101 protein-coding genes and 1 pseudogene (2 of these 102 running past the window's edge) are annotated in these 113,299 nt (G+C 70.2%); 37 read left to right on the forward strand and 65 right to left on the reverse strand.

The window, feature by feature from the left end; all coding sequences use genetic code 11:
* Positions 1-2,271, reverse strand: the 5' portion of a protein-coding gene (locus tag ACFWBQ_RS04530; protein ID WP_385483777.1) for a penicillin acylase family protein. The gene continues 558 nt to the left of window position 1, outside the view; 2,271 of the gene's 2,829 nt are visible here — the first part of the coding sequence; the start codon lies at positions 2,269-2,271; the stop codon falls past the left edge of the window.
* A 223-nt stretch (positions 2,272-2,494) separates the two neighbouring features.
* Here ACFWBQ_RS04530 and ACFWBQ_RS04535 point away from each other — a divergent pair, with 223 nt between their 5' ends.
* Positions 2,495-3,106, forward strand: a complete 612-nt coding sequence (locus ACFWBQ_RS04535; protein ID WP_385483779.1) for a hypothetical protein — start codon at positions 2,495-2,497, stop codon at positions 3,104-3,106.
* A 125-nt stretch (positions 3,107-3,231) separates the two neighbouring features.
* Here the strand turns inward: ACFWBQ_RS04535 and soxR are convergent, their stop codons facing one another.
* Positions 3,232-3,705: a redox-sensitive transcriptional activator SoxR gene (soxR, locus tag ACFWBQ_RS04540; protein WP_385483781.1), complete on the reverse strand. Its 474-nt coding sequence runs from the start codon at positions 3,703-3,705 to the stop codon at positions 3,232-3,234.
* A gap of 158 nt (positions 3,706-3,863) precedes the next feature.
* On the opposite strand from soxR, the gene ACFWBQ_RS04545 reads away from it, so the two are divergent.
* Positions 3,864-4,325, forward strand: a complete 462-nt coding sequence (locus tag ACFWBQ_RS04545) for a MaoC family dehydratase (RefSeq protein WP_385483782.1) — start codon at positions 3,864-3,866, stop codon at positions 4,323-4,325.
* Between the two features lie 55 nt (positions 4,326-4,380).
* Here ACFWBQ_RS04545 and ACFWBQ_RS04550 read toward each other — a convergent pair whose 3' ends face one another.
* From ACFWBQ_RS04550 to ACFWBQ_RS04560, 3 genes are all read right to left on the reverse strand, one after another.
* Positions 4,381-5,004 carry a TetR/AcrR family transcriptional regulator gene (locus ACFWBQ_RS04550; RefSeq protein ID WP_385484003.1) on the reverse strand — a complete coding sequence of 208 codons (624 nt, stop codon included), beginning with the start codon at positions 5,002-5,004 and terminating at the stop codon, positions 4,381-4,383.
* A gap of 84 nt (positions 5,005-5,088) precedes the next feature.
* Positions 5,089-5,379, reverse strand: a complete 291-nt coding sequence (locus tag ACFWBQ_RS04555; protein ID WP_385483784.1) for a YiaA/YiaB family inner membrane protein — start codon at positions 5,377-5,379, stop codon at positions 5,089-5,091.
* 59 nt (positions 5,380-5,438) lie between these two features.
* On the reverse strand, positions 5,439-6,590 hold the full coding sequence (locus ACFWBQ_RS04560; RefSeq protein WP_385483786.1) for an acyl-CoA dehydrogenase family protein: 1,152 nt from the start codon (positions 6,588-6,590) through the stop codon (positions 5,439-5,441).
* 65 nt (positions 6,591-6,655) lie between these two features.
* Between ACFWBQ_RS04560 and ACFWBQ_RS04565 the strand changes: the two genes are divergently transcribed.
* From ACFWBQ_RS04565 to ACFWBQ_RS04575, 3 genes are read left to right on the forward strand one after another with little or no spacing between them, the layout of a single operon-like run.
* The gene (locus ACFWBQ_RS04565; protein ID WP_385483788.1) at positions 6,656-7,330 is read left to right on the forward strand and encodes a TetR/AcrR family transcriptional regulator; all 675 of its coding nucleotides are present in this window, start codon (positions 6,656-6,658) and stop codon (positions 7,328-7,330) included.
* Positions 7,331-7,345: 15 nt separating this feature from the next.
* The gene (locus ACFWBQ_RS04570) at positions 7,346-8,068 is read left to right on the forward strand and encodes an ArsR/SmtB family transcription factor (RefSeq protein ID WP_385483790.1); all 723 of its coding nucleotides are present in this window, start codon (positions 7,346-7,348) and stop codon (positions 8,066-8,068) included.
* 33 nt (positions 8,069-8,101) lie between these two features.
* Entirely contained in the window at positions 8,102-9,049 is a 948-nt protein-coding gene (locus ACFWBQ_RS04575; RefSeq protein ID WP_385483792.1) for a DMT family transporter, read from the forward strand.
* Positions 9,050-9,237: 188 nt separating this feature from the next.
* Here ACFWBQ_RS04575 and ACFWBQ_RS04580 read toward each other — a convergent pair whose 3' ends face one another.
* From ACFWBQ_RS04580 to ACFWBQ_RS04610, 7 genes are all read right to left on the reverse strand, one after another.
* A complete protein-coding gene (locus ACFWBQ_RS04580) occupies positions 9,238-10,317 on the reverse strand; it encodes a Zn-dependent alcohol dehydrogenase (RefSeq protein WP_385483794.1) in 1,080 nt (359 codons plus the stop codon).
* A 31-nt stretch (positions 10,318-10,348) separates the two neighbouring features.
* Positions 10,349-11,743, reverse strand: a complete 1,395-nt coding sequence (locus ACFWBQ_RS04585) for an aldehyde dehydrogenase family protein (protein ID WP_385483796.1) — start codon at positions 11,741-11,743, stop codon at positions 10,349-10,351.
* Positions 11,744-11,944: 201 nt separating this feature from the next.
* Positions 11,945-13,282: an ABC transporter ATP-binding protein gene (locus tag ACFWBQ_RS04590; protein WP_385483798.1), complete on the reverse strand. Its 1,338-nt coding sequence runs from the start codon at positions 13,280-13,282 to the stop codon at positions 11,945-11,947.
* Positions 13,283-13,423: 141 nt separating this feature from the next.
* Positions 13,424-14,755, reverse strand: coding sequence for an MFS transporter (locus tag ACFWBQ_RS04595; protein WP_385483800.1), 1,332 nt, complete (start codon positions 14,753-14,755; stop codon positions 13,424-13,426).
* Complete coding sequence (locus tag ACFWBQ_RS04600) at positions 14,755-16,173, reverse strand: CitMHS family transporter (protein ID WP_385483802.1); 1,419 nt, start codon at positions 16,171-16,173, stop codon at positions 14,755-14,757. The genes ACFWBQ_RS04595 and ACFWBQ_RS04600 overlap by 1 nt, the downstream gene beginning before the upstream one ends.
* Positions 16,174-16,294: 121 nt before the next feature.
* On the reverse strand, positions 16,295-18,475 hold the full coding sequence (locus ACFWBQ_RS04605; protein WP_385483804.1) for a molybdopterin oxidoreductase family protein: 2,181 nt from the start codon (positions 18,473-18,475) through the stop codon (positions 16,295-16,297).
* A 138-nt stretch (positions 18,476-18,613) separates the two neighbouring features.
* Positions 18,614-19,234 (reverse strand): TetR family transcriptional regulator, encoded by a 621-nt coding sequence (locus tag ACFWBQ_RS04610; protein ID WP_385483806.1) that lies wholly within the window; start codon positions 19,232-19,234, stop codon positions 18,614-18,616.
* Positions 19,235-19,514: 280 nt separating this feature from the next.
* Between ACFWBQ_RS04610 and hmgA the strand changes: the two genes are divergently transcribed.
* The 3 genes from hmgA (at position 19,515) to ACFWBQ_RS04625 (ending at position 22,966) form a co-directional block, all read left to right on the forward strand.
* Positions 19,515-20,834, forward strand: coding sequence for a homogentisate 1,2-dioxygenase (hmgA, locus tag ACFWBQ_RS04615; RefSeq protein WP_385483808.1), 1,320 nt, complete (start codon positions 19,515-19,517; stop codon positions 20,832-20,834).
* Between the two features lie 34 nt (positions 20,835-20,868).
* Entirely contained in the window at positions 20,869-21,654 is a 786-nt protein-coding gene (locus ACFWBQ_RS04620; protein WP_385483810.1) for a GntR family transcriptional regulator, read from the forward strand.
* A gap of 70 nt (positions 21,655-21,724) precedes the next feature.
* Entirely contained in the window at positions 21,725-22,966 is a 1,242-nt protein-coding gene (locus ACFWBQ_RS04625) for a type ISP restriction/modification enzyme (RefSeq protein WP_385483812.1), read from the forward strand.
* Between the two features lie 16 nt (positions 22,967-22,982).
* Here ACFWBQ_RS04625 and ACFWBQ_RS04630 read toward each other — a convergent pair whose 3' ends face one another.
* Complete coding sequence (locus ACFWBQ_RS04630; protein WP_385483814.1) at positions 22,983-23,693, reverse strand: TetR/AcrR family transcriptional regulator; 711 nt, start codon at positions 23,691-23,693, stop codon at positions 22,983-22,985.
* 63 nt (positions 23,694-23,756) lie between these two features.
* Here ACFWBQ_RS04630 and ACFWBQ_RS04635 point away from each other — a divergent pair, with 63 nt between their 5' ends.
* From ACFWBQ_RS04635 to ACFWBQ_RS04645, 3 genes are all read left to right on the forward strand, one after another.
* Positions 23,757-24,725 carry an ATP-binding cassette domain-containing protein gene (locus ACFWBQ_RS04635; RefSeq protein ID WP_385483816.1) on the forward strand — a complete coding sequence of 323 codons (969 nt, stop codon included), beginning with the start codon at positions 23,757-23,759 and terminating at the stop codon, positions 24,723-24,725.
* Positions 24,722-25,549 (forward strand): ABC transporter permease, encoded by an 828-nt coding sequence (locus tag ACFWBQ_RS04640; RefSeq protein ID WP_385483817.1) that lies wholly within the window; start codon positions 24,722-24,724, stop codon positions 25,547-25,549. Before ACFWBQ_RS04635 ends, ACFWBQ_RS04640 begins: the two co-directional genes overlap by 4 nt.
* A 70-nt stretch (positions 25,550-25,619) precedes the next feature.
* Positions 25,620-26,849 carry a CaiB/BaiF CoA transferase family protein gene (locus ACFWBQ_RS04645; protein WP_385483819.1) on the forward strand — a complete coding sequence of 410 codons (1,230 nt, stop codon included), beginning with the start codon at positions 25,620-25,622 and terminating at the stop codon, positions 26,847-26,849.
* 12 nt (positions 26,850-26,861) lie between these two features.
* Here the strand turns inward: ACFWBQ_RS04645 and ACFWBQ_RS04650 are convergent, their stop codons facing one another.
* A complete protein-coding gene (locus ACFWBQ_RS04650) occupies positions 26,862-27,125 on the reverse strand; it encodes a hypothetical protein (RefSeq protein WP_385483820.1) in 264 nt (87 codons plus the stop codon).
* Positions 27,126-27,339: 214 nt separating this feature from the next.
* Positions 27,340-28,149, reverse strand: coding sequence for an SGNH/GDSL hydrolase family protein (locus ACFWBQ_RS04655; RefSeq protein ID WP_385483822.1), 810 nt, complete (start codon positions 28,147-28,149; stop codon positions 27,340-27,342).
* 233 nt (positions 28,150-28,382) lie between these two features.
* Between ACFWBQ_RS04655 and ACFWBQ_RS04660 the strand changes: the two genes are divergently transcribed.
* The 6 genes from ACFWBQ_RS04660 (at position 28,383) to ACFWBQ_RS04685 (ending at position 34,919) form a co-directional block, all read left to right on the forward strand.
* Entirely contained in the window at positions 28,383-28,718 is a 336-nt protein-coding gene (locus ACFWBQ_RS04660) for a hypothetical protein (protein WP_385483824.1), read from the forward strand.
* A gap of 414 nt (positions 28,719-29,132) precedes the next feature.
* Positions 29,133-29,903 (forward strand): glycosyltransferase family 2 protein, encoded by a 771-nt coding sequence (locus tag ACFWBQ_RS04665; protein ID WP_385484005.1) that lies wholly within the window; start codon positions 29,133-29,135, stop codon positions 29,901-29,903.
* A complete protein-coding gene (locus ACFWBQ_RS04670) occupies positions 29,900-30,946 on the forward strand; it encodes a glycosyltransferase family 2 protein (protein WP_385483825.1) in 1,047 nt (348 codons plus the stop codon). The genes ACFWBQ_RS04665 and ACFWBQ_RS04670 overlap by 4 nt, the downstream gene beginning before the upstream one ends.
* A gap of 20 nt (positions 30,947-30,966) precedes the next feature.
* Positions 30,967-31,755: a polysaccharide deacetylase family protein gene (locus ACFWBQ_RS04675; protein ID WP_385484006.1), complete on the forward strand. Its 789-nt coding sequence runs from the start codon at positions 30,967-30,969 to the stop codon at positions 31,753-31,755.
* Between the two features lie 129 nt (positions 31,756-31,884).
* Positions 31,885-33,702, forward strand: a complete 1,818-nt coding sequence (locus ACFWBQ_RS04680) for a hypothetical protein (protein ID WP_385483827.1) — start codon at positions 31,885-31,887, stop codon at positions 33,700-33,702.
* A gap of 122 nt (positions 33,703-33,824) precedes the next feature.
* The gene (locus tag ACFWBQ_RS04685; protein ID WP_385483831.1) at positions 33,825-34,919 is read left to right on the forward strand and encodes a DUF5925 domain-containing protein; all 1,095 of its coding nucleotides are present in this window, start codon (positions 33,825-33,827) and stop codon (positions 34,917-34,919) included.
* A 151-nt stretch (positions 34,920-35,070) separates the two neighbouring features.
* On the opposite strand, the gene ACFWBQ_RS04690 is transcribed toward ACFWBQ_RS04685, so the two are convergent.
* Complete coding sequence (locus tag ACFWBQ_RS04690; RefSeq protein WP_385483833.1) at positions 35,071-35,445, reverse strand: GntR family transcriptional regulator; 375 nt, start codon at positions 35,443-35,445, stop codon at positions 35,071-35,073.
* 105 nt (positions 35,446-35,550) lie between these two features.
* On the opposite strand from ACFWBQ_RS04690, the gene ACFWBQ_RS04695 reads away from it, so the two are divergent.
* The gene (locus ACFWBQ_RS04695; protein ID WP_385483834.1) at positions 35,551-36,471 is read left to right on the forward strand and encodes a GNAT family N-acetyltransferase; all 921 of its coding nucleotides are present in this window, start codon (positions 35,551-35,553) and stop codon (positions 36,469-36,471) included.
* Positions 36,452-36,961, forward strand: coding sequence for a DUF402 domain-containing protein (locus tag ACFWBQ_RS04700; RefSeq protein WP_385483836.1), 510 nt, complete (start codon positions 36,452-36,454; stop codon positions 36,959-36,961). Before ACFWBQ_RS04695 ends, ACFWBQ_RS04700 begins: the two co-directional genes overlap by 20 nt.
* Here the strand turns inward: ACFWBQ_RS04700 and ACFWBQ_RS04705 are convergent.
* The 4 genes from ACFWBQ_RS04705 to ACFWBQ_RS04720 are packed head-to-tail and all read right to left on the reverse strand — an operon-like array spanning position 36,958 to position 41,484.
* Positions 36,958-38,436, reverse strand: a complete 1,479-nt coding sequence (locus ACFWBQ_RS04705) for a trifunctional class I SAM-dependent methyltransferase/NUDIX hydrolase/VOC family protein (RefSeq protein ID WP_385483837.1) — start codon at positions 38,434-38,436, stop codon at positions 36,958-36,960. The two genes, ACFWBQ_RS04700 and ACFWBQ_RS04705, sit on opposite strands and share 4 nt — an antisense overlap.
* 36 nt (positions 38,437-38,472) lie before the next feature.
* Positions 38,473-39,981, reverse strand: a complete 1,509-nt coding sequence (locus tag ACFWBQ_RS04710; RefSeq protein ID WP_385483839.1) for a tripartite tricarboxylate transporter permease — start codon at positions 39,979-39,981, stop codon at positions 38,473-38,475.
* Between the two features lie 4 nt (positions 39,982-39,985).
* Entirely contained in the window at positions 39,986-40,504 is a 519-nt protein-coding gene (locus ACFWBQ_RS04715) for a tripartite tricarboxylate transporter TctB family protein (protein WP_385483841.1), read from the reverse strand.
* Complete coding sequence (locus ACFWBQ_RS04720) at positions 40,501-41,484, reverse strand: Bug family tripartite tricarboxylate transporter substrate binding protein (RefSeq protein ID WP_385483843.1); 984 nt, start codon at positions 41,482-41,484, stop codon at positions 40,501-40,503. The genes ACFWBQ_RS04715 and ACFWBQ_RS04720 overlap by 4 nt, the downstream gene beginning before the upstream one ends.
* 133 nt (positions 41,485-41,617) lie before the next feature.
* On the opposite strand from ACFWBQ_RS04720, the gene ACFWBQ_RS04725 reads away from it, so the two are divergent.
* Positions 41,618-42,316 (forward strand): response regulator, encoded by a 699-nt coding sequence (locus ACFWBQ_RS04725; RefSeq protein ID WP_385483845.1) that lies wholly within the window; start codon positions 41,618-41,620, stop codon positions 42,314-42,316.
* Positions 42,317-42,600: 284 nt separating this feature from the next.
* On the opposite strand, the gene ACFWBQ_RS04730 is transcribed toward ACFWBQ_RS04725, so the two are convergent.
* A complete protein-coding gene (locus ACFWBQ_RS04730; RefSeq protein WP_385483847.1) occupies positions 42,601-44,175 on the reverse strand; it encodes a carbohydrate-binding protein in 1,575 nt (524 codons plus the stop codon).
* Positions 44,176-44,580: 405 nt separating this feature from the next.
* Between ACFWBQ_RS04730 and ACFWBQ_RS04735 the strand changes: the two are divergent.
* Positions 44,581-44,829 (forward strand): annotated as a pseudogene (locus ACFWBQ_RS04735) (hypothetical protein); the annotation flags it as partial.
* 153 nt (positions 44,830-44,982) lie between these two features.
* On the opposite strand, the gene ACFWBQ_RS04740 reads toward ACFWBQ_RS04735, so the two are convergent.
* Positions 44,983-45,498, reverse strand: coding sequence for a hypothetical protein (locus tag ACFWBQ_RS04740; RefSeq protein ID WP_385483848.1), 516 nt, complete (start codon positions 45,496-45,498; stop codon positions 44,983-44,985).
* Positions 45,499-45,868: 370 nt separating this feature from the next.
* Between ACFWBQ_RS04740 and ACFWBQ_RS04745 the strand changes: the two genes are divergently transcribed.
* The 5 genes from ACFWBQ_RS04745 (at position 45,869) to ACFWBQ_RS04765 (ending at position 50,732) form a co-directional block, all read left to right on the forward strand.
* Complete coding sequence (locus ACFWBQ_RS04745; RefSeq protein WP_385483849.1) at positions 45,869-47,299, forward strand: hypothetical protein; 1,431 nt, start codon at positions 45,869-45,871, stop codon at positions 47,297-47,299.
* Between the two features lie 271 nt (positions 47,300-47,570).
* A complete protein-coding gene (locus tag ACFWBQ_RS04750; protein ID WP_385483851.1) occupies positions 47,571-47,918 on the forward strand; it encodes a hypothetical protein in 348 nt (115 codons plus the stop codon).
* Between the two features lie 62 nt (positions 47,919-47,980).
* The gene (locus ACFWBQ_RS04755; protein ID WP_385483853.1) at positions 47,981-48,355 is read left to right on the forward strand and encodes a hypothetical protein; all 375 of its coding nucleotides are present in this window, start codon (positions 47,981-47,983) and stop codon (positions 48,353-48,355) included.
* A 170-nt stretch (positions 48,356-48,525) separates the two neighbouring features.
* Positions 48,526-49,233 (forward strand): hypothetical protein, encoded by a 708-nt coding sequence (locus ACFWBQ_RS04760; protein ID WP_385483855.1) that lies wholly within the window; start codon positions 48,526-48,528, stop codon positions 49,231-49,233.
* A 482-nt stretch (positions 49,234-49,715) separates the two neighbouring features.
* Positions 49,716-50,732, forward strand: a complete 1,017-nt coding sequence (locus ACFWBQ_RS04765; RefSeq protein ID WP_385483857.1) for a lytic polysaccharide monooxygenase — start codon at positions 49,716-49,718, stop codon at positions 50,730-50,732.
* A gap of 56 nt (positions 50,733-50,788) precedes the next feature.
* Here ACFWBQ_RS04765 and ACFWBQ_RS04770 read toward each other — a convergent pair whose 3' ends face one another.
* From ACFWBQ_RS04770 to ACFWBQ_RS04780, 3 genes are all read right to left on the reverse strand, one after another.
* A complete protein-coding gene (locus tag ACFWBQ_RS04770; RefSeq protein WP_385483859.1) occupies positions 50,789-51,697 on the reverse strand; it encodes an esterase/lipase family protein in 909 nt (302 codons plus the stop codon).
* 166 nt (positions 51,698-51,863) lie between these two features.
* Entirely contained in the window at positions 51,864-52,844 is a 981-nt protein-coding gene (locus ACFWBQ_RS04775; RefSeq protein ID WP_385483861.1) for an ImpB/MucB/SamB family protein, read from the reverse strand.
* A complete protein-coding gene (locus ACFWBQ_RS04780) occupies positions 52,841-56,296 on the reverse strand; it encodes a DNA polymerase III subunit alpha (RefSeq protein WP_385483863.1) in 3,456 nt (1,151 codons plus the stop codon). The genes ACFWBQ_RS04775 and ACFWBQ_RS04780 overlap by 4 nt, the downstream gene beginning before the upstream one ends.
* A gap of 438 nt (positions 56,297-56,734) precedes the next feature.
* Here ACFWBQ_RS04780 and ACFWBQ_RS04785 point away from each other — a divergent pair, with 438 nt between their 5' ends.
* The gene (locus ACFWBQ_RS04785) at positions 56,735-57,781 is read left to right on the forward strand and encodes a DUF3533 domain-containing protein (protein WP_385483865.1); all 1,047 of its coding nucleotides are present in this window, start codon (positions 56,735-56,737) and stop codon (positions 57,779-57,781) included.
* A 230-nt stretch (positions 57,782-58,011) separates the two neighbouring features.
* Positions 58,012-58,506: a phospholipase gene (locus ACFWBQ_RS04790; RefSeq protein ID WP_385483867.1), complete on the forward strand. Its 495-nt coding sequence runs from the start codon at positions 58,012-58,014 to the stop codon at positions 58,504-58,506.
* Positions 58,507-58,983: 477 nt separating this feature from the next.
* On the opposite strand, the gene ACFWBQ_RS04795 is transcribed toward ACFWBQ_RS04790, so the two are convergent.
* The gene (locus ACFWBQ_RS04795) at positions 58,984-60,069 is read right to left on the reverse strand and encodes a S1 family peptidase (protein WP_385483869.1); all 1,086 of its coding nucleotides are present in this window, start codon (positions 60,067-60,069) and stop codon (positions 58,984-58,986) included.
* Between the two features lie 427 nt (positions 60,070-60,496).
* Here ACFWBQ_RS04795 and ACFWBQ_RS04800 point away from each other — a divergent pair, with 427 nt between their 5' ends.
* Entirely contained in the window at positions 60,497-61,381 is an 885-nt protein-coding gene (locus ACFWBQ_RS04800; RefSeq protein WP_385483871.1) for an alpha/beta fold hydrolase, read from the forward strand.
* A 53-nt stretch (positions 61,382-61,434) separates the two neighbouring features.
* Here ACFWBQ_RS04800 and fxsT read toward each other — a convergent pair whose 3' ends face one another.
* The 4 genes from fxsT to fxsA form a co-directional block, all read right to left on the reverse strand.
* Positions 61,435-65,370 carry an FxSxx-COOH system tetratricopeptide repeat protein gene (gene fxsT / locus ACFWBQ_RS04805; RefSeq protein WP_385483873.1) on the reverse strand — a complete coding sequence of 1,312 codons (3,936 nt, stop codon included), beginning with the start codon at positions 65,368-65,370 and terminating at the stop codon, positions 61,435-61,437.
* Positions 65,367-66,707, reverse strand: a complete 1,341-nt coding sequence (gene fsxC, locus ACFWBQ_RS04810; RefSeq protein ID WP_385483875.1) for an FxsC protein — start codon at positions 66,705-66,707, stop codon at positions 65,367-65,369. The genes fxsT and fsxC overlap by 4 nt, the downstream gene beginning before the upstream one ends.
* Positions 66,708-66,855: 148 nt before the next feature.
* Positions 66,856-69,084 carry a radical SAM/SPASM protein FxsBH, inactivated beta-hydroxylase extension form gene (fxsBH, locus tag ACFWBQ_RS04815; RefSeq protein ID WP_385483877.1) on the reverse strand — a complete coding sequence of 743 codons (2,229 nt, stop codon included), beginning with the start codon at positions 69,082-69,084 and terminating at the stop codon, positions 66,856-66,858.
* A gap of 77 nt (positions 69,085-69,161) precedes the next feature.
* The gene (fxsA, locus tag ACFWBQ_RS04820) at positions 69,162-69,326 is read right to left on the reverse strand and encodes an FxSxx-COOH cyclophane-containing RiPP peptide (RefSeq protein WP_385483879.1); all 165 of its coding nucleotides are present in this window, start codon (positions 69,324-69,326) and stop codon (positions 69,162-69,164) included.
* A 212-nt stretch (positions 69,327-69,538) separates the two neighbouring features.
* On the opposite strand from fxsA, the gene ACFWBQ_RS04825 reads away from it, so the two are divergent.
* Positions 69,539-70,468, forward strand: a complete 930-nt coding sequence (locus ACFWBQ_RS04825; RefSeq protein WP_385483881.1) for a DUF4231 domain-containing protein — start codon at positions 69,539-69,541, stop codon at positions 70,466-70,468.
* 12 nt (positions 70,469-70,480) lie between these two features.
* Here the strand turns inward: ACFWBQ_RS04825 and ACFWBQ_RS04830 are convergent, their stop codons facing one another.
* The 10 genes from ACFWBQ_RS04830 to ACFWBQ_RS04875 form a co-directional block, all read right to left on the reverse strand.
* Positions 70,481-70,960, reverse strand: a complete 480-nt coding sequence (locus tag ACFWBQ_RS04830) for a hypothetical protein (RefSeq protein WP_385483883.1) — start codon at positions 70,958-70,960, stop codon at positions 70,481-70,483.
* 184 nt (positions 70,961-71,144) lie between these two features.
* Entirely contained in the window at positions 71,145-72,044 is a 900-nt protein-coding gene (locus ACFWBQ_RS04835; RefSeq protein WP_385483884.1) for a S1 family peptidase, read from the reverse strand.
* Between the two features lie 269 nt (positions 72,045-72,313).
* On the reverse strand, positions 72,314-73,129 hold the full coding sequence (locus tag ACFWBQ_RS04840) for a DUF1684 domain-containing protein (RefSeq protein ID WP_385483886.1): 816 nt from the start codon (positions 73,127-73,129) through the stop codon (positions 72,314-72,316).
* Between the two features lie 4 nt (positions 73,130-73,133).
* The gene (locus ACFWBQ_RS04845) at positions 73,134-74,423 is read right to left on the reverse strand and encodes an NtaA/DmoA family FMN-dependent monooxygenase (protein ID WP_385483888.1); all 1,290 of its coding nucleotides are present in this window, start codon (positions 74,421-74,423) and stop codon (positions 73,134-73,136) included.
* Complete coding sequence (locus ACFWBQ_RS04850) at positions 74,420-75,496, reverse strand: LLM class flavin-dependent oxidoreductase (RefSeq protein ID WP_385483889.1); 1,077 nt, start codon at positions 75,494-75,496, stop codon at positions 74,420-74,422. The genes ACFWBQ_RS04845 and ACFWBQ_RS04850 overlap by 4 nt, the downstream gene beginning before the upstream one ends.
* Positions 75,497-75,514: 18 nt before the next feature.
* Positions 75,515-76,489 carry an ABC transporter substrate-binding protein gene (locus tag ACFWBQ_RS04855; RefSeq protein ID WP_385483890.1) on the reverse strand — a complete coding sequence of 325 codons (975 nt, stop codon included), beginning with the start codon at positions 76,487-76,489 and terminating at the stop codon, positions 75,515-75,517.
* Positions 76,490-76,594: 105 nt separating this feature from the next.
* Positions 76,595-77,347: an amino acid ABC transporter ATP-binding protein gene (locus ACFWBQ_RS04860; RefSeq protein WP_385484008.1), complete on the reverse strand. Its 753-nt coding sequence runs from the start codon at positions 77,345-77,347 to the stop codon at positions 76,595-76,597.
* Between the two features lie 41 nt (positions 77,348-77,388).
* A complete protein-coding gene (locus tag ACFWBQ_RS04865; protein WP_385483892.1) occupies positions 77,389-78,285 on the reverse strand; it encodes an amino acid ABC transporter permease in 897 nt (298 codons plus the stop codon).
* A gap of 43 nt (positions 78,286-78,328) precedes the next feature.
* Positions 78,329-80,170, reverse strand: a complete 1,842-nt coding sequence (locus tag ACFWBQ_RS04870) for an FAD/NAD(P)-binding protein (RefSeq protein WP_385483894.1) — start codon at positions 80,168-80,170, stop codon at positions 78,329-78,331.
* Positions 80,167-81,033 carry an amino acid ABC transporter permease gene (locus tag ACFWBQ_RS04875; RefSeq protein ID WP_385483896.1) on the reverse strand — a complete coding sequence of 289 codons (867 nt, stop codon included), beginning with the start codon at positions 81,031-81,033 and terminating at the stop codon, positions 80,167-80,169. Before ACFWBQ_RS04875 ends, ACFWBQ_RS04870 begins: the two co-directional genes overlap by 4 nt.
* Positions 81,034-81,481: 448 nt before the next feature.
* Here ACFWBQ_RS04875 and ACFWBQ_RS04880 point away from each other — a divergent pair, with 448 nt between their 5' ends.
* Complete coding sequence (locus ACFWBQ_RS04880) at positions 81,482-82,420, forward strand: ABC transporter substrate-binding protein (RefSeq protein WP_385483898.1); 939 nt, start codon at positions 81,482-81,484, stop codon at positions 82,418-82,420.
* An 85-nt stretch (positions 82,421-82,505) separates the two neighbouring features.
* On the opposite strand, the gene ACFWBQ_RS04885 is transcribed toward ACFWBQ_RS04880, so the two are convergent.
* Complete coding sequence (locus tag ACFWBQ_RS04885; RefSeq protein ID WP_385484012.1) at positions 82,506-83,717, reverse strand: DUF5685 family protein; 1,212 nt, start codon at positions 83,715-83,717, stop codon at positions 82,506-82,508.
* A 308-nt stretch (positions 83,718-84,025) separates the two neighbouring features.
* Here ACFWBQ_RS04885 and ACFWBQ_RS04890 point away from each other — a divergent pair, with 308 nt between their 5' ends.
* Positions 84,026-84,463 carry a cell division protein SepF gene (locus ACFWBQ_RS04890; protein WP_385483900.1) on the forward strand — a complete coding sequence of 146 codons (438 nt, stop codon included), beginning with the start codon at positions 84,026-84,028 and terminating at the stop codon, positions 84,461-84,463.
* Positions 84,464-84,504: 41 nt separating this feature from the next.
* On the opposite strand, the gene ACFWBQ_RS04895 is transcribed toward ACFWBQ_RS04890, so the two are convergent.
* The gene (locus ACFWBQ_RS04895; protein ID WP_385483902.1) at positions 84,505-85,713 is read right to left on the reverse strand and encodes an acyl-CoA dehydrogenase family protein; all 1,209 of its coding nucleotides are present in this window, start codon (positions 85,711-85,713) and stop codon (positions 84,505-84,507) included.
* 74 nt (positions 85,714-85,787) lie between these two features.
* Complete coding sequence (locus ACFWBQ_RS04900) at positions 85,788-87,494, reverse strand: MFS transporter (RefSeq protein WP_385483904.1); 1,707 nt, start codon at positions 87,492-87,494, stop codon at positions 85,788-85,790.
* Between the two features lie 500 nt (positions 87,495-87,994).
* Here ACFWBQ_RS04900 and ACFWBQ_RS04905 point away from each other — a divergent pair, with 500 nt between their 5' ends.
* Entirely contained in the window at positions 87,995-89,026 is a 1,032-nt protein-coding gene (locus ACFWBQ_RS04905) for a phosphatase PAP2 family protein (RefSeq protein WP_385483906.1), read from the forward strand.
* A gap of 83 nt (positions 89,027-89,109) precedes the next feature.
* On the opposite strand, the gene ACFWBQ_RS04910 is transcribed toward ACFWBQ_RS04905, so the two are convergent.
* Together ACFWBQ_RS04910 and ACFWBQ_RS04915 are read right to left on the reverse strand one after the other, a co-directional pair.
* Positions 89,110-89,325, reverse strand: a complete 216-nt coding sequence (locus tag ACFWBQ_RS04910; protein WP_385483908.1) for an I78 family peptidase inhibitor — start codon at positions 89,323-89,325, stop codon at positions 89,110-89,112.
* A 397-nt stretch (positions 89,326-89,722) separates the two neighbouring features.
* Complete coding sequence (locus ACFWBQ_RS04915; protein WP_385483910.1) at positions 89,723-91,006, reverse strand: glycosyltransferase family 4 protein; 1,284 nt, start codon at positions 91,004-91,006, stop codon at positions 89,723-89,725.
* A gap of 301 nt (positions 91,007-91,307) precedes the next feature.
* Between ACFWBQ_RS04915 and ACFWBQ_RS04920 the strand changes: the two genes are divergently transcribed.
* Positions 91,308-92,090 carry a hypothetical protein gene (locus tag ACFWBQ_RS04920; protein ID WP_385483911.1) on the forward strand — a complete coding sequence of 261 codons (783 nt, stop codon included), beginning with the start codon at positions 91,308-91,310 and terminating at the stop codon, positions 92,088-92,090.
* Between the two features lie 134 nt (positions 92,091-92,224).
* Entirely contained in the window at positions 92,225-92,530 is a 306-nt protein-coding gene (locus ACFWBQ_RS04925) for a hypothetical protein (RefSeq protein WP_385483913.1), read from the forward strand.
* 61 nt (positions 92,531-92,591) lie between these two features.
* On the opposite strand, the gene der is transcribed toward ACFWBQ_RS04925, so the two are convergent.
* The 7 genes from der to ACFWBQ_RS04960 all read right to left on the reverse strand — a co-directional run bounded on the left by der (position 92,592) and on the right by ACFWBQ_RS04960 (position 98,090).
* The gene (der, locus tag ACFWBQ_RS04930; RefSeq protein ID WP_385483915.1) at positions 92,592-94,061 is read right to left on the reverse strand and encodes a ribosome biogenesis GTPase Der; all 1,470 of its coding nucleotides are present in this window, start codon (positions 94,059-94,061) and stop codon (positions 92,592-92,594) included.
* Between the two features lie 68 nt (positions 94,062-94,129).
* Positions 94,130-94,786 (reverse strand): lysophospholipid acyltransferase family protein, encoded by a 657-nt coding sequence (locus ACFWBQ_RS04935; RefSeq protein WP_385483916.1) that lies wholly within the window; start codon positions 94,784-94,786, stop codon positions 94,130-94,132.
* Positions 94,783-95,499: a (d)CMP kinase gene (gene cmk, locus ACFWBQ_RS04940; protein WP_385483918.1), complete on the reverse strand. Its 717-nt coding sequence runs from the start codon at positions 95,497-95,499 to the stop codon at positions 94,783-94,785. Before cmk ends, ACFWBQ_RS04935 begins: the two co-directional genes overlap by 4 nt.
* Positions 95,500-95,615: 116 nt before the next feature.
* A complete protein-coding gene (locus ACFWBQ_RS04945; RefSeq protein ID WP_385483919.1) occupies positions 95,616-96,701 on the reverse strand; it encodes a prephenate dehydrogenase in 1,086 nt (361 codons plus the stop codon).
* Entirely contained in the window at positions 96,698-97,060 is a 363-nt protein-coding gene (aroH, locus tag ACFWBQ_RS04950; protein WP_056786131.1) for a chorismate mutase, read from the reverse strand. Before aroH ends, ACFWBQ_RS04945 begins: the two co-directional genes overlap by 4 nt.
* A gap of 36 nt (positions 97,061-97,096) precedes the next feature.
* Positions 97,097-97,723: a TetR/AcrR family transcriptional regulator gene (locus ACFWBQ_RS04955; RefSeq protein ID WP_385483921.1), complete on the reverse strand. Its 627-nt coding sequence runs from the start codon at positions 97,721-97,723 to the stop codon at positions 97,097-97,099.
* 4 nt (positions 97,724-97,727) lie between these two features.
* Positions 97,728-98,090, reverse strand: a complete 363-nt coding sequence (locus tag ACFWBQ_RS04960) for a DUF1304 domain-containing protein (protein WP_385483923.1) — start codon at positions 98,088-98,090, stop codon at positions 97,728-97,730.
* Between the two features lie 152 nt (positions 98,091-98,242).
* On the opposite strand from ACFWBQ_RS04960, the gene ACFWBQ_RS04965 reads away from it, so the two are divergent.
* Entirely contained in the window at positions 98,243-98,695 is a 453-nt protein-coding gene (locus tag ACFWBQ_RS04965) for a Rieske (2Fe-2S) protein (RefSeq protein ID WP_385483925.1), read from the forward strand.
* Positions 98,696-98,714: 19 nt separating this feature from the next.
* Entirely contained in the window at positions 98,715-99,410 is a 696-nt protein-coding gene (locus ACFWBQ_RS04970) for a DNA polymerase beta superfamily protein (protein ID WP_385483927.1), read from the forward strand.
* Here the strand turns inward: ACFWBQ_RS04970 and ACFWBQ_RS04975 are convergent.
* The 13 genes from ACFWBQ_RS04975 to ACFWBQ_RS05035 all read right to left on the reverse strand — a co-directional run.
* On the reverse strand, positions 99,407-100,183 hold the full coding sequence (locus ACFWBQ_RS04975) for a DNA polymerase beta superfamily protein (protein WP_385483929.1): 777 nt from the start codon (positions 100,181-100,183) through the stop codon (positions 99,407-99,409). The genes ACFWBQ_RS04970 and ACFWBQ_RS04975 overlap by 4 nt on opposite strands.
* A gap of 3 nt (positions 100,184-100,186) precedes the next feature.
* Positions 100,187-101,209 carry an ADP-ribosylglycohydrolase family protein gene (locus ACFWBQ_RS04980; protein ID WP_385483931.1) on the reverse strand — a complete coding sequence of 341 codons (1,023 nt, stop codon included), beginning with the start codon at positions 101,207-101,209 and terminating at the stop codon, positions 100,187-100,189.
* Positions 101,206-101,937, reverse strand: a complete 732-nt coding sequence (locus tag ACFWBQ_RS04985; RefSeq protein ID WP_385483933.1) for an NUDIX domain-containing protein — start codon at positions 101,935-101,937, stop codon at positions 101,206-101,208. Before ACFWBQ_RS04985 ends, ACFWBQ_RS04980 begins: the two co-directional genes overlap by 4 nt.
* A complete protein-coding gene (locus ACFWBQ_RS04990) occupies positions 101,934-103,013 on the reverse strand; it encodes an AAA family ATPase (protein ID WP_385483935.1) in 1,080 nt (359 codons plus the stop codon). Before ACFWBQ_RS04990 ends, ACFWBQ_RS04985 begins: the two co-directional genes overlap by 4 nt.
* Positions 103,010-103,660 (reverse strand): nicotinamide riboside transporter PnuC, encoded by a 651-nt coding sequence (gene pnuC, locus ACFWBQ_RS04995; RefSeq protein ID WP_385483937.1) that lies wholly within the window; start codon positions 103,658-103,660, stop codon positions 103,010-103,012. Before pnuC ends, ACFWBQ_RS04990 begins: the two co-directional genes overlap by 4 nt.
* A 129-nt stretch (positions 103,661-103,789) precedes the next feature.
* Positions 103,790-104,977: a pseudouridine synthase gene (locus tag ACFWBQ_RS05000; protein ID WP_385483939.1), complete on the reverse strand. Its 1,188-nt coding sequence runs from the start codon at positions 104,975-104,977 to the stop codon at positions 103,790-103,792.
* Positions 104,977-105,627, reverse strand: coding sequence for an SMC-Scp complex subunit ScpB (gene scpB, locus ACFWBQ_RS05005; protein ID WP_385483941.1), 651 nt, complete (start codon positions 105,625-105,627; stop codon positions 104,977-104,979). The genes ACFWBQ_RS05000 and scpB overlap by 1 nt, the downstream gene beginning before the upstream one ends.
* On the reverse strand, positions 105,624-106,877 hold the full coding sequence (locus ACFWBQ_RS05010; protein ID WP_385483943.1) for a segregation/condensation protein A: 1,254 nt from the start codon (positions 106,875-106,877) through the stop codon (positions 105,624-105,626). Before ACFWBQ_RS05010 ends, scpB begins: the two co-directional genes overlap by 4 nt.
* 109 nt (positions 106,878-106,986) lie before the next feature.
* Positions 106,987-107,586 carry a hypothetical protein gene (locus ACFWBQ_RS05015; protein ID WP_385484015.1) on the reverse strand — a complete coding sequence of 200 codons (600 nt, stop codon included), beginning with the start codon at positions 107,584-107,586 and terminating at the stop codon, positions 106,987-106,989.
* Positions 107,583-108,701: a ParA family protein gene (locus ACFWBQ_RS05020; protein WP_385483945.1), complete on the reverse strand. Its 1,119-nt coding sequence runs from the start codon at positions 108,699-108,701 to the stop codon at positions 107,583-107,585. The genes ACFWBQ_RS05015 and ACFWBQ_RS05020 overlap by 4 nt, the downstream gene beginning before the upstream one ends.
* A 369-nt stretch (positions 108,702-109,070) precedes the next feature.
* Entirely contained in the window at positions 109,071-110,186 is a 1,116-nt protein-coding gene (gene ald, locus ACFWBQ_RS05025) for an alanine dehydrogenase (RefSeq protein WP_385484018.1), read from the reverse strand.
* Positions 110,187-110,330: 144 nt separating this feature from the next.
* A complete protein-coding gene (locus ACFWBQ_RS05030) occupies positions 110,331-112,403 on the reverse strand; it encodes a tetratricopeptide repeat protein (RefSeq protein WP_385483947.1) in 2,073 nt (690 codons plus the stop codon).
* Positions 112,404-112,693: 290 nt separating this feature from the next.
* On the reverse strand, positions 112,694-113,299 hold the 3' portion of the coding sequence (locus tag ACFWBQ_RS05035; RefSeq protein WP_385483948.1) for an NUDIX domain-containing protein. It continues 21 nt past the right edge of the window; the window shows 606 of its 627 coding nt (coding positions 22-627); its start codon lies beyond the right edge, outside the window — the gene reads right to left on this strand; its stop codon occupies positions 112,694-112,696.

The following is a 113,299-nucleotide window of genomic DNA, read 5'->3' on the forward strand; positions in this document are numbered from 1 at the left end:
CTGCACCACCGAGTTGAGCGCGGGATCTGTGACCGGCTGGGAGCGCAGCACCTTCAGGAGCTCGGGCAGCAGCTGCTCGCCCCGCAGGTCCGTGACGGCTGCCTCCGCCATGGCGCGGGTGAGCGAGGCGCGGGTCACTCCGCCGTCCTCGACCAGTTCCGCCACCCGGTCGTCGAGCAGGTCGCCCCGGTGCACCGCGCCGAAGCCGAAGGCGGCGGTGGCGTAGTCCTTGGCCTGACGGTTGTTCCAGGAGATGTAGTAGTCCTGGCCGCTGGACTGCGGGTGCTCGGCGAACGGCGTGTAGTCGGTGGTGTTGGCCGTCGGGTCGTAGCCCTGCCACTCGTACGCCTTCTCGGCCTTCACCGGCAGCGCCGGGTCGACCCCTGCCGCGCGCACCGGGTTCATGCCGCTGTTGTAGAAGGCCGCGGTGCGCGAGTCCGCGTAGAACCAGTTGAAGGCGTAGTCGATGTGACTGGCCGCCTGTTGGAAGGAGGCCGCGTCCGTGACGTACGCCGGGTCGTTGAGCATCTGGAAGCCGATGATCGAGTCGGCCTCGTGCCGGTAGGTGGTGCGCAGCGAGGTGTACGCGACGGGCTTGCCGCCCACCGTGGCGCGGTGGGTGACGATGCCGTGGTCCGTGCGCCAGACCTGCATCCGGTAGGAGCCCTTGGCGGTGGAGTCGGCGACGGTGGGCTTCCAGGAGTTGGTGCGCTCCAGCTTCTCCATCGGGGCGCAGGCGCCGTCGTTGCGGTAGTGCGTGGAGTCCTTGGAGGGCGCGGAACCGTCCGGTTCGCAGAGCTCGATGGCGTAGGTGTCGGTGATGTCCTGGGCGGCCGATGTGGCGCTCCAGGCGTAGTCCTGGCCGCGGCCCATCTGGATGTACATGCCGACTCCGGCGAAGGAGACGCCGCGGGCGCTGATGCCGGGACCCTGGAGCTCCTGGAGCATCATCAGCTGGGGGGCGAAATAGCCGGTCTGGGGGCCCATGACGGCGATCGGGTTGCCGCTCGCGGTGTGCTTGCCGGACACGAGGAGGGCGTTGGACATGCCGCGCTTCTGGGCGCCGCTGCCGGTTCCGGGCAGCGATCCCTCGGGGATGACGCCGTCGTCGTACATGCCCTGCAGCGGCTTGAGGGTGGCCGGCGCCTTGACCGGGGCCTTCGCGCCGGTGCCCGCCGAACCCGTGCGGTCGTGGATCAGGGGTTCGGGTGTGACGGAGCCCGGATCGGGAAGGGCGGTTCCGCGGGCCTGGTCGGGCTTGCCCGCGTACGGGAACGAGGTTCCGTCGTGGACGGTGAGGACGGCTTCCGGGTCGTTGCGCTGGCGGAACGACTCCCAGACCCTGGTCCCCTCCTCGACACCGTATTTCTGCTGGGCGGCGAGCAGTGAGAGCGCGGCCTGCACCTCGCCGCCGCCTCCCCCGCCGAACTGTCCGCCGACGACCGAGGCGATCGAGATCAGGTCGGTCAGTTCGAACGGCTGGATCTCGCCTATGTTGGTGATCGAGTCGATCTTCCCTGTCAGGACGTACTCGCCCGGGAAGTAGCGGCCGTTCTTCGACTTCACCCGATAGGCGTTGATGCCGTCGACGTACGCCTGGGCATCGGCCATCGCCTGCTCACCGCGTGCGCCTTCGGTGGTCCTGATCCATGCGACCTGGGCTTCGAGGTCCGCTTCGGTGTACGGGGCCTGCGGCCAGAACTGCTGTTCCAGGCCCTGGTTGGCGAGCGCTCCCCCGGCGAACGAGGTCAGCTCACCCCGTCCGATGTGCCGGAAGAGGTCCATCAGCCAGAGACGGTCCTGCCCCGCCGCGAACCCGGCGCCGAACTCGGTGCCGTAGCGGGTGGTGCCCTTGATGTGGGGAACGCCGCTCTTCTTGTCGCGGGTGATGGTGACGTCCTCGCGCGGCGAGGTGACGGACTCGACCTGGTTCGCGGCGACCCCGAAGGAGGCGTCGTTGAAGAACTCGGTCAGTTTCTGGTCGGTGAGGCTCGTGTGGCCCGCCACCAGGCCGTTGTAGCGGTCGAGCTGGTCGTCGCTGTGGGCGGGGTGGGTGCCGAAGGCCTTGTTGCCGAGGATCTCGACGAGGGTGGCGTTGCCGTTCTCGCCGGGTGGCAGGATGTCGGCGCACTGCCCCTGGCAGTGGTCGGTGACAGCGACGGGTTCCCTCTGGGCCGCGCCGGCCTGAGGGGCCGAGGCGAGCAGGGACGTACCGAGAGCGAGAACGGCCGCGACTGTGGCGGCTCTGAGCGTGCGGGTGCGTGGGGGCATGCGTGCTCCTCCGGATGGCCGATGCGCCGGAGGTTACTGGCGGTACACCCCGTCAGTAAGATGAACATCAGTCACTTTTTCCGAATCATCACACCCGCCGCCACGCCGCCCTGCATGGGCCATCTCAGGTAGTGGACGCATTTCGCCTTTCGATGGAGCCGAAACGGGCAGTCGTACGTCCATCCCTTGACGCCGAAGTACGACCGACGGAGGTGGCAGTGTCATGGCCGGTTTCCGGAGTCTTGCGAGACAGGTCCGCGATCCGCGGGGCGATCTGGCTTTGCGGCGGTACTCGCTGCGCAAATGCCTGGAGCGATTCGCCCCTTACGGCCACCGGGCCACCTGGGATCACCTGTGCGCCCGGCACGAGATCGAACCCGAGGACCGCGCTCCCGACCCGGTGCGCCTGATTCGTGCACTGGAGGAGCTGGAGGAGGCGCGGGACGTCTGGCTCGCGTACGAGACGGGCTTCGCCGAGCGGCGGCGACGGGAGAAGCACGACGGACTGCGCCGGCCCGGCGCGTTCGACGACTGGCACCGGCGGACCTGGGGCGGCAACGGCATCGCACCCTGCGACGACCCGGGGATCCATCCCGTTGCACCGCTCGCCGACGTGCTGGGGCGCCTGATCGCCGCCCTGAGTGCGGCGCCGGGCGCTGCCTGCCCGGTCTGTTCGGGTACCGGCATCATCTGGCGGCAGGATCTGGACCGGGAACCCTGGTCGGGCCCGGTCTGCACGGGGTGCGGCATCGTCGTGCCCCGCCCCGTACTGACCCCAGGAGCTCTGGCCAGGGCCAGAGGGATGAGGCCGAGGGATCTGGCATCGGTGGCCTGACGGGCGCGGGGGGCGCCTCACTGCGCGCGCCCCGCGTCGTCGATGTCCGGAGCCGGTTGCGCCTTGCCCGGAGCCGGTTGCGCCTTGCCCGGAGCCGGTTGCGCCTTGCCCGGAGCCGGGGACCGCTATGAACCGTCCGCCGCCTTGCGCTCGGGCATCAGGCGCGACCCCGTCATCCGTTCGCCGGACACATCGTCGGGGTTGGACAGCACACACGTCTCCAGCGACAGACACCCGCAGCCGATGCAGTCGGTGAGATGGTCGCGCAGCCGCCCCAGCTGCTTGATGCGCTCATCCAGCTCCGAGCGCCACGCCTCGGAAAGCCGCGCCCAGTCCTCACGGTTCGGCGTGCGCTCCTCCGGCAGCTCGGCGAGCGCCTCCCTGATGGTGGCGAGCGGGATACCGACCCGCTGCGCCGCGCGCACGAACGCGACCCTGCGCAGGGCGTCCCTGGTGTAGCGACGCTGGTTGCCGCTGGTGCGGCTACTGGTGATCAGGCCCTTGGACTCGTAGAAGTGCAGGGCCGATACGGCGGCGCCGCTGCGTGCGGAAAGCTGGCCGACCGTGAGTTCGTGAAGTCTCTGCGGGATCTGTGGCACTCCCCGAACCCTACTGGTCCTGGCTCGAACCCGGCCGCCCGCTTCGAAAACCTGGCCGGTCCGTCGTTGACAGGGAGGCACGGCCCAACCATGCTGAGCAAGCGCTTAGACATTCGTCGGGGACGACGGCAGACAGCCGGAAGGCAGGGACCAGGAACATGGCAGAGCCGAAGATCTTCACGTCCGCACAGGAGCTGCGGGACGGGGTGGGCGAGGAGCTCGGTCACAGCGAGTGGCTGGAGATCGAACAGAAGAGGATCGACCAGTTCGCCGAGGCCACCGGCGACCACCAGTGGATCCATGTGGATCCGGAGCGTGCCGCGGCCGGCCCCTTCGGCACGACGATCGCGCACGGCTATCTGACGCTCTCGCTGCTGCCCGCACTCGTACCGCAGATCATGCGGGTCGAGGGAATGAAGATGGGCATCAACTACGGGAGCAACAAGGTCCGCTTCCCCTCGACCGTGCCGGTGGGCTCGCGCCTGCGCGCCACAGCGGTGCTCAAGAGCGTCGAGGAGGCGGGCGGCGGCGTACAGGTGACCACCCTCGTCACCATCGAGCGCGAGGGCGGCGACAAGCCGGCCTGTGTCGCCGAGTCGGTGTCGCGCTTCTACTTCTGATCCGTACGGTCCGATCCGTACGGGGGCGCAGGCGGGCCATCGGGTGCGCGGGGCGCTACTTCTGCGCCCCGACCATGCGCAGGACGAGGTCGGCGTAGAGCGTGCCGACCTCGTCGGGCGTCCGGCTTCCCTGCGCATTGAACCAGCGCGCCACGTCGATGCAGAGCGACAGCACGGCCAGCGTGGTGCCCGGGACGTCGGGGACGTCGAACTCTCCCGCCCGGACGCCCTCGCTGATGATCCGGCGCACCGCGGTGTCGCTCTTCCTGCGCAGCTCGACGATCTCTGCGCGGTGTTCTTCGCCGAGTGCCTCGAGTTCGTACTGGACGACCCGTGCCGTGGTGTGCCGCTCGGCGTGCCAGCGGACGAAGGCCCGTACGGCGCCGGCGAGCCGCTCGGTCGCCGTGCCGTCCCTTTCGGCAGCCGTCTCCAGGAGGAGCAGGGCGCGGTCGTGACCGATCCTGCTGATCCGGTGGAGCAGCTCTTCCTTCGTCTTGTAGTGGATGTAGAGCGCGGCAGGGCTCATCCCGGCCCGCCCGGCGATGTCACGGGTGGTGGTCGCGTGATACCCGCGCTCGGCAAAGGCCTCGACGGCGGCGACGAGCAGTCGCCGGGCCGCCTCGGGCGTGACCTCACTCCACGGCGTCTCGTCGCCGTCGGTCTGCTCCGCCGTGCTCATGGTCACGTGCCCCTTCCCTCTGCAGGACGAACACCATACCGCGAACCTGAGCAAGCGCTTAGGGGTCGCCGGTGGCTGAGATCGTCAGAGCTTCTGGAAGGGGTCGTGCTCGGCGAGGATCTTCTCCAACCTGGCCTGGTCGACGCGGCTGATGATCTGCCCCGCCTCCTGACGGTCCCTGATGACCTTGGCCAGAGTGAAGCACGAAGTGACGAGATAGAGAACGCCGATGGCGAGGAAGGCGCGCACCCAGGCGTCGGCGTCGAGGAAGTAGATACCGAGAGCCACCGCGCCCATGGCCACTCCGAAGGAGAGGACGGCCTGACCGTAGAAGGCGGCGGTGCTCTGCTGCTTGACCGATGTTGTCTCACTCATGTGCACAGCATCGGGCGCGGTGGCGTACGGCACATCCGTCGGCGTACTCAGTTCGCCACTCAGAAGGCGGAGACACCCGTCAGCGCGCGGCCGATGATCAGCTTCTGGATCTGGCTGGTGCCCTCGTAGAGGGTCATCACTCGGGCGTCCCTGACCAGCTTGCCGACCGGGTACTCGTCGATGTAGCCGTAGCCGCCGAAGACCTGGAGCGCGTTGTTGGCGGCACGGACGGCCGCCTCGGAGGCGAAGAGCTTCGCCGTGGACGCGGCGGTGGCGAAGTCCTGACCCCGGTCGATGAGGTCGGCGACGCGCCAGGTCAGCATGCGGGCCGCGTCGACGTCCACGGAGATGTCGCTGATCAGTTCCTGGACGAGCTGGTAGCTCGCGATGGACTTGCCGAACTGCTCGCGCTCTCCCGCGTACCGTACGGCGGCGTCGAGGGCGGCCTGCGCGATGCCGACGCAGCCTGCCGCGACGGACATCCGGCCCTTGGCGAGGGCCGACATCGCGATGGAGAAGCCCTTGCCCTCCGGCCCCATGAGCGTCCCGGCGGGCACCCGGACGTCCTCGAGCACCAGCTCGGCCGTCGCCTGGCCGCGCAGGCCGAGCTTGCCGTGGACGGTGCGCCTGGTCAGTCCGGGGCTGTCGGCCGGCACCAGGAAGGCGGAGATGCCCCGGTGGCCGGGGGTGTCGTCGGTGCGGGCGAAGAGCAGGACGACATCGGCCCAGGTGCCGTTGGTGATGAACATCTTGGAGCCGTTGATCACGTAGTCGTCGCCGTCGCGCACGGCCTTCGTCGTCAGGTTGCCCGCATCGGAGCCGGTACCGGGCTCGGTGAGACCGAAGCAGCCGATGGCTTCGCCCGCGGTGAGCCTCGGCAGCCACTGCTGCTTCTGCTCCTCGCTGCCCCAGGAGGCGATGGTCTTGGCCACCAGGCCGAGCGAGACGGACACGATGCCGCGCACGGACGAGTCACCGCGCCCGAGCTCCTCGGTCACCAGGCAGTACGCGAGGTGGTCACCGCCCGAGCCGCCGTACTCCTCGGGGACGGTCAGCCCGAGGAAGCCGAGGGAGCCCAGCTTCTTCACGATCGACTTGTCGACACTCTCGGCCCGGTCCCACTCGACGACATGCGGGGCGATCTCCCGTGCGACGAAGTCCTCGGCGAGCTCCCGGACGGCTGCCTGCTCCTCGCTCAGCTCCAGGTTCATCCTGCGACACCCCACTTTAAATTAGCACTGCTAGTTTTCTGCTTGCAGGCCCTACTATGTGCCGCATGGCCCGACCGCGCAAGCCCCTCCTCAGCAGAGACCGCATCGTCGAGGCGGCGAGCGCACTCGTGGACGCCGAGGGGCTCGACGCCGTCTCGACCCGCCGGCTCGCGGCCGGGCTGGGGGTCAGCGGGCCCTCGCTCTACAACCACTTCAGGAACAAGGACGAGATCCTCGACGCGGTCGCCGACGCCGTGTCCGCCCAGGTCGATCTGTCGATGTTCGAGGAGTCCGACCCCCGCGACTGGCCGGCCGCCCTGCACGACTGGGCCGTCTCCTACCGTGCGGCGCTCGCCGCGCACCCGCACATCGTCCCGGTGCTGGCCCAGGGCCCCGGCCGCAGGCCGGCCGGCCTACGGGTCGCCGACGCCGTCTTCGGCGCGATGGTCCGGGCAGGCTGGCCGCCTGCCCAGGCGACCTACATCGGCGCGCTGATGCGCTACTTCATCACGGGTTCGGCACTCGGCTCCTTCGCCCGCGGATTCGTCGACGACGAGACGGCGTACGACCCTGCCGACTACCCCCACCTCGGCCAGGCCCACCTGTTGGCCGACCGCCGCCAGCAGGTCGACGAGGGCGCCTTCGAGACCGGGCTGCGAGCCCTGCTGGACGGCCTCACCCTGCAGTACGAGCAGACCGCGCCGAGCGGCACGGTTCGGCCGTCACCGAACGGCCGCTGACGCATCCTGGACCGTATGGCTCGCATGACACCGCACGGCCCGGCCGCGTCCCACCTCGCCGCCCTGGCCTCGCTGCTCGCCGACGAGACCCGCGCCGCTTTCTGTCTCGCCCTGCTCGACGGCCGCGCCTGGACGGCGGGCGAGCTGGCCCGGCACGCCGGGGTGGCCCCTTCCACGGCGAGCGAGCACCTGGGGAAGCTGGTCGCGGGCGGGCTGCTGACACAGGAGCGTCAGGGCCGCCACCGCTACGTGCGGCTCGCCGACGGCCGCACCGCCCGCCTCGTCGAGGAGCTGGCCGCCCAGGCCCTTCCCGACCGGGACGAGGAGCGTCCCAGGACCCTGAACGCGGCGGGCCTGAGCAGCGCACTGGCCAGGGGACGCACCTGCTACGACCATCTCGCCGGGCGGCTCGGCATCACGGTCACGGACGCGATGACCGCCCGGGGACTGCTGCGGCAGGACACGGGATTCGCCCTCACCGACGACGGACTCGACTGGTTCGCGGCGCTGGGAATCGCCCTGGAACCGAGGGGGCGCCGACCGCTCGTACGGGAGTGCCTGGACTGGACGGAGCGCCGCCCGCATCTGGCGGGGGCCGCGGGGGCCGCGCTGTGCAGTCATGCGCTGGAGGCGGGATGGTGCGTACGCATCGGGTCCGGGCGCGCGGTGAAAGCGACGCCGGACGGGGAGCGGGCCCTGTCCGAGCTGCTCGGCATCGACGCGGAAACAATTCGGTAGGTGCCGAAGCGTTGCGGGCCTAGTGTCGGGGCCATGACGACGACACCGACATCGCGCCGTGCTGCGCCGACTGCGGCAGGGCGCGACTGGCGGGCTCCGGCCGCCGCGTGCACCACGGTGGTCCTGTGGGCCTCCGCCTTCGTCTCCATCCGCAGCGCCGGCGAGGCGTACTCACCGGGCGCGCTCGCGCTGGGCCGGCTGCTCGCGGGGACGCTGACGCTCGGGGCGATCCTGCTCGTACGCCGCGAGGGGTTGCCCTCCCGGGCGGCATGGCCGGGCATCGTGGGATCGGGGCTGCTGTGGTTCGGGCTGTACATGGTGGCGCTCAACTGGGGTGAGCAGCAGGTCGACGCGGGCACCGCCGCGATGGTGGTGAACATCGGCCCGATCCTGATCGCCCTGCTGGGTGCCGGGCTGCTCGGCGAGGGGCTGCCGCGCAGGCTGCTCGCGGGAATGGCCGTGTCGTTCGCGGGGGCCGCGGTCGTCGGTCTCTCCATGTCCGGGCACGGGAGTTCCTCGGTGCTCGGTGTGGTGCTCTGCCTGGTGGCCGCGGTGGCGTACGCGGGCGGTGTGGTCATCCAGAAGCCGGCCCTGCGGCACGGATCCGCGCTGCAGATCACCACGTTCGGCTGCCTGATCGGTACGGTCGCCTGCTTGCCGTTCACCGGGGTGCTGGTCTCCGAGGCGGCCGACGCACCGGTCTCCGCCACGCTGAACATGATCTACCTGGGCATCTTCCCGACGGCGCTGGCCTTCACCACCTGGGCCTACGCCCTGGCGCGTACCACCGCGGGCCGGATGGGCGCGACGACGTACGCGGTACCGGCCCTGGTGGTGCTGATGTCGTGGCTGCTGCTCGACGAGGTACCCGCGCTGCTCACCGTCGCGGGCGGCCTGCTCTGTCTGGCCGGGGTGGCGGTCTCCCGGACCCGCGCGCGCAGGGCCGCGCCGCGGGAGGAGCCGACGGCCCGGGTTCCCTGACCCGGGCCGCTCAGCGAGAGGCCCGGGGGATGTCCGCACAGTCCCGCCCTGCGCCCGAAGGGCGTGGCCCGCGGCGTCCGGTGCGTGCCGTCATGAGGCGCAGGACCGGCGTCGTACCGGACGTACTCGGCCGGTGCGACAACGCGGCGCGTGTGCGTCGCGGGCCGGGCGGGACTGTGCGGCGGCCCCTAGAACACGACCAGGGCGCGACCGCCCTTGCCCGCGATCATGTTCTCGAAGGCCGCCGGAATACCGTCCAGAGCGATCCGTTCCGTCACCATCATGGAGAGGTCGAACCGGCCCGCGCGGATGTGATCGGCGAGCACGGGCAGGTCACGCGCCGGGTCGCTGTTGCCGTACACACAGCCTGTGAGCGAACGGCCCCAGTGGAAGATCTCCAGGGCGTTGAAGGTCACCACCTGGTCCTTCCCGCCGATGCCGACGACCGTGGTGCGGCCGCCGCGACGGGTGGACTCCCAGGCCCCACGGATCGTGGCGGGCCGTCCCACGCACTCCACGGCGACGTCCGCGCCCTGGCCGCCGGTGAGCTTGCGGATCGCGCGCGGGGTGGTGTCGGAGGCGATGACGTAGTCGGTGGCTCCGGCCCGGCGGGCGAGCTCCTCCTTCTCCGGTGAGACATCGACGGCGATGATCTTCGATGCCCCGGCGATCCGCGCGGCCTGCAGGACGGCGAGGCCGACCCCGCCGATCCCGAAGACGACGACGCTCTCGCCCTCGCGGACCCGGGCGGAGTGGTGCACCGCCCCGTATCCGGTCAGGACCGCGCAGCCGAGCAGCGCGGCGTCGGTGAGCGGGATGCCGGTCGGGGCGGGCAGCACGCAGTTCGCCGCGACGACGGTCTCCTGCGCGAACGCCGCGACGTTCAGCCCCGGGTGGAGCTCCGTGCCGTCGGCCGTACGGGCGTGGATGTTGGCCGCACCCTTCAGCGCGTCGGCACAGAGCCAGACCTCACCGATACCGCAGTGGAAACAGTTCCCGCAGGACGGCGCCCAGTTGAGGACGACCGCGTCGCCGGGGGCGACATGGCTCACCCCTTCACCGACGGCGAGGACCGTACCTGCGCCCTCGTGGCCGAGGACGGCGGGGACGGGCAACCGCATGGTGCCGTTCGTCAGGGACAGGTCCGAGTGACAGACGCCGGCAGCGGCGAGACGGATGCTCACCTGGCCGGGGCCGGGCTCGGGGAGTTCGATGTCGGTGATCTCCAGGGGAGCTCCGACGGCGGGCAGTACAGCGGCGCGGACCACGAACAGACTCCTTGACGGTCGGTTGAAGGCCTCAGAACTGAAGGGACTTGGTCTGCAGGTACTCGGCGAGGCCGTGCGGGCCGAGCTCGCGCCCCACTCCCGACTGCTTGTAACCGCCGAACGGCGCCAGGGGGTTGAACCGGCCGCCGTTGATGTCCACCTGCCCGGTGTCCAGGCGGCGGGCGAAGGCCACGGCCTCGGCATCGTCTGCGGCCCAGACCGCCCCGGCCAGCCCGTACACGGTGTCGTTGGCGATCCGCAGGGCGTCGTCCACGTCCTCGTACCGCAGGATCGAGAGCACCGGGCCGAAGATCTCCTCCCGCGCGATGGTCATACCGGGCGTGACGTCGGCGAACACGGTGGGGCTGACGTAGTACCCCTGCTCCTTGGGTGCCTCGGGGCCCCCGGCCACGAGGCGGGCGCCCTCCTCGATGCCCTTCTCGATGTATCCGCGCACCCGGGCCTGCTGCTTGGCGTTGACGACGGGCCCGACCCGCTCCCCGGGTACGTACTTCGCGACGGCCGCCGCCGCGAGAGCCACGGCCTCCTCGTACCGCTCGCCGTCGACCAGCATCCGGGTCCACGCGCTGCACGTCTGGCCCGAGTTGGACATCACGTTGGCGACGCCGACATTGACCGCCTTGGCGAGGTCGGCGCCCGGAAGGATGACGTTGGCGGACTTGCCGCCGAGCTCCAGGGCGACGCGCTTGACCGCCGCGCCCGCCGTGGCGCCGATCCGCCTGCCGACGGCCGTGGACCCGGTGAAGGAGACGAGGTCGACGTCCGCGTGCTCGGCGAGTGCCTGCCCGGCGACCGGGCCGAGGCCGGTGACCAGGTTGAAGACACCGGCCGGCAGGCCCGCTTCCTGGGTGACCTCGGCGAAGAGCTGGGCGGTGAGCGGGGTGTCCTCGGCGGGCTTGAGCACGACGGTGCAGCCTGCCGCGAGGGCGGGGGCCACCTTGGCGACGATCTGGTGGAGCGGGTAGTTCCAGGGGGTGATCGCCCCGACGACGCCGACGGGCTCCAGCAGGACGGTGGAGTTGCCCAGCTTCTCCTCGAAGGCGTACGAGGCGGCCAGCTCGGCGTACGAGCCCGCGACCAGCACCGGTACGCCCGCGTGCACCGCCTGGGACAGCGGCAGCGGCGAGCCCAGCTCCGCGGTGATGGTCTCGGCGATCTCGTCCTTGCGGGCGGCGAGCACGTCGCGCAGGGCGGCGATCCGTGCGGCGCGCTCGGCCGGCGGCGTGGCTGCCCAGCCGGGGAACGCGGCGCGGGCGGCGCGTACCGCGGCGTCGACGTCCTCGGCGGTGCCCGCCGGGACATGGCCGATGACCTGCTCGTCCGCCGGATTCACGACCGCGATCGTGTCCCGGCCCGCGGCGGGCCGCCACTCCCCGCCGATGTACATCCCGTCATGCGCCTTCATGGCTGTTCCTCCCGGGCTTGCTGTGCCTGCCGCCGTAGCCGTGCGTCGTACGGACGGATGCCGTCCCGGCCCCAAACTAGCGCTGTTAGTTTTTGGGCGCCAGGGAACGGCTGGAGACACAGGTCACGCACGGCTGCGGGCAACAGGGACGACCCGGTGCACGACAGGGAGTGAGCCCGCTCTCTCTCGTGCACCGGGTCGCTACACGTCGAGCCCCGGAATGACCTTGGGCAGGGGGCAGATCCGGCGCCCCGAGTGGTCGAAGACGTACAGATGCGCCAGGTCGACGAGGAGCGGTACCTGCCCGCCGGTCCGCAGCCGCATGTCGGGGCCGGTGCGCACCACGAGGTCGCTCGCCGTGACGGCCGGCCGGTCGGGGCTGCGTACGGCGTACGGTTCCGCGCCCGGGTCGTCGAGTACGGCGACGGAGCCGGTGGCGCGCTGCTTCAGGCGTTCCAGTACGCCGACGCCGCCGCCGGGTGCACGGCGGCGACGCTGCGGCGACTGCTGGCGGGCCGACTCCAGGTCGGGCACCACTGCGGGCTGTGAACCCGTGTTGAGGTGCACGAGCGCCTCGTGCCCCTGGTACTCGACGTGCTCGACGATGCCGCTGAGGGCGACCTCGCCGCGCCGGGCCTGGCTGGGCGGGGCGATCCGGACCGCCTCGGAGCGCAGGCCCACGATGATCCGGCGGCCCTGCTGGATGCGGAGCAGCTGGTGGTCGGGGCTGAGCGGTTCGGGCAGCGGCAGGCGCTGCCGGCCGAGGTCGATGGACATGCGGCCCTGGAGCGGGGCGTGGACGACGGCCTGGAGCAGATTGATCCTCGGGGTGCCGATGAACGCGGCGACGAACACGTTTTCCGGCGTCGCGTAGACCTCGCGCGGCGTGCTGACCTGCTGCAGCACTCCGCCGCGCATCACGGCCACCCGGTCGCCGAGCGACATCGCCTCGGACTGGTCGTGCGTGACGTACACGGTGGTGACGCCCAGTTCCCGGGTGAGCTGGGAGATTTCGGCCCGCAGGTGATTGCGCAGCTTCGCGTCGAGGTTGGACAGCGGCTCGTCCATCAGGAAGGCGGACGGATGGCGCGAGATGGCCCGGCCCATCGCGACCCGCTGGCGTTCGCCGCCGGAGAGCTGGCCGGGGTAGCGGTCCAGCACGCTGTCGATGCCGAGCATTCTGGCGGTGGACTCGACGCGCTCGCTGTTGTCCCTGCGCGGGTTCTCCAGCTTCAGCGGGAAGCCGATGTTGGCGCGATTGGTCATGTTCGGATAGAGCGCGAAGTTCTGGAAGACCATGGCCATGCCGCGTTCGCGCGGCGACACGTGGTTCGCGGGCTCACCGTCGAGCAGCAGCTCCCCCTCGCTGATCTCCTCCAGGCCCGCGATCATGCGGAGCACGGTCGACTTGCCGCAGCCGGACGGCCCCAGCAGCACGACGAACTCGCCGGGGTCGACGGACAGCGAGAAGTTGTCGACGGCGCGCGGAGCCCGTCCGTACGTCTTGCTGACGCTGCGCAGGGAGATGGCACGAGTCATGGTTCCGCCCGGGAAGGAGGGTGGGCTGCACGTGGGGAGCGGCTGCGTGGCCCGAAGTTAACCCACTGGGCGGGGTGTGGGAATGACTCGTGCGCAGGTTAAAAAGTTAAGTCGGCAAAGTGGCAGCGAAGGCCGGAAGTGTCAGGTGGGGTTCCGGTTCGCACAGGGGTGTTCGGTACGGGGCACGCCTGCGACCGGAGGGGTGTCCGCGGCCCCGGTCCGGCCTGCGGGTTCCGCGCCCCCGGTCCCGGCGACAAGATCCTCGGCCCCGGTCACGGCGACGGGATCCCCGGCCTTCGTCCGGCCGCCGCGCAGGCCGAGTCCCGCAGCCCCGACGAGCAGCGCGCCCAGCATCACGAACGGTGCGGCGCTGCCGGCGATTCCGGCGGTCAGCCCCGCCGACGCGGGGGCGGCGACCTGGCCGAGGCGGTTCCCGGTCAGCCGGAGGGCCAGCGCGGTGGAGCGGGCCTTCGCGGGGGCGGCCCGGACGACGGTGGTCATCGACAGGGGCTGGCCCACTCCCAGACAGAAACCGAGCAGCGCGAGCATCACGGCGAGCACCGGGACGGGTACGGGCAGGGCGATGCCCGCGCAGATCAGGCCTCCGAGCAGGCAGGTCGTGGTGAGCAGCGCGTTCCGGCCGAGAACGCGCAGCATCGGAGTCATCACCAGCCGGCAGGCGATGGTCGCGGCGGCCCGGATACTCAGCAGCAGTCCGACCGTGGCGGGTGCGATGCCGCGTTGTTCCCCGACGACCGGCAGGTAGGCGGTGAGGATGTCGGTGGCGGAGAGCACGGCGAGACTGATGAAGATGCCGGCCGGGACACCACGGGTGCGCAGGATCCGGCCGACCGGCACCTTCTGCGCCGCCTCTTTGGGGGAGCCGGCGGCAGTCCGGTGCTCGATGCGCCACAGGGCGGTGAAGGAGACCACGGCGACGGCTGCCGAGACGAGGAGGGCGACGGCGCTGGTACGGGCCATGGCGCCGTCCCGCTCCGAGATGAGGTAGCCGGCGGCGACCGGGCCGATGAGCTGGCCGAGGGAGGCACCGATCGTGAAGTGGCCGAAGTTGCGGTCCTGTTCGGCCGGCGCCGACTGTCGTGCGACGAGCGACTGGGCGCCGATCACGAAGCAGAGATGGCCGAGGCCCATGAGTCCGCTCCAGGCCGCCAGGGCCGGGAGGGATTCGGCACTGCCGCTGAGTGCGCAGCCCCCGCCGATCAGCACGACCCCCAGCGGCAGCAGGGGTCCGCAGCGGCCGTGGTCGGTTCTGCGGCCCAGTGGTACGGCGGCGAAGAGCGGCAGGAGCGCGTACACGCCCGCGATGACGCCGATCGCGCTCTCGTCCGCTCCGAGTGAGAGGGCCCGGTAGGAGACGGCGGGCCGCGCCATCGACACCGCCCCCTGGGCGAAGGCGAAGGCGATGACGAGGCGCAGCAGCCAGCCCCTGCCGGGCCGTGGTTCCGGAGGCATCAGATGATGCCGAAGAGAATTCCGGCGCCGAGGACCACCAGCGAGGTGAGCACGGCCCATTTGACGGTGAACCTGGTGTGGTCGCCGAACTCGACCTTCGCCATGCCGACCAGGACGTAGACCGCGGGTACGAGCGGGGACGACATGTGCAGGGGCTGGCCCACCAGGGAGGCTCGGGCGATCTCCAGCGAGGAGACGCCGTGGGCGGCACCGGCCTCGGCGAGCACGGGCAGGACACCGAAGTAGAAGCCGTCGTTGGACATGAAGTAGGTGAGCGGGAGGCTCAGTACGCCGGTGACGACGGCCATGTGCGGACCCATCGCATCGGGGATGGCACCGACCAGCCAGTCGGCCATGTGGTCGACCATACCCGTGCCGGTGAGCACGCCGGTGAAGACGGCGGCGGCGAAGACCATGCCGGCGACGTTGAGCACGTTGTCGGCGTGGGCCGCGATCCGGGCCCGCTGGTCGGGCATGTGGGGGAAGTTGACCGTCAGGGCGAGGGCCGCGCCGAGCAGGAAGAGCACGGGAATCGGCATCAGTTCCAGGATCATCGCCGCCAGCAGGGCGACGGTGAGGCCGGCATTGAACCAGTAGAGACGGGGGCGCAGGGTGGACCTGTTGGGGTCGAGGCCCTTGAAGTCCTCGTCCTTCTCACCGTCCTCGGCGTCCGTGCCGTCCCCGCCACCGATGCCGCCGCCACTGCCCGCGGACGGCGTGCCCTTCACCAGCCGGTCCCCGCCACTGCCCGCGCCCACGAGGACGGTCTCGGGTTCGTGCACGAGCACCTCGTCGAGGGTGAGCGTGCCGAGGCGCTTGCGCTCGCGGCGGCCGAGGACGCACGCCAGGAGGATGACGGCGAGCAGTCCGACGGCGAGGGCCGGGATCATCGGGACGAAGATGTCGGCCGCGTCCAGCTTGAGCGCGGTGGCCGCGCGGGCGGTGGGACCGCCCCAGGGCAGGGTGTTCATGACACCGTTGGCCGTGGCGGCGACACCGGTCAGCACGACCAGGCTCATCTTCAGCCGCTTGTAGAGCGGATACATCGCCGAGACGGTGATCATGAAGGTGGTGGAGCCGTCGCCGTCCAGCGAGACGATCGCGGCGAGTACCGCCGTACCGATGACGATCCGCATCGGGTCGGCCTTGCAGAAACGCAGGATCCCCCGGACGACCGGATCGAAGAGGCCGACGTCGATCATCACACCGAAGTAGACGATGGCGAACATCAGCATCGCGGCGGTCGGCGCGAGTGTGCCGACGCCTTCGATGACGTAGTCGCCGAGCTTCGCACCCTGCCCGACGGCTACGCAGAAGAGTGCGGGGATCAGGACCAGCGCCGCGATCGGCGACATCTTCTTCATCATGATCAGGACCAGGAAGGTCGCGATCATGGTAAATCCGAGGATTGTCAACATGTGGGATACCTAACGTTCACCTTTGAACTCTCACCGGTGTCGGCGATTCGGATGACGTTAGGTGTCCCGGCGGGGCGTTAACAAGATGTTGACGTGTGAGCAATACGAGCAAAACCCCAGGTCAGCGAGTAGGTGCTACGGAGACGGGGATGGCGTTGAGCACGGCGGTGCCGGACAGCGGGTCCAGGAGAGTGCCGTCGAGCAGCTGGTTCACATTGACTCCCGGCCCGGTCTCGGCGACGGACATGCGCGTGCCCGGGCGGCTGTGTCCCCAGCCGTGCGGAAGGCTCACGACGCCGGTCCGCACCGTGTCGGTGATCTCGGCGGGTGCCTCGACCTCGCCGCCCGCCGCGGTGATCCGTGCGGTGGCACCGTCGGCGAGCCCGATACGGGCGGCATCGTCGGGGTGGATCTGCAGGGTGCAGACGTTCGAGCCGCCGCGGAGCGAGGCGACGTTGTGCATCCAGCTGTTGTTGGAGCGCAGATGACGGCGGCCGACTAGGACAAGACCCGTGGGCCGTTCGTCCAGCGCCGCCCGAAGCCGTGGCAGATCGGCGGCGATCGGCGCCGGGAACAGCTCGATGCGGCCACTGCGGGTCTTGAGCAGCTGCGGAATGCGGGGCTTCAGCGGACCGAGGTCGATGCCGTGCGGATGGGCCAGGAGCCGTTCCAGGGTGAGGTCGTACGGGCCGAGGCGCAGCATCAGGTCGAGGCGCCGCTCGGCGCCGGTGCGACCCGTCAGCTCGGCGGCGAACTCCTCCGGAAGGCCGGCCTTGGCGAGGGTGGTGGCGATGACCATGTCGTCGACCGCTTCGGGCGGTGCGCCGTGCATACCGCCGACGGCGAGGACCAGCCGGGCGAGGATCTCGCTCTCGCCCATGCGGCCGTCCTGCAGCGGGACGGCCGGGCGGGTGTAGCGGACCTGGTTGTGCACGGCGAGCGAGTTGAGGGCGAAGTCGAAGTGGGCGCTCTGCGAGGGCGGCGGCGGAGGCAGCACGACGTCCGCGTGGCGTGAGGTCTCGTTGAGGTACGGGTCGACGCTGACCATGAAGTCGAGACCGCCGGCGAGCGCCCGGTCGAGCCGGTCGCCGTCGGGGGCGGAGAGCACCGGGTTGCCGGCGACGACGACGAGGGCGCGGATCCGCCCCTCCCCCGGCGTTTCGATCTCCTCGGCGAGTGCGGCGACGGGGAGTTCGCCCTTGGCCTCGGGGTGGCCGGAGACACGGCTCGCCCAGCGGCCGAGCGCGAAGCCCTTGCCGGGGGCGGCGGCACGGGGTGCGCGGGCGGTGGCGGAGAGGGGGAAGAGCGCGCCGCCGGGGCGGTCGAGGTTTCCGGTGAGGATGTTGAGTACGTCGACCAGCCAGCTGGCCAGGGTGCCGTGTTCGACGGTGCAGCTGCCGATGCGCCCGTAGACGGCCGCGGCGGGGGCTGCGGCCAGTTCGCGGGCGATCGCCCGTATGGTGCCGGCATCGATGTCGCAGGCGGCGGCGACGGCCTCGGGGGTGAAGTCCTTGATGGCCTCGGCCAGTTCGTCGTAGCCGTCGAGGTGCTCGGCCAGCGCGCCGGGGTCGGCGAGCTTCTCCTCGAGCAGGACCTGGGTGAGCGCGGCGAGCAGGAGGGCGTCGGCCCCCGGACGGATCGCGACGTGCCGGTCCGCGAGACGTGCGGTGCGGGTGCGGCGCGGGTCGATGACGGTGAGAGTGCCGCCGCGCCTGCGCAGCGCCTTGAGCTTGCCCGGGAAGTCGGGGGCGGTGCACAGGCTCCCGTTGGACTCGAGCGGATTGGCGCCGATCAGGAGCAGATGGCCGGTGCGGTCCAGATCGGGTACGGCGATGGCGTTGGCATCACCGAAGAGCAGGCCGCTGGAGACGTGCTTGGGCATCTGGTCGAGGGTGCTCGCGGTGAAGACGTTGCGGGTGCCGAGCGTGGAGAGAAGCAGCTGCGGGTAGAGCCCACCGGCCATCGTGTGCACATTGGGGTTGCCGAGGACGACCCCGACCGACTGCTTGCCGTGCTCCTTCGTCAGGGCCGGGACCCTCGCGGCGATCGCGTCGAAGGCCTCGCTCCAGGTCGCCTCCCGCAGGACGCCGTCGGTGCGCACGAGTGGGGTGCGCAGCCGGTCGGGGTCGGCGTCCAGACCTCCGAAGGACGCCCCCTTGGGGCAGATGAAGCCCTGGCTCAGGACGTCGTCACGGTCGCCGCGGGCGCCGGTGACCGTGGTTCCCTCGATGGTGAGGGTGAGTCCGCAGGTGGCCTCGCAGAGCGGGCAGATACGCAGAGCGGTGCGGGAATCATGGGACATGGGCCCTCCCCGGGGCGGCGACAGCAGTGGCGCACGGGCATGCACCTTCGGGCCGCGGACCGCACAGCGGGTGTGAGCTCCCGGCCGGACCGAGCATACCGACCGGTACGGATGCTGGCGAGGTGTTGGCGCCACCTGTCATTCGAGGACCCGCGCGAGATAGGCCTGGATCAGCACGCGGGTCTCTCCTATCAGCGCCGGGTCGCCCGACGGGTCGGCATGGAAGGCGAGTTGGAGCACCGCGTCGGCGGCCTCGACACAGACCAGTACCGTCCGCAGCAGATCGGTGTCGGGGTCGCGGCCGAGATGACCGGAGAGCAGGGAGGCCAGCCGGCCCGCGACCCGGCGGTTCGATTCGTCGAGCGGGTCACCGGCCGGGGCGGGAGGGCCGAAGTCGACGAGGGCGAAGCCGGGGACCGAGCGCTTCATCGCCAGATACTCATCGAGTACGGCGTCGATGGCGGTCCGCCAGTCCTCGGTGGGGATGTCCGCGAGGCGGGCCACGATGCGCTCGGCGTAGAGGTCCAGATTGCGCTCGGCGAGGGCCTCGACCAGCCCCCGCTTGTTGGAGAAGAACCGGTAGACGGAGCCGATGGGCACACCCGCACGGTCGGCCACCGCCCGGGTGGAGAGCTGTTCGTAGCCGGTCTCGTCGAGGAGCCCGGCACAGGCGTCGAGGATCCGGGCGAGACGATCGGCACTGCGCTGCTGCACGGGGGCGCGCCGGAGGTTCCTGTTCGCGTGAGGCACGGGCTCCATGATGCCGTGGGACCGGCCGGGTGTTCATCCACCGTGCGCGCCCCGAAGGCCCGGCCGGGGGGTCCCGCCCGGCCGGGCGGGCCACGGAGCCCGGCCCGCATCACCCGGCCCTCAGCGCCCGTATCCGCGCCTGATCCCGCCGCGTCGTCGCATCGGCCGTCACGGACACGGCGCCGCGCTCTCCGTATGCCGTTGACGGGCAGCGTTTCGATTCCTACGGTTGTCCATAGGATTCTTCGTCGGGGGATCCGCGGGATTCCTCTTCCACCGGGAGCGCATGATGAGCGGCATCGAACAGGCCAGGAAGACGGCGGAGACCCTCACCTGCAGTGCCGGTTTCGGCAACGAGCACAGCTCGGAGGCAGTGCCCGGAGCCCTGCCGCACGGCCGGAACTCTCCGCAGCGCGCGCCGCTCGGTCTCTACGCGGAGCAGCTGAGCGGTTCGGCCTTCACCGAACCCCGCGCACACAACCGCCGCTCCTGGCTCTACCGGATCCGCCCCTCGGCGGCCCATCCCCCGTTCGTCCGTGTCGACAACGGCACCCTGCGCACCGCGCCCTTCACCGAGACGGTTCCCGACCCCAACCGGCTGCGCTGGGACCCGCTCCCCGAGCCCTCGCCCGGTACGGACTTCCTGGCCGGCCTGTGGACGCTGGGCGGCAACGGCGACGCCGCGCAGCGCACCGGGATGGCCGTTCACCTCTACCATGCGAACTCCTCCATGACGGACCGGGTGTTCAGCGACTCCGACGGTGAGCTCCTGATCGTGCCCGAGCGCGGCGGCCTCCTGCTCCGTACCGAACTGGGCCTGCTGCGCGTCGAACCGGGCCATGTGGCACTCGTCCCGCGCGGTGTCCGCTTCCGGGTCGAGCTCCTGGACGCCACCGCCCGCGGCTACGTCTGCGAGAACTACGGGCAGCCGTTCGTCCTGCCCGACCTGGGCCCGATCGGCGCCAACGGCCTGGCGGCCGCGCGGGACTTCCTGGCGCCCGTCGCGGCGTTCGAGGACCGTGAGGGACCGGTCGAGGTCGTCAACAAGTTCTGCGGGAACCTCTGGTCGGCGACGTACGGCCACTCGCCGCTCGACGTCGTCGCCTGGCACGGCAACCACACCCCGTACGTCTACGACCTGCGCCGCTTCAATGTCCTCGGCACCATCAGCTTCGACCACCCGGATCCGTCGATCTTCACCGTGCTGACCTCTCCGTCCGACACCCCTGGGCTGGCCGGAGTCGACTTCGTCGTCTTCGCCCCGCGCTGGCTGGTCGGCGAGGACACCTTCCGCCCGCCGTACTTCCACCGCAATGTGATGAGCGAGTACATGGGACTGATCGAGGGCGCGTACGACGCGAAGGCGGGCGGCTTCGTGCCCGGCGGCGGCTCGCTGCACAACATGATGTCGGCGCACGGACCGGACCGTGAGACCTTCGACCGGGCGAGCGCGGCGGAGCTGAAGCCGCAGAAGATCGACGACGGGCTGGCGTTCATGTTCGAGACCCGCTGGCCGGTCACGGCGACCGCCCAGGCCTCGGCCGCGGACCATCTGCAGCACGGGTACGACGAGGTGTGGCAGGGTCTGAGCCGCAACTTCCGGCCGTGAACCCCCGCAGCCGGCCACTGCCCAGAAAGCCCAGATGAACCGGATGAATCAGGTGAACGAGGTGACTCACACCCCGGCCTTCGCCCCCGACTCCCTCGTGCTGAACCGGAAGCTGCCCCTCTGGTACCAGGTCTCGCAGTCGCTGCGGGCCTCGATACTGGGCCGCCCCCAGGACGCCTCGCCGCGGCTGCCCACCGAGGAGCAGCTCGCCGCGCACTACGGCGTCAGCGTCCTGACCATGCGCCAGGCGCTCAAGGAGCTGGAGACGGAGGGCCTGATCAGCAGGCACCGGCGGCGCGGCACGTTCATCGAGCCGCGCGCCCGGCGGGTGTCACCGGTCCGGCTGCTGGGTTCGATCGACGCCATCGTCGCCCAGCAGTCGGGTGAGCGGACCACCGTCCTCGGTCATGGTCCGGCCCCCGTCCCGGGCGATCTCGCCGAGTTCTTCCCCGACTGCTCCGAGGTGGTCGGCTACCGGCGGCTGCGCTGCGACGACGAAACGGGCGAGCCCACGAACTGGGCGGAGAACGCGGTGCGTCCCGACGTCGCGGCCGGGATCGACGTGGCCGATCTCGAGCGCTGGCCGATGACGAAGGTGCTGCGCGATGCCGTCGGCGTACGGATCTCCCGGATCACGGACACGGTCGAGGCCCGCCTCGCCGACCCGGCCACGGCGGAGCTGCTCCAGGTCCCGCTGCTCAGCCCGATCCTGCACTACACCGGCGTGACGTACGACGACGACGGCCGGGTGGTGGACGTGGCACGGATCCGGTACCGGGGGGACCGCTTCTCCTTCTCCGTGACGGTGGAAGCGCACTGACCGCCCCGCCCCGACCGCCCGCCGTTACGATGCCCTGGGCGGCGGACGTGGCGACGGGGAGGACGACACGGTGGCAGCACGGGTGGCGGCCGGAGCCGGCGGGGACGAGGGGATCCCGCTGCTCGACGACCTCATGCCCTGGTCGGTGCGGCCCCTGAGAACGGGGCGCCCCTGGGTGACCGCGCCGCATGCGGCCTCCCTCAGGGCCCGCTGGGACCTGCTGGTACGGGCCGAAGGCGCTGAGCAGGAACGGCTGTTCCGCTCCAGCCGCTCCCGTACCCCCCTGACTCCGGCCGCGGCGCTGCCGGGCCGCACCACCGCGACGGGCAGGTTCGCCCGGGACCCGGGCCCGTATCCCGAACCCGTGCGGATCCTGCACGGCCCCTTCGACGAGCAGTGGCTGATCCCCGACCAGCGGCTGCTCGACGCGGCCCGCCCCGAGCTGTGGCGGGTCGCCGACGAGCACCAGGTCTTCGCGGTCGAGCACGGATACGTACCGCAGGACACAGGCCCGGCCCTGTCCGTGACGGCGCTGCTGCCCGACGGGCACTCCCCCGCGGGCCGGCCGGGACGGATACGGCCGCTCTACCGGCGTCCCGGCGGCGGGGAGCCCAATCTCGCGCCGGGCCTGCTCAGCCTGCTGGGCGCCCGGTACGCGGCCCCGGTCGACCCGGAGTCCGTGCTTGCCTGGACCCTCGCCGCCGCCCGCCCCTCCCCCGCCGGGTGCCTCGTACCGCTGCCCGCCGACGGCGCCCTGTGGGCCGAGGGTGTGGAGCTCGGCCGGGAGCTGCTGCGCCTGCAGCTGCGCGGGGCACGAGGCGGGCAGCGCCCCCGGCTGCCGGGCGGGCGCCGGCCCTATGTGCGGGCCGCGCTACCGCCCCGGCCGTCCGCGCTGCGCTACGACCCCGGCGACGAGGTGCTCACGCTCGGCGAGGGGCCCGGCGAGGGGCGCATCTCACCCGTTCCGGCCGGAGCGTGGGAGTTCCGGGTGAGCGGCGTCCGGATGCTGGAGCTCTGGTTCGGGCGCCGCACGGCGCAGGACGCGCCGGAAGGCCTGGAGGCGCTGCACCCGCGCGACTGGCCGCAGGAGTGGACCTCTGAGCTGCTCGAACTGATCACCGTTCTCGCCCTGCTCGCCGAACTGCAGGCAGCGCAGGCCACGTTGCGGAACCGGCTCGCCCTGGAGCCCGCCATCGCCCGCTCCGCGCTGCGGGCGGCCGGGGTGGTGCCGGCTCCGGTGACGGCCCGGCGGCCCGCCTCCGTGCTGGACCATCACGAGGAGGGCCCGGAGGGGCAGTTCGCGCTGCTGTGACCGCCCCGGCGGGCCGCTACCGCTCGAACGAGTCCAGTACCCGGCCCAGCGCCCGGTCGAAGACACCCTCCAGATCGATCGGCCCGGGGTCCTCGGCGAACCCGGCCGCCAGGCGGGGGTACTTGCCGGTCGTGATCTGGCTGATCAGATAGTTGGTGCGGGCCGCGTGCTCCTGCTCCTCGGTCCAGGGCAGCGAGCGGCTGCGTTCGGCCGTGGCGATCTCGTTGGCCGTATAGGTGGTGACCACGCCGTTGACCATGGCGATGAGCTCCATCTTCTCGCCGAACCGGGCATCGAGCCCCTCCAGGCAGCTCAGCGAGTACTCCATGTAGGCCAGCACGTTCGGGCTGAATCCGTAGACCGGTGACATCAGCCGCGGCACCCAGGTGTGGCGGTGCATCATCGCGCGGGCCTGGCGCGCGAGAGCAATCATGTCGGCACGCCAGTCGCCGGACGGCTTCTCCGGCAGGTCGTACCCGCCGCTGACCGCATCGAGCATCAGCTCGTACAGGTCCTCCTTGCGCGGCACGTAGTTGTAGAGCGACATCGTGCCGCAGCCCAGTTCCGCGGCCACCTTGCGCATCGACACCGCGTCCAGGCCCTCGGCGTCGGCGATACGCACGGCGGCTGCCGCGATGTCCGCGCGGCTGAACGCGGGTTTGGGCCCGCGGCCCGCACGCTCGGGGCGCGCCCAGATCACTTCGGGTACAGGGGGTCGCCCCGCCATCGGTCATCACCTCGCTCACCATCGTAGTTACGTACACCGTACGTAGTGCGCTACGGTAGACCCATGACAACTACGTACGCTGTACTTAGTGAAGGTCTGGAGAAGACGTACGGAGACGTCCACGCCCTGCGCGGGCTCGACCTCGCCGTCGCCGAGGGCGCCGTCTGCGGTGTGCTGGGGCCGAACGGCGCGGGAAAGAGCACCGCCGTCCGGCTGCTCACCACGCTGACGAGCCCGGACGGCGGCAGCGCACGGGTCGCCGGCCACGACGTGGTCCGCGAGGCCGCCGCGGTGCGCGCGGCCATCGGAGTCACCGGACAGAGCACCTCGATCGACGGCGAGCTCTCCGGGCGGCAGAACCTCCGGCTCTTCGCGCGACTGCTCCGCTTCCGGGGCCCCGCGGGCCGCTCGCGTGCCGACGAGCTCCTCGAACACTTCGGGCTGACCGAGGCGGCCGACCGCCCCGCCCGCACCTACTCGGGAGGTATGCGCCGCCGCCTCGACCTCGCCGCCGGTCTCCTCACCCGCCCGCAGGTGCTCTTCCTCGACGAGCCGACGACCGGACTCGACCCGCACAGCCGCAACCAGATCTGGGGGGCGGTACGCGAACTGGCGCAGCGCGGCACCACGGTCCTGCTGACCACGCAGTATCTGGAGGAGGCCGACCAGCTGGCCGACGACATCGTGCTGATCGACCGGGGCCGGGCCGCCCACCGGGGCACCCCGGCCGAGCTCAAGTCCCTCATCGGCAGTTACGCGGAGGTCGTCGTCGCACACGAGTCGGCGCTCGGGGCCGCGGCGGCCGTGCTCGACCGGTTGACCGGCGCCGAACCGACACTCGACCACGAGCACCGCACCATCGGCGTCGTCGCGTCCGACGCCACCCTCACCCTGCCGCGCATCGTCCGCGAACTGGACGCCGCGGGCGTCCCGGTGATCGATGCGAGCCTGCGCCCGCCCACCCTCGACGAGGCCTTCCTCCGCCTGACCGACCGCGGCGGCGTCCGCGCACCGAAGGAGCCGGCAGCATGAGTGCCACGACCCTGGTCCACGAGCAGAACCCGCCGCCCGTCACGGGCTCCCTGACGGCCGACGGCCTGGCCATGGTGGGCCGTCATCTGCAGAAGATCAAAGCCGCGCCCGGTGTACTGATCCTGACCCAGACCATGCCGATCACGATGCTGCTGTTCTTCGGCTACGTGTTCGGCAGCGCACTGGCTGTCCCGGGGCAGGAGTACCGCTCCTTCCTGGTGCCCGGCCTTCTCGCCGCGACAGCGGCCAACGGCCTCATGACCGGAATGTTCCAGGCGGCGCAGGACTGCGACCGCGGGGTGATGGACCGCTTCCGTACGCTGCCGACGAGCCGGGCCGCCGTACCGCTCGGCTCCACCGGCGCCGAGGTGCTGACCACGGCCGTCGGCATGATCCCGCTGATGCTCGTCGGGCTCGCGGCGGGCTGGCGGATCGAGGGCGGCCCGGCTGCCGCACTCGGGGCGTACGGGCTGCTGCTGCTCTTCCGGTTCGCCACGTCGTGGGCGGGCTACTGGCTGGGCCTGCTCATCCGCAACGAGGAGGCCGCGGGACAGCTGGGCAGTGCGACCTTCATCCTGCCGCTGCTGTCCAGCGCGTACATCCCGACGGACAACATGCCGGGCTGGCTGCGCACCGTCACCGAGTGGAATCCGATCAGCGCCCTGGCCTCGGCCACCCGCGAACTCTTCGGCAACGCGACCCCGGCCGAAGGCGCTGCCTGGCCGGTCGCGCACCCGGTGGCCGGCACGCTGGCCTGGGCGGCCGTCCTGCTCGCCGTGTTCGTCCCGCTGACCGTGCGCCGTTACGCGCGCGGCACGGGCTGAACCACGAACGCCCGTGAGCGGGGGCGGACGGGATGACAGAAGTACTGCGTACAAGGTAGGTACGGTGCTCATGAGCACTCAGCCCCTCCCTTTGGACGGCATCACCGTGGTCGCGGTCGAGCAGGCCGTCGCCGCCCCCTTCGCCACCCGTCAGCTCGCCGACCTCGGCGCCAGGGTCATCAAGATCGAACGACCCGACGGAGGCGATTTCGCCCGCGGCTACGACACCGCGGCACGCGGGCTCGCCTCCCACTTCGTCTGGTGCAACCGCGGCAAGGAGTCCGTCGCGATCGATCTCAAGGACCCTCGCGGGCTGGCCGTGGTGCGCCGCCTCGTCGCGGACGCCGATGTGTTCGTCCAGAATCTGGCGCAGGGAGCGGCCGCACGGCTCGGACTGGACGCCGCCGCCCTCTGTGCCGCACACCCGCGTCTGGTGGCCGTGGACATCTCCGGCTACGGCGCCGAGGGGCCCTACGCGCACAAGCGCGCCTACGACATGCTCGTCCAGTGCGAGGCCGGCCTGGTGTCCGTCACGGGAACCCCCGGGCAGCCGGTCAAGGCCGGGATTCCCGCCGCCGACATCGCCGCCGGGATGTACGCCTTCTCCGGTGTGCTCGCGGCGCTGCTGCGGCGCGCCACCACGGGACGCGGCGGTCCGGTGGAGATCTCGATGCTGGACTCACTGGCCGAGTGGATGGGGCATCCGCTGCACCATGGGATGCATGGAGGTGAAACCCCGGCGCGCACGGGGCTCGCGCACGCGGTCATCGCCCCGTACGACGCGTATCGCACCGCGGACGGGGAACAGGTGCTGCTCTCCGTGCAGAACGACCGGGAGTGGCGGCGCCTCGCCGAACAGGTACTGGAGCAACCGGAGCTCGCGGACGATCCGGCCTTCGCGACGAACACCGCCCGGACGACGAACCGGGAGCGGACCGATGCGGTGGTGGGGCAAGCACTCGGGCGGCTGACCGGTACGGAGGCGCTCGCCGGGCTGGACGCGGCGGGGATCGCCTGCGCCCGGCTGAACACCGTCGCGGACGTGGCGGCGCACCCTCAGCTGGCCGCACGGGGCCGGTGGCGGGAAGTGGCTTCACCGGTCGGCGCGTTGCGCACACTGCTGCCGCCGATCACGCTGCCGGGCGGAGCGGAGACGCCGATGGGTGCCGTACCGGCGCTGGGTGAACACACCGACGCAACGCTGCGGGCCCTGGGGATGACGGACGGGCAGACAGCAGCACTGCGCCGGGACGGAGTGATCGCGGGTACGACCCTGAGCGGTGGGCCGGACCGGTCGTGACAAGCCGTCGGATCAGCGGCGGCTGCCGAAGAGCGAGCGGCGCAGTCGCCGCAGCGGCGCGAAGAGCGAGACACGCGCGCTCCTGCTCCTGCGGGTGTGTCCGGCATCGCGCGAGGTGAGCTCGAGCATCAGCAGCGTCGCTTCCGCGGACTCGCGCTGCGGAACGGCGGGGCCGCCCAGCACTGCGAGATGGCGGTCGAGGCGCGAACTGGTCGCACTGCTCCCACATGTAATGGCAGGCACACGCGCCCTGCTGCGCACCGTTATCTGTTCCATGTCACTCCCCACCCGTACGAGGGCACCCGGCCCGGGCAGGTTAACCCTATCGCCCCGCGATGACACCCGTGTATCCCGGCTGCAGGATTACGTACATGTATACGGAGGTTGACGGTCGGTCACCGAATCCCCGGAGGGAGGAGACCTCCGGCGGACGAGGCCTCCTCCCCGGCGGACGACCGGGCCTGTTCGCGCTGTGCGACTACGGGCGGTGTCAGGCCGCCGAGTTGAAGACCGGCAGGTAGCCGCCCGACTGTCCGGCGGCGGTGGGGTGGTAGGACTCACCGATGTTGAGCCAGTTCACGCTGTGGAGCCAGGCGCCGCCCGAACAGATCTCGTGGCCCGTGAAGGTGGACGTGACATCACCGAAGGTGAAGCCGTGGTCGGCGGCCCGCTTGGCGGTGGCCGCGTTGAGGTAGTCGGCAGCGCCGTTGATGGCGGTGCGCTCCTTCTCGCTGAGACCGGCGAGACAGCTGCCGCCGATCTTGTAGAAGCGGGGATAGCCGAGGACGACGACACGGGCGGCGGGCGCCCTGGCGCTGATCGCCGAGTACACCGAGTCCAGCCGGCCGGGCAGGGTCGAGTCGACGAAGGAGCGGGCGGTGGCGATCCGGCTCAGACAGGTGGACTCGGACTGCAGGACACAGGTGGTCATGACGTCGGCGAAGCCCGCGTCGTTGCCTCCGATGGAGATCGAGACGAGGTCCGTCGAGGAGTTGACGGGCCCGAGCTGACCGGCCGTCACATCGGCCGTCCGTGCACCCGAGCACGCGGTGAAGGAGAACGAGGCGGGCGCGTTGGCCGCGGCCCAGAGGGCGGGGTAGGCCCGGGTGCTGCGCTTGCAGCCCCCGCTGGCGCTGTCGTAGCTGCCGGCACCCACGCCGGAGGAGTACGAGTCGCCGAGAGCCACGTAGTCGACTGCGGCCACGGATTCTTCGGCGTGGGCGACACCGGCCCCTGTCAGAGCGAGAACGGTGCCGAGCAGGAGAGAGGACGAGAACGCCACGAGTCTGGACATTTTCATGGAACCTCCTTGGGCAGGATCTCTGCCTACTCCGTGGTAGCAGCCACGGCCGGGATTCCGGAAGTGTTCATGCCAAGACCATTCATCAAGTGCTTCTTGACGCCCTCCTGGCGTTACGTCACATTGAAGTCCGGCATCCGGCGCGCTGGGGGGCAAAGTCGCCAATGCGGATCATCAGTAGTGAGACAGGGTCAGTTCGGACAGATGTGCTGCCTCTTGTGGCAGGTGGCGCTGTGGCGGTAGCGGGGGTGGGCGCCGTGCTGGCACTCACCGGCCTCGACTCCCCACTGCGCGCCCCTTTCGCGCTCTTTCACCTCTTCGCAACCCCGGCCGCCGCGCTCTCCGCGTGGCTGCCCGGCATGGACCGTACGGGCCGGCTGGTCGTCTCGGCCTCGGGGTCCCTCGCCGTCAATCTTCTGGCGGCGCAGGCCCTGTCCGCACTGGACAGCAGGTCAGCGCGGAATTCCGTTCTGATCATTTCCGTATCAGCGCTGATCATTTTCCTGTCGACCCGTCTTCCGAAGATCTGGAAAGACCGGAGCAATAGGAAGTCCCAATTCCGCACGTGAGTGTGACAGTCAGGCTAAAATCCGGAAAAAGCGAGACCTCGTTGCTGGTCTTGCCATATAGTTCCAATCGTTAATACCGTCGTACATCCACCCGCAACGGTCCATCACGCAAGGCGGCTCCAGGGGAGGGCTCAGGCAGCCGCGGTGGATACCGAGCGGGGCGCGGTAGGGGGGTGCCGTGCCCAGCGGCCGTACTCAGTCGAGTCGGCCGCCGTGCGGCCAGTTGTGCCAGCTCATCCAGCCAGCACGGAGCGCCATGCCGTCATGGCCGGGGTGAGAACCCCCCTTTCGAACCGGACCTTTATCCGGACAGCCCGGGGGCGGGCCGTCCACCGGACGAGAGGGAAAAGACTCATGAGTTCAGTTCTGCCTTCCTCGATCAGATCGACGACCGAAGAGACCGAAGTCGCTCGAATGGAGAGCGAATACCGACCGATCTCTTCCCATCTCGCGATAGCGCCGCCGGTAAGTGTCGTGATCCCCGCCATGAACGAGGCGGAGAATCTTCCCTATGTGTTCAAGACCCTGCCCGACTGGATTCATGAAGTCGTGCTCGTCGACGGGAATTCCACCGACGACACGATCAGGGTGGCCCGTGAACTGCGCCCGGACGTCGTGGTCGTCAAGCAGGTCGGCAAGGGCAAGGGGGACGCCCTGATCAGCGGCTTCGCCGCCTGCACCGGTGAGATCATCGTGATGGTCGACGCGGACGGATCCGCGGACGGCGAAGAGATCGTCAGCTACGTCTCGGCCCTGGTCGGCGGCGCCGACTTCGCCAAGGGCTCCCGCTTCGCCAACGGTGGCGGCACGGACGACATGACGCCGGTCCGCAAACTCGGCAACTGGGCGCTGTGCACCGTCGTCAACCGCAAGTTCGGGGCCCGCTACACCGACCTGTGCTACGGCTACAACGCCTTCTGGAAGCACTGCCTGGACAGGATCACCCTGGACTGCACGGGCTTCGAGATCGAGACGCTGATGAACATCCGGGTGGTCAAGGCCGGACTCAGGGTCCAGGAGGTCCCGAGTCACGAGTACAACCGGATCCACGGCGTCAGCAACCTCAGTGCCGTGCGCGACGGGATCCGGGTGCTCAAGGTGATCCTCAGGGAGAAGCGCGTGCGCCGCGGCGGACGCCGGACGGCCGGCGTGCCCGCGGTCATCGGCCGGGGACAGGTGCTGTGAGCCTGCGCGACTTCTCCGTGGTCATCTGTGTGTACACCGAGGACCGCTGGGAGGACATCCTCGCGGCCGTCGGCTCGGTGCGCGCACAGTCCCTGCCGGCCCGCGAGATCCTGCTGGTGGTGGACCACAATCCGGCGCTGCTGGAGCGGCTGGGCGAGGAGTACGGGCAGCCGGGGCGGTCCGGGGCGGTGCGGGTGCTCGCGAACGCGGGCCCCCGCGGCCTCTCGGCCGGCCGCAACACCGGCATCGCCGCGGCCCGCGGGGAGATCGTCGCGTTCCTCGACGACGATGCCGTGGCCGAGGAGGACTGGCTTCGCCACTTCGACAAGGGCTACGACGATCCGCAGGTGATGGCCGTCGGCGGGCGGACCGTGCCCGCCTGGTCATCGGGCCGCAGGCCTGCCTGGTTTCCCGAGGAGTTCGACTGGGTCGTCGGGTGTACGTACAGGGGGCTGCCGCCCGGCACGGTCCGGGTCCGCAACGTCCTCGGGGGCAACGCCTCCTTCCGGCGCACGGCGTTCGACGCCGCGGGCGGCTTCGCCACCGGCATCGGGCGGGACGGCGACAAGCGCCCGCTGGGCGGCGAGGAGACGGAGCTCTGCATCCGGCTCGCCGGCGCGCTGCCCCGCGCGGTACTGCTCATCGACGACCGCGCGGTGATCCACCACAAGGTCCCCGCGGCACGGGAGAGGTTCGGCTACTTCCGTACCCGCTGCTATGCCGAAGGGCTCTCCAAGGCACTCGTGTCGCGGAGCGTCGGCGCGGACAAGGGACTTGAGTCCGAGCGGCGCTACACCACCCGGGTGCTTCCGGCCGGGGTGGTGCGGGGCGTACGGGACGCGTTGCTCGGCCGGCCCGGGGGCGCCGGGCGGGCGGGCGCCGTCGTGACCGGTGTGCTGGCCGCCGCGGGCGGCTACGCCGTCGGGAGCGTCCGGTCCCGGCGCAACGGGGCTGCGTTCTCCGTACCGGCCATCGAACGGCCGCCCCCGGACACGGAAGACGCCGGTGCACCGGGCCCGGACCTGCGGGGTGAACCGTCGTGAGCGTGGCCGTACCGATCCTCATGTACCACGCCGTCGGGCACAGTCCGGCCGCCGCCGCGTACGGACTCTCCGTGTCGCCCGGTGCGTTCCGGGCGCAGATGGAGATCCTCGCCGGGCGCGGCTTCACCCCGCTCACCACGGCGGCTCTCGGCGAGGGCTGGCGCCTGGGGCGGCCACTGCCGTCCCGGCCCGTGCTGATCACCTTCGACGACGGTTACGAGGGGGTGCACCGGCACGCCCTGCCGGTGCTCGCCGAACACGGCTTCGCCGCCACCGTCTTCGTCTCCACCGGCTGGCTGCGCGGTGCGTACGACAAGGGCGGCGCCCCGGACACCATGCTCGACTGGGGTCAGGTACGGGAACTCGCGGCGACGGGTGTGGAGATCGGGGGCCACAGCCACACCCATCCCCAGCTGGACCAGCTCGACGACGCGCGGCTGCGGGCCGAGACCGTGCGCTGCCGGGAGATCATCGCCGGCGAACTGGGCCGGCGCCCGGCCTCGTTCGCCTATCCCTACGGCTACTCCAGCCGTCGGGTGCGGCAGGCGGTGCGGGCAGCGGGCTTCGCCCAGTCCCTCGCCGTGGGCAACGCTCTGGCGCACCGCCGCCAGGGGCCGTACGCCCTGGAGCGGGTGACGGTCCGCCGCACCACCGATGCCGCCGAGTTCGCACGACTGGTCGAGGGCCGGGCGGTCGCCCGTACCTTCGCCGTGGACCGGACGCTCACGAAGGGGTTCGCCGTCGTACGCGGCGTACGCCGGGCGCGCCGCAGGTTCGGCGGCTCCGGACCGGTTTCGGGACCGGCCTGATCCAAGGACGGCCGGACTCACCGGACGGGCAAGGGCGCCCGTCCGGTGAGTCCGGCTGCCCGCTCTTCGCACTGCCCAGGGACACCCGTCGCCGGCCACCGGCACCCATCGGCACAGGAGAGAACAGAGATGACCGAGCACCGCCCCGCCTGGGCCCTGAGAACCCCGCTGCCGCAGGCCGCCACCGTACCGAGTTCGCCCACGTCACCTCCGTCCCCGACCGCGTCGGCCAATCCGGGTGTCCTCGTGGACTCCGCTCGGGACACCGCCGCTGTCCCGCGCCGTCGCCCCGCACTCCCCCTGCCGCTCGGCCCCGAGCTCGGCATCGGTCTGCTGCTGGCCGCCGCGCTCGCTCTGTTCTGGCTGCCGTTGCGATCCGTCGGTGACCAGGAGCTGGACAGGATGGACGGCCTGGGACTCGTCTCCGTACTGCCTGCGACGACCTTTCTGGGTGCCGGGCTGCTCGTCCTGGCCTTCGCCTCGCTCCTCCGGCTCGACCGGCCGCGCCGTGCTCTGCTGACGGCCGCGCTGCTCGCCACCCTGTTCTCCCTGCACGGCCTGCAGGCCGCGTTGGGTGCCGTTCCCGCGCCGTCCGGGGCCGCGGAGATCCTGGCGGAGTTCACAACGGGAACCCCGGCGGACGTCGCCACGCCCGCCCGGTGGTGGCCGGCGGCCGTACATCTTCTGGCGTTGGGGCCCCTGTTGCTGATGATGCGGGCGGTTCGAGCGGACTGGCGGGCCCTGTGGACCTGTGCCTGGATCTTCGTGCTGAGCTCCTGGGCGGGCCCGGACGGCAACGCCGCCCAGGGCATCGCCTATCTGCTCCACCTGGCGTTCGTGGCCCTGGTGCTGGTCCCGTTCCGGGTGGCCCGGATCGCGGAGCCGGACGAGCGGCCGCCGGACGAGGCCGAGGTGCGCGCGGAAGGACTCCGTGCGCGGACCGCCGTCCCCGCGGTCGTCGTCGCCGTGTTCGCCGCCGCGCTGGTCACCCATGCGCCGACCGCCCTGTTCATGCTGGCCGTCCTCGCCGGGCTCGTCCTGGCCCGCCGTTCGCAGCTGTACGGGCCGCTGGCGCTGCTCGCGGTACTGACCGCGCTGTGGACCGGGTTCTCCGGCGAGCCGCTGAGGGTGTTCCGTCTGCCGGCCGGGATCCCGGGGACCGAGGGCGGTTCCGGACGGGAGCTGCTGTTGCCGGCCGGGGTGGTGCTGGTCGCCGCGGTGCCGCTGCTCGCCTGGTACGGATGGTTGCGGCGGCGCAGCCACGGTCACTCGGAACGTGCGTTGCTCGTCGTGGCGTTCGCGCCTGCCCTGGGGCTCGTCCTCCGGCCGATGGACGGGGCCGTGGCAGTCCAGGCCTTCGCGTGTGCACTGCCCGGCACCGCCCTGCTGGCCGCCCTCGCGCTGTTCCCGCGTACCGGGGTCTCGGCGGGCGAGCGGGGGCGTGGCCGGATGAGTGCGGCACCGCTCGGCGCACTCCTCGCGGGGCTCGCGCTGACCGGTGGCTTCCTCGTGGTCAGGGGCGGCGACGCGCCGTTCGAACGGGTCACCCGCGGCGAGGCCGAGGCCGTCGCGTACGTGGAGAGGCTTCCCGGCGGTCCGGGGCGGCTGTTGTGGCTGAGCGACGGCAGCGGGGCCGGGCCCGAGCCCGCGCTCTCCCCCGCCACCCTGCGTCCGACGGCCGCGCCCCGCGATCCGGTCCTGGTGGGCGGGCTGGTCGCTGCGCTGCGGGAGGCGGGCCCGCGGGCGCATCTGATCGCCGGTCACCGCCAGGCGGAGTACCTGCATCTCACCGCGGGGCACTCCGCGTCCTGGGAGCAGCGGCTGATCCGCAGTCTCGACGCCCGGCCGGAGCTGGTGCGCGTCCTGTCGAACGACGATGCGCATCTGTACGCGCTGCGCGAGACGGTCCGGGTTGCGGCGCGCCCGGGGCCCGGGCGCGATCGGTGACTTCGGGGGCTCGCATTGCGCTGACCTCAGGGGAGGCGGCACGGGGAGGCTGCGTACCCCGGCCGGGAGGAGCTCGCGAAACCTGGGTGCACGGGGTGCCGCCGTGCCGGATCATGGGCGCCATGTCTGCCAACCCTGAGGCCGCTCTGCCGATCCGGCTCACCATCGACGACAGCGATTCGCCGTCCGACGTCGTCGATGCGCTGTTCCTCGGCCGCTTCGCGACGGGCGAGCAGCCGTACTCGCACAGTTCCTCCCTCGACCGTGTGAAGACCGGGGCGACCCTGCTGCCACCGGCGGCCAAGGTGCTGCGGGCCGCCCGGGACGACGACCGCAGTGCCACGCTCGCCGAGGGCGACGGATGGACGCTGCTGATCTCGCGGTGGAACCGGGGCGCCGACGTCACCGTCACGGCCACCAGCCCCGAGCTGGCGGAGAAGGTGCTGGAGCAGGCGACGGACGGCGCGACGGACGAACCGGAGCCTCAGCCCGAGAACGTGACGATGGGGTTCTGGTACGTGTCCCCACGCCGTGGCCCGCACCGCACCACCCGGCAGATCGCCGCCGGGACATGGGACGAGGTGCGTGCCAACTACACGGCTCCGGTGGCCGATGCCATGGACCGGCTGATGAAGGTCACTCCGGACGACATCTCCGGCCGGCTGCTCCTGCTGCACGGCCCTCCGGGCACCGGCAAGACCTCCGCGCTGCGCACGCTGGCCCGTTCCTGGCGCGACTGGTGCCAGGTCGACTGTGTGCTGGATCCGGAGCGGCTCTTCAACGATGTCGGCTATCTGATGGACATCGCGATCGGTGAGGACGACGGCTCGGCGAAGGGCCGGTGGCGGCTGCTGCTCCTGGAGGACTGCGACGAGCTGATCCGTGGCGAGGCCAAGCACACGGCGGGCCAGGCCCTGTCCCGGCTGCTCAACCTGACGGACGGTCTGCTGGGCCAGGGACGCAACGTACTGGTGGGGGTGACGACCAACGAGGACCTGGAGCGGCTGCACCCTGCGGTCGTCAGGCCGGGCCGCTGCCTGGCCCGGATCGAGGTGGGCTCACTGACCCGGGCGGAGTCGGTGTCCTGGCTGGGCAGGGAGGAGGGACTGGGCCGGGAGGGTGCGACGCTCGCCGAGCTGTACTCGCTGCGACGCGGCAGCGCTCCCGCTTCCGTGCCGAAGCAGGACGCGAGGGCGGACGAGGGCCTGTACCTCTGAGTCCTTGGGCCTCCGAGCCCTTGGGCCTCCGAGCCCTTGAGACTGTGAGCCCTTGAGCCTGTGCACCCCTGTGCCTCTGAGCTCTTGAGCCCTTGAGCCGCACCCGGCTCCCCCGCGGCCCGGCAGGGTCAGCCGCTCCCGGACCGCCGGGTCACCGCCCGTAGGCCGCCCGCACCGCGTCCTCGGCCAGTGAGAGCGCCTCGGCCCGCGACAGGCCGAGGCGCCTGGCCCCATCGGCGTACTCCTGCGCCGCCGTCGCAGCTTTCCGCGCCGCCGCGTCACCCGCGGCCGCGACGAACGTGCCGTTGCGGCCCCGGGTCTCGATCACTCCGTCGGCCTCCAGCGCCCGGTAGGCCTTGGCGACAGTGTTGGCGGCGAGGCCCAGTTCCTCGGCGAGGCCGCGTACGGTCGGCAGTCGGTAGCCGACGGGCAGGGCGCCGGACCGGGCCTGCTCGGACAGCTGGGTGCGCAGCTGCTCGTACGGGGCGGTGGCGGAATCCGGATCAATGGCGATCGTCAGGGTCACGGGCCGATTCTCCCGCACTGCCGGCCCCGCCGCCGCCCAGGTGGCCCGCCCCTGTGCCGGGAATTCGGAGGCGAGCTGCCCCGGACTCCGCGTACCGTCCGGCACATGACGGTGATCGTTCGTGACTTCCTGCCCACCGACGCGGAAGCCTGGGTCCAGGTGCGACGTGCCGCCCTGCCCTACATGGTGACGACTCCGGAGCAGGTCCTGCGCGACCTGGCCGACGCCCATCCCGACAAGCGCTACCGGCTGCTGGTCGCCGAGGAGGACGGCGAGGTGATCGGGACGGCGCAGGTCGGCATCGCCTACGAGACCCCGGAACCGGGCCAGGGGTTCTGCAATCCGTACACCCATCCGGACAAGGTGGGGCGCGGGGCGGGTTCGCTCCTGGTGCGGACCGCCGAGGAGTATCTGGCCGGCGTCGGTGCGGTCGCCGTCCACACCTGGGTGCTCGACGCGCCGGCCCACCGCGCGTTCGCCGAGAGGCGCGGCTATGTGGCGAGCCGTCCGGCTCATTTCCTCCATCTCGATCTGGCGAACAGCACTCTGCCGTCGCTCCAGGAGGTCCCGGCCGGCGTGGAGTTGCTCACCGCCGCCGACTTCGAGGCCGATCCACGCCCCTTGTTCGAGGCGGATGCCGAGACGACCGCGGACGAGCCGAGCGACACCCCGTCCGAACTCACCGACTACGAGGACTGGCTGGCGACGACCTGGCACCGGCCCGGCTTCGACCACGGGCTCACCTCGGTCGCGGTGGTGGACGGCGCCGTGGCGGCGTTCAGCGTCGCGGAGACCGACGGTCTGACCCGCTACTGGTCGGGCATGACCGGCACCCGGCGCGCCTTCCGCGGCCGGGGTCTGGCGAAGCTCGCGAAGAACGACTCGCTGCACCGGGCGCGGGCCGCCGGGTACAGGGACGCCTACACCGGCAACGACGCCGAGAACGGCCCGATGCTGGCGATCAACACATGGTTCGGCTACGAGATCTGCGCCACGGAGGTACGGCATGTCCACCACATCGTCTGAGAACAGTTTGTTCGTCACCTTGGTCAAGGGGGGCCGCACCAAGATCCGGTACCCGGCGGACCTCGTCCGGGACGACAGCACCCGCATCACCGTCCGCGCGCCCTGGGCGCTCCCGGGGGTCCGGGACTTCGGCTTCGTACGGTTCGAGCCGGGTGATGTCTTCACCGAGCACTACTGGCGCGACCGGTGGTTCTCGGTGAAGGAGGTCCGCACCGGCGGGGAGCCGGGGGGATCGGGGGAACTGAAAGGCTGGTACTGCGACATCAACCGGCCCGCCGTCCTCCGTGACGGTGAGCTCCTGGTCGAGGACCTGGATCTCGACCTGTGGGTGTCGGCGGACGGCTCGTCCGTACTGCGGCTGGACGAGGACGAGTTCGAGGAGAGCGGTCTGGCCGACCGGGACCCGGTGGCGGCCGAGGCCGCCGTGCGGGCGCTGGACGAGCTGGAACAGCTGGTGCGCGCCGGAGGCCTGGCGGAACTCCTCAGCTAGGGGGCAACCAGCTCCACCTCGTACCCCGCGGCGTTCGCCAGATACGCCGCACAGCGCCCGCTGCCGCCCGCGTACGGATGGCGGTCCGGAAAGAGCAGCCGCCAGCCGTGCCCGGGTGCGCGTGCCACCAGCGCGTCGAGCGTGGCGCGGTCCCGGATGTGGAACGCCAGGTGGTTCAGGCCGGGGCGCAGCCTGTCGTGCATGTCGCCGACCGTGTCCGGTGACTGCTCGACCACCACATAGCTCTCGCCGCGCCGCCAGCTGCGGCCCTGCGCCCAGCGCTGGTACGGGGTATGGCCCAGCTCACCCAGCAGCCAGCCCCACTCCGCCTCGGCCGCCGCCAGGTCGGGCACCCACAACTCGATGTGATGCACACGGCCGGTGGGGGCCACCGCGACCGGCAGGGGGACGGCGCGCCGCATCCCGTCCGGCGCGTAGGCGATCGGGTCGCCGTCCTCGTGCCAGTGGATCAGGAAGCGCTCCTCGGCCCGGTACCCCTCGAGTCCGACACGGCAGTACGCCACCATGTCGTCCGGCAGCGCGTCCAACGGGAACCAGCCGAGCTCGGAACACTTGTCCGGCTCGGCGTTGCGGGGCGGCCGGGCCGGGTCGTACTCCGCCTCGAAGAACCACCCCATCCTGGGGCTGCCGCCGGGCCCCCGGTGCTGCATGACCAGGGCCACCCGCAGCTCGTCCGGATCCAGTACGACCCCGATCTCCTCGGCCGCCTCCCGGATCAACGCCTCCCGGACGTCCTCGCCGTCCTCCGCATGGCCGGAGGGGGCGTGGAGCAGCCCGTCCGCGTACCCCGTACCCGCCCGCCGGGCGAGCAGTACATCGGGTCCGCAGCGGAGGATCAGATGGACGTCGACGACCTCCGTGTGCCGGTGGGCCGGCTCGGCGCGGGCCACCAGGGCGTACCGCTCGTCGTCGACCTCCCTGCCCCAGAGCCGGGCGTCGCCGGAGAGCGGCTCGTGGTGGATGCGCTCCGTGTGCGGGGCGAGCAGTCGGGCGAGACGGGCCGCGGAGAGTCCCACGCCGCCCCGGACTCCGTCGATCAGCACCAGCCGGCCGCCCGGCTTCAGCAACGCGAACCAGCGGTGCAGGGCTGCTGCGGGGTCGGGCAGCAGCCCCACCATGTGCCGGGCCAGGATCACGTCGAACTGCTGCTTGCCGACGGGCGGTTGCCCCGCATCCCCCACGAGCACCTCGGTGCCGGTCCCGGCGAGCTTGGCCCGCGCCTGCTCGGCCATCCGCGGCGACCTGTCGACGGCGGTGACCCGGTGCCCCTGCCCGGCGACGAGGAGCGCCAGGCTTCCGGTACCGCACCCGAGATCGAGCACTTCGGAGCGGGCCGACGGCAGCCAGCTCTCCAGCCGCTGCGCCCAGGCGTGTCGTATCGCGGGATCGAGGAGCCCGTGGTCGGGCTCCTCGTCGAACGAGTCGGCGGCGGCATCCCAGTCGATCGTGGTCATACCGGCAATCCTCTCAGCCGTCGCCGACGGCACCCTCTACTTCTGCGCCGCCCGGCGCCGCACCACCAGTTTCTTCACCGGCTTCCTCACCAGCGGCCACGCCAGAATGAGCAGGATGATCGCGTACACCGTCACGGAGAACGGGGTGTTGACCAGACCGGTGGCGCTGCCGTCGCTGATCTGCAGTGCACGGCGCAACTGCTGTTCGGCGGCCGGGCCGAGGATGACGGCGATGATCGCGGGGAGCACCGGCAGTCCGTACCTCCGCATCCCGAAGCCGATCAGACCGATCACCAGCAGGATCACCAGATCGACGGCCTCGCCGCCGACCGCGTAGGCGCCGACGGCCGCGAAGAACAGGATGCCCGCGTAGAGGTAGGGGCGCGGGATCCGCAGCAGCTTGGCCCACAGCGGTGCCAGCGGCAGGTTGAGCGCGAGCAGCAGCACCATGCCGACGAAGAGTGAGGCGATCAGACCCCAGACCAGATCGGGTTCACGCTCGAACAGCAGCGGTCCCGGCTGGATTCCGTACTGCTGGAAGGCGGCCAGCATCACCGCGGCGACGGCCGTGGTGGGCAGGCCGAGGGTGAGCATGGACACGAGAGTCCCCGCAGCGGACGCGGATGCCGCCGACTCCGGGCCGGCGACGCCCTCGATGGCGCCCTTGCCGAACTGCTCACGGTGCTTGGAAAGCCGCTTCTCCGTGACGTACGAGAGGAACGTGGGGATCTCCGCACCGCCCGCCGGGATCGCGCCGAACGGGAAGCCGATGACGGGCCCGCGCAGCCAGGACTTCCAGGTCCGCCGGACATCCTCCTTCCCGAGCCAGGGGCGTCCGACGGGGATCGGCTTCCCGGTGGAACGGCGCAGATGGGCGGCGACCCAGAGGGCCTCGCCGATGGCGAAGAGCCCGACCGCGACGATCACCACATCGATGCCGTCGGCCAGTTGGAGCGAGCCGAAGGTGAGCCGCTGCTGGCCGGTCATCTGGTCCAGGCCGACGAGGCCGATGGTGAGACCGATGAGGAGCGAGGCGAGGCCGCGGATCCGGGAGGAGCCGAGGACGGAGGTGACGGCGATGAAGGCCAGCACCATGATGGCGAAGTAGTCCGGGGCACCGATGTCGACGGCGAGCGAGGCGACGGTCGGAGCGAGGAGGACCAGCAGGATCGTGCCGATCATGCCGCCGCTGAAGTGGCCGATGGCGGCGGCGGCGAGTGCCTGTGCGCCGCGTCCGGCCTTGGCCATCGGGTTGCCTTCGATCGCGGCGACGACCGCCGCGCTCTCCCCGGGGGTGTTGAGGAGGATCGAGGTGGTCGAGCCGCCGAACATCGCGCCGTAGTAGATGCCGGCGAACATGATGAAGGCGCCGGTCGGTTCGAGTCCGTACGTCACCGGCAGCAGCAGCGCCACGGCCATGGCAGGCCCGATGCCGGGCAGCACACCGATCGCCGTGCCGAGCAGGACGCCGACGGCGGCCCAGAGCAGATTGACCGGCGTGAGCGCCGTGCCGAAGCCGTCGATGAGGGAGTTGAGGGAATCCATCGGTTCAGAGCACCCCCATCAGCGGGCCACCCGGGAGGGGTACCCCGAGCAGGTTGTCGAAGACGAAGTAGGTCACGAGCGAGAGCCCCGCCGCGATGAGCGGATCGCGGTCGTAGTGACGGCTGCCGAGTGCGTACGCGGAGCCCCAGAAGAGCAGGGCGCCGGATATCGGGAAGCCGAGCGGGCCGATGAGGACGGCGAAGGCGAGGAAGACCCCGGTGAGCAGGGCGACGGTGCGCCGGTCGGCCGGTTCGGCGAGATCGACGTCCTCGCCCGCCTCCGCCTCACCGCGGCCGCCGCGAAGGACGTCCACGGCGAGAAGCACGGCGACGACGAGGAGTCCGGCCCCGACCACGACCGGGACGGTCTTGGGGCCGACGGGCCCGCGCTGTGTGATGTCCACGTCCATCGTGAGGGCGTCGGTGAGGACGAGGGCGCCCAGCACGAGCAGCAGGACGCAGACACCGAGCTCGGAGTGCTCGCGCAGCCAGGAGCGTGCGGTGGTGGGAGGGGGTGTCGTCACAGTCCCAGCTCCTTCAGGACGGTGGCGACACGGACGTCCTGGGCTTCCAGGAAGTCACCGAAGGCGTCACCGGTGAGGAACGCGTCGTCCCAGCCGTTCTTCTTCATGGAGTCCTGCCACTGCTTCGAGTCGTGCAGTTCCCGCACCAGCGAGACGAGCTTGTCGCGCTCGGCGTCGGAGAGGCCCGGTGGGGCGACGATGCCGCGCCAGTTGGTGAAGTCGGTGTCCAGCCCCGCCTCGCGGAGGGTGGGCGCGTCGAGACCCGGGACCCGCTTGGGGCCGGTCACGGCGAGCAGCCGCAGTTCACCGGCCTTGATCTGGTCGAGGTACTCGCCGACCCCGGAGACGCCGAAGCCGACCTTGTTGCCGAGGATCGAGGCGAGCAGTTCACCGCCGCCGTCGAAGGGGATGTAGTTGACCTCCTTGGGGGCTATCCCGGCGGCCTTCGCCATCAGCATGGGCGCCAGATGGTCGGGCCCGCCGGGCGAGGAACCACCGCCCACGGGAATCTTCCCCGGGTCCTTCTTCCAGGCGGTGATCAGCTGGTCGATGGTCCTGTACGGGGAGTCCTTGGCGACGACGACAATGTCCTGCTCCTCGGTGAGCCGGGCGATCGGGGTCGTGTCGGCAAGGGTCTTGGGCGACTTGTTGGTGTGGACGGCACCCACGACCCCGAGCCCCATGGACATGGCGAGTTTGCCGTTGCCGTGTTCGGAGGCCAGCCGGGTCACCCCGACGGTGCCGCCCGCGCCGGGCAGGTTGAACACCTCGATGCTGTGGGTGAGTCCGGCGTCCTCGGCGTTCTTGGCGGCGGTGCGCGCCGTGATGTCGTAACCGCCGCCGGGTGTGTTGGGAACCATGAAGCGCAGTCCGGGAATCTGCGTACCGGTGTCGGAGCCGCTGCCCGTGGAGAGCAGCGGTGGCCCCACGACCACCAGCAGCGCCGCCCCGAACAGGGCGAGTGGAGTGCGCAATCGCACCGGGTGCCACCTTTCGAGCCATGCGTGGACGAGTGTGAAGTGGCCCACATGTTGCCCGTGCGTCAACCAGCTGTCGCCGTTCCGGAACCAATGGACGTTGTGGTCGTTGTGGTCGCGACCTACGGTGTCGGGCGTGACGAAAGTGCTGGTGGTGGACGACGACTTCATGGTCGCGAAGCTGCACAGCCGCTATGTGTCCGCGATGGACGGTTTTACGGTCGTCGGCGTGGCCCACAGCGGCGCCGAGGCCCTGCGCGCGGCCCGCCGGCTGCGACCCGACCTGGTCCTGCTCGATATCTATCTGCCCGATATGGACGGAATCAATGTGCTGCGGGAGCTGCGCGCGGCGGAGGAGCGGAACGCGGACGCCCACAGCGCGGACGCGCTCTTCATCACGGCGGCCCGCGATGCGGGAGTGGTCAGGGCGGCTCTGCGGGCAGGCGCGCTGCACTACTTGATCAAGCCGTTCCACCGCTCGGCGCTGCAGGAGCAGCTGCAGCACGTGGCCTCGCTGCGCAATCGCCTGAACGCACTCGACGAGGCCCGCCAGGAAGCCCGCCAGGAGGACGTGGACCGCATTTTCGGCACCCGTCCCCCAGGGTCCCGCGAACTCCCCAAGGGCCTCGCGGGACACACCGCGGACCTGGTGGAACGCATCCTGCGGGACCACCCGGCCGGCCTGTCGGCCTCCGAGTGCGCGGAGGCGGGCGCCCTGTCCCGCGTCAGCGCACGCCGCTACCTCGAGTACTTCACGGAGACGGGGCGGGCCGAGGTGTCACTGCGGTACGGGGGCACGGGGCGGCCGGAGCGGCGCTACCGGGCGGTGTGCTGAGCCGGGCGGCGTCCTGAGCCGGGCGGGGCAGTCGGCCACCGCAGGGCTGTCGTGTTCACGCTCGTGACGAAGCCGGACGTGCTGATCGGCACATATGCGTGTGTGTTCGTGGAGTCCGGAGCACTCGGGACCCGCATCTGTCAGATCGTCAGCACTGTTGTCACGCCCTCCCCTTACGGCACTGCTGCGGCCCGGCCGGCCCACCCCGACGCAACGGATGGACCCGCCGGGCCGTCACCTCCCCTGCCGCCCAGGAGCGCTGGTCGCAGGCGGCAGGGGGCGGGTTACGGTGTCACCAGGTTGCCGCCGAAGGTCACGGCGAGGCTGCCGTCCGTGGCGAACGACCAGTCCAGGGCGCCGGTGTAGTCGGAGCACCGGGATCCGTTCGTACCGGTCCAGAACTGGTTCGAACCGTCGACGTCGCCGATGGTCCTGTCGTTCGTCCCGCTGCCGCTGCGGCACGACACGTTGTCCCGGAACACCGAAGTGCCGCCGTCGAACTGGAAGTTGCGCTCGGCGTTGTCGATGCTGACGTTGCCCGACACCGACATGTGCCCGGGATTGCTGTTGTAGGTGAACCCGTGCTTGCCGTTGTTGTAGGCGATGCTGCGCCGGACGACATGGTCGACCTCGATGTCGTCGCCGCCGAGCTTGTAGCCGTTCCGGTCACCGTTCGAGTCCTGGCTTCCGTCACTGAGGGTGCCGTTGTTGTAGGCGAGGGAGTCCTCGATGGTCACCGCGCCGATCGGCCCCGTGTCCGACTTGGTGTAGAGGTCCCAGCCGTCGTCGATGTTGTTGTGGGACACGGCGTAGCGGAAGACGTTTCCGGGGCCGACGGTGAGCTTCGCGGCGAAGCCGTCGGCGTCCTCACCGTCGGAGTCCGCGTTGTCGTGCGACTCCGCGCTGAGGATGAGGTTGTTGGACGGCCACTCGTCCTTGGGGGTGGTGGAGAGGATCCGTGAGAGCTGCAGCCCCGTATCGCGGTTGAATCGCGTCACCGTGCGCTCGATGATGTTGTTGCTGCCGCCGACGAAGATCCCGTTGTCGCCGGCATGCTCGACGACGATTCCGTTGACGTGCCAGAACGACCCGTTCACGGCGAGCCCGCGGTTCGTCGTCTCCTCCGCCATGGCCGAGAAGTTCAGTACAGGGGTCTCACCCGGGTAGGCGGACAGCTCCGTGCGATCACTCGAGGTGCCGTCGTTGCCCTGCGGAATGGTGACCGTCTGCGAGAAGTTGTAGGCCCCACCGCGCAGGTAGATCGTCCCGCCAGGAGTGACACGGCCGATGGCCGAAGTGAGGGTCGTCGGGTCCGACTCGGTTCCGGCGGCGCTCTCACTGCCGTTGGCCGACACGTACAGCTCGGGGCCCGCCGGCACAGGCGTGCCGCCGCCCGTGTCGGCATCGAGGTGGTCGATGTTGGGCAGGCCGGCGGAAGTGGTGGGGGTGAACCGGATGGTGTTGCTGCCCGAACTCACCGGCACCGTGAGCGTCTTCGTCGTCCACGCCTCCCAGGTGCTGGTGCTCTCGAACGACGCCGATGTGGCCGCCGCACCGTTCACGGTGACGGCCGCGGGCCTCGCGGTGGTGGTTCCGTTGGCGAAGCGGACCTGCAGGGTCGCCGTACCCGCGGCCGACGCGTGCACGGTGAACTGCGCGAATGCGCCGACCGCGTTGTTCCCGTTGCAGAATCCGCTGCCGGTGTAGCCGGTCCGGTCGGAGTCGATGGTGCCGGTACAGACCGCCGGGGAGCTCTCTGCCTGATAACGGGTGGCCGCAGCCTGCGCCGTGTTGCCGGACAGCGCGACGAGCGTGCCGGCCAGCAGGCTGACGCATGCGATAACGGGTCTCAGTTGCATCGTTTGTCTCCAGGTTGGGTCGACTCGTCCGACCAGGGTTCGACGAAGGGGTGGGCGGGGAATTGTGCGGCGGGGCACCGCACCCCGGGCAACGCAGCACTCACCGAAGCGCCCGTCGGCGCGGCAGGGAGTTTCGAATCGAGGACGAAAGCGCTTTCTACTGACGCTAGAGTGCTTGCCGTGGACGCGTCAACGGTCTTGTCCTTGATTCTTATTCACGCACATGAACGCGATCTGAGGGCCGAACCGGGCGGCGCAGCACCGTATCCCTGGTGGATCAGTGGTCCGGCCTTGAACGTGATTCACACGTGAGTGGGGTTTGCCCAGATCAGGGCACGTGGGAACGGCCTTCCGCTGATGCTGTGCTCCGTCACAGATACACCGCACAGCAGGAAGGCCGTGGGGATGAGTCTGCCGTGTGCGAGTATCCCGCAAGGTGCGATCGGGCAACTGTCATGCTTCCGGACGGAGTTGTATGCGTGCTTGACCGCACGGGGTGACGCCCTGTTCACGTTCGGCCGGGGCGAGGGCAAGCACCAGATGGTGCCGGGCCGGCCGTACTCGTTCGTGGCCGTGCTGGAAGCCGGCCGAACGTCCTGGACCGCGGTACTGGACGCGGTCCGCCTGGAGCCAGGGGCGGACGTCGCCGCGGTCTGCTTCTCGGCCGCATGCCGGGCCAATGGCTGCAGCAACGAGTGCGGCAGCCGAGGGTCTGGGGAGCGGGCGCCCTGCTGATGCTGGTCAGCTGGAACGCGCACCCACCATCACTCCTCGTCGTGGGAATCGGCCTCGTCGCACTAGGACATGTCATGAAGCCCACGCGATGAATCCGCCGACCTGGACCCTCCAAAAGTTAGACAACAAGCTTAGGGGCTGCCCCGTAACTGCAGGTCGCCGCAGGCCCGGGGCCGTTCCTGGCTCCTCCACGCTTCGCAGGAGCGAGACCTCTGTCACCCGGTGTTGCTTCGCATCCTGGAGCCGGCTGGGATAGTAGGCCAGATCGCAGAGGGCTTCAAGGATCTCGGCGCGCTTGCCAACACCGAGTTTGCTGATCTCGTCGTAGTAACTGTCGGACTGGCCGAGCGAGAAGAACTCGCCGGGCAGACCATCGTCGAAGCGCCCGCGCTCGAAGGGGACCGCGCCTGCCTTCTGGCTAGGCACCGCGATCTTCACCGGGCCCAGGTTCCAGGTGTCTGTCGGTGTCCGATACCAAAGGTGGTAAGAGGTGCGGTAGCCGAAATCGTCCCAGTCGTCGACCTCCAGCACCAAGGCTTCGGGGCCGCTGGGCACGGGACTGCCATAGTGCTGAACGATGACCTGCACGCGTCGGGCCTCCGTGGTTGGCGGCGGGTGTGCGCACATCAGCGGCGCTGGATGCGCACCCTACCGCGCCCCTTGCGCAACGCCCCTTCCCAGCCCAAGGAGGGGACAAGGAGGTTCCGTCGACCCAGGGGTGGGTGGGGTCGGCTCCCGCAGTCACAGGCCCACCAGCGCGGTGGGATTCGAGAGGCCGCGCCCCTTCTCAACTGATCTCGTGCAGCCGTGCCCTGATCCATCATCCGTGAGCCAACCTCGGAAACCGGCTTTCAACGGTCGACGAAGTGAGGATCCAACGACTGCCCATCGAAGTGATGCGGCAGGTGAGCCATTCGAACAAGAGCCATCGCAAAGACTGCCGAGATAGGCTCCGAGCGTGGCCTTCATCGTGAACTTGAGCTCGGACGAACTCGGCGCCAACCTAGAGAAGTTCAGGATCGAACAGAGGTTCACCAAGTCCCGCCCCAAGAGCCTGAGCATTGATGCGGCACTCGATGGGCCACCCATTGTTCTCCTGGTCGGCGAGGCCCTCTCCGAAACAGGCGGGGCGCGCTCACGGTGGCTTGCCTGGGTCGGGATAGCCGCTCGTCATGGCACCGTGGGGGCGGTCGATAAGAGCATCACCGTCGATCCGCTCCGCGAGTGCATGGCGGCTATCCCACTCGATGGTAGCGACGGCATACTCAGCGACATCCCGGAGCAACTACGCCGTGAGTTCGACCTCGCCGCTCCACTGGGCATGGTCGGCGCCTGCAGCAACGCCGTGTGGCAGGCCCTGGAGCGTGCGCTGCGCGCAAGGTTTCCAGAGCTGAGTAGCCTCCTTGACTGGCTGCTCGCCCAAGCCGATCCCCCTGTATTCGAGGACAATTCGGCCGACCGCTCCTGGCAAGAGCAGCGCGATGCCACAGGCAGCCTGCTGCGCATTGCCGACTTCCCCCTCTCCGCGCTCGCCGCCTGGCGCCGCCCACCATCAGGAGACGCGCCCTACACTGCGGGGCTGATTCCCCAACCGGTCGAGCACAGCCTCATCGACTATGACGTGCGTGTCGCTGGAGATGCATTCGGCATGTTCAGCGAGTGGCAGCAAGGCAACGGCGTCCGATGCGACATCCATGTGCTCCACGACGCATCGGGTCGACGGCTCGAAGTAGTAAACGTCAACGCAACGCCGGTGGAGTCTCGCCTCGGCACTGACATGCTCTACTACCACGAGCCCACCAAGAGCTTCGTGTTCGTCCAGTACAAGCGCCTCGATCCAGATACCCGATCCATCTACGTGGACGAGCGCTTGAGAGGTCAGCTTGACCGGCTGGAAGGGACGGCGCAGCTGAGCAGCCCTCCAGCTCGACCGAGTGAGTGGCGTCTTGGCGGCGACCCCTGTTTCCTGAAGTTGGCCTACTGGCCACGGAACACGGAGAAGCGCCCGGTCCAAGGTCTTACCCCAGGCATGTACCTACCCGTCTCGTACGTTCGGCTGCTACTCGAAGACGACTGCACACGGGGCAGGAAGGCAGGTAGCACAGCGCGGATCCTCGGCTACGACCAAGTGGAACGGCACCTCACAGGCACACAGTTCATTGACCTCGTCAAGCATGGCCTTGCTGGGACCGTAGGCACCACGAGGGAGCAGCTGTACGCACTGGTAAAGCGGCGCATCAGTACTGGTCACAGCGTCGTGCTGGCCACCGAGACCAGTGACGAATCGGTCCGTGCTCGCCAGACTCGCGTACGCGACCGGGGGGCCAAACGCAGGACCTACACCCACCGCACCTATAGACAGGAACCGCTGGAGGGATTGGATCTGTGACGTGTTGAAGGCACTCGCGAGCCGATCGCCTCCCGAGTGCCTTCAACACCAATCCGGGCCATGCAAGACCGATGCCCTGACACCCCTGAACGACATCCGCAACACCCGCCGTGAACTTGCCTTCAGTTGAGGCAACGCCCCTGGCAGGCAGCCACCGTTCGTGGACTGAACCGGTGAATCGATGCCCGTAATCGCGGGCAGTGGGCATCTGGGAGGTACCGCCTAATTGCCACCTGTCGGAGAGGCCGGGCGGCATCGTACAGTCGACCAAGTGCGCTACGGACAGAAGGCGTTGCTGCCAGAACCCGGGACGTTCCCTGATGAGAAGGCTGTTGCCACGTTCGTCCTCGTCAAAATGGACCAGTGGTTCCACATCGAAGAGCAGGTACCAGGACGCTACTGGACCGGCGAAGAGACACGAATAGACGCAGTGCTGAGGCCCCGGGATTCGGAAGGCTGGCACGATGCCGACCCGGCCTTTGGCGTCGAATTCAAGCACCTCTCCCCGAACACGAGCACCGGCGAACGGTACGGCTGGGTGCGCAGGCCGTCAGATACACACACTGCCAATGGCAGGGGTACGGCAGGCTTGGGATCTTCCTGTGTCCGTCTCCTCTGAGCTGGCTCCTGTCTCGCGCCGAGGAGATCGCCACTGTCCGCCAGCGGCAGATCAGCCCTGAGATGCTTGAGAAGGAACGTCGCCGGGTGCGCGAGTACGGGCGCCGCTTCGGCAAGGAGTACTCCGACGCATACGTCGACAGTGAGGCACTGCTCACGCACCGACGCCGCCTCGGTGAGCTGACCTACGAAGAGTTCACCGCTCGCGCCGACGGATACGCGAACGCCGACGAACGCGAGCGCCAGCAGGATCTGCGGATGGCCAAGGAGCTGACCCACCTCCTGGGGCAGCTCAGCGTCGGCGAACTCATGCCCTACGAGGACAGCGGCTGGACACTCATGCGGTCGGAGTCACGGCTGTGGAGCGAGCGCGAGGGCCCGGCCAAGGTCCCGTACGGACTGCGTCCCCGGATCGGGTCCCAACGACGCAGCCGCTAAGGCCCAGTCACCGGTCCGAGCCGGCATCGGAGCCGGCCGAAGAAGATCCGGGCCGACAGACTTACGGCTCCCACCGTGCGACCAGAACGTCACCAGCAAGCCTTCGCACTCCACGGTCAGTGCCCTCTGTCACTCTGAGGCACCCCATACCGTCGTCGCTGGAGGAGAACGTGATCACTGATCTCGGTCCGCTGGTCATCAATCGCCGAAGCGGCGACGAGCCGATACGAGTCGACGGCCAGGCCGTGACCACCCTGGGTGACTTCTGGAGGTGGGCATGCTCCGACCTGGCCAACAACACCATGCGCGGTGTTCTGGCTGAGTACCTCGTCGCCACAGCACTGGGCGCTGCCGCCGGCACCAGAACCGAATGGGACACGGTCGACATCCGGACCGCCGAGCAGTGGCGGATCGAGGTTAAGTCGGCGGCCTACTTGCAGTCGTGGGCGCAGTCCAAACCATCCGAGATTTCCTTCTCCATCGCGCCGGCCACAGGTTGGGACGCGCAGACCGACTCGACATCGGACGACGTACTTCGCCGCTCGGACGTGTACGTCTTCTGCCTGCTGCGCCACCAGGACAAGCAGACTCTCGACCCTCTCGACCTTGGCCAGTGGACCTTCTACGTGCTGTCCACCCGAGTTCTGGACGACCGGTGTCCAGGCCAGAAGACGATCAGGCTCTCCAGCCTCCAGCGACTACATCCCGTTCACACTGATTTCTCCGGCCTGAGCAAGGCAGTGGCCGCCTGCGCTGACGACCACGGGCAATGCCCCGAAGATCCGCCCGCCACCTTGGCTCTGGGAGCCGTTTGGGAGTCAACTCGCTCGCCAGGCCCCTGCGACACCACGCGAGACCAACCGGGACCACACCTCTGACCAGGGAAAACTCCATCTACGCAGGTAAGGTCAGGGATCGAACCTCATTCGGGACGAAGAGGTCGTGGGTTCAATCCCGCCAGCCACCGCCTACGGACAGCAGGCCCCGGACCTCCGTCCGGGGCCTGCTGTCGTTTGGGAGCCACCCGGTGCCCATCCGGGAGCCGAAGTGGGAGCCACCGAGCACGACATATGGCGAACTCGCCCGGACAGTCCTGGACAGTCAGGCCGCCTGACCATGGGCTCCAGCGGGGCGCGCCGCACGCCACTCTGTCGAGAGACTTAGCCGTCCCTTAAGCCCGCCATAACGATGGCCACCTGCGGCTTTCCACGGCCGAATTCGCCCTGGACGACGACTAGTTTGCTGATCACCGGGACGAGGTCCGTTCCGTCGGTGCGGCATTCGTACGGGGGCGCACCGACGTAACGGACCCTGTGCCGCATCCCCTCACAGCCGTGTCCGTCGAAGGAGAACCGCCACCATGGCCGCCATCAAGACCGCTCGCCGCAGGCTCGCCCCGATCGTCGCGCTCGGCATCGCTCCGCTCGCGCTGACCGGGCTCTCCGCAGCCCCGGCTGCTGCCCACGGTTCGCTGACCGACCCGGTGAGCCGGGTTTCGGCCTGTTTCGCGGAGGGGCCGGAGAACCCGAAGCCGGCCGCGTGCCAGGCGGCGGTCGCGGCGGGCGGCACCCAGGCGCTGTACGACTGGAACGGTGTGAACATCGCCAACGCGGCGGGCAAGCACCGTGAGCTGATCCCGGACGGCAAGCTGTGCAGCGCGGGCAACGACAAGTTCAAGGGGCTCGATCTGCCACGCGCCGACTGGCCGTCCACCCCGATGAAGGCGGGCAGCCACACCTTCCGGTTCCGGGCGACCGCGCCGCACAAGGGTTCCTTCGAGCTGTACCTCACCAAGGCCGGCTACGACCCGTCGCAGCCGCTGAAGTGGTCCGACCTCCAGGAGAAGCCGTTCGCCGAGGCGACCGACCCGAAGCTGGAGAACGGGTCGTACGTCTTCGACGGCACCGTGCCGCAGGCCTCGGGGCGGCAGTTGGTCTACACCGTCTGGCAGCGTTCGGACTCCCCCGAGGCGTTCTACGCGTGCTCCGACGTGGTCTTCGACGGTGAGGGAACCGGCAGCGGTTCCGTCGCCGCCGTCCCGGCCCCGACCGCCTCCGCTCCGTCCGATCAGGAGATCGACAAGGGCGCCGGCAAGTCGTCCGTCGAGCACAACGGGCACGGTGACAACGACGCCGCGACGGGCGCGAAGGTCACCGAGGCGGCCCCGGCCGACGGGGACGGGGACGGGGCCAATGCTCCTGAGCCGAACAGTGCCGCCGCTCCGGCCGCCGCGGCGGACGAGAGCCTTGCCGAGACCGGTGGCAGCAGCAGCACGACATATCTGGCGATCGGCGGAGCCGCCGCGCTGGCCATCGGCGCGAGCGCCCTGTTCGCCTCGGTCCGCCGCCGGGCAGCCACCGGCTCCCACCGCGGCTGACCGCTCACGGCCGGGTCCCCTGCGCGGCCGCACCGCACAGGGGACCCGGCCCCGCCTCAGCCGATCACCGACACACAGTTCGTCGGGGTGGCGTGCGCCGGGTCGAGAGCGTTCTCGACCTCGTGGAAGGCGATGCGGTCGATGGTCCCGATCGCGACATGCTCGGACAGGTCGAGGATGCACAGGTCCTGGAGCAGGACGTTGCGTACGTTCGGGCCGTTCAGGTACTGCGTGCGGTACGGGGTCACGACCTCGTCGTACTGGGTCGCGATGACGGTGTAGCGGACACCGGGCACGGTGTCGCCGCCCGCGTTGAGCTTGGTGATGAAGGCGGATCCGGCGACCTGGTCGGCGAGGCCGGGGGTGTTCATGGTGAGCAGGTCCTCGATGCCGGGGAAGTACGGCAGGAGCTTGGTCAGGCCGAGGAGTGTGGTGCCGTGGTTGTCGGGGGCGATCCCGATCAGGGCGTTCACCTTGCCGGCGCCGCCGAGGTACTTCAGGTAGTAGTTGGGCATCATGCCGCCCTGGGAGTGGCCGACGATGTCGGCCTTGGGTGCGCCGGTGGCGCCGAGCACCTTGTCGACGAACACGTCGAGCTGCCCGGCCGACTTGTCGATGGGGCCGAGGCCGTTGAAGAACGGCACGCCCGGGAGCTGCCCGTAGTCGAGCGAGAAGACGCAGTAGCCCCGGTTGACGAGGTACGGCGCGAGGACGAGCCAGTTGTCGATCGAGTTCCCGAAGGTTCCGTGGACCAGGACGACCGGGCGGGGATGGGCTGCGGAGGGCTTGCAGGAGTAGTCGTTCCAGCCACGGGAGGATGCGGCTGCTTGCGCGGAGGCGGTTTCCGTGGGGGTGGCTGCGGTCGCGGTCGCCATGGGGGTGGCGAGTACGGCGACGGCGAGGAGTAGTGCGGCGAGGGTTCGGCGTGCGCGTGGGGTACGCGAGGCACGGGTCCAGGGCAGCATCGAGTGGTCTCCTTGCGGCTCAAGGGAGTTGCGATGGCTGTGCGCCCTGTGGTCCGGACCACAAGCTGAATGTGCTGACTTTTCTATGTGCTCATGCCAAATTACGCGCGAGTAAGGTAGCGAGGGAAGTTACGCGTCGGTAAAGAAATGCTGACGTGCCGAGCAGTCAGTCGGCCAGAGCGGCCGGCCGCACGGCCCCCGCCCCGAAGCGCCGACGCGCCCGGTCCGCCGCGGCTTCGGCGGCGCGGGCACGCGCGTCACCGCCGTCCAGGAAGAGCTGGTGGTAGGCACCGTCGGCCGGCAGCAGGTCGTCGGCACGGATGGCGAACACGCGGACTCGCGCTCGCTGCAGCCCGAAAGAGGCCAGCAGACCCAGGGCGGCTGCGGCGAGGGCCGGCGAGTGGTCGGTGGGTTCGGGCAGTGTGCGCGTGCGCGTGCTGGAACTGCGGTCGGCGTACCGCACCGTGAGGGTGACCCGGCGGGTGACCCGGCTTTCACCTCGCAGGCGTTGACCGATCCGCTCGGCAAGCCCCAGGACGGCTCGGTGATGCTGTGCCGGATCAAGGCAGTCCCGGTCGAGCACGAGATCAGCGGTCAGATGGGCCGGCGGCTCCGTGAGGGTGACCGGGCGGGGGTCGTGCCCGCGGGCGCGCTCGGCCAGCAGCTGTGCCTGGCCGACACCGAGGAGGCGTTGCAGGGTCGCCGCGGGTACGTCGGCGACCTGGCCGATGGTGTGCAAGCCGTATCTGCCGAGCGTTGCCGCTGTGGTGCAACCGATCCCGGGCAGCGCGGTGACCGGTCGGGGGCGCAGCCAGCCGGCGGCTTCCTCGGCGGGGACCCAGGTGACATGTCCTGGTGCGGACGCGTCGGCCGCCATGGTGGCCAGCATGCGGTTGCCCGCGAGTCCTGCACTGCTGTCCATGCCGTACAGGGCTTTCAGCCGGAGCTTCACAAGCTGGACCACATCGAAGGGGGGCAGGTCGAAGTACCTGAGCGCCGAGGTCAGGTCGAGCTGGACGGCATCGGGCGGGACGGCCTGGACATGGGGCGTGACACCGGACATCAGCTCGATGATGTCGTCGTACTGGCCCTCGGCCGGTGCGGCATGCAGATAGAGGTGGGCGATATGGCGCCGGCGCGGGGTCATCCTGCGCTCCCCGGGCTGGTGTAGCCGAACTTCTTCAGGTCGGCCGAACGTCTGCCGGCAGGCTGCAGGTCGGCGTACGGATGCAGCCGGGCGCCCGTGGTGCCGTTGACCAGGGTGCGCTGCGGCTGCGCGGGGGTGGGCTGCGGATGGCTGGCGCCGAGCAGGGAAAGAGCAGCTTCGGGCCCGTGGTCGCGGCGTGCGGCTGCGATCTCGTCCAGGTCCCAGGCCATGCTGCCGACAACGGTGCGGCGGGTGCCGCGCACCTGGACCGTGCCGCGGACCAGCAGCAGTCCGCTGTGGAAGACGGTGTGCGCGCAGGCGGGGTGGGAGTCCTCGAAGAACGCCAGGTCCACCAGTCCTGAGCCGTCCTCCAGGGTGACGAAGATGATGCGCTTGCCGCTGGCGATGGGCGGGGTCTGGGTGGAGGCCCGTACGCCGGCGACGAGAACCTGCTGACCGGGGCGCAGTCCGGCCAGGTGGGCCGCGTCGGTCGCGCCGATCTCGCGCAGCAGCCGGTGGTGGTGCTCCATCAGGTGCCTGGAGACGTCGATGCCGAGGGTGCTCAGCTCCGCGCTCAGGGCTTCGCGCCCGGTCATCTCCGGAAGACCGCTCGGTTCCGCTCCGCCCACCGCGTCCGACTGCAGGGACAGCTGGCCCTTGCCCGCGGTCCGGACACGGGACTGCCGGTGGAGTTCGGCGATCTGCAGCAGCAGGTCGCGTCGTGTGAGGCGGCCGTCGTGGAGGCAGTTCAGGGCGCCGATCTCGGCGAGGCGTTCGGCGACCGGTCTGCCGGGGTGGGCCCGCTGCCAGAAGTCCGACAGGGATCCGTACGGCTGCCCCTCTTCGATCCGTACGCACTCCTCCTTGCTGATGCCGTGCACCGCGGACAGTGCGAGACGTACCCCCCACTGCTCCGTGTCGGTCCGTTCAACGGTGTGCTCGATCTTGGAGTGGTTGATGTCGACGGACAGGACCGGCACGCCGCGGCGGCGGGCGTCGGCGACGAGGACGCGCTTGGGCCACATACCGGGGTCGTGTTCGAGGAGGCCGGCCAGCAGGAAGGCCGGGTAGTGCGCCTTGAGCCAGGCACTCTGCAGGGCCGGTACGGCGAAGGCGACCGCATGGGCCCGGCAGAACCCGTAGGCACCGAAGGCCTCGACGGTCCTCCACACCTCGTCGCGGACCGCCGTGCTGTAACCGCGAGCGCCTGCCTGGCGATGGAACCAGCCCTTGATCCGGGGCAGCCGGTTCTTGTCGCCGAGTGCACGCCGGGCGATCTCGGCCAGTGCGCGGTCGCAGCCGGTCAGCACGGCCAGGGTCTCGATGATCTGCTCGTGCCAGATGGTCACGCCGTAGGTGTCGGCGAGCACCGGTTCGAGGTCCGGGTGGGCGTAGGACGGTGTGCCGCCATGGCGTGCGGCGATGTACCGCTCGGGCATGCCGCCGGCGACCGGTCCGGGACGGAACAGGCTGATGTCGGCGATGACGTCCTGCGGGTCGCGGGGCTGCAATCGGGACAGAAGATCCTGCTGGCCGGGCGACTCGAGCTGGAACAGACCGAGGGTCTGACTCTCCTGGATGAGCTTGAACGCGAAGACGTCGTCGAGCGGCACCTGCTGCGGGTCGTCCAGGTCGATGTGCTTGCCGGTCGCTCCTTCGATCCGGGCGACGGCGTGGGCCATCGCGGACTGCATCCGGACACCCAGGACATCCAGTTTGATGTTGCCCAGCGCCTCGATCTCCTCCTTCGCCGCCATCGCCATCGGGTAGTCGCCCTGCGGGGTCGGCTGCACCGGCAGCCGGTCCAGGAGTGTCGCGTCGCTGATGACCACGCCGCAGGGGTGCATGGCCATGCCGTGGACCAGGGAGTCGAGGCCCTCGGCGAGCTCCCACAGCGGTCCGTACCGGTCCGCCTCGGCCGCCAGTTGCCGCAACTCGGGCAGCTCGGCGAGCGCGCCGGTGATGTCGCAGGCCCGCAGGTGCGGAAAGCTCTTGGCGATCCGGTCGACTTCTGCCGGCGCGATACCCAGGGCCAGGCCGGTGTCGCGCAGGGCACGGCGGGCCCGGTAGGTCTCGGGCATGGCGGTGACCGCCACCCGTTCCTTGCCGAACCGGTCGAAGATCGCGTCGTAGCACTCCAGCCTTCTGGCGGACTCCACGTCGATGTCGATGTCCGGAAGAGACGCTCGTCGCACGCTGAGGAAGCGTTCGAACAGCAGACGGTGGTCGAGTGGGTTGGCGGTGGCGATGCCCAGCGCGTGGCAGACCATCGACCCGGCGCCCGAGCCGCGGGCCGCGACCCGGATGCCCTTCGCCCGGATGTCGGTCACGACCTGGCCGACGGCGAGGAAGTACGAGTCGTAGTTCAGCTCGGCGATCACGCCGAGTTCTTCGTCCAGCCGGTCGAGCGCCGCTCGGTCGCGGTCCAGGCCGCGTCGGGCCATACCGGCCTCACACTGCTGGCGCAGCAACTGCGCTGCACCGTCCTTACCGGGCTTGGCACCGAGGAGCGCCGGCTCCGGGAAGTGCCGCGCGCCGAGCCCGAGATCCACTTCGGGGTCGAGGGCGCAGGAGACTGCGGTGGCGGTGGTGTCTGCCAGCAGGCGGTGTGCCCGCCGGGGGGCCGCTCCGGCGCACTCGGCGATCAGCCGTGCGATGCCTGCCATCGCGCCCTCGCCCTTGAGCCAGCGCTGCCCGCTGTCCAGGCGGCGCCGGTCGATCGGCCGCAGCAGTCGCGCGGCGTCCAGGACGTCGGCGAGCCGGTGCTGGTCCGGGTCGGCGTAGCGGACGGCGTTCGACAGCACGGCAGTGGTGCGGGTGCGGTCGGCCAGCGCCAGGGTGCGGGCAGCCAGGCGAAGCGATCCAGGTCCGAGGCCGGAACGTTTCTGTGCAACGGTCTCCAGCCGGACCCCGTCCCCGAAGATCTCCCGCCACGGCGCCAGCAGTTTCACGGCGACGTCCTCCCGGCCTGCCGCCAGTGCCCGTACCGGCTCCGAGAGCGGCCCGAGCAGCACGATCAGACCGGGGCCGCCGTGCTCGCGCAGCGCCTCCCACGGCACCACCACCGGTGCCGCGCCGGATGCGGTGCCGGCGTGCGCGGCCGACGTGATGCGGCACAGCCGCGCCCATCCGGCCCGGTTCTGCGCGAGCAGCACGAACCGCAGCGGCGGCTCGACGACGTGGGCGCCACCGCGCGCCGGGGTGCGGCGCCGCTGTGCCGGAGGCGGTGGCGCGATGGCCTCGACCGCCAGATCGACACCGAAGACCGGCCGGACGCCGGTCCCGGCGCAGGCCTGCGCGAACCGTACGGCCCCGGTGACCGTGTCCCGGTCGGTGAGCGCGACCGCTGTCATACCGCGCTCAGCGGCCCGCCGGACGAGGTGCTCGGGATGGGCTGCGCCGTAGCGGACGGAGTAACCGGACGCGACGTGCAGATGGGCGAAGCCCGCCATGTCGCACCTCCATCACTCCACCCCATTTAACCGATTTACCCGATACGTCTATCGTACGCTCGTTCGATTACCCTAGCTCCATCAACCCAGGTCGGCGACATAATTCGAACGTGTGATCGTTTTTGCGGTGCCGATGGCAGCGCCTGGACAGGTGTCTCACCGTCATCTCCGCGACCCAGTAGGAGGGTTGGCACGGTTCGGCCTCCGTAACGCACGCATCCGTTCGTGACGAGAGCTTCGTCACCCCCGACGGCCTCGGCCAGCCTCAGCCGTGACCACGAGCCGGAGGACTGTTCGCGGCCACGCACTCCCGAGGCACAGCCCATCGCCGCGGATCCCGCGACACCCGCGGCCCGGGACGGCCCCCACCGCCCCTCCCCTGGGCCATTCGGCCCCGCCCCGCCTGCGTGAACAACGGGCCGCCCGGACCGTAGGGGCATGACTTTCGCCGGTGAAGTGAAGAACGCCGTCACCGCACGGGCCGCACTGCTCGTCATCGGCGTGCTCGGGCTCCAGCTGCTGTTCATCGCGTCGTACGTCGGGGCCCTGCACAAGCCCGACCCGACGGATGTCCCCTTCGGTGTCGTCGCCCCGCAGCAGATGTCCGGGCAGCTCGTCACCGGACTGGGCGACCTCCCGGGCGGCCCGCTGGACCCGCGCGCGGTCAGCGACGCGGCCGAGGCCCGCCGACAGATCATGAACCGTGACATCGACGGCGCCCTGGTCGTCAGCCCCACCGGGGCGACCGACACCGTCCTCGTCGCCTCCGGGGGCGGCACCGTACTGGCCGACACCCTGGTCAAGATCATCGCGAAGGCGGAGGAGCCCCGGCAGCGCACGGTGCGAGCCGTGGACGTCGCCCCGGCCTCCAGAGAGGACTTCGACGGCCTGTCGTCCTTCTATCTGGTCGTGGGCTGGTGCGTCGGCGGCTACCTCTGCGCTTCGATCCTGGCGATCAGCGCGGGCACCAGGCCCGCCAACCGGCAGCGCGCGGCCATCCGCACCGGCGTCATGGCGCTGTACTCGATCGCAGGCGGGATCGGCGGCGCGGTCATCGTCGGACCGGTCCTCGGCGCACTCCCGGGCAGCGTGTGGGCCCTGTCCGGGCTCGGCGCCCTGGTCGTCTTCTCGGTCGGCATGATCACTCTCGCCCTGGAGGCACTCACCGGCATCGTCGGTATCGGCCTGGCCGTCCTGATCATCGTGATCGCGGGAAATCCGAGTGCGGGCGGCGCCTTCCCGCTGCCGATGCTGCCGGACTTCTGGCGGGCGATCGGCCCCGCCCTGCCGCCGGGCGCGGGAACCTGGGTGGCCCGCTCGATCGCGTACTTCAAGGGCAACGCGGTCACCGGACCGTTGCTGGTGCTGTCGGCCTGGGCGGTCGCAGGCACGGTCGTCACCCTGCTTCTGTCCATGCGGCGCAGGCCGGACGGGGCGGAGGAAGCGGCAGCGGCAGCGGCAGCGGGCGGTTCGAGCCTCGCCTGAGGCTGTACGCATCACCCGGGCAGCGAACTCCGCGATGTTCGCTCAGCACCCGATGCCGGCCCGGCGCCCGGTAGCCCCCCGTGACCGCTGCCCGACCGGCGCCCCAATTCTTGGCGTCAGATTGACGAAACAGCTAGGCATGGCAGGTACATGACGGCATTCTGAAGCGGCCCCGTGCGACCCACGGAGCACGGCAAGCACAACTCCCTTTCATCCCACGGAGGTTGCTCATGCGTCGCCGATTCACCGCTCCGCTCACCGCAGTCGCCCTGTCGCTCCCGCTCGCTCTGATTCCCGCCGCATCCGCCTCGGCTGCACCCTCGGACAAGCCCCAGGTCCTCAGTTCCTGGACCCAGACGAGCGCCTCCAGCTACAACGCCTGGAACGCCGCCCGCAACAACCAGGGCGGCTGGGCAGCGTACGGCTTCGACTGGTCGACGGACTACTGCAGCACCTCGCCCGACAACCCGTTCGGCTTCCCGTTCCAAACGGCCTGCGCCCGCCACGACTTCGGCTACCGCAACTACAAGGCCGCCGGCACGTTCCCCGCCAACAAGTCCCGCATCGACTCCGCGTTCTATTCGGACCTCAAACGCGTATGTGCCGCCTACTCCGGCGCAACGCTCACTTCGTGCAACGCCACGGCCTGGACGTACTACCACGCCGTGGACATCTTCGGCGTGGCACCGGCCAAGGCGAACACCAGACTGCCCCAGGCCGCCTGACCGCCGTCGTCCCGTCGGGCCCGGGTCACGTAGAGCCGCCCGGGCCCGGATCGGCCTGACCACGCGGGCCGGTAACCGCTCGCAACACGCTCACCGGCTCCGGCGGATCGACTCACTGCCACATCGGGCACACCCGCAGGACTACGGACGCACCCCCCAGGATCCTGTCCCCGTGATCGAATCGGGGGGCGCAGGCTCTGCGTGACCGGACAAGAGACGAAGAGAGACACGCCAAGGACGTCGGCGGGCGCGATCGGCGGAAATGGCAGGAAGCCCACACCTTCCTGATCCAGATGTGGGATGCGATCTCGAGCGATGCAGCTCGCCATGCATCTCGACACCGCCCGGCGCCGTACCGGGCCCGGGGCAGTGACGGCGAAGGGCCGTTCCGACGTCCACCGGTCACGAAAACGGGCCCGCTCGCCTCATGTGGGGTGAGGGAGCGAGCCCGTCTCCTACCGGAACAGGGGTTCTACGTCAGCCGATCTCGGCTCCGAAGGCGGACAGCGCCTCCGGTACCGGCTGGAAGAAGGTCTCGCCTCCCGAGGAGCAGTCGCCGCTGCCGCCCGAGGTCAGGCCGATGGCGGTGTCGCCCGAGAAGAGCGAGCCGCCGCTGTCGCCCGGCTCGGCGCAGACCGTCGTCTGGATGAGCCCGTTGACGATGTCGCCGTTTCCGTAGTTCACCGTGGCGTCCAGAGCGGTGACCTCACCGTCGTGCACCTGGGTCGTGGAGCCGCTGCGGGTCACCGACATGCCCACGGTCGCCTCGCCCGCCTTGGTGATCGGCTGGGTGGAACCGTTGTAGAGGTTCACCTCGCTGGGGTGCGGCACGTCCGAGGTGTACTTGACCAGACCGAAGTCGTTGTCCGGGAAGCTGGAGCCCTCGTTGGCACCGATCTCCGCGCCGCCCTGCGAGTCCGACCAGCTGGTGATGGACTCGGTGCAGTGCCCGGCGGTCAGGAAGTACGGCTCGCCGCCCTTGACCACGTTGAAGCCGAGCGAGCAGCGCCCGCCGCCGCCCCAGATGGCGTCGCCGCCTGCGATCAGGGGCTTGAACTCCCCAGCGGACTTGCTGAGTTCGGCCTTGGCGCCGAGCCCCTCGACCACCGCGCTGAGCTTGTCCCAGGCCGCGCCGTCGACCGTACGGTCGGCCGTGACGACCACCTTGTTGCTGACCGGGTCGACGGCCCAGGAGGTGCCGGGGATGGTGGCCTTGTCGGTGAGGGTCTGCCGGGCCGACGTCAGCTCGGTGAGCGAGTTCTGCACGACTCTTGCCTTGCCGCCGGCCTGACGCACCTGCTCGGCGGCGACCTCGTCGAGGACGTTCACGACCAGGTTCTTCGCCTCGGCGTCGTAGTAGGCCCCGGCTGTGTCGCCGGCCAGGGTCCTGTCCAGGGTCGTGGCGAGATTTCCGGCCGCGTTCGCCGTCAGTGTCCGTGCCGTGAATTGGGGCACGTCATCACTGGCGTTCGCAGTCTGGAAGGTAACTCCTGCTGCAACCAGGGCGACGACGGCCGATCCTGCTATGGCCGCACGCTTCCTGGATATGCGTCGGTGCTTCAACTTCGACCTCCTGTGGGGCCGTGTACGGACAAGTGGGGTGTCCGGAACACGGAGGATGGAGCCGCCCACTATTCCGATGCGGGCGATAGCACACAAGGTCGACTTCAGGACGCACACACGACAACGACGCTTCGCTCCTGCCCCGTTCACAACCGGGAGGTCTGGCCACGTCGGTTCCACATGCGAACACCGCGTGCAGTCGGTTGTCGGCAGCGGGTGAGGACTAGTCCTGTCCTGTTTTCGCCCTTCCGGGTCCGGATGCTGGGGTTGCGGGTCCGGATGCGGTACAAGCCGGAAACCGGGCGAACACGGGTTCCTTCCGACAAGGAGTGCCGGTAATGCCTTTGATGGGTCATCATCGAACTGGCAGCACACATCGGGCACTTGGTGCCCGGACCGGGCGGGGCGACCGAGCGGAGGCGGCGGGGTGCGCAGTCGGGTGCGCGTGGCGGACGGGCGGCATCTGATGGTCGAGCGTCAGGGGGATCCGCGTGGCAGACCGGTCTTCCTCCTACACGGAATGCCGGGCAGCCGGCTCGGCCCCGCTCCACGCGGAATGGTCCTCTACCAACGCAAGATGCAGCTGATCGCCTATGACCGCCCGGGGTACGGCGGTTCCGACCGGCTGGCGGGACGCCGGGTGGTGGATGTCGTCGAGGACGTACGGGCGATCGCCGACTCGCTCGGCCTGGAGCACTTCGCCGTGGTCGGCCGGTCGGGCGGCGCGCCGCACGCCCTGGCCTGCGCCGCGATGATGCCCGACCGGGTCACCCGTACCGCCGCACTGGTAGGCCTGGCCCCCTGGGATGCCGAGGGCCTCGACTGGTTCGACGGGATGGCCGCGTCGAACGTCCTCGCGTACTCCGCAGCCGCGGCCGATCCCGACGGGCTCGCGGAGTCCTTCATCAGCCGCTCGGCGGAGATCCGGCAGGATCCGGTCCGGCTCCTGGACGACCTGCGCCGGGAGCTGACCGACTCCGACCGGATCGTGGTCAACGACGCGGGCATCCGTACGATGCTCCTCGCCAACTACCGTGAGGGGCTGCGCACATCGGCGTACGGCTGGATCGACGACGCGCTCGCGTTCTGCCGGCCTTGGGGGTTCGACCCCGCGGACATCACGGGCCCCGTGATGCTGTGGCACGGCGAGAAGGACGTGTTCTCACCGATCGGCCACTCCCGCTGGCTGGCCGGGCAGATCCCGGACGTCACCGCCGTGATGGAACCGGCGGCAGCACACTTCGATGCGCTGTCCGTGCTTCCGTCAGTTCTCAACTGGCTGCTGGACGACCGGGAAGCGGCGGTCTGCTGAGGACAACGGTCTGCTGAACACGGTGGGGGCTCCGGCCGGGAGCCCCCACCGGATCACACCGACATCGGTTCCAGTTCGCGCCAGAACCTGCGCTCGTCCCTCGCTATCCGGGTCAGCGGGTGATCGTCCCCGAGCTGCCGTGCCAGCTCCTCACCGGTCTCCGCCCGCAGCCGCAGCGCCTCGTCCTTGCGCCCCATCGCGTCGAGCGTGACCGCGAGGTTGGAGGTCATGGCCAGGGTCTCCGGGTGGTGTGCCCCCAGAACCTCCCTGAGCTGACCGGACACCCGCCGCTCGGTCTCCAGCACGATGTCGAGCGCGCCCCCGTCAGCAGTCGCATTGGCCAGGTTCATGACGGAGAACAGCGTGTTCGGATGCTCCCGCCCGAACACCTGGCGCATCGAGGCGACCACCTTCGTCAGCAGCCTCTCCGCTTCCCCGGGCACACCCGTCCCCGAGAGGTAGACGCCGAGGTTGTTCTGCGCGGCCAGGGTGTACGGGTGCTGCTCCCCCGGCACCTTCATGTACTGGTCGACCACCTCCTGCGCGGCGTCCCGGGCCTCGGCCGCCTCCCCCGCGGCGAACAGGTCGGCCGCCATGTTGAGGTCGCAGGCCAGTGATTCGGGGTTGGCCGAGGTGTACTTGGCCCGGTACCTGGCGCGCGTGGCCACCGTCAGCCTGCGCGCGTCCTCCAGCTGCCCCGCCCGGCGCAGGGACACCGCGAGGCTCTTCGCGGCACTCAGGGTGGTGGGATAGGTCCGGCCGAGGGTGGCCTTGTAACTGTCGTACGTACGGCTGAGCAGACCGACGGAGTCCTCGTACCGCCCGACTTCACGCAGGTCACGGGCCAGAGCGTTCGCGGAGGAGAGGCTGTACGGGTGCTCGGGTCCCAGCACCTCGGACCGCAGGTCGTAGCAGTCCTGGTCGATCTCCCTGGCCCTGGCGTACTGCCCCACACTCCGCAGGTTGAGCGCCAGGTTGTTGGCCGCCGCCAGCGTCCGTGGGTGCCGTTCGTGGAAGATCTGCCCGAAGCCTTCATGGGCCTTGGTCGCCAGCTCGATCGCCTGGCCGTAGTCCCCGAGCAGGCCCAGGTCGATGGCCAGACTGCTGGTGGTCATGAACGTGTGCGGGTGCTCCGGCCCCAGCACCTCCTTCTGGCGCCGGAGAGTGAACTCGTCGAGCTCCTTCGCCTCCACGTACCGGCCGCGCGTGCGCAGGATGTTGGAGATGTGGAAGCAGAGGTACAGGTACTGGAGATCCTCCTCCCCCAGCATGCTCATCCAGGTCTCGCGCAGCTCGTCCCCGAGCCTGGCCGCGGTCCTGACATCTCCTCGCTTCCACAGGTAGCGCACCCGGTCGATCAGGAGCCTGCGGGTCTCCGGTTCCCTGCAGTTGCGCGCGTCGGACGGGCCGAGGTGCGGCCAGATCGCGGCGAAGCGCGGCCACGTCTCCGGGTTGTCGATCGGCTCGTCGTCATCGGGCCGTGCACCCGCCAGAACCCGGTGGACGACATGCCGTGCCTCGCGCTGCTCCTCCTCGCTGAGCTGGGCCCTGATCACCGCCTGCACCAGACGGTGCACCTGGATGGAGTTGGAGACCTGGTCGACCTTGGCGAGGGCGAACCGGCCGATCTCCCGGATGACCCGGCCCAGGACCAGCTTCTCCTGGAGCGAGGAGTCGTACGGCTTCAGCGCCTCGATCATCTCCTTGCTGTACAGGAGATTCGCGGAGATCGGCTCGGGGGCGAAGAAGGCGCAGAGCTGGAGCAGCCGCACCGCGGCGGGCGAGCGCTCCTTGAGGCGTTCGATGGAGATGTTCCAGGTGGCCGCGACGGGCTCCGGGTAACCGGCCGGCTGGTTCAGGGCCAGGACCTGGGGAGCCTGGCGGGCCAGCTGCTCCAGGTAGGTGTCGATGGGAGTGGCGGTCTCCGCGATCCAGGCCGCCGCCTGCTCGACGGCGAGCGGCAGGTCACCGACGGCGGTGGCCACCTGGGCGGCGTCCTCGTCGCTCAGCCCCGGGGCCCGTCGTTGCAGGTGCTCGATCGACTCCTCCCGGAGGAAGACATCGACGGGCAGTGCATCGCCGTGCTGGGACCACGCCTGGTTCCTCGACGTGACCAGGATGTGGCCGGAGCCGCCCTGCGGGAAGTAGCGCCTGAGCCGCTCGGGATCGTCGGCGTTGTCGAAGACCAGCAGCCAGCGGTCCGAGGGCACGCCGCGCCGCAGCAGGTCCACGGCCTCCTGGGAGGCGGAGGCCATGTCGTCCCCGCCCTGCGCCCCGAGCCGGACGGCGAGTTCGGCGAGACTGGCCACCACGTCGTCGGTCTGCTCGGACGAGATCCACCACACCAGGTCGTAGTCCGCCATGAAGCGGTGCACATACTCCAGGGCCACCTGGGTCTTGCCGACGCCGCCGAGTCCGTACAGGGCCTGCGGCTGCGGCAGCACAACGGCCATCCCGCCGCCGAGCTGGTCGCGCATCCGCTCCAGGACCAGGGAGCGGCCGGTGAAGCCGGGGTTGCGGGGCGGTGCGTTCCAGATCCGCGGCACGGTGCCGGGGAACCGGGGCCCGGGCGACACGCCGTCGCCGAGCTGGACCGGCCTGTCCAGGGCGCGCATCAGAGCGGTCGTGGCATGCACTTCGTCCAGCCGGAACAGGTCGACCGGGTTGCGGTCGATGTACGGGGTGGAGAGCCGCACATCACTGACCCTGAGCGGCAGCAGCTGTCGCCGCCCCCCGCCGGAGTCCTCGGCAACCGCCCTGTCCCACAGGTCCACGGCTCGCTGGGACTTGAGGTAGGCGCTGGAGAGCAGCACGACGGTACGGGGCGCCGCCTCGGCCGTGGTGTGCGTGGCGTCCACGGAGGGGGGTTCGGCCGAGACATCTCGCGGGACGACCCGGAATCCGGCCCGGGTGAGGACCGATTCGACCCAGTCGGCCCACATGCGGTTCTCCGCCACATAGCTGAGGAAGAGATCGGCGGGCAGCGCGGGCCTGCGCCGGGTGAAGGCGTCCCGGATGCGCAGCCGCACCTCTTCGCCCACCGGCGGCATCGAGGTGATTTCCCTCTGCGTGACGACCGCGGTGAGGCGTTCGAAGGCGGACAGGAGCGAGTTGCTGAGTCCGGCCTCGTCGCCGAAGGTGGCGAGGGTCTCCTCGTACGCGTAGTAGGGGCGGTAGGGAATCTCCACCGCGCCCCAGTAGGCGGTGAGTTCGTCCCCGGAGAGGTCGCGGGGCAGCCGGTCGAACTTCAGCCGCGCCAGGGCACGGCCGGCGTCGGCCTTCTCCTTCTCGCCCTCGTCGATACGCATCGGGACGGGGAAGATGGAGATGGGCCGGCCGGTGTAGCGCTCGGCGATCTGCCGGGCGACGGAGGCCGCGCCGTCGATGGACTGGTCGCTGAGGGTGAAGCAGTCGACGAGCACGTCCGGGAGGTGGACGGTGCAGATGTCGGCGATGTCGCTGAGGCCGGTGCGGCTGTCGATGAGGACGTAGTCGTAGTTGGCCTTCATGTCGTCGCGCAGCGCGTCGAAGAAGTGCCCGCCGCCGAGCCGGTCGTAGAAGTTGTCCCAGTCGAAGGTGGAGACGGTCGCGGAGTACTCACGGTTCTGACGGCCGGCGGAGACGAAGTCGAGGGTGCCGCCCTGCGGGAACTCCCAGCCGAGCGCCTCGGGGTTGAGAGAGACCGCGTGCGGCTGTATGCGGGCGTAGTCGCGATGCCAGTCGTCCGCGCGCTGGGCCGGGTTGGTCGCGGCCCAGGCGTATTCGGTGATCAGGTCGATCACCCCGGTGGTGGCACCGAGCGTCGACGGATCGAGGAAGGGGTGGAAGAACCGGTGGAGCCCGGGGGCTTCCAGGTCCCAGTCGACGGCCAGCACCCGTTTGCCGTTGGCGGCGAGGATCCAGGCGGTGTTCGCCAGGGCCATGGTGCGCCCCGTGCCGCCCTTGTACGAGTAGAAAGTGACGATGCGCCCGTCACGACCGGCTGTCATACGTCCTCCGCATCCGTCGCAGGGTCGTGCATGTCGGGTATGAACTGCGTGCTGCCCATGGGCCCCATCAGTCGCGTCCGTTCACTGTGCCGTCCACCCGCGGGTGGATAGACCGTCGCATGCCTCAGGTACTGCTGAGCGGCCACCTCGACCACTTGGGGAAGGATCTGTCCGAACGCCTCCATGGTGGGTACCCCTTTGGCCGCGACGCGGCAGAAGGCCCGCCCCTGCCGCATCTTGGTCGGCATCGTCTGCTCGAGCTTCTCGGTCAGTTCGGCCTCGGCGGCTCTGCTCTGGTGGTCGTCGCGGCACCAGGGCACCACCATGGTCACCCAGGGCCGGTTCTCCGCGTCGAAGGCGGCGAGCCTGCGCCTGCGGTCCTCGTCCTGAAGGGCCCAGCGGTCGACGAGGAGTATCTCCGGTGTACTGGGCGGCTGTTTGCCTTCCGGCTGTCCGGACTCCTCGTCGAACGAGGTGATGACCGCCTGGTAGTTGAGGGAGCGCACCAGCTCTTCGGCGACATAGGCCAGAGGCCTGGCAGCGGCCGGGTGATAGGGATTCCACTCCTGCGGATTGTCGCCGTAGTACGCCGGGTTGCGCCCTTCGGGCAGGTCATGGCGCGTGGGCGCGGCAATCGTGATCCGCATGGGCCTGGGAACGCCCACGCCGCTGTCCGGTGGTCCGAAGGCGCTGGGAACGAGGCGGTAGTCGAGCGGTCTGCCGGAGTCGAGCTGCACGGTGTCGGCGACGCTGACAATGCGTTTGGCCAGTTCGTAGACGGCCCGTTCGTATTCCTGGGCGAACAGTCTGAGCTTGATCAGCCCGTAGAGCCCGTCGCTGACGTAGCGGTCCCCGAAGTCACGGTGGTTGAACTGTAACCGCTCGGCCGGACCGGGAAGTTGGCTGGGAGGCACCGGTACCCAGAGCGCGGGGACGATCGCCTCCGCGGGCTGATTCGAACGCGCTCGGTAGTGGATGGCCCGCTGTTCGAAGGCGTACCACTCCTTGCCGCACATCTCGCTGGCGAAGTAGCGCGGCGAGAACAGCGGCACGAAGACCCGGCAACTGGCCAGCACGCCGCCCAGCCGTTCCGACCAGCCCTCGCCGGAGCGTATCTCCCGGTCCATGAACCCGGCCGGCGCGCCCGCGGGCAGGTTGGTCATGGCCATCACATGGCCGCAGAGATCTTGGAAAAGCCGTTCGACCCACATATCTGGGTCCGATCCACCGCCGTACCCCGGTGTGTGCGCGTAACTCAGAAAGAAGTACGGCCGATGGTCCGCTCGCTGCTGCGTAAATGCGTGCACACGACCCCCGTCCTGTGTGAGCACCCGCATCCCAGGACTGTGGAGGGGGTGCGAGCGAATTCATCATTCCGGAGCGGACCTTGCTCCACCCCCATGGCGTTCGGTCAATCAACGCCGCTTTTCAGTCATCCATACCCAGGATTCACCGGTACGTTCTCGGGCCGCAGCAATCTTGAGGCTATTCGGCCCACTTGTCCTGTGTTCGCTTCACCTCCTCCTCGAGTGCTGCGATGAACTGCCTTCCCGCGGCCGTGGGCTCGGCTGCCGATCCCATCATGTCGAGTGCCTCGTCCACGCCTTCCATGAAACAGGGATCAAGAGCGGCGAACGCCACCCGTTCATGGGTTTCGGCCAGCAGCCGGGAAAACGGAACTGATCCGTCCTGCCAGAGTGGGAAATAGTCCCAGGAGCCGTCCGACGCATAAAGATCCGTGACATCGAGCAGCGCCCGCAAAGTGGTCCGCCGGAAACCGCCCAGAAGTTCGAGTGCCAGCTGTTTCGCGTCATCCGTCGACGTCAGACCGATGGTCCCGTATCCGTGCGGCCGCTCGGCGTGGCGGCCGGCGGTGAGCGGGGTCAGCGTCGTCAGACTGCCGGCGGCTGCCGCGGCCTGCGACGGCGCCTCCCTCTCCAGCAGTTCCCACGCCTCGGCCAGACCGGCTTCCCACTCATCGGCCTCGGCCCGCCCGAGCCGGGGGGCTGCCGGAGCAGCGAAACAGTCCCGGTACGGGTCGAGGTCGTCGAGAGCGAAGCGGGGCGCGCCGTCCTGGCCGAAGTGGCGCACCGGACTCCAGTCGGGGCTGTCCGCCCCGTGCAGGATCCGCCACTCCCCACCGCCGTCGTCACGCCGGGCCACGAACCCGTCCCCGGTCGGCGTCAGCCGAACCGTGCCCGGCTCGCCCGACCCGCCGACCCGGAGCTCGCCGAGTGTGGGCAGATGGAGCCGGCCGTCCCGGTAGTCGGCCCGAGCCGTCAGACCGAGACCCGACCGCACCGTGGCGGCCGCCACGTAGGCCGGCAGGCGCAGCGCCTCGTCCACCGCATCGGGCCGTCCCGCATGCAGCCCTCCCAGCACCTCGAGCAGCCAGGTCCGCGTGTACGGGTGCGCCAGCACGCGATCGAGCCCGGCGGCTCCCTCCTCGGACGACTCGAGCACGCCCGCCAATTCCCAGGCCTCGCTCCACCGCGGGCCGCCGCGGCCGTCGAGGTCGGCGTGGAGCCTGGCGAGCAGGGTACGGGTCAGGTCCTGCTGCGCGTCGACGAGTTCGGCACGGTCCGTGACCGCCGGGGACACCTCGGTACGCGCCTCGATGCCGCGCACCAACGCCTCCAGGTCGCGGCAGTACACGGACGGGTTGTCGAAGTCGTTGGCCGAGCGGTACCGGTGCGTGTACAGCCCCCCACCGCACGAACGTACGACGGGGCAACGACGGCAGGTCTCGCTGACACCGGCCAGACCGAGCTGTCGCGCCCGGACCCCCGGGTGTACGGCAACGTCGTCGAAGGAGTGGGAGAACACGTCGAAACCGGTGGCTGCCGCACCCTCGTAGGCGCTCTTGAGCGAGTCGACCTGTTCCAGCTGGCCGTCCGTCTCGACCACCACGAGGTCGGTGGGGGCCAGTCCCAGCGACTCGGTGAGGCTGGGCCCGCCGCTCAGAGTGGAGAGCACGGAGGAGAAGAGGCGCACCGGCACCGGGCTGCCCCGGTCCCGCCAGTGGTCGTAGATCTTGAGGAGCCACTCGGCGTACGCCGTTTCGGACCCGTCCGGGCGGGGCGGCGGCTCGTCCCAGGTGGCGTGCGGGAGGAGGAAGTCGATGAGGGGCGGTTCGAGCTCGACCAAGGCGTCCAGAACCGCCTCCGGGTCGTTCTCGATGTCGATGGTGCACAACAGCCCGAGGTCGAGATGGCGGTAGCGCTCCTGCCGGAGCAGCTCGACGGCCTTGAGTACGAGGGGGTGGCTGCTGCGTCCGTCCGCGAAACGGCGGTGCCGGTCATTGGCCGCACGGTCGCCGTCGAGGGAGATGCCCACCTTGACGCCGAACTCGTCGAACAGGTCCAGATAGCGGGGGCTGAGCTGAAGACCGTTGGTGTGGATCCGCAGGTCCAGTTCGGCGACACCTGACAGGGCCGAGCCGAACTCCTCGCAGACCTTCCGCAGACGGGCGGGGCCGGCCAGCAGAGGCTCCCCTCCGTGCAGGATCACTGACACGGAGGGCAGTGCATGTGTCTTGGCATGCTCAGCCAAGCGCTGAGCCGTCCGGGAAATAACATGGTCAGAGACTGTTTTGGGGCGGGTTCGCCAGCTCTGATCCGCATGTTCGTAGACATAGCAATGATCGCAAGCGAGATCACACCTGCTGTGCACCTTCAGAACGATTTCGCGGAATGGCAGCGCGGGCCCTGTCATTTCACCAGTCTAGCCAGTGAAGCGGACAGGCCAGGCCATTCTGCCGGTCCAGCCGGCAAGCGGCGCGGGGGATTCTGTCAGAGCGCCGAGTTGAAGGTCGATGTCTGCTTCGGGCGACCGGCTGTCGTCGCGAGTACGCGCCCCAGTTTCTCGGCGGCGGCGCCATCGGAAGTTTCGATCTTCGCGAGCGGCACACGACGCTTCGCAACAGCGAAGTTGGGAGTGGTTTCGTAGGTCTTCACGGCCGTCCTTGATGGGCTCGTTCCGGACACGGAAACAGCACCGGCACCTGCACCATTGCAGTGTCCGGCGGCACGACTTTACTCTCATGGCCCTGGTGTGCAACTCGACTCGTACGGCTGTAACCCGAGTGATTTGCGGGACTGCTCCAAATGGACGGGAACCCTTCCATTTCAGCAATCGGGTGACCACTACATCGAATACAGGAGTGATCATGACGGCGATTCCCGGACCGCTGCAGAGCATGGTCTTCAGGAGCGCTGATCTGCCCGCACTCTTCCACCACACGGACGCCATCGCCATCGCACGCCAGCGGGAGGCGATCAATACCACCCGCGGACAGCTGGTCCTGCTCGCCCTCGGCACCGTGCCCGCCGCCCTCCCCTGGCATGTGGAGGTCGGTGATTCCATCCAACTCCTCGACGCCGTAGCCGTGTTGGCGTACCTCGGTGTCCTGATCACGACGTACCTCGCCTCCCGGCGCAAAGCAAAGTCGCATTGGCAACTCAACCGTTCCGCAGCGGAGTACATCAAGTCCAACTGCTGGCGCTACGCGGTGCACGGCTCGCCGTTCGACACCGGCACTCACCATCCGGAAGCCGTGTTCGCCAACCGGCTGGAGGACGGCCTTCAGGAGCTGAGGAAGGTGGGGTGGGACGACCCCCGGGAGGAGATGACGGACGCGGGCAGCGGGCTCATCACCGAGTCCATGCGCGAATTACGGGACAAGGCCTTCACCGTGCGGAAGGAGACGTACATCCGGGACCGGCTGATCGAGCAGCGGCGCTGGTACCGCAGACGCCAGCAGGTGTCCCGGCGCGGTGCGTTCGTCTGGTCGAGCACGATCGCCGCACTGACGCTGCCTGCCCTGGCCCTCGCCCTGCTGCAGACCTTCGGCACCGCCGGGTCCTTCGCGCTGACCGGGTCGCTCTCCGCCGCCGCTGCCGCCTGCCTCGCCTGGAACGAGATGCGCCGCCATCATCCGCTCGTGTCCGCGCACTCCCTGGTGGAGGAGGACCTGGAGAACATGCAGGCCGCGATGGAGACCACCCTGACGGAGCGGCAGTGGGCGGCCGCCGTCTTCGAGACCGAACGGATCGTCTCTCCCGAGCACACGGACTGGCTGGCCAGGCACCGGATGTGAGTCCGCGCCCGTTCAGGCGCGCTCCACCCCGTCCCGCCAGATGACCGTGACCGGCCGGCCCAGAGTACGGGCGTACGTCACGATGTCACCGGTGCCGCCCAGGCCCCGCGCCGGCCGGCCGTCCCAGACCGCGAGCAGCCGGTCGCAGTGGTCGGCGATGTAGGCGCCCGCCGCGTAGTAGGCCTCGTCGGTGGAGTGCGGGAAGTCCATCCGGACCTCGCGGACGGCCCTCGCCTTGAGCATCCGGTAGCGCGCGAGATCGGCCTCGTCGTCGAAGCCCGCCTCGTAGTCCCCGCTGGGGATCACCGCGGTCAGTTCCGCACCGTGGGCCAGTGCGAGGTCGGCGAAGAGCTGGTCGGCTCCGACAGCCAGGCTGGAGAGCGCCTCCACCGAGCCTTCGAAGCCGCACAGCGCCGCCCGTATGCCCTCCAGGACATGCGCGTAGACCTCCTGGGGGATGGATCGGTGACCGGTCACTCCGATGCGTTTCACGGACCTGGAACCCCCTGGGAGTCTGCGGGGGCCCGGAGGGCATTCCTCCGGACAGGCACAGCGTCCGCCCCCGTGGTACTTCTGCGACCGACCGTCCTGACATCCTCTCAAAAGCCGCGGGCCGAGAGGGAGCCCCCGCCGGGAATCGGCGGGGGCTCGCGGGAGTGCGGCGGTGCCGGCTGTGTCAGAACACGCTGACGCCGTACGCGCTCAGTGCTTCGGTGACCGGCTGGAAGAAGGTCGTTCCTCCGGAGCTGCAGTTGCCGCTGCCGCCCGAGGTGAGACCGATTGCCCGGGTGCCGGAGTAGAGCGGGCCGCCGGAGTCGCCGGGCTCGGCGCACACATTGGTGCGGATCATGCCGTAGACGATGTCCCCGCCCCCGTAGTTGACCGTGGCGTTGAGACCGGTGACGGAGCCGCTGTGGGTGCCGGTGGTGGAACCGCGGCGGGTGACGGACATGCCGACCGTGGCGTTGGCGGCGCTGGTGATGTCCTGGCTGCCCACGGTGCCCGACTTGGTGACCGAGGTGTTGGTGTACCGCACGATGCCGTAGTCGTTGGTCGGGAAGCTGGAGCCCGAGGTGGTGCCGAGGACGGTGGAGTGCCCGGAGTCGGACCACCAGGTGCCGGCTCCGTCGGTGCAGTGCCCGGCCGTCAGGAAGTAGTACGTACTGCCGCTGCGGACGTTGAAGCCGAGGGAGCAGCGCCAGCTGGAGGCGTAGATGGCATCGCCGCCGGATATCAGCTTGCTGAACCTGCCGGGTGTGCGTTCGATGTCCAGGGCGCCCGCGTTGGCTCCGGCGGACTCCTTGATCCGGTTGATCTCCGCCTGTGAGACGGTGCTGTCCACCGTGACGACGAGCCGTTTGGTCGCGGGGTCGACGTTCCAGGCGGTACCAGCGATGTCGGCGCCGAGTACGGCGCCCTGGGCGGCCGAGAGCTGGTTGGCGCTGTACGTCCCGGTCGAGTTGGCGTTGGCTGCGGGGACGGCGAGCGCAGCGACGGCGACAAGGCCTGCGGAGACGGCAATGGTCCTGCTGCGTCTCGCTGTGCCGCTGCGGGGGGTGGTGCGCTTGATCCTCACTTTTCGTTCCTCCCGAGGGGAATCGGGGGCCCGCCTGTGGGGTGGCCGGACCCGTGAGGCGCAGTCAGGGGGCGCGTCCGCGTTCCGAAAGCGTTCGAATTCCGGATGCTCGGTGCCCCTGACAAGCGCTGCTCGGGAGTATTGGGTGCGTCAACTCGTGGCGCAAGGGCGCCTTTTCGGCCGTAGCGGACGCGCAGCGGGGGCGGCCCCGGCAGCTCTGTGGCTGACGGGGCCGGATGGCCGGGCCGCTGCGTCGCGAGTGGGACGGATCAGGCGTCGATGCGGTTCCGCTCCCCCGCCGGAACCGCGACCGAGAGGGTGTTGCCGGGCGGCGGGAAGGGGCAGATGAAATGGTCGGCGAAGGCGCAGGGCGGCAGCAGTACGCGGTTGAGGTCGACCCTGACCTTGCCGGCCTCGTCCGGGGCCTGGGGCCGCAGGAAGCGGAAGCGGTAGCTGCTGTCTCCGCTGGTGGCATCGGCGAATACGGCCCAGAGGGAGCCGTCGGGCTCGACCGCGACCTGGAGCGTGTGCTCCGCTCCGTCCAGCTGGAAGGCGATCTCGCCGCCGAGCCCCAGCCCCCGCTCGCGCCCGTCGGCGTTCTCCACCCGGACGGTCCGGTCGGTGCCGTACGGGCGGAAGGTGCCCTCCAGCGACCAGCGCGGGTCGTACGGTGTGACGTCGATGCTGCGGAAGCTGTGCCGTGCGGGTGACTGCGGGTCGAAGTCCCGTACCGCCCACAGGCCTTCACGGCTCAGTACGACCAGCCGGCGCTCTCCCTGCGCCACCCGGGATGCGTCGATCGGCCCGCGGTCCGCGGCCAGCCTGACCTCGCCGGCCAGTGGCTTTCCGTCTACGGTCAGCCCGTCCTCGGCGTCGGCGGTGAGCACCACCTCGTCACCGTCCTCACGCCACTGCCCCGGCACGGCCGGAATTCGACCGTCCGGGTAGTCGGAGAGCCAGTGGGTGCCCGTGAGGGAGAGCGGGCCGTGCGGTGCCGCCACCGCGACGATGCGCTCCTCGTGCCACCGCTGCCACTCCCGGAAGTCCTCGCTGTCCCGGCTGTCCTGCTGTGCGTCCGTGCTCATGTGATCAACCTTTCCATACCGGCTCTGCCAGGCCGAGGTGCGACCGGAGGGTGGTGCCGGTGTATTCGGAGCGAAAGGCTCCGCGTTCCTGGAGGACCGGGACGACCCGGTCGACGAAGTCGTCGAGGCCGCCCGGTGTGAGGTGCGGTACGAGGATGAAGCCGTCGGCCGCGTCGGTGGAGACGAACGTCTCCAGTTCGGCGGCCACCGACTGCGGGGAGCCGATGAAGGACTGCCGGGCCGTGGACTCGATGACCGTCTGCCGGATGGACAGCCCCTTGGCTGCCGACAGGGCACGCCACTTGGCGGCGACGGCCAACGGATCGGCGACCCGGACCCTGCCCTGCACCAGACCGGACTCGGGGTCCGGGTCGATGTCGGGCAGGGGACCGTCCGGGTCGTACGAGGAGAGGTCGCGGCCCCAGACCTGTTCGAGGGCGAGGACGGCGTTCTGCGGGGAGACCTGCTGCTTGCGGATCTCGGCGGCGTTCTGCTGTGCCTCCGCATCCGTGTCGCCGAGGACGACGGTGACACCGGGCATGATCTTCAGGTCGTCCGGCTGCCTGCCGTACTTCGCCAGCCGTGCCTTGACGTCTGCGTAGAAGACCCGCCCGGCCTCCAGGGTGCCGTGCCGGGTGAAGATGACATCGGCGGCCGATGCGGCGAATTCCCTGCCTTCGTCGGAGTCCCCGGCCTGGATGACGACGGGATGCCCCTGCGGGGAGCGGGGGACGGTGAACTCCCCGGAGACCTCGAAGTGCTGTCCGGAGTGCGCGAACGGACGGGACGTCCCGTCCGGCGACCAGGAGTCCCACAACTCACGTGCCGTGGCGACGAATTCGGCGGCGCGGGTGTAGCGGTCCGCGCGGTCGAGGTAACCGCCGCGGCGGAAGTTCTCCCCGGTGAAGGCGTCGGAGGAGGTCACGACGTTCCAGGCGGCGCGCCCGCCACTGAGGTGGTCGAGCGTGGCGAGGCGGCGCGCGAGTTCGTACGGTTCGTTGAAGGTGGCGTTGACCGTGGCCGCGAGCCCGAGGCGGTCGGTGACGGCGGCCAGGGCGTTCAGGACGGTGAGGGACTCCGGCCGGCCGACCACGTCCAGGTCGTGGATCAGGCCGTTGTGCTCCCGCAGCCGCAGCCCTTCGGCGAGGAAGAAGAAGTCGAATCTGCCGCGTTCCGCGGTTCTGGCCAGGTGCTCGAAGGAGGCGAAGTCGATCTGGCTCCTGGAGCGGGGATCGGCCCACACGGTGGTGCTGTTGACGCCGGGGAAGTGGGCGGCGAGGTGCATCTGCTTCATGAGCTCGCCCCCGAAGCACCCGCGAGCGCGAAGCGGTTGGCCGGGCGGGCCAGACCGAGGTGCTCACGGAGTGTGCCCCCCGGATAGAAGGTGCGGAACAGGCTGCGGTGCTGGAGCAGAGCCACGGTGCCGTTGACGATCCTTTCGAGGTCGCGCCCGGGGGTGATGGGGGTGAGGTGGAAACCGTCCACGGCCCCGCCCCGGTGCCACTGGGTGATGAGTTCGGCGAGGTCGACCGGGCCGCCCCGGAAGTAGGTCCCCCGCCCGGCGAGCTGCGGACCGCTCTCCAGCCCCGGTTCCGGTGCCGTCTCGGCGTCCCCGAGGTCGACGGTGAGGGCGACCAGCACCCGCAGGGTGTCGGGATCGCGGCCGTGCGCTGCGGCGATGCGGCGCACATCGGTGCGGAGTGAGGCCGCTTGCTCGGGCGAGGTGGCCCGTACGTACACGACGTCGGCGTACCGCGCGGCGGGCTCCCGTGCCGGGCCGCTCGTGCCGTCGATGACGGTGACGGGCCTGCCCTGCGGTGGCCGGGGCACGATGGCCGGGCCCCGTACGGAGAAGGTGCTGCCCTCGAAGTCGACGTAGTGCAGCTTGTCGCGGTCGATGAACCGGCCGGTGGCGACGTCCCGGATCTCCGCGTTGTCCTCCCAGCTGTCCCACAGCCGGGCTCCGACGTCGGCCGTCTCGCCCGCCTCCCGCCACAGGGCGGCAGCGGGTGCGGCATCGCGCCGGCCGAACAGCCGGGCCTCGGCCTCGGTGGTCGACACGTCGGCGTGCCAGCCGGCCCGGCCCCCGCTGACCCAGTCGAGGGTGGCGACGGCGGAGGAGACGTGGAAGGGCTCGGTGTGTGTGGTGGTGACGGTCGGTACGAGACCGATCCGGGTGGTGGCCGGGGCGACACGGGCGAGCACGGCGAGCGCGTCCGGGCCCGGCCGGGCGAAGGAGTCGCTGAGGGTGACGAAGTCGAGCGCGCCCCGCTCGGCGAGGCGGGCGAGCGCGACGTGGGAGGCGGCGTCGTAACGCGGCGGGCCGCCGATCTCGGCGGCCAGATGGAGTGGCCTGGTGGCAGACATTACGGGGACCTCTCGGGGTCAGTTCTTGGTCTTGGGGAGGCCGGGCGGGTTGATCTCGGACTTGTCGACGGCCTCGTTGGACAGTCCCCAGCGCTTCAGCACCTTGGCGTAGGAGCCGTCCTGGACGATGTGGTCGATCGCCGCGCCGTACGCCTCGACCAGGCCGCTGCCCTTCTTCGTGGTGGCGGCGATCTTCCCCTGGACGCCGTCGCCACCGCCGGAGAGCGTGCCGACGATCTCGGACTGCCCGGCCGACGCGACGTGGTAGTTGGCCGAGGGGCTCGGGCCGAGGTAGGCGTCGATCCGGCCCGACTGCAGGGCCAGGTAGTAGTCGGTGTCCTTCTGGAAGTACTTGATCTCCACCGGCTTCCGCCCGGCCTTGACGTTCTGCTCGCTCCAGTCGACGAGGATCTTCTCCTGGTTGGTGCCCGAGGCAACGGAGATCGTCTTTCCCGCCACGTCCTCGGGCGCCGTCACCTTCCATCCGGAGCCCTTCTTCGCCTCGAACGCGATGTTGTCGAGCCGGTAGGTGGCGAAGTCGTACTTCTCCTTGCGCTCCTCGGTCACGGTGACGTTGGACAGGACGCCGTCGAATTTGGAGCTGTCGAGGCCGACGAAGAGGTTCTCCCAGGAGACTTCGTCGAACTCGGGCTTCAGTCCGAGCGTGTCCGCGATCAGAGTCGCTATGTCGATCTCGCTGCCGATCCGGGTCTTGTCGTCGGTCGCGTAGAAGCCGAGCGGGGGTGAGGCGTCGGCGCTCGCGCCGAACCGGAGCGTGCCGCGCTCACGGACGGCGTCGGGCACCGTGGCGGCGATGGTGTCGACCTTCTTGCCTCTGATCCTCTTCTGGTCGGGCCCGATGTTGATCCCGCTGTCCTTCTGCCCCTTGGGGCGCACCACGTCGGTGGCGGCGTCGCCGCTGCCGCAGGCGGTGAGCAGTCCGGCGGCGGTGAGGGTGGCGAGGGCGACGGCGAGGGTGCGGGGGACGGACACGTGACTGCTCCTTGAGGGCGAGGACTGGGACTGCGGGGACTCGGACGGCGGGGACTCGGACGGCGGGGACTCGGACGGCGGGGGCATGGACGGCGGCGGCATGGCTCAGAGGACCTTGGAGAGGAAGGCGCGGGTGCGTTCCTGGACGGGGCGGTCGAGTACGTCGGCGGGCGGCCCCTGCTCGACGATCCGCCCCTCGTCCATGAACACCACGGTGTCGGCGACCTCACGGGCGAAGCCGATCTCGTGCGTGACGACGATCATCGTGGTGCCCTGGTGCGCCAGGTCCTTGATGACGTCGAGGACCTCGCCCACGAGTTCCGGGTCGAGCGCGGAGGTCGGCTCGTCGAAGAGCAGCAGCTTCGGTTCGAGCGCGAGCGCGCGGGCGATCGCGACGCGTTGCTGCTGGCCGCCGGAGAGCTGTTTGGGGTACGCCCCCGACTTGTCGGCGAGCCCGACCCGGGCGAGGAGGGTCTCCGCCGCGGCGACGGCGTCCTTGCGGGTGCGGCCGAGGGCTGCGACCGGGGCCTCGATGATGTTCTCGAGGACGGTCAGGTGCGGGAAGAGGTTGAAGTTCTGGAAGACGAAGCCGATTTCGGTGCGCTGGCGCAGGACCTCGCGTTCGCGGAGCTCGTACAGCTTGTTGCCGGAACGGCGGTAGCCGACCAGGGTGCCGTCGACACTGATCCAGCCCTGGTCGACCTTCTCCAGGTGGTTGATGGTGCGCAGCAGGGTGGACTTCCCCGAGCCGGAGGGGCCGAGGACGACGGTCACCTCTCCCGCCCGTACGGACAGGTCGATGCCGCGGAGCACTTCGAGGGAGCCGAAACTCTTGTGCACGGCGCGGATCTCGACCATGGCGTTCGTGGGTTCGTCTGTGGATACATCTGTGGGTGCGCTCATCGCACGGCCCCCTTGGCGTAGTGACGTTCGACGTAGTACTGGAGGACGGTGAGCACGGTGGTCAGGAGGATGTACCAGACCGTGGCGACCATCAGCAGGGGCACGACCCTGCCGTTGCGGCCGTAGACGACCTGGACCTGGTAGAAGAGCTCGCCGATCGCCATCACGGAGACGATGGAGGTGCCCTTGAAGAGGGAGATGATCTCGTTGGCTGCGTTCGGCAGGATGGAGCGCATCGCCTGCGGCAGCACGATCCGCCGCAACTGCCGCAGCCGGGGGATCCCTAGGGCGGCGGCCGCCTCCAACTGCCCACTGTCCACGGCCAGTACGCCGCCCCGGACGATCTCGGCGGCGTAGGCCGCCTGGTGCAGCGCGAGCCCGAGGACGGCCGCGCTCATCGCTCCGACGAGGTTCATCGTGTCGAAGGAGAGGAAACCGGGCCCGAACGGGATGCCGAACTGCAGCTCCTTGTAGAGGTAGGCGAGATTGAACCAGAACAGCAGCTGGACGATGAGCGGGATCGACCGGAACGCCCAGATGTAGGCGTACGCGACCGCCCTGAGGAACGGGCTGGCGGACAGCCGCATGAAGGCGAGGACGATGCCGAGTGCGAAGCCGAGCACCGTCCCGTAGAAGGTCAGCTGAAGGGTGACCCAGACTGCTTTGAGGATGGTCTCGGTGGTGAAGAAGCTGGCGAAGACGTCCCATTCCCAGCCGGGGTTGGTGATCAGCCCGTTCAGGAACTGGGCGACCAGCACCGCGGTGGCCGCGACGGCGACCCAGCGCCAGGGGTGGCGCAGAGGGACGACGGTCAGCTCCGCGAAGCCGGCGTCGTCGGGCGGAGGTGTTCGTGCGGTCTCTTTGTCGATGGGTGGATCACTGGTCAGCGGCATTCGGATTCCTTCGGCGACGTGCGTACGGGAGGAGGTGCCGCACTCACGCGGCGCGGCGGTCACGACAGGACAGGTCGCGCAGGAACGCGAGCGCCGTGCGGGCGGTGGCGTCGTTCTGCCGGAAGGCCGGTCCGCCGGTGCGCGGCCTGGTGAAGGCGCCGCTCGACCGTGCGGTGGTGTACGGCCCGAGGGCGAAGCGGCGCGGGTGCGGGCTGCCGTCGACGCCCAGGATCCGGCTGTCGCCGGCGTCCACGGAGAGCAGCCCCGTGTCGGTGCCGGCGGCCCCGTCCTCGTACAGTCCGCGCAGCAGCGGACTGCGGGTGCGGCGCAGGGACGGGTCGGGCAGCCTGGCCTCGACCAGCGCCCGGGCCTCGGTGAACGCTCCGGGCACGGTCGAGCCGGAGGCCCGGAAGACGCCCTGCTCCTCGTCGGCCTCGACGGTGAGCCCGGCACCGAGGAAGCGGACGACCCCGGCGCGGGACAGGGCGAGGAGTTGACGGAGCCGTGGGCCGGGCGGTCCGGAGGCGAGGTAGCTGAAGAAGCTGTGCCACCGTTCGCCGATGTCACCGAAGTGGATCAGCTGCCCGTAGACGGACAGCAGTCCGAGGAAGACGGCGAGATCGGGGCTGTTGCCGGGGTCGTGGCGGCGTTCCAGGTCGGCGGTGATGTAACCGCGCAGCCCGTCCTGCAGTGTGTCGTACGAGGCATGGCGCACCCCGTCCAGCGGGTGGTCGAGCGCCTCCAGGTCGAGTCGGTCGGCGGGGTCGGGAACGGCCGAGGAAACAAGGGCCTGCAGCTCGGGGCTGCCCGGTTCCGCGACGGCGTACTTCTCCTCGAAGTCGTTCCATCCGACGGCGGTGCGCTCGGGGTGAGTGGTGAAGAGCCGGTGGTAGTGGGCGTGGCCGAGCTCCTTGGTGACCAGCGGCCACAGATCGCTCCGGAAGTCCACGGATCCGGAACCGCTGAGCAGTTCGTTCACCCGGTCGGGTCCGAAGTGGCGTGGCAGGGGCGGCCGTTCACCTGTCCAGCTGTAGCCGATCTTCGAGTGGTACGGAACGCCGCGCCGCGATCCGACGTACAGGACGGGTTCCCGGCCGGAGGCGACGTAGACCCCGTTCTCGTACCGTCCGCCACGCCCCTCGGTCAGCAGGACCATCAGATCGATGAAGGCGAGACCGAAGCCTCGGACGATGACCGGCTCGCCCGCGGGCAGGGCCGTCAGGTCGCTGTCGGCCGTGAAGTCGGGTGGCAGATGGACCAGCCCGTGCCGATCCGCGAAGTCGCCCAGTTCCCGTTGCGCGGGGTCGAGTTCGGCGTCGAGGTGGCCGACGGTGAGGACGACGAGGTCGGCGAGGAGGGGCTCGGCGCGCCCGTCGAGCCAGACGCGCTGCCGGCCGTCGCGGGGACCGGTGATCTGCCGTGCGTGCCCGAGGTGTTCGTGGACGGTGATGCCCGGCGGGAGCGCGGCGATCGCCTGCTCGTACACCCAGCGCAGATAGGCGCTCTGCAGCCGTCGGCTCGGGAAGTCCTGGGCGCCGAGACCCCGTATCTCCTCCAGTATCGCGGGGGCGGTGTCGATCGTGGTCCGCCCGTCGCGGACGTCGGCGGCCCAGGTGTGCAGGGCGGGGCCGGGCCGTACGGGGCCGTCCTGCTGCACCGTGTCGTCGGTGAACATGGTGACGTCCTCGGCCATGGAGTTCATCCAGAGAAGCGGGGACTGGTCCTGTCGCCAGATCCGGCCGCCGCCGGGCGGATACGGGTCGACGAGATGGATGTCCAGGCGCCGGTCCTCGTACAGGTCACCCGCGTTGGCGGCGATGCGTTCGATGACGCCGGTGCCGCGCGGTCCGCCGCCGATGATGACGAGGGCCGGCACGCCGCTCATCGGGCGACCGCCGTGCCGCGTGCGTAGTGGCGTTCGACGTAGTACTGCCCGATGGACAGAAGGGACGTGACGGCGATGTACCAGAGAGTGGCGACCAGCAGCAGCGGGATGACCTCGTAGGTGCGGTGGTAGACGAGCTGCACCGAGTAGAGGAGGTCCTGCACGGCGATGATGCTGACGATCGAGGTGCCCTTGAGCGTGCCGATCAGCATGTTCCCGGCGGGCGGGACGATGGAGCGCATGGCCTGTGGAAGCACGATCCTCCGGAGCCGGCGCCAGGGTCCGAGGCCGAGCGACTGGGCGGCCTCCAGCTGTCCGCGCTCGACGGACAGAATGCCGCCGCGGACCACTTCGGCTGCGTACGCGGCCTCGTGGAGGGTGAGTCCGATGACGGCGACGGCGATGGGGCCGAGGAGGTTCACCGTGCTGACGCCGAAAACCTCCGGGTAGAGCGCGCCGATGTTGAACCAGAAGAGCAGCTGGACCAGGATCGGAGTGGACCTGAACAGCCAGATGTATCCCCAGCTGACGGCCTGCAGCACACGGTTGCCGGAGAGTCTGAGCACGGCGAGGAGCGTGCCGAGGGCGAAGCCGAGCACCATCACGAGCGCCGTGAGCCACAGGGTGAGTCCGAGGCCGCGCAGCACGGAGGCGGTGGTGAAGTAGTCACCGACGACGTCCCACTGGAACGCGTCGTTACGGATGACCGAGCTCAGCGCCCCCGCGAGAAGCAGCAGGACGGCAACGGCGGCTGCCCACTGTCCCGTTCGCCGGACCGGGACGATGCGCGGGGCGGAGACTTCGTCATGCTTGGCGGGCGGGGCGGGAAGCGGCGGAGGGAGGGTATCTGTCTGCGCAGACATGCGAAGGCTCCGTGGATGCAGAGATCGAACACGGGATGTGCCTTCAGCGGAAACACAACGTGGACCGGGCCCCTCAGCGCCGGTCCGGTTCCGAGACAACCGCTGTCCAGGGCCTGTTGTCAAGCCTGTCCACACTGTGAGCCGTACGTCTCAGGCCAGTTGACGTGCACCCGGATGCCTGTTCCACTGGGGCCATGTATTCGCAGCAGTGGCTGGTCACCCGCTCCCACATCGACTTCGGTCGCGTGTGGTCCTGTTCCTGTTGAGCTGACCCCCTGCTTTTCCGCGTTTCCCCGCTCGCGCCCCTGTCGGCGCTCGAGCAGATTTCCCGCGTGCCTTCACGTACACAACGCCGCTGCACCCTCCCCTCGTACAGCTGATCTCCCGCCCCGCCACTCCGTGCTGTCCCGCACCGGAGCGCGGTCGACGAATCCGGAGAATTTCCGTCATGCCCCGAACCCGGCACACCGCTGCCTACGCCCTGATCACCGTTGCCGCACTCACGCTCACCGCCTGCGGATCGGGTGACCCGGCGGCCTCGCCTGCCGGCACCGGATCCGCGGGCAAGGGAAAGTTCTCCACGGCCGATGTGGTCTCGTCGGTGAAGAAGAACGAGGCTGCGGCGAAGCTGCTGCCCGCCGGGGTACGCACCTCCGGCACGCTCACCATCGCCTCCAGCATCGGCTCACCGCCCGGAGCGTTCTATCTGGAGGACGGCAGGACGCTGGCCGGCGCGGACATCGAGTTCGCGGACGCGGCGGCCAAGGCCCTCGGACTGAAGCTGAAGCGTGAGGTCGCCTCGTTCGAGGCGATCCTTCCGGCGCTCGGCAGCGGGAAGTACGACCTGGGTACCGGCAACTTCGGGGTGACCGACGAGCGCCGGAAGACGATCGACTTCGTGACGTACATCAACGACGGCCAGGGCTTCGCCGTCCGCGACGACAGCAAGCTGAAGGACGTCACCGACCTCACCCAGCTCTGCGGCCTGACCGTGGCCACCGGCGCCGGAACCACGTTCGAGGCGACGCTGGAGAAGAACAAGCACGTGTGCGCGGACGCGGGCAAGAAGGCGTACGACGTGAAGACGTACGCCGACCCGGCCGCCGTCTGGATCTCACTCCAGCAGGGCCGCAGCGATGTCGTGATGTCGACGATCAACGGGCTGCGCTACGCAGTGTCCCAGCAGAAGGGGCTGCGCTTCCTCAGCGAGTTCAAACGGCTCGATGTCGGCTTCGCCTTCAAGAAGGGCACCCCGCTGGCGCCCGCGTTCCAGGCGGCGGTCAACGGCCTCAAGGCGGACGGGACCTATGACCGCATCCTGAAGAAGTGGGGCACCGCCGGGTCGGCGATCAAGACGTCCCAGATCTCGCCGCCCGAGATCAAGTGAGGTCGTGCGACCGCCTCACGCGTGATCGCCCGACGGGTGACCGCCTCACGTGAGGCCTCCGGGTGCGGCTGCCGGTCCGGCCGGTTCAGCAGTCGCACCCGCAGTCGCAGTCGCAGCAGCCCCCGTCCTCCCCGCCGCAGCTGCAGCAGTTGCTGCAGCAGTCGCAGGCATCGCAGCAGTCCCCGCAGTCGCACTTCCGGCAGAGGCCTTCGCGCTCCTGCCCCGACCAGGGGTCGTGGAAGCTTCCGCAGCACATCTGGCAGGTGCAGGCGAGCCCCGCCCACACCAGGCAGCCGGTGATCAGACCGCGCCGGTTGCGGGGCGGCTCGGGCGGGAGAGGCGGACCGGGCGTGCCGGGCGGACCACCGGGCGTCGGCGCGTACGGGTTGCCGGGCGGCGGGCCGAAGGATCCCGACAGCTGATCCGGCTGATGCGAGCACGAGGCCGAGCCGAAGGCACGGTCCACCGAGCGCCGCAGCTCGTGCACCAGCAGCACATGCGCGAGCTTGCTGTCGGTGAACTCCGCGTCGCGCATCGCGAGGCGTATCCCGTGCAGCGCGTCGTCGCACAGTCGCCGGGCCTCGGCGAGCGGGGTGCCGGTCGCGGTGAGCGGGTTCCAGGCACCCGATGCCGCGTCAGTTTCCCGGTCCTCCACGGCATCCAGCAGATGGGCGAGCCGTCCGAAGAGCCGTCCGGCCTCGGCGAGCGGCGCGGCGTTCTGCGGCTTGCCCGCGAGTACGGCGGTGTGTGCGAAGGCCGCGGCCGTCGCCGTCTCGGTGGGTTCGGTGACCGTCAGCAGCGGGGTGCCCGGTCCGGCGAGTGACTCGATCCCGGTCTGCCGGTCGACGGCGTCGACCAGTACCGCCGTGTCGAATCCGAGCGCGGCGCCGGTACGTGCCCCGGCCCTGTCCCAGCCCGCGGCCACCCGGCGCGCCGCGGCGGCGACCGGACGCCGCTTCAACAGCCCGTCCCGGTCGGCCACGTGGTCGCGTACCTTCGCCGATGCCAGCACGAGCGAGACTGCGGCGGCGAGCCTGGCCCCCTCGCCACGCGCGACCGGAGCCGTCCGCATCGAGCGCAGCGGGCAGGGGCCCGCGGTGCGCCGCTGTCCCGTGGTCCGTTCGGTCTGAGCCTCCGTCAGAACCGAGACGATCAGCCCGTCGTAGTTCGTGACGATCCGGGCGAACTGCCCGTGGTCCGCACGAAGGGCGAGACACAATCCGCAGAGATGGGCCATCCACTCCGTCTTGAGCCCCTCGGACAGTCTGTGGGTACAGGGCCTCACGATTCCGAACACGACGATCCCCCGGGAGTCGTTCACCTGATGCGCCGCGCTCGTGCACATGCGCGGCGTGCATCGTATCGAGTGACCCGTTCACCCGTACGTCCCCCATGTCACCCGTACGGCCCGGAGCATCATATTTTCCTCCCGCAAGCGGCCTTATACGGGAGGAACCTTGACGAATCGCCACATCCTCTGCACCAGTACCGTCACGAATCCCCTGCGCGCCGACTATCCCCTTGGCGCAGTATCCGCATCATGGACGACCATAGGGACAGGAAAGAGATGCGGACAACAAGGAACCGCGGTGAGAGGAGGCGTCCATGGGATCGGTGCGCAAGGCGAGTGCCTGGCTGGGCCTCGTAGAGGACAACGACGAGCGGTACTACGACGACGAGTACTCCGAGGATGCTGAGACCGGCACGAACCAGGCCTGGGCTACCGACCCTCGCGTACAGGTGGCCGCCGAGACGGCCGAGGGCAGAGACCGCCGGATCGCCACCGTCACCCCGGACAGCTTCCGGGACGCGCGCGGCATCGGCGAGCTCTTCCGGGACGGTGTACCGGTGATCGTCAACCTCACGGCCATGGACCCCACCGATGCCAAGCGCGTCGTGGACTTCGCCGCCGGTCTGACGTTCGGCCTGCGCGGCTCGATCGAGCGCGTGGCCACACGGGTCTTCCTCCTGACCCCCGCCGACACCCAGGTGGTGACCGAAGCCGTCGGCCGGCCGGCCGACGGCTTCTTCAACCAGAGCTGAGCAGGGCGCTCGCCGGACAGGTCCGGTTCACCGTCCGCCTTCTACCGGAAGGCGTCCAGACCGGTGAGCGCCTTGCCCAGCACCAGTTGGTGCATCTCCACGGTGCCCTCGTAGGTGAGCACCGATTCCAGATTCGTGGCGTGCCGCATCACCGGGTATTCCAGCGAGATCCCGTTGGCGCCGAGAATCGTGCGTGAGGTGCGGCAGATCTCGATGGCTTCCCGCACGTTGTTGAGTTTGCCGAAACTGACCTGCTCCGGACGGAGCCTGCCCGCGTCCATCCGGCGGCCCAGGTGATGGGCGAGCAGGATGCCCTTGTGCAGTTCGACGGCCATGTCGGCGAGCTTGGCCTGGGTGAGCTGGAAGCCGCCGATCGGCCTGCCGAACTGTTCCCGGGTCTTCGCGTAGTCCACGGCCGACTCGAAACTGGCGCGCGCCGCACCCATGGCCCCCCAGACGATGCCGTAGCGGGCGTGGCTGAGACAGCTGAGCGGGCCGCGCAGACCGGTGACGCCGGGGAGTACGGCATCGGCGGGCAGTCGCACGCCGTCCAGGATCAGCTCACTGGTGACCGAGGCACGCAGTGACCACTTGTGCCGGATCTCCGGCGCGGAGAACCCGGGGCTGTCCGTGGGCACGACGAAGCCACGGATTCCGGAGCCGCCGTCGGCCTCGTCGGTCTGGGCCCAGACGACGGCGACCCCGGCGACCGATCCGTTGGTGATCCACATCTTGCGGCCGGTGAGGATCCAGTCCTCGCCGTCCCGCTCGGCGTAGGTCCGCATCCCGGCCGGGTCCGAGCCGTGGTCCGGCTCGGTGAGACCGAAGCAGCCGATGATCTCGCCGGCCGCCATGCCGGGCAGCCACTGCTGCTTCTGTTCCTCGGAGCCGAAGCGGTGGATCGCGTACATGGCAAGCGAGCCCTGGACGGATACCAGGGAGCGGATCCCGGAGTCGGCCGCCTCCAGCTCCAGACAGGCCAGGCCGTACTGGACCGCGGTGGCGCCCGCACAGCCGTATCCCTGCAGGGACATGCCCAGCGCGCCGAGGGAGCCCAGTTCGCGGGCCAGCTCGCGGATGCCGGGGAGCTCGCCGTTCTCGTACCACTCGGCGATGTGCGGCAGGACGCGGTCACTCGCCCAGGTGCGCACGGTGTCGCGGATCGCGAGGTCCTCCGGGTCGAGGAGATCGTCGATGCCGATGGGGTCGGCCGGGTCGAACGGCGGGAGTTTCGACGGCTTCACGGACATGGGAGTGCCTCCGGCGGCTCGCACGGTACTAAAAACTAGCAGTGATAGTTACGGCGTCGTGCCGACGTTACGGCTCAGCGCGGCGCCCGTCCAGAGCTCGTGGCCTCGGCGGGTTCACGCCGCGCGGGCAGAGCGAGCCGACGCCCCGGCCGCTTCTGCACGGGCAGCGCACGCGGCTCGGAACGCGGCCCGGAAATTACCGGCTCGGCCGCACGCGCCCGGCAGGCCTCCCTGGCCGGAGCACAGTCCATGGCCTTCGGCAGCCGCAGTGCCGCCAGCGCCCCGAGCAACAGCAGACCGGCGCTGACCAGCAGCGTGACATGCAGGCCCTGGACGAAGGCGTGCCGGGCCGTGGTCCGCAGCAGGTCACCCGTCGGACCACCCAGCTGCGCCGCCACCTGGTAGGCCTCGCCGAGCGAGTTCGAGGCGGCCGAGCCGGCCGCGGCGGGCACTCCCTCCTCGTGGAGCCGTGCCAGTCCGGGTGCGTAGGCCGCGTTCATGACACTGCCGAGCAGGGCGATGCCCAGACCGGCGCCCAGCTGGTACGAGGTCTCGCCGATCGCCGCCGCGCCGCCGGCCCGTTCGGCGGGCGCCTCACTGAGCATCGATTCGTACGCCCCGAAGAGCGTGGACTGCAGCCCGAAGCCCAGCAGCACGAAGCCGACGGTGAGCAGCGCCGGCCGGTCGTGCTGCCCCATCAGGGTGAGCAGGAGCACGGATGCCGCGGTGAGCACGAACCCCCAGCCGACCATGCGGCGGGGGCCGATACGGCTCAGGGTGTACGAACCGGTGGCACCGGCGGCCATCGCGGCGAAGGTCAGCGGAAGAAGCCGCAGACCGGTTTCCAGCGGGCTGAGGTCCAGCACCAGCTGGAGGTACTGGACAGCGATCAGCTCCAGACCGACCAGGGCCAGCATCGCGAGGACGATGCAGCCGACGGCAGTGGTGAAGGCGGGCCGGGAGAACATCGCGATGTCGATCAACGGATGCGTACGGCGTTTCTGCCTGCGCACGAAAAGCACCAGCAGCGCGGCGCCCGCAAGCAGCGGGGCGACACCGGCGAGGTCCAGCACGCCCTCGCCGCTGCCCATCCGCTTGACCCCGAGGACGACTCCGAGCACACCCGCCGCCGCCATCAGGGCGCCGACCACATCCCAGGGACCTTCTCCGGTGCCGCGTGACTCGGGCAGCAGCCAGCGGCCGAGCGGCAGGATCATGGCCATCAGCGGGATGTTGATGAGGAAGACCGAACCCCACCAGTAGTGCTCGACGAGGAATCCGCCGATGACCGGTCCGGCGGCGGCACCCACGGCGGCGACCGCGGTCCAAATCCCTATGGCCAGAGCCCGCTCGCGGCGGTCGGGGAAGACCTGGCGGAGTATCGACAGCGTCGCCGGCATGATCATCGCGCCGCCGACACCGAGCAGGGCACGCGCCGCTATCAGCACGGCGGGAGTGTCGGCCGCGGCCGCCAGCGCGGAGGCCATCCCGAAGAGCGCATACCCGAACAGCAGGACGCGCCGTCTGCCGATCCGGTCACCGAGCGTGCCGAAGAGAATCAGCAGCGAGGCACAGACCAGCGGATAGGCGTCCACGATCCACAGCAGGCCGACGGCGCTCGGCCGCAGATCCTCGGTGACGGCGGGGACGGCGACGTGCAGCACGGTCGCGTCGAGCGCGACCAGCAGCAGACTGAGGCAAAGGACGACCAGAACGACCCAGCGGTTGGCACCGCCGGCTGCTGCGCGCAGCCGGGTCACAGCCGTGGACGTCCCGCTCATATACGTACCTCCCAATGAGTCCCTCGCGCTCGGCAGACCTACCGGGGCCCCTGCTTTCGGCGTCCCTCAGGTCCGGCATCGACGGGCGAGTGAGCCGTCAGCGTACGCGAGTTCCACGTGGTCAGACGTGGTCCACCTCATACCTTCGCCCGGCCCCGAGTGTGGCGTACGCCACTCCCGCTCCGCCTGCGGGGCCGCTTCCGCGGCCTTGCGCACCGGTGCGTCGGCTGCCTGCCGGGCGCCCCGCACGCCGCCCCGGCGGCCGTACGACGCCTCCCCCGAACGGCCGGGTGAATACATACGAAAGATGCGCCGCACCATTACACCGATGATCAAACATTCCTACGAATTACTGCCGGAACGAATAGCCCACAGGGCCGGACGGATTCTTCGCGACGCCCGGAATAGATGCCGGTCTGAGACAAAGTCCACATCACATCGTCATCACAAAGACGCGGGATCGGCCGGATCGCACACTCACTCGCTGTAACGTCCTTTGCGTGCGTACCGACATCTTTGCCCGGCTGGACCGGGAGCCGGAACCGCCGAAGATAGAGATCCCGCGGATGAGTCCTCACCGCATCGCTCTCTTCGGCGGGACTTTGGCGTTCTATCTCGCCATGGTCGTTGCCGTGCTGGTCTCGTCCTGGCTGGTGGCTCTCGACTGGAAGGTCATGCTGTTCCGGCCTTATCAGCAGTGGCCCGGACTCCATGCCTTCCTCGACTACTACGTCGTGCTCGGCCAGCGCGGCCCCACGGCCGTGATGGTCGCCTCCTGGCTCGGCTGGCGCTCCTGGCGCCAGCACACGCTGCGCCCCCTGCTCACGCTGGGCGCCTCGCTGTTGCTGCTCAATGTGACGGTGGGGGCGGTCAAGCTCGGCCTGGGGCGGCTCGGTCCGCACTACGCCACCGAAATCGGCTCGGCCGAGCTCTTCGCAGGCGGCGATATATTTCCTTCGGGACACACGGCCAACGCCGTGGTGACCTGGGGAATCCTTGCCTACCTGGCCACCACCCCGCGCGCCCGGCGCTATCTGTCGGCCCTGTCGGCGTTCGTCTCGCTGGGCGTGGGGCTGACCACCGTCTACATCGGCACGCACTGGCTCAGTGACGTCCTGCTGGGCTGGGCGGCCGGTCTGCTGATCCTGTTGGCCCTGCCCTGGTTCGAGCCGCTGATCACGCGTACGGAGATCTGGGTCCTGTCGGTGCGCGAGCAGTGGCGCGCGCGGCGCAGGCTCCCGGCTGCCGCCCCGGTCGCCGTGGACGGGCCCTCGCCGGTTCTCCTGCCCCAGTCACTGACCACCCTCGGCGCCGAACACACCGAGGGCTGTGACTCCGCACCCGAGACACCGGCGACCGCCGGCCACACGGGCGCGGGCGCCCGGGCGAGGACGCACCCCCCGCACACGGTCCGTTCGGAACGGACTCCGATCACCCCGGCCGGCTCACGCCGACCGCCGCACGCGGACCGCACACCCCGGGGCAACGCGACTCCGGCCCACCCGGTACCGGGCGGATCAGTCGCCCCCTGACCTGCGCGGACGGTCCGCACAGCCGTTTCCCTGTACGAGCGAAGGCCCTGACCTGTGTCGGGGCCTTCGCTCGTACAGGGTGGTCAGCCCACCCAGCAGCGGGTCACTGTGGAGGCGTCGACCTCGAAGTTGATCCGCCCGCCGAGGAACTCCATGGTGATGAACGTGCCCGGCGCAAGAGCCCTCACCGTGCTCCAGCCACGCGCCCTGGCCTGCCGTTCGGCAGCCTCGGCGTCGAGGCCGACATACGACTCGGGGGTGTCGTCCGGCTGGGCGGGAGGGTTCGGTATAGGTGCCATACCTCTCACCGTAGGCGGCCCTGCACCGTGACGGAAGCCGGGGCGGAATCGGCCGGCGATGCATCCCCAGGTACCTCACCGGTCACGCTTGTGTCACAGGATCCCCACACGCGTGTACGTCGAACCGCTTCACCCGAACGAGCAGTTCAGGCGCACACAGTAAGAATGCGGACCGTCACGGGAATGACAACCCGGCATCCGTGAAGGGAAATTGCGGGAGGAGATACGGCGCGCGATCCGCATTCCCCCGGGATCACGGCGGGGAGCGCAAACAGTTTCGCCATCCGGAATTCACCCGGCCTTATGCGGGCCTTACGATTGCCCCGGCGCCTCCCCCACAGACCCCGTACGTCCGCGCTATCCGGAATGAAACGATCCGGGATGCCGTGGCCGGAGCTCAGACGGACCGCCCCTTGCGCAGCGCGTCGGCCGCCTTGTAGCGCAGCGCATACGCTCCGTCCAGCACCGTGCCCCTGGAGCGGTGGATCACGGTGCGCACCGCACTTCGGGAACGGCCCCGCGCACCTCGCGCGGCCAGCTCGGTGAAGAGCTTCTCGTGCCGCTCCGCGATCGGTGCCGGGTCGAACCGCGCCGAGGCGGCCAGTGCGGCTCGTCCCATCCGCCGCCTCAGCTCGTCGTCGTCGATCAGAGCGAGCAGGGCACGCGCGAACGCCGCGGTGTCCCCCACCGGCACGAGCCGCCCGTCCGTGCCGTCGTCGATGATCTCGGCCGGGCCGTGCGGGCAGTCGGTGGCGACGACCGGCAGGCCGCAGCGCATCGCCTCGACGATGGTCATGCCGAACGACTCGCGCTCGGAGGTGACCGCGGCGATGGAGCCCTTGGGCCACTCCGTCTCCATCGGATGGACCGACCCCATGAGGCGTACCCGGTCCTGGAGCCCGAGTCCGTCGATGAGTCCGCGCAGTGTCTGCTGCTCGTTGCCGCTCGCGTCGCCGGCCCCGTAGATCCGCAGCCGCCAGCCGGGGCGGGCGGCCGCGACTTCGGCGAAGGCCCGGACCAGTACGTCGTACCGCTTGACGCGGTGCAGCCGGCCCGCCGCGATCACCCACTTGGCATCGGACTCCGCGGGTGGGCCCGCAGGCGCCGGCACGCTGTTCGGGATGGCCTCGATCCGTACGCCGGGAAGCCGCAGCCTGCTGCGGTAGTCGCGGGCGTCGGCCTCGGTGACGGTGGTGACCGCGTCGAGCAGTCCGTACCGGTGGCCTATCTCCCGCCGCAGCCGGTAGCTGTGGCTGTCGAGCGTGAGGTGCTCCTGGCCCACCCGCACCGGCCCACGCCGCGCCTGTGCGCTGATGTGGACGTTCAGGCCGGGGCGCGTACCGATGACGACGTCCGCTTCGAGCGCGCCCAGATGCGCCGCGATCCGGGTGTCGGTGAGCCTGCTGTACTGCCGGTGCCTGGTGTCGCCGCGCGGGAACACCGCGGCGGGCCTGGCATGTTCGCCGGCGCCGCCCTCGTAGTACGGACTCGACCTGCGCAGATCGACGAGGTGACTCATCCGTACCCGGCCGGGCGCACCCAGCGCGGGTTCGTCACGGTGCCGGAAGACGGACACGATCTCGACGTCGTGCTGCTCGGCCAAGGTCTGCGCGAGAGTGAAGGTGGTACGGATCGTTCCCCCGATGCCGTACGCGTTGTGGAGCAGAAATGAAATGTGCATTACGTAGTCGTTTCCCCTGGTCGACTGGTCTGCAACGGACCTTACGCGGCGTCAGGAGTGCACACAGAGCTCGCACAGGAGTCGTACAGAGTCGTGACAATTCGAACGAACTCCCGTGCGTGGCAGGCTCGCTCACGGAATACCCGACTCCGGATCACTCTCCCGGTCTGTCGATGTATCGGCCTGCCGACTCTCCCGCTTTCTCCTCCCGATTCGCGCGTGACCCCGGCCCCGGATCGCCCGTTGTCTCTTCATGAGCCGGGAACCGCCCGGCCCACGCACCGAGTTCGAGGAGCCACCCGTGCCGCGCATGCTCGACGTCAGCGAGGACGTACGCGCCGAGATCGGCGATGCCGAAGCCGACCGGCTGCTCGTCGGCGACAACGCCCCAGGCAGTTACGACTGCACCTCCTGCCGCACACCCGGCGACTCCGACCAGGAGCGCACCAGCACGGTGCTGTTCATCGGCGACGAGACCGCCGTGCTCGCGTTCGCCCACGCGACCTGCATCCCGTCACAGGTCGTCCAGGTCGCGGAGGACCAGCTGCAGGGCGCCGTGCGATCCATCACCGGCAGCGAGCCACAGAACGCGGAGAGTCTCATGCCCCAACAGGCCGTCCTCGGCATCACCAGCGGACTCGTCCTCATCGGGGACGATCTCCGCCCGGCCCTCGTCGTCGAACCGACCGGCCCGATCGCCCGGCCCGGTACGGACGGCCTCGGGGGCGACCAGTTCCTCCAGCTGCTGCTGGAACAGGGCTTCCAGCACACGCCCGATCTGAACCGTCTGCCGGGTGTGCTCCCCGGCTGGTCGGTTCTGCTCGCCATGGGCCAGCTGCACGCCGTGCTGCAGCCGGGCGCCGGCGGCGGCAACCCGGTCGCCTGGTGGCAGGCCCATCAGCCGCTCCAGGTCACCGAGGGCTGGCGGACGGCGGCGAACAAGTCGCAGACGGTGCTCGTCTTCGCCGCCCCGGCGGGCTCGATCGGCCAGCAGCCGCGCGAGGACCTGCTCCGCGACGCGCTGGACAAGGCCGCGGTCAACGGGCTCCTGGTCGCCGCGTCGATGCCGCTGGCCGGGACCTGATCGTGTCCGTGCTCCCTTCCCACACCCGCCGATCAGCGTTTTCTCAGCCCGGCCCGCATCCGACGGGCGGTGAGGTCGTTGGCACCTACGTGCACTCATACGACCCCCCGCGCCACCAGACCCCGATCCCGGCCATGCGCCCGTCGCAGGACCCCTTGGGCGGCAAGTCCCCCACCCCGATCTACGACGCGCTGTACTCCGAGTACCGGCGGTCGTTCCGTGCGCTGCCGGGGGACCGGAGCGGTGAGGAGAATCTCGGCTTCAGAACGTTCGGCACCGGGATGTTCGGCAGCCGTGCCCCGCTGAGCGGCCGCACGGCTGCGAACGGGCAGGGGAACCAGAGCACCCACGCCGGGAACATCGGGTCCTGGCAGCGGGTCGGGCGGCATGCCGGGCGCGCCCGTCCCGCCGCGCTGCCGCCCGGGTCCGCGGACGCCTGAGGGCACGACGAAGCCCCGGACCACTCGCTCCGTGCGAGTGGTCCGGGGCTTCGTTCTGCAGCTACTTCTTGCGGCCGCGCTTCTCGCGCACCCGGACCGAGATGTGGAGCGGGGTCCCCTCGAAGCCGAATTCCTCGCGCAGGCGGCGCTCGACGAAACGGCGGTAGCCGTGCTCCAGGAAGCCGGAGGCGAAGAGCACGAACCGCGGCGGCTTGACGCCGGCCTGTGTACCGAAGAGGATGCGGGGCTGCTTGCCGCCACGGACCGGGTGCGGGTGGGAGGCGACGATCTCACCGAGGAAGGCGTTCAGCCGACCGGTCGGGATGCGGGTCTCCCAGCCCTGGATCGCGGTCTCGATCGCCGGGACCAGTCGCTCCATGTGCCGGCCGGTGACGGCCGAGACGTTGACGCGGGGGGCCCAGGCGACCTGCGCGAGCTCCGTCTCGATCTCGCGCTCCAGGTAGTAGCGACGCTCCTCGTCGAGGGTGTCCCACTTGTTGAAGGCGACCACGATCGCGCGGCCCGCCTCGACGGCCATCGTGACGATCCGCTGGTCCTGGACGCTGATGGACTCGCTCGAGTCGATCAGGATGACGGCGACCTCGGCCTTCTCCACGGCGGCCGCGGTGCGCAGCGAGGCGTAGTAGTCCGCGCCCTCCTGGAGGTGGACCTTGCGACGGATGCCGGCCGTGTCGATGAACTTCCAGGTGATGCCGCCGAGCTCGATCAGCTCGTCGACCGGGTCACGGGTGGTGCCGGCGATCTCGTTGACGACGACACGGTCCTCGTTGGCGACCTTGTTCAGGAGCGAGGACTTGCCGACGTTGGGGCGGCCGATGAGCGCGATGCGGCGCGGGCCGCCGAGGGCGGTGCCGAACGTCTGGGCCGGCGCCTCGGGCAGCGCCTCCAGGACTGCGTCGAGCATGTCGCCGGTGCCGCGGCCGTGCAGCGAGGAGACCGGATGGGGCTGGCCGAGACCGAGCGACCAGAGGGCGGTCGCGTCCGCCTCGCCACTCTGTCCGTCGACCTTGTTCGCGCACAGGACGACGGGCTTCTTGGCCTTGCGCAGCAGCCTGACGACGGCCTCGTCGGTGTCGGTCGCGCCGACTGTCGCGTCGACGACGAAGACGACCGCGTCAGCCGTCGAGATCGCGTACTCGGCCTGGGCGGCGACGGAGGCGTCGAGGCCCAGTACGTCCTGCTCCCAGCCGCCGGTGTCGACGAGCCTGAAGCGGCGGCCGGCCCATTCGGCCTCGTAGTTCACCCGGTCACGGGTGACGCCCGGCTTGTCCTGCACGACGGCTTCGCGGCGGCCGAGGATGCGGTTCACCAGGGTCGACTTGCCGACGTTGGGGCGGCCGACGACGGCGAGGACGGGAAGCGGTCCGTGACCGGCCTCACCGATCGCGCCCTCGACCTCCTCGGGGTCGAACCCCTCCTGCGCGGCGAGCTCCATGAACTCCGCGTACTCGGCATCGCCAAGTGCTCCGTGCTCGTGGTCCGAGCCGTCGGAGTGAATCTGGTCGTTCATGAAGTCCGTTCCCTCTTTGCATCATCATCGATGGGCCACGATCGCGCGGCCCACTACTCAAGTCTCGCTCAGCGCCCGGTGAGGCGCCTGGCGTTTTCCAGGTGCGCGGTCAGCTTTCCCTGGATACGAAGCGTCGCCTCGTCCAGCGCCTTCCTCGTGCGCCGCCCACTGCCGTCTCCGGCCTGGAAGGCATCGCCGAAGACGACGTCGACCCGGCTGCGCAGCGGAGGCAGTGCCGATATCAACCGTCCGCGGCCCTCAGTGCTTCCCAGGACCGCCACGGGCACGATCGGCGCCCCGCCGCGTACCGCGAAGTACGCGAGTCCTGCCCGCAGGGAGGCGAAGTCACCCTCGCCCCTGGTGCCCTCGGGGAAGATCCCGAGCACCCCGCCGTTCTCCAGCACGCCGAGGGCGTGGGTGATGGCGGTCCGGTCGACGGTCGTACGGTCCACCTTCAGCTGACCGATTCCGCGCAGGAACGGGTCGAGGGGGCCGACGAACGCCTCCTTCTTGATCAGGAAGTGGACGGGCCGTGGCGCGGTGCCCATCAGCATCGGTCCGTCGATGTTGTGCGCATGGTTCACCGCGAGTATGACGGGTCCGGCGGCGGGCACCCGCCACGCACCGAGGACACGGGGCTTGAACAGCCCGTACATGAGCCCGATACCGATGCCCCGTCCGACGGCCGCTCCGCGCAGTGTGGGTGCGGCAGTGGCTTCGGTCACTTCGCGGCCTGCTTCTCCCCGACGAGGGTGACGACGCACTCGATGACCTGCTGGAGGGTCAGCTCGGTGGTGTCCACCTCGACCGCGTCACCGGCCTTGGCCAGCGGCGAGGTCTTGCGGCCGGAGTCGGCTGCGTCCCGCTTGATCAGCGCCTCCCTGGTGGCGGCGAGATCGGAACCCTTGACCTCACCGCTGCGGCGGGCGGCGCGCGCCTCCGGGGAGGCGGTCAGGAAGATCTTGATGTCGGCGTCGGGCAGCACGGTCGTGCCGATGTCCCGGCCCTCGACGACGATGCCCCGTTCGGTGTCCGCGGCGATGGAGCGCTGCAGCTCGGTGATCCGGGTGCGCACCTCGGGGACGGCGCTGACGGCGCTGACCTTGGAGGTGACCTCCTGGGTACGGATCGGGCCGGAGGCGTCCTCGCCGTCGACGGTGATCGTCGGGGCGGCCGGGTCCGTACCGGAGACGATGACCGGCTTGGCGGCGGCGTTGGCGACCTCGGCCGCGTTCTGCACATCGATGCCGTTGCTCAGCATCCACCACGTGATCGCCCGGTACTGGGCGCCGGTGTCCAGGTAGCTCAGGCCGAGCTGGGCGGCGACGGCCTTGGAGGTGCTCGACTTGCCGGTGCCGGAGGGACCGTCGATGGCGACGATCACTGCGGCCGGGGCGGTCCGGGCGGCGGCGCTTACGGTTTCCACGGTGGTGGACACCTTCCTGGTACGCGGGGTGGGCGGAGCGGGGCCACGGGACGGCCTCCCCCAAGGTTACCGAGTGCGGGGAGGGCCCTTGCACCCCTGTCGGCGCCGTTCTGCCACGGGCGGGCCGGCTACGGGCGGATCGACCAGCCCCGCTCGCTGAGCGCCGCGCTCAGCGCGGGCGCCGCGCTCGGCTCCACCATCAGCTGGACCAGACCGGCCTGCTGACCGGTGGCGTGTTCGATGCGTACGTCCTCGATGTTGACCCCGGCCCGGCCGGCGTCGGCGAAGATCCCGGCCAGTTCGCCGGGCCGGTCACTGATGAGCACGGCCACGATCTCGTACGACGCCGGGGCGGCCCCGTGCTTTCCGGGCACCCTCACCCGGCCTGCGTTGCCGCGGCGCAGGACGTCCTCGATGCCTTCGGTGCCCGCGCGGCGTTTGTCCTCGTCGGCGGACTGGAGACCGCGCAGCGCCCGTACCGTCTCGTCCAGGTCGCCGGCGACCCCGGCCAGTACGTCGGCGACCGGGCCCGGGTTGGCGGAGAGGATCTCCACCCACATCCGGGGGTCGGAGGCGGCGATCCGCGTGACGTCCCTGATCCCCTGGCCGCACAGGCGTACGGCGGTCTCGTCGGCCTCCTCCAGTCGGGCGGCCACCATCGAGGAGATCAGCTGCGGGGTGTGGGAGACCAGGGCGACGGCGCGGTCGTGGGCGTCGGCGTCCATGACGACGGGGACCGCGCGGCAGAGCGCGACCAGCTCCAGTGCGAGGTTGAGGACCTCGGTGTCGGTGTCCCGGGTCGGGGTGAGGACCCAGGGGCGGCCCTCGAAGAGGTCGGCGGTGGCCGCGAGGGGGCCGGAGCGCTCCTTGCCGGCCATCGGGTGCGTACCGATGTACGGCGTGAGGTCGACGCCGAGCGCCTCCAGCTCGCGGCGGGGACCGCCCTTGACGCTGGCGACGTCCAGGTAGCCGCGGGCGACACCGTCGCGCATGGCTGTGGCCAGCACGGAGGCGGTGTGCGCGGGCGGTACGGCGATGATCGCCAGGTCGACGGGGCCCTCGGGCGCCTCTTCCGTGCCGGCCCCGAGCGCCGCCGCCGTCCCGGCCGACGAGGCGTCCCGGTCGACGAGGTGGACACGGACACCCCGCCCCGCGAGAGCGAGGGCTGCGGAGGTGCCGACCAGGCCGGTTCCGATGACGACGGCTGTTCTCACTGGGCGATGTCCTTGCGGAGGGCGCCGGTGGCGCCGAGGTAGACGTGGCTGATCTCTGCCTTGGAGAGATACGTCTCGACGTGCGCGAGGATGCGGACCACCCGGGGCATGGCCCCGGTGATGTCGAGCTCCTGGGCGCAGATCAGCGGGACGTCCACGATGCCGAGGCCGCGAGCGGCGGCGGCCGGGAAGTCGCTGTGCAGGTCGGGGGTGGCGGTGAACCAGACGCTGATCAGGTCGTCGGCGACGATCTGGTTGCGCTCCAGGATCGCGGTGAGCAGCGCACCCACCTGCTCGTCCATGTGTCCGGCTTCGTCCCGCTCCAGCTGGACGGCTCCACGGACCGCTCGTACCGCCACGTCGTAACCCCTTGTTTCTTCGATCTGCGTGCGCTTTCAGCCTAGAGGTGCGGCGGGAGCGGCGGTCACCGTGCTCTGTCCGTGAGACGCCGCGACGGCGTGCACGGCGAGGAGGCTGCGCCAGATCCGCCCGGCGAGCTGCTCCGGTGCGGCGTCGATCCGGTCGTGGACCCAGTCGGCGAGCATCCCGGTGAAGAGCCCGGCGACGGCGCTCGCGGTGAGGTCGTGGCCGCTTCCGGCGGGACTGCGGCGACGCAGCTCGTCGAGGCTGTACTGCCGGAGCTCCTGGTGCAGCAGCTCCCCGAGGGGGCCGCCGGGCCCGAGCAGGCTCCGGTAGACGGCGGCCCGGCTGCGGATCTCCCGGAGCAGGGCGACGAGCTCCTCCGGCGGCGCGTCCGGGCCGGGCGGTGTCCGGCCCCAGGCGTGCAGGGCCTCGACGGCTTCCCGTACGGCATCGGCGCAGGCGTCCACGGCCAGGGCGCGCAGGTCGTCGTAGTGCAGGTAGAAGGTGGCGCGCCCGACGCCGGCCCCGCGCACCACGTCCGCCACGCTGACCCGGTCCAGCGGCCGCTCCGCACAGGCCTCCAGCAGCGCCTCGCGGAGCCTGCCGCGGGTGCGCGCGGTACGCGGGTCGTTGCTGCCGTCCGTCACGGCCGGCGTCATGCGCTCAGCCCGCCAGTAGTACGAGGGCGAGCGCGACGGCGGCGGGCGCCGCCTGGACGTACAGGATCGTGCGGCTGACGGTGGCCGCCCCGTACACCCCGGCGACGATCAGGCAGGTCAGGAAGAAGATCTGCGCCTGGTGGGCGACCGGATCGCCCGCGATCAGGCTCCAGACCAGGCCGGCGGCCATGAATCCGTTGTAGAGCCCCTGGTTGGCGGCGAGGGTGGCGCTCTCCTTGGAGAACTCCTCGGTGGTACCGAAGGCCTTCCGTCCGCGCGGGGTGTCCCAGAGGAACATCTCCAGGACGAGGAAGTAGGCGTGGATCAGCGCGACGAGCGCGACCAGCGCCTGGGCGGCGGTCTGCATGGCGGTGGGCCTCCTACGAGTCGATTTCCTGGACAACTGTACAGGAAGTGTCTCCGTCGCCACCCTCCCGGGCCGACCCGCCGCCCGGTTGCTTCGTCCGCGCGGCCCGCGGCGCCACGATGCCTCTCATCGACCACCACGCGAGGAGAGCCATGAACGCACGGCGAAGGACGGTCCTGACGGCGGGCGCCGCCGCACTGGTGACCGGCTGCGGCTCGTCCGGCGACGGGGGCGGGGACAGCGACGGGAGCGCAGCCCCGACCTCCGCCCCGCAGACCCCGGACACCTCACGGACCCCTGAGACACCGGAAGCCTCCGGCGGGGAGCTGACCCGGACCTCCGACATCCCGGTCGGCGGCGGCACGATCTTCAAGGACCGCAAGGTCGTGGTGACCCAGCCGGACGCGGGCGAGTTCAAGGCCTTCTCCGCCGTCTGCACCCATGCGGGCTGCATCGTCGCCTCGGTCAGCGACGGCACGATCAACTGCGCCTGCCACGGCAGCAAATTCAGCATCACGGACGCCGCCGTCGAGGCCGGCCCCGCACCGCGCCCGCTGCCCGCGGAGAAGATCACCGTCGAGGGCGACAGCATCCGGCTCGGATAGGCCGCGTACCCTCGCGCGCATGATCACCCCTGACGCCGAGGCCCTCGTACGCGATCACACGGTCTACTCCTGTGTGATGGGCTCCCGCGCCTTCGGGCTGGCCACCGACGACAGCGACACGGACCGGCGCGGGATCTTCCTCGCGCCGACTCCGCTGTTCTGGCACTTCACGAAACCGCCGACGCATGTGGACGGGCCGGACCTGGAGCAGTTCTCCTGGGAGCTGGAGCGCTTCTGCGACCTGGCACTGCGCGCCAACCCCAATGTGCTGGAGTGCCTGCACTCCCCGCTCGTGGAGCGCATCGATGCCACCGGCCGGGAGCTCCTCGGCCTCCGCGGGGCGTTCCTGTCCCGCCGGGCCCACGAGACGTTCGTCCGCTATGCGATGGGTCAGCGCAGGAAGCTGGAGGCGGACGTCCGGCAGTACGGCGCTCCGCGCTGGAAGCACGCGATGCACCTGCTGCGGCTGCTGACGAGCGGGCGGGACCTGTTGCGGACGGGTGAGCTGACCATCGAGGTCGGCGACGCACGGGAGGAGCTCCTCGCGGTGAAGCGGGGCGAGGTCGCGTGGTCCGAGGTGGAGCGCCGGATGACGCGCCTGGCCGAGGAGAACGACGAGGCGGTCACACGTTCACCGCTGCCCCCGGAGCCGGACCGGGACCGTGTGGAGGCCTTCCTGGTCCGGACCCGGAGGGCGTCGGCGGCGGCCGGCTAGCCGAGCCGCGCGCGGACCACCAGGTCGTGCAGCGCGTCGAACCCCGACGCGGTCTCTGCCAGCTGTGATCCGGCCTGGGCCTCGTCGAGGGCCCTGTGCAGCGCCTCGACGTCCCGCGCCGCCACCGCAGCGTCCACGGTGTGCGCCCCGCCGTGCTCGGCCTCCGCCTTGGCCTCGATCAGGGACGGCAGATACGCGGGCGCCGCCACCTCTTTGAGCAGCGTCGGCAGGTGCGCCACCAGCTCACCGCTGCGCATCAGGTGGATGCCGGTGAGCAGGACCCGGAACGTGTAGAGGAGCGGTTTCAGTTCTCCCGTCTTCTCGAACAGCCGCCACTGGGTGCCGGCGAACCCCCGGTAGTGGTGGGCGTGGTTACGGGTCAGGACGTCCGGCGCCAGTGCGGTCAGCTCCGCGTGGAGTGCGGTGGTGTGCACGACCAGCGGGGACAGCAGCTGCTCCAGTACGTAGCCGTTGGGCTTCAGCATGAGGCGGACGAACTTGCGGAGATCGTGGGTGACGAGATCCATCTCGACACCGTCGCGGTCCCCCATGCGCGAGCGCGTCTCCTCGGGGTCGCGCAGCCCGACGAGATCCTCCGCGGGAAGGACGTGGACCCCCCGCAGGTCCACGTCCGAGTCACGGGAGGGAAAGCCGTACAGATGCGCGCCGGAGACCGTGGCGAACAGGAGCGGTCCGGGCTCTTCGGCGAGGACCGGGGCGAAGTCGGTGACCGGCAGCCCGGCCCGTAGGAGGGGCGTCGTGTCGAGGTGCATGGATCAAGCGTCCCAGAGCGCACCGAGCGACAGCAGGTCGCTCCGGTACTCGATGCGTTCCGACCACTCCTTGGGCCAGGCACCCGCACCCAGATGCGCCCCTGCCAGTGCTCCCGTCAGGCAGCCCAGCGAGTCGGAGTCGCCCCGGGTGCAGGCGGCCCGGCGCAGCGCGGTGACCGGTTCCTCCGGGAAGAGGAGGAAGCAGTGCAGGGCCGTGGCGAGGGCCTCCTCGGCGATCCAGCCGTCGCCGGTGGTCTCGCAGGGGTCGGTCTCCGGGGAAGGGTGACGCAGGGCGTCCCGGACCGTGGCCAGGGCGGTCAGGCACTCGTCCCAGCCTCGGCCGATGTACTCCTCCGGCGAGGCATCACCCGCGTACCGCCAGAGGTCGCCGAGCCAGCGCTCCAGGTAGCGGCCCCTGTTCTCGTACGCGTAGCTGCGCAACTGCCCCACCAGGCCCATCGGTTCGGCCCCCTGCGCCAGCAGGAACACCGCTCGGGCCATCAGGTCGGAGGCGGCCAGTGCGGTGGGGTGGCCGTGGGTGAGGGCGGCCTGGAGCTGGGCCGCGCCGGAGCGCTGCTCCTCGCTGAGGCCGGGTACGAGCCCGACCGGCGCGACCCGCATGTTGGCGCCGCAGCCCTTGGAGCCGGTCTGGCTAGCCTCCTGCCAGGGCCGATCGCTCTCGAGCATGCGGCAGGCCGTCATGCAGGTGCGTCCGGGCGCGCGGTTGTTGTCCGGGGAGTGGTACCAGTCGACGAACTCCTCCCGGACGGGCCGGGCCAGCCGCAGCGGGGTGAGCAGCCCGCGGTCCATGGCGGTGCGTATGCCGCGCCCCAGGGCGAGGGTCATCTGGGTGTCGTCGCTGACGATCGCCGGCTTCGGCAGCCGCATCTGCCGCCACGGCCCGCACTTGGCGAGGATGGACGGCACGTTGTTGAACTCGGTCGGGAAACCCAGCGCGTCACCGAGCGCGAGCCCGGTCAGCGCGCCCGAGGCCGCCTGTTTGGTGAGAGTCCTTGTCGGGATCATGATGTCCGTCCTTCCGGACGCAGGAGTGGAGGGTGCAGGGCGGTAGCGGCACCCGCCCGGTACAGAGCGGCCGGTTTCCCCCGTCCGCCGGTGCGGCGCGGCAGTCCGTCGACGGCCTGGACGAAGCCGGGCGTGGTCAGGACCTTGCGCCGGAAGTTGGGCCGGTCGAGCTCGACGCCCCAGACCCTCTCGTAGACCTGCTGGAGCTCCCCGAGCGTGAACTCGGCGGGACAGAAGGCCGTCGCCAGGCAGGAGTACTCGAGCCTGGCGCCGATCCGGTCGTGCGCGTCGGCCAGGATGCGGTCGTGGTCGAAGGCGAGCGGCCCTGTGCCGCCCGCGTCCCACCACTGCGCGCGCGCCGCGTCCCCGCCGCCCCGCGGTTCGGGCAGGTCCGGGACGAGTGCGGCGTACGCGACGGAGACGACCCGCATCCTGGGGTCGCGGTCCGGTTCGCTGTAGGTGCGCAGCTGTTCGAGGTGGAAGGCGCTCACGGTGTTCTGGGTGAGGCCGGTCTCCTCGGCGAGCTCGCGCCGCGCGGCCTCCTCCGCGGATTCGCGGGGCAGCACGAAGCCTCCGGGCAGTGCCCAGTGGCCCTTGTAGGGATCCTGGCCCCGTTCCACGAGCAGCACGTGGAGCCGGCCTTCCCGGACGGTGAAGACCGCGAGGTCGACGGTGACCGCGAAGGGTGCGAAGGCACGGGGGTCGTACCCCTCGGGAACGGTGCTCATCGCTTCTCCGGGAGAGGGGCGGTGAAGTACGGGCCGGAGGTGAGGAGTTCGTCCACGGCGGCGACCGCCGCGTCCAGGCGTGCCTGGTGGGACCCCGTGAGCTCGATGAACTCTCGTCCGGTACGCGTGAGTTCGGCGCGGAAGCGGTCCGTCATCCAGGGCCGCAGCTCCTCGCCGTCGCGCAGCCCGTCGTCCTCGAAGGCGACGCCTTCGTGGTCGGTGAGCAGCCAGAGGTGGTGGGTGATCCGGTCGGCGGTCTTCTCCACGAGCGGGTTGCGTCCGCCGATGTACCTCTCGTGCCAGACGGTGGTGGCGAAGGAGTCCGTGTCGCAGAACAGCACCGGGGAGCCGATCCGGGCGGCGGCCTCCTCGCGGGCGTTCTGGGTCTCGGCGATGACGGGGAAGTCGTCCGTGGTGAAGACGACGTCCTCCCACTGTGCGCCGGGCCACCGGCTGCGCAGGGCGGCCAGTTTGCGTTCACTGAACTCCCGTCCGTACTCGGCGACGTACTGCGTGTGCGCCCAGGTTCCGCCGCGCCGCCGGTAGTGCTCGGTCAGCGCCCGGGCCAGGGTCGTGGTGCCGGTGGACTCGGCGCCGAGGACGACGATCCGGCGGGTGAGCGCTGCCCGTACGGGTGGTTCGAGGAAGTCCCAGCAGCCGGCCGGGTCCGCGCGGACCGCGGTGCCGGAGACAGGGAAGACGGTGCGGCCGGGGTCGACGAGCACGGACCGGGCGCCGAAGCGGCGGGCCAGTTCGTCCCCGTACGACTCCGAGGTGAAGACGGCGTCGACCCGTTCGGGGACGGCCCCGGTGAACACGGCCATGTGCGCGTCCCAGACCACCGGGTCCTGAAGGTCCATGGGGATGTCGTCGACGGCACCCACCACCCGTACGTCCGGGTGCACTTCACGCATCCAGGCCACCCGGTCGGCGAGGGGCACCGACTCGACGGAGGCCGCGCAGACCAGGACGGTGAGCCGTTCGCAGCGGTCCTGGGCGGTGCGGACGAGGTGGTGGTGGCCGGCGTGCGGCGGATAGAACTTGCCGAGGACCAGTCCGTGTCCGTAGCTCTTCATGCGGGCACCTGCACCGGGCGCCGGTCCGGGGCGAGGTCCTGGTTCCAGTTGCGCAGCCCGACGAGGCAGAGCGTGAGGAAGCCGGCGTACAGCAGGGAGGTGAGGTAGAGCTCCTTGTACGCGTACAGCGGGATGTACACCACGTCGGCGGCGATCCACAGCCACCAGGACTCGACCCGCTTGCGGCACTGCCCGTACGTCGCCATGAGGGACAGCGAGGTTGTCAGGGCGTCCCAGAACGGCACGGTCGAGTCCGTGGCCCGGGACAGCAGCAGAGCGAGGCCGAGGGCCCCCACCGCCCCCGCCGCGAGCAGCCAGGCCCATTCGGTGCGCGTGGTTCTGCGCACCTGCAGGACGGGCGAACCTGGTCCACCCCCGTGGGTCCAGGTCCACCAGCCGTACGCGGCGAGGGCGATGAAGACGATCTGGAGGCCCGCGTCGGCGTACAGACCGGACTGGGCGAACAGCAGGACGAAGAACAGGTTGTTGGCGATGCCGATCGGCCAGTTGGCGAGGTGCTGGCGGGCCACGAGCCGGACACACAGCGCCCCACTGCCGAATCCGAGCACCTCGGTCCAGCTGACGGGGGTGTCCAGGACCGTCACCAGGGGCTGTTGCAGGGGGTCGAGGATGTCCGCGAGCGTCACGCCGTTCCCTCTCTCTTTATAGTCACTCTGACTATAAAGAAGAAACGACGGCAGCAAAAGACCCGCGGCCGATTCCTGGTCGAAAACGAACCAGGAACCGGCCGCGGGCCGTTCGGTGCGGGGCGCGGGTTACAGACCGACCTCGCGCATCAGCATGCCGACCTCGGTGTTGGTCAGCCGGCGCAGCCAGCCGGACTTCTGGTCGCCCAGCGGGATCGGCCCGAAGGATGTACGCACGAGCCGCTCGACCGGGAAGCCGGCCTCGGCCAGCATCCGGCGGACGATGTGCTTGCGGCCCTCGTGGAGGGTCACCTCGACCAGGTAGTTCTTGCCGGTGTTCTCGACGACCCGGAAGTGGTCGGCGCGGGCGTACCCGTCCTCCAGCTGGATGCCGTCCTTGAGCCGCTTGCCGAGGTCGCGCGGGAGCGGGCCCTGGATGGCGGCCAGGTAGATCTTCTTCACTCCGTACCCGGGGTGCGTCAGACGGTGGGCCAGCTCACCGTGGTTGGTGAGCAGGATGATGCCCTCTGTCTCGGTGTCGAGCCGGCCGACGTGGAACAGCCGCGTCTCGCGGTTGTTGACGTAGTCGCCGAGGTTCTGGCGGCCGTCCGGGTCCCCCATCGTGGAGACGACACCGGCGGGCTTGTTCAGCGCGAAGAACAGGTGCGACTGGGTCGCGACCGTCAGGCCGTCGACCTTGATCTCGTCCTTCTGCGGGTCGACACGCTTGCCCTGCTCGAGGACGATCTCGCCGTTGACCTCGACCCTGGCCTGCTCGATGAGCTCCTCGCACGCGCGGCGCGAGCCCATACCGGCCCGGGCGAGGATCTTCTGCAGACGCTCGCCCTCCTGCTCGGCCCCCGGGTGCGTCCGGGGCGTCTTGATCTCGGGCTTGTCCGCGTACCGGTCGCGATTGCGCTGCTCGATCTTGGCGTCGAGCTCACGCGGGCGGGACGGGGCGCCCACGCGGCGTCCACCCTTGGTCACGTTCTGTGCGGACTTGGGGCCACCCTTGGCCCCACCGCGGGCCGCGGCGCCGCGGCCCTTGCGGGGGCCGCCGTCGCCGCCCGGCTTGTCGGAGCCCACGTCGTAGCGGCGCTCCTCGGGACGGGGCCGGCGGGGGCGCTGCTCCTGCTTGTCGTCGCGCCCGCCGTCGCGTCCGCCGTCGCGTCCGCCGTCGCGTCCGCCGTCGCGTCCGCCGTCGGCCTTCGGCCCCCCGGCCTTGGGCCGGAAGGAGCCACCCGAGCCGCCCCGGGGATTCCGGTTGCCGCCGCTCTTGCCGCTGCCGCGTCCGTCGTTACTGCCACTGCTTCGCATCAAAATTCCGTCTTGTCGTCTGCGTGAGTTTCCGGGGTGTCCGGTGCGTCCGGATCGAACGACGGCACACCCTCTAGCGTCTCAGCCTCGATCGCGTCCGCCTCCGGGAGGAAGGGCGCGAGCTCCGGGAGCTCGTCCAGGCCTCGCAGGCCCATGCGCTCCAGAAAGTAGTTCGTCGTCCTGTACAGGATCGCACTTGTTTCGGGTTCCGCGCCCGCCTCCTCCACCAGACCCCTCTGCAGGAGGGTCCGCATGACGCCGTCGCAGTTGACCCCGCGCACCGCCGAGACCCTCGACCGGCTCACCGGCTGGCGGTAGGCGACCACCGCGAGCGTCTCCAGTGCCGCCTGGGTGAGACGGGCGTGCTGTCCGTCCAGGACGAAGCCCTCGACCGCCTCCGCGTACTCCGGGCGGGTATAGAAGCGCCAGCCCCCCGCGACGAGCCGCAGATCGAAGCCACGGCGCTGGACGGTGTACTCGTCGGCCAGCTCCCGCAAAGCGTCCGCGACGGCCCTGCGGGGCCGCTGGAGCACCTTGGCGAGGTGTTCCTCGGTGGCGGGCTCGTCGACGACCATGAGGACCGCCTCCAGGGCGGGCTTGAGGTCGAGCCCGGCGACCGTATCGCCGCGCCCGTCGTCTTCTGCACTCATTCCCGTACGTCCTCCTGCACCTCGCGCACCTCTTGGTCGAACTCGTCCGTCACGAGAGCTTCGGCCCCTTCTCCTTCTCCGCCCGCCCAGCGCACGACGAGATCGCCGAGCGCCTCCTCCTGGTCGAGGACGACCGCCTTCTCCCGGTAGAGCTCCAGGAGCGCCAGGAACCGGGCGACGACGGTGAGGGTGTCCGGGGCGTCCTCGGTGAGCATCCGGAAGGTGAGCTCGCCCTCCGCGCGCAGCCGCGCCACCACGATCTCCCCCTGTTCGCGCACGCTGACCAGCGGTGCGTGGATGTGATCGACGTACACCTGCGGCTTGGGCTTCGGCTGCATCGCCTTCACCGCGAGCCTGGCGAAGCCGTCCGGACCGATGCTGATGACGACCTCGGGCAGCAGCTCCGCGTGGTGGGGTTCGAGCCCGACGGTACGGGGGTAGCGGCGGGATTCGGACTCCAGCCGGACGCTGAAGATCTCGGCGATCCGCTTGTACGCGCGGTACTGCAGGAGCCGTGCGAAGAGCAGGTCCCGCGCCTCCAGGAGGGCGAGGTCGGCCTCGTCCTCCACCTCGGCGGTGGGCAGCAGCCGGGCGGCCTTCAGGTCGAGCAGGGTGGCGGCGACGACGAGGAACTCGGTGGTCTGGTCGAGATCCCAGTCCGGGCCCATGGCACGGATATGTCCCATGAACTCGTCGGTGACCCTGGACAGCGCGACCTCGGTCACATCGAGCTTGTGCTTGGAGATCAGCTGGAGCAGCAGGTCGAACGGGCCTTCGAAATTGGCCAGCCGCACGGTGAACCGCTTGTCGTCGGCGGTCCGGGGCGCCGGAACCCCGTCGGGCGTACGCGGGTCCGGGGCCGGGCCGGACCCGGGCCCCGTATCCCCCGGCGCCTCGGCGGGCTGCGATACACCTGTGACGCTCTCAGGCGGCCCGCCTGCGCCCGGACCCTCCTCGGGGACCCCCGGGGCCTTCCCGGCCTCCTGCGGCGCGTCTGCAGGCCCTGTGGGCGCGTCCGGTGGATCGGGCGCGTCTGCAGGCCCTGTGGGCGCGTCCGGTGGATCCGTGGCTACGTCCGGGAGGTCCGCGGGTCGCTCGCGACCGCCGTCCGGGGGCGGACTGCCGGCCCCGGGATGAAGCGCGCCCGGGGGAACCGCTCCCGCAGCCCCCTGGTCCGCCGCGGGCCGGGCACCCGGCCCGCGGCCGAGAGCACGGCGGGGCGGGCGGGTGGAGTCGTCGGCAGTCGGCATCGCGGTCCAGGGGTGCGGCGGGGAACGGACGAGCGCCGGCCCCTGCACACGGGGCCGGTCCGCCCGTCCGGGCGGCCCGCTCCCCGGCAGGCTACCGGCGCCGCAACGGTCAGCGGCCCCGCAGCCTTCGTACGAGGATGCTCGCGTCGCCCCGCGACTCCAGGTCGGCGAGCACCACCGCGACCGCCTCACGGACGATGCGCCCGCGGTCGACCGCCAGCCCGTGCTCACCGCGCAGCACGAGGCGCGCGTGCTCGAGGTCCATCAGTTCCTCGGCCGACACATAGACGGTGATCTTCTCGTCGTGGCGTTCACGACCGCTGGGCCGGCGGTTCGCACCGCGCCCGCCGCCGCGCCCGCGCTGCGGCTGGACGACCGGAGGCGCCTCCTGCGGCGCGATACCACCCGGCCGGCCCGCGACAGGCCCGGCCCCGGCTCGTTCGCCCCCGTCGGCGCGACTGCGGGAGCCACCGCCGTCGGAGTCCGCCGCTGAGTGCTCCTCCCGGGACGGAGCGACAGAGGTGCCGCCCGCTCCCCCGGGGGCTCCGCTCCGTCCCGCCGCGTCCGCGGCCGTCGCGGAGTCGCTCTCCCCGGCCGGCGCGGGCACACGTCCGTCACCGTTCGCCTTGCGTCGCCGGTCGGCGGACGAGGACTGAAGGCCCATGCCCCCGGTCGTGCGGAACAGCTCGTCGGCCCCCGGCAGACTCACTCGGCGTGACACCGGGCGAGCACCTCCCTGGCGAGCTGACGATAGGCGGCGGCACCGACCGAGTTGGAGGCGTACGTGGTGATGGGCTCACCGGCGACCGTGGTCTCCGGGAAGCGCACCGTGCGCCCGATGACGGTGTGGTAGACGTGCTCGTCGAAGGCCTCGACCACGCGTGCGAGCACCTCACGGCTGTGCACCGTGCGGGAGTCGTACATCGTGGCGAGGATGCCGTCGAGCTCCAGCTCCGGGTTGAGCCGCTCCTGGACCTTCTCGATGGTCTCGGTGAGCAGAGCCACCCCGCGCAGCGCGAAGAACTCGCACTCGAGCGGGACTATCACCTTGTGAGCCGCCGTCAGGGCGTTCACGGTGAGCAGGCCGAGCGAGGGCTGACAGTCGATCACGATGTAGTCGTAGTCGGCCATCAGCGGCTTCAGGGCGCGCTGCAGCGTCGACTCCCTCGCCACCTCGCTCACCAGCTGCACTTCGGCGGCCGAGAGGTCGATGTTGCTCGGGAGCAGGTCCATGTTGGGTACGGCGGTCTTCAGCAGGACCTCGTCGGCCGCCATACCCCGCTCCATGAGCAGGTTGTAGACCGTGAGGTCGAGCTCCATCGGGTTGACCCCGAGGCCGACCGACAGGGCACCCTGCGGGTCGAAGTCGACGAGCAGGACGCGTCGTCCGTACTCCGCGAGTGCGGCACCCAGGTTGATGGTCGACGTGGTCTTGCCGACGCCGCCCTTCTGGTTGCACATCGCGATGATCTTCGCGGGACCGTGATCGGTCAGCGGACCGGGAATCGGGAAGTACGGCAGCGGCCGGCCGGTCGGGCCGATCCGCTCGCGGCGCTGGCGAGCGGCATCGGGCGCGAGGGTGGCCGCGTACTCCGGATCGGGCTCGTACTCGGCATCGGGGTCGTAGAAGTGCCCCTCGGGCACCTCGGCGAAGTCGGCGAAGTGGGCTGAGTCTCGGCCACTTTCGTTGCCGGCCATGGCGTTCACGTGTAGGCCGTCCATCATCTGGGGGGCTGTCGTCATGTGCTGGTGGGTGGCGAAGGTGCGGACAGCGACGGAGCCGACAGCTTCGAGCCCGATCGGGCTCAGACCCCGTGCAGGCATCCCTGGTTGACCACCCCCAGGAGTAATTGTCGACTCATTCACAAGTCGTCTTACCTCCTTGGATGTGACCAGGAAACTTATCGATAGGTCAGCGTGGCACCATGCCGACGATTGGCGACTCTATGGCGTGTCACCGGTTCGCAGCAACACAATCCGCCGGACCCGGCCCGATGTGTCGGCAATCGAACACCCCTCTGTCAAGAGTGCACGGGGAGCGGAGCGCATCATTCACGGGGGTGCAAAACGGGTGGAGGGTTACGTCTCCGGCGAGTTGAACAGGACCCCCGAAGGGGCCCGGCATGAGTCCGGCCGGACCCTGCTGAGCAAGGTCCGGCCGGACTCACGAGGTTGACGGATGACGTTGACCGGTCAGCCGAGAAGCGCGCTCAGTTCGACGTGGTCGAGCCCGTGCGACTCGGCCACCTCGCGGTAAACGACCTGCCCGTCATGGGTGTTGAGGCCCTTGGCGAGTGCGGCGTCACGGCGCAGCGCGTCGACCCAGCCGCGGTTCGCGAGCTCCAGGATGTAGGGCAGCGTGGCGTTGGTGAGCGCGTAGGTGGAGGTGTTCGGCACCGCGCCCGGCATGTTCGCGACGCAGTAGAAGACCGAGTTGTGAACCATGAAGGTCGGCTCGGCGTGTGTCGTCGGATGCGAGTCCTCGAAGCAGCCACCCTGATCGATTGCAATGTCGACAAGGACACTTCCGGGCTTCATCCTGGCGACCAGCTCGTTGGTGACCAGCTTCGGGGCCTTCGCACCGGGGATGAGTACGGCGCCCACGACGAGGTCGGCCTCGATGACGGCCTTCTCGAGTTCCAGGGCGTTGGAGACGACCGTCCGCACCTTGGTGCCGAAGACCTTGTCGGCCTCACGGAGCTTGTTGATGTCCCTGTCGAGCAGCGTGACGTGGAAGCCGAGACCGACGGCGATCTGCGTGGCGTTCCAGCCGGAGACGCCGCCGCCGATGACGACGGCCCTGGCCGAGCCCGTACCGGGCACGCCACCGGGAAGCACACCGCGACCGCCGACCGAGCGCATCAGGTGGTACGCACCGACCTGCGGGGCGAGGCGGCCCGCGACCTCGGACATCGGCGCGAGCAGCGGCAGCGCACGGCTCGCGGTCTCGACCGTCTCGTAGGCGATCGCGGTCGTGCCCGACTCCAGCAGCGCGTCCGTGCACTCACGGGAGGCGGCGAGGTGCAGGTACGTGAAGAGGGTCTGGCCCTTGCGGAGGCGGTGGTACTCCTCGGCGACCGGCTCCTTGACCTTGAGCAGCAGGTCGGCGGCGGCCCAGACCTCGTCGGCGGTGGGCAGGATCTGCGCACCGGCGGCGACGTACTCCTCGTCCGGGATGGAGGAGCCCTCGCCGGCGTGCTGCTCGACGAGGACCTGGTGGCCGTGACGGACGAGCTCATGCACTCCGGCGGGGGTGATCGCCACCCGGAACTCGTTGTTCTTGACTTCGCGGGGGATGCCGACCTTCACGTCGATCACGGTCCTTGGCTCGGAGGTTAGCTCGGACATGGCGGTGGATACCCGCATGAATCAAGCATAAATGGAGACACCGCAGGGATGCGCGGCAGAGCCATCATTAATGAAGGACTTCTCGCTGTCCAGCCTTACAAAGCATTAACTTTCCGCCGAAGCACTACGGATTTCGTAGGCTGGCCCTTCCTCTGCCAGTAATCTGTCGGCTGCACCCCGGTGCAGCCTGGCCGCTGCGGGGTCACCGAGCCGGTCCAGCGTGTCGGCCAGCCTGAGCTGCAGGGCCGCCTGCAGGCGTACGTCACCCGCCTGCCGCGCCAGCTCGACCGCCTCGTGGCAGGTGTGCAGCGATTCCTGCGGCCTTCCCGCGTACTCCTGGACCCGCGCGGCCTCACTGAGCGCCCGCGCCTGGGCAGGCAGGTCACCGAGCCTGCGGTGGGCCGCCGCCGCGGCCCGCCAGCTGCGCAGCGCCTCGCCGTAGCGCCCGGCGTACGTGTGGACGGCTCCGAGCCGCCCGTACAGCCGCGCCTCGTCGGCCCGCTCGCCCTGGGTGAGCCGCTGCGCGAGGGCCCGGCCGTACCAGTCGGAGGCGCGGTTGAAGTCCCCGAGCTCTGCGTAGGCACCGCCTACGGATTCCATGGCGCGGCCCGTCGCGTAGAGATCGTTCGCCGCACGTCCGGCGTCCAGCGCGGCCCGGTAGCGGGTCAGCGCCTCCCGGGTACGGCCGGTTCCGGCGTCCAGATCGGCGAGGTTGAGCAGGGCCGCCGCCTTCTCCCGGGGAAGGTCGCGGCGCTCGGCCACGTCCAGGACGAGACCGTGCAGCCCGTAGAGCTCGGGCGCGGCGGCCTCGGTGCCACGGTGCACGGCGAGGGCCCGGACGAGAGCGGCGACCAGTCGGCGGGCGAGGGTGTCCAGTTCCCCGTCCTGAACCGCGATCCGGGCGGAGGCCAGCAGGGCGGGCCGGCGGATCCGCAGCCACTCGGCGGCGGCCTCCGGGTTGGGGAAGCGCAGCGAGCGGGGCAGCCCGGCGAGCTTGCGGCGGGCCGGGGAACCCTCCGGATCGGTGACCGCCCGGCAGGACTGGAGCTGACGCACGGTCCGCTCCAGCATCCTGGCCCGCGCCAGCTGGATCTCCGCCGGCCGGTCCCGGTCCTCGAGCAGGGCGCGCAGCAGGGGGGCCAGACAGCCGGGTACCTCGTACTGGGGCAGGGCCGCGCCGTTCGTCCGCAGGAGGCCGAGCCGGACGAAGTCGTCCAGAGTGCTCTGCGCGGCCGAGACGGAGCAACCGGCCAGCGCGGAGGCGGTGTGGGCGTCGGCCAGTCCGGCCGGGGCGAGCGCGAGCAGTCGCAGTATCCGGGCGGCGGCCTGCGGGAGCGACTCGTGGACCAGCCGGAAGGCGCGGGCCAGCGGGCGGGCGCCGGTGGGCTGTTCGGCGTCGCCCGGCAGGTCGCGCAGCTGCTTGGTGACATCGGCGACCGACGCGCCGGGGCGGGCCGCGAGCCAGCCGGCGATGAGCGTCAGGGCTGCGGGCAGTCCCGCGCACTCCTCCGTCAGCGTCTCGGCGGTACGCGGATCGACGGTGATACGGACCTGGCCGATGGTGCGGGCGAGCAGCTGTACGGCGGAGCCCGCGTCCATGCCCCCGATGGTGCACGGCCGGACGCCCGGGATTCCGGTGAGCGGGCCGGTGGAGGTGGCGACGACCAGGCAGTCCGGGTTGTCCGGCAGCAGCGGGTCGACCTGGTCGGCGTCCACGGCGTCGTCGAGCACGATCAGGGCGCGGCGTACGGCGAACGCCTCGCGGACCATCTCGGAGAGCTCGTCCTCGTCCGCGCCGGGCGGGGCGGTGACGGGGAGCAGGTCCAGGAGTTCGCGTGCGGTGCGCTCGACGGGGACGCGTTCGCCCCCGGGATCGGTGAGCGAGACCCTGAACACCCCGTCCGGGTAGTCGCCGGGTTCCGCGAGCCGGCGCGCGAGTTCGGCAGCGAGGGCGGTGCGTCCGGATCCGGGCCGTCCGGCGATCAGCAGGACCCTGGCGCGTGCGGCCTTGCGGCCGGCGAGGGTGTCCAGACCCGCTCGCTCGATGTCCGCCTGAAGGGCTTTCAACTCACGTTCGCGGCCGAAGAATTGGGGTGGGGTGGCATCGGACGGCTCCTTGGCCCCCGCCGTTCCCGACGCTCCGGCCGGACCGCTGGTGTCCACCGCCTGATCGGTCACGAGCCACGCTCCACTTCACTGCACGCGGTGCCCGCCGGAACTCCGGTCGGGGCCTTTTGAGCGTAGTTCAGTGGTGCGGACGATCACGGTCGAGCACGGCGGACACGTCCCCCGATCGGATCAGCGTTTCTTACGATCGGACGCCGATTCGGACCCCTGCCGGCCGGGCAGCCCCGACCGTCGGGGGCGCACCCCGACCGTCGGGGGCGCACCCCGAACGACGGGGGCGCCCACCCGAACCGCGGGTCGGGCCGCCCCGGACCGGCCCATTCAGACCTCGGACGGCCGGTTCAGACATCGAACGGCCGGGCGGGCCACGGCGCCTCGGCCGGGCGCAGCGAGTCCACCCCTTCGCCCGCGAGCACCGCGGTGAGCGAGAGGACACCCACCACCAGGCAGTTGTTGTGCAGGCCCCCCGCGAGCACCCCCTGCACGAGCTCCTGCAGCGGCACCCGGGCCTGCTCCATGTCGGCCTCCTCCTCGGAGACCTCGAAACGCTCGCCCTCCGCCTCGGAGAGGTCCCGGGCGAGGAAGATGCGTACGGCTTCGTCGCACCCGCCGGGCGTGGTGTAGACGTCGGTCAGCACCCGCCAGTCCTCGGCCTTGACGTGCGCCTCCTCGTACAGCTCCCGCTGCGCGGCGTGCAGCGGGTTCTCTCCGGGGATGTCGAGGAGCCCCGCCGGGATCTCCCACAGCTTGTGGCGCACCGGGTGCCGGTACTGCCGCAGGATCAGGACTCGGCCTGCCTCGTCGAGTGCGAGGACGGCGACGGATCCGGGGTGGACCTGGTAGTCGCGGCGCGCGACGGTGCCGTCGGGCATCACCACGTCGTCGGTACGGACGCTGGTCTTGTTACCGGTGAAGGGGGTCACCGTCGCGGTGACCTGCCACTCCTC

It is taken from the genome of Streptomyces sp. NPDC060035 (genome assembly GCF_042736635.1).
GTDB lineage: Bacteria > Actinomycetota > Actinomycetes > Streptomycetales > Streptomycetaceae > Streptomyces.

Coding starts and splice junctions, on each gene's coding strand:
- ACFWBQ_RS04535 (WP_385483779.1), top strand. CDS start 2,495: ATGGCCGGTTTCCGGAGTCTTGCGAGACAGGTCCGCGATCCGCGGGGC.
- ACFWBQ_RS04545 (WP_385483782.1), top strand. CDS start 3,864: ATGGCAGAGCCGAAGATCTTCACGTCCGCACAGGAGCTGCGGGACGGG.
- ACFWBQ_RS04550 (WP_385484003.1), bottom strand. CDS start 5,004: ATGAGCACGGCGGAGCAGACCGACGGCGACGAGACGCCGTGGAGTGAG.
- ACFWBQ_RS04555 (WP_385483784.1), bottom strand. CDS start 5,379: ATGAGTGAGACAACATCGGTCAAGCAGCAGAGCACCGCCGCCTTCTAC.
- ACFWBQ_RS04560 (WP_385483786.1), bottom strand. CDS start 6,590: ATGAACCTGGAGCTGAGCGAGGAGCAGGCAGCCGTCCGGGAGCTCGCC.
- ACFWBQ_RS04565 (WP_385483788.1), top strand. CDS start 6,656: ATGGCCCGACCGCGCAAGCCCCTCCTCAGCAGAGACCGCATCGTCGAG.
- ACFWBQ_RS04570 (WP_385483790.1), top strand. CDS start 7,346: ATGGCTCGCATGACACCGCACGGCCCGGCCGCGTCCCACCTCGCCGCC.
- ACFWBQ_RS04575 (WP_385483792.1), top strand. CDS start 8,102: ATGACGACGACACCGACATCGCGCCGTGCTGCGCCGACTGCGGCAGGG.
- ACFWBQ_RS04585 (WP_385483796.1), bottom strand. CDS start 11,743: ATGAAGGCGCATGACGGGATGTACATCGGCGGGGAGTGGCGGCCCGCC.
- ACFWBQ_RS04590 (WP_385483798.1), bottom strand. CDS start 13,282: ATGACTCGTGCCATCTCCCTGCGCAGCGTCAGCAAGACGTACGGACGG.
- ACFWBQ_RS04595 (WP_385483800.1), bottom strand. CDS start 14,755: ATGCCTCCGGAACCACGGCCCGGCAGGGGCTGGCTGCTGCGCCTCGTC.
- ACFWBQ_RS04600 (WP_385483802.1), bottom strand. CDS start 16,173: ATGTTGACAATCCTCGGATTTACCATGATCGCGACCTTCCTGGTCCTG.
- ACFWBQ_RS04605 (WP_385483804.1), bottom strand. CDS start 18,475: ATGTCCCATGATTCCCGCACCGCTCTGCGTATCTGCCCGCTCTGCGAG.
- ACFWBQ_RS04610 (WP_385483806.1), bottom strand. CDS start 19,234: ATGGAGCCCGTGCCTCACGCGAACAGGAACCTCCGGCGCGCCCCCGTG.
- hmgA (WP_385483808.1), top strand. CDS start 19,515: ATGAGCGGCATCGAACAGGCCAGGAAGACGGCGGAGACCCTCACCTGC.
- ACFWBQ_RS04620 (WP_385483810.1), top strand. CDS start 20,869: ATGAACCGGATGAATCAGGTGAACGAGGTGACTCACACCCCGGCCTTC.
- ACFWBQ_RS04630 (WP_385483814.1), bottom strand. CDS start 23,693: ATGGCGGGGCGACCCCCTGTACCCGAAGTGATCTGGGCGCGCCCCGAG.
- ACFWBQ_RS04635 (WP_385483816.1), top strand. CDS start 23,757: ATGACAACTACGTACGCTGTACTTAGTGAAGGTCTGGAGAAGACGTAC.
- ACFWBQ_RS04640 (WP_385483817.1), top strand. CDS start 24,722: ATGAGTGCCACGACCCTGGTCCACGAGCAGAACCCGCCGCCCGTCACG.
- ACFWBQ_RS04645 (WP_385483819.1), top strand. CDS start 25,620: ATGAGCACTCAGCCCCTCCCTTTGGACGGCATCACCGTGGTCGCGGTC.
- ACFWBQ_RS04650 (WP_385483820.1), bottom strand. CDS start 27,125: ATGGAACAGATAACGGTGCGCAGCAGGGCGCGTGTGCCTGCCATTACA.
- ACFWBQ_RS04655 (WP_385483822.1), bottom strand. CDS start 28,149: ATGAAAATGTCCAGACTCGTGGCGTTCTCGTCCTCTCTCCTGCTCGGC.
- ACFWBQ_RS04665 (WP_385484005.1), top strand. CDS start 29,133: ATGGAGAGCGAATACCGACCGATCTCTTCCCATCTCGCGATAGCGCCG.
- ACFWBQ_RS04675 (WP_385484006.1), top strand. CDS start 30,967: ATGTACCACGCCGTCGGGCACAGTCCGGCCGCCGCCGCGTACGGACTC.
- ACFWBQ_RS04680 (WP_385483827.1), top strand. CDS start 31,885: ATGACCGAGCACCGCCCCGCCTGGGCCCTGAGAACCCCGCTGCCGCAG.
- ACFWBQ_RS04685 (WP_385483831.1), top strand. CDS start 33,825: ATGTCTGCCAACCCTGAGGCCGCTCTGCCGATCCGGCTCACCATCGAC.
- ACFWBQ_RS04695 (WP_385483834.1), top strand. CDS start 35,551: ATGACGGTGATCGTTCGTGACTTCCTGCCCACCGACGCGGAAGCCTGG.
- ACFWBQ_RS04700 (WP_385483836.1), top strand. CDS start 36,452: ATGTCCACCACATCGTCTGAGAACAGTTTGTTCGTCACCTTGGTCAAG.
- ACFWBQ_RS04705 (WP_385483837.1), bottom strand. CDS start 38,436: ATGACCACGATCGACTGGGATGCCGCCGCCGACTCGTTCGACGAGGAG.
- ACFWBQ_RS04710 (WP_385483839.1), bottom strand. CDS start 39,981: ATGGATTCCCTCAACTCCCTCATCGACGGCTTCGGCACGGCGCTCACG.
- ACFWBQ_RS04730 (WP_385483847.1), bottom strand. CDS start 44,175: ATGCAACTGAGACCCGTTATCGCATGCGTCAGCCTGCTGGCCGGCACG.
- ACFWBQ_RS04755 (WP_385483853.1), top strand. CDS start 47,981: ATGCTTGAGAAGGAACGTCGCCGGGTGCGCGAGTACGGGCGCCGCTTC.
- ACFWBQ_RS04765 (WP_385483857.1), top strand. CDS start 49,716: ATGGCCGCCATCAAGACCGCTCGCCGCAGGCTCGCCCCGATCGTCGCG.
- ACFWBQ_RS04770 (WP_385483859.1), bottom strand. CDS start 51,697: ATGCTGCCCTGGACCCGTGCCTCGCGTACCCCACGCGCACGCCGAACC.
- ACFWBQ_RS04775 (WP_385483861.1), bottom strand. CDS start 52,844: ATGACCCCGCGCCGGCGCCATATCGCCCACCTCTATCTGCATGCCGCA.
- ACFWBQ_RS04780 (WP_385483863.1), bottom strand. CDS start 56,296: ATGGCGGGCTTCGCCCATCTGCACGTCGCGTCCGGTTACTCCGTCCGC.
- ACFWBQ_RS04785 (WP_385483865.1), top strand. CDS start 56,735: ATGACTTTCGCCGGTGAAGTGAAGAACGCCGTCACCGCACGGGCCGCA.
- ACFWBQ_RS04790 (WP_385483867.1), top strand. CDS start 58,012: ATGCGTCGCCGATTCACCGCTCCGCTCACCGCAGTCGCCCTGTCGCTC.
- fxsT (WP_385483873.1), bottom strand. CDS start 65,370: ATGACAGCCGGTCGTGACGGGCGCATCGTCACTTTCTACTCGTACAAG.
- fsxC (WP_385483875.1), bottom strand. CDS start 66,707: ATGCGGGTGCTCACACAGGACGGGGGTCGTGTGCACGCATTTACGCAG.
- fxsBH (WP_385483877.1), bottom strand. CDS start 69,084: ATGACAGGGCCCGCGCTGCCATTCCGCGAAATCGTTCTGAAGGTGCAC.
- ACFWBQ_RS04825 (WP_385483881.1), top strand. CDS start 69,539: ATGACGGCGATTCCCGGACCGCTGCAGAGCATGGTCTTCAGGAGCGCT.
- ACFWBQ_RS04840 (WP_385483886.1), bottom strand. CDS start 73,129: ATGAGCACGGACGCACAGCAGGACAGCCGGGACAGCGAGGACTTCCGG.
- ACFWBQ_RS04845 (WP_385483888.1), bottom strand. CDS start 74,423: ATGAAGCAGATGCACCTCGCCGCCCACTTCCCCGGCGTCAACAGCACC.
- ACFWBQ_RS04850 (WP_385483889.1), bottom strand. CDS start 75,496: ATGTCTGCCACCAGGCCACTCCATCTGGCCGCCGAGATCGGCGGCCCG.
- ACFWBQ_RS04860 (WP_385484008.1), bottom strand. CDS start 77,347: ATGGTCGAGATCCGCGCCGTGCACAAGAGTTTCGGCTCCCTCGAAGTG.
- ACFWBQ_RS04865 (WP_385483892.1), bottom strand. CDS start 78,285: ATGCCGCTGACCAGTGATCCACCCATCGACAAAGAGACCGCACGAACA.
- ACFWBQ_RS04870 (WP_385483894.1), bottom strand. CDS start 80,170: ATGAGCGGCGTGCCGGCCCTCGTCATCATCGGCGGCGGACCGCGCGGC.
- ACFWBQ_RS04875 (WP_385483896.1), bottom strand. CDS start 81,033: ATGTCTGCGCAGACAGATACCCTCCCTCCGCCGCTTCCCGCCCCGCCC.
- ACFWBQ_RS04880 (WP_385483898.1), top strand. CDS start 81,482: ATGCCCCGAACCCGGCACACCGCTGCCTACGCCCTGATCACCGTTGCC.
- ACFWBQ_RS04890 (WP_385483900.1), top strand. CDS start 84,026: ATGGGATCGGTGCGCAAGGCGAGTGCCTGGCTGGGCCTCGTAGAGGAC.
- ACFWBQ_RS04895 (WP_385483902.1), bottom strand. CDS start 85,713: ATGTCCGTGAAGCCGTCGAAACTCCCGCCGTTCGACCCGGCCGACCCC.
- ACFWBQ_RS04900 (WP_385483904.1), bottom strand. CDS start 87,494: ATGAGCGGGACGTCCACGGCTGTGACCCGGCTGCGCGCAGCAGCCGGC.
- ACFWBQ_RS04910 (WP_385483908.1), bottom strand. CDS start 89,325: ATGGCACCTATACCGAACCCTCCCGCCCAGCCGGACGACACCCCCGAG.
- ACFWBQ_RS04915 (WP_385483910.1), bottom strand. CDS start 91,006: ATGCACATTTCATTTCTGCTCCACAACGCGTACGGCATCGGGGGAACG.
- ACFWBQ_RS04925 (WP_385483913.1), top strand. CDS start 92,225: ATGCGCCCGTCGCAGGACCCCTTGGGCGGCAAGTCCCCCACCCCGATC.
- der (WP_385483915.1), bottom strand. CDS start 94,061: ATGAACGACCAGATTCACTCCGACGGCTCGGACCACGAGCACGGAGCA.
- ACFWBQ_RS04955 (WP_385483921.1), bottom strand. CDS start 97,723: ATGACGCCGGCCGTGACGGACGGCAGCAACGACCCGCGTACCGCGCGC.
- ACFWBQ_RS04960 (WP_385483923.1), bottom strand. CDS start 98,090: ATGCAGACCGCCGCCCAGGCGCTGGTCGCGCTCGTCGCGCTGATCCAC.
- ACFWBQ_RS04965 (WP_385483925.1), top strand. CDS start 98,243: ATGAACGCACGGCGAAGGACGGTCCTGACGGCGGGCGCCGCCGCACTG.
- ACFWBQ_RS04970 (WP_385483927.1), top strand. CDS start 98,715: ATGATCACCCCTGACGCCGAGGCCCTCGTACGCGATCACACGGTCTAC.
- ACFWBQ_RS04975 (WP_385483929.1), bottom strand. CDS start 100,183: ATGCACCTCGACACGACGCCCCTCCTACGGGCCGGGCTGCCGGTCACC.
- ACFWBQ_RS04980 (WP_385483931.1), bottom strand. CDS start 101,209: ATGATCCCGACAAGGACTCTCACCAAACAGGCGGCCTCGGGCGCGCTG.
- ACFWBQ_RS04985 (WP_385483933.1), bottom strand. CDS start 101,937: ATGAGCACCGTTCCCGAGGGGTACGACCCCCGTGCCTTCGCACCCTTC.
- ACFWBQ_RS04990 (WP_385483935.1), bottom strand. CDS start 103,013: ATGAAGAGCTACGGACACGGACTGGTCCTCGGCAAGTTCTATCCGCCG.
- ACFWBQ_RS05000 (WP_385483939.1), bottom strand. CDS start 104,977: ATGCGAAGCAGTGGCAGTAACGACGGACGCGGCAGCGGCAAGAGCGGC.
- scpB (WP_385483941.1), bottom strand. CDS start 105,627: ATGAGTGCAGAAGACGACGGGCGCGGCGATACGGTCGCCGGGCTCGAC.
- ACFWBQ_RS05010 (WP_385483943.1), bottom strand. CDS start 106,877: ATGCCGACTGCCGACGACTCCACCCGCCCGCCCCGCCGTGCTCTCGGC.
- ACFWBQ_RS05020 (WP_385483945.1), bottom strand. CDS start 108,701: ATGCCTGCACGGGGTCTGAGCCCGATCGGGCTCGAAGCTGTCGGCTCC.